This window comes from Lactiplantibacillus sp. YT640 (genome assembly GCF_049745435.1).
Taxonomy (GTDB): domain Bacteria; phylum Bacillota; class Bacilli; order Lactobacillales; family Lactobacillaceae; genus Lactiplantibacillus; species Lactiplantibacillus plantarum.
In genome coordinates, this window is record NZ_JBMNVY010000001.1 from 57,672 (window position 1) to 173,014 (window position 115,343).

Below are 115,343 nucleotides of genomic sequence, written 5' to 3' on the forward strand. Positions count from 1 at the left end.
CCATCTTCACAACTAGCTCACGCCAGTTGTCTCAAGAGTTACTTTGAACTCCGCATGATAATGGGTGCGACCCAAGCTTAGCTTGCGACTGCTCACTAAACTTCATTACTTCAAGACCATCTTCAGCTTCACGATTAATCCCCTTTCACCAATCAGGGACTCTCTAAGTAATCATAACCGCGTACTCATCTTTTCAAAATGATAACTTTTTTAATCAATTGTTAATGTAACGAGTATACCGAGCCTGTTTCTAATTGTCAAGGCCTGGCAATTAGTCCACGTCGATTAACCAAGCAACGCCGTCTTCAACGCTATTTAACGCATCGAAGTTCTCACTCAACGCCGGGTTGACCGCAACCACGGTCCCATTGATTGGACAGTTGAATTCAGAAACGGCTTTGGTCGCTTCAACGCTCAGAAAAGCGCTGTTCTGACTGACCTTGTCACCGATAGCTGGTAACTCAGCATATTTCACTTCACCAAGAGCCTCATGGGCGGCCTTAGTTAAACCTAACCGCGTATGTCCATCAACGTCTTTTGTCCAAAAATAAGCTGCATCTTCACTCATACTAAACACCATACCTTTACAATAATTTTACTATTCAAACCGGTCGTTACGACTGAACATGTAGGACTTGTAATGATATCGCATCGACATCATTAAACCTATCCCAGCCATATTGGCAATCAACGCCGAACCCCCTTGACTAATAAACGGCAAGGGAATCCCAGTCATTGGTAACAGTCCGATACTCATCCCAATATTTTCGAACACGTGGAAGAGAATCATCATAATGACCCCGGTTGAAATGTAAGCGTAGAATTCGTTCTTCGTATCAAACGTCACTCGGATCATCTGGTAAATCAATAAGAAATACAATAAAATGACCACGGCACAACCGATAAAGCCAAAGTTTTCACCAATTACCGAGAAAATCATATCAGATTCACGCACAGGAACAGTCACGTGGGAAACGTTAAATCCCCGCCCAGTAATCTGACCTGAACCAATCGCTTTCATACTCTGCCAAACTTGATAAGCATTGTTAGACGTGTCCGTCGACGGATTCAACCACGTATCGATCCGCGCAAATTGGTATTGCTTAAAACCGATAGCTTCCAAAATATGGCGACCACTCTGCGAGATCACGAGATATAACGCAGTCCCCGCAATCGCCGCCACAATGGCAAACGTCGGTGCCAATAATCGCCACGAAATCCCAGAAACTAAGATAACGCCCCCAAGAATCGCGAAGAACACCAGCATCGTCCCAAAGTCATTCTGTAACTTCAAAAGGATAGCAACTGGCACCATGTACGCAATTAACTTCCCAATGAGTTGCCAATCGCTCGCCATCGTATGTGTTGGGTGCTCCGTGTTATGCATTGTCACGACTCGTCCAAGCATCAAGATGAAGGCGGGCTTCATGACTTCAGACGGTTGCAACGTCAAGGAACCAACTGCGAACCAACTTTTAGCCCCAGTGCTCGCAAACAGTGATCTACTGTACAAGACCAAAACGGCCGCAAGCAGGAAGATCCCAAACCAATAGGCAATCGGTGCCACTCGCCATAACTGTTCCGAATCAAATTGCATCACAATTACGGCAATCGCGGTCCCAATCACGAACCACATGACTTGAGAAATCACCTGCTTCGTGACGTTTACTGAACTAGAGTCGTGCACTGCGGCGACATAAATCGACGCCAGCCCGATCAATCCTAGCATCATCACTGAAAATATGATACCCCAGTCAATTCTTGAATCCTCGTCTTGACTGCGGAGTCTAGATTCTTCTGCCACAAATAACGCTCCTAACCTGTTGGGATTAGCCCACCGCACGCGTCAGACTAACCCTATTCACAATATCATTTTGTACTTTAAGATAGTTTTTATTATACAACAACCTGGTGCCGAATTCTCGGAACCAGGTTGAAGGTTTACTAAAAATTAGCCTTTGTGTAGATGGTAAGCCGACAAGATCTCTTGCAGACTCTCATCAAAAGATTTGGTATGCGCAAATGGTTGGTTGTCACTAACCATTTCAGCTTCAAATCGTTCACCGACTTGAGTCACTTGTCCAATCACTTGTTTACCGATCAAAACTTCGGTAACTGGTTGACCGTTGACCTTAGTTTCGTTTAAAGTGACCGAAATCGCCTTATCTTTTCTTGCCACGGTGGTCTTCCTCCTTGTATTGCGGATTACGACGCAATGAAAAATGGGCTGGTACCGGATCAAAGCCGCCCTTAACTAAGGGCTGACAACGTAAGATACGTGCAACTCCCATTAGAACGCCTTTAACTGCGCCAAACCGATCGATCGCTTCTAACGTGTAATTAGAACAGGTTGGATAATAGCGACAATGAGCCGGACTAAACGCAGAAAAGGCCCGCTGATAAAAGCGGATGCCTTTCATTAATAACCGTCGCATCGTAATTTATTTCTTGTTCTTAGCAGTTTTCTGCATATGTTCAAGTAAAATTCCAGCCCCCTGAGCAACGTTGTTCAATGGGTGTTCGGCAACCATTACGGGCACCTTTAAGTTTTCACTGATCAATTGATCGAGGCCACTCAACAGTGCGCCACCACCAGTCAACGTAATTCCACGGTCAATAATATCGGCCGCAATTTCTGGTGGTAAAGTTTCCATCACGTGATGGGCCGTGCTAACGATCTGCATCAGCGTTTCGTGAATAGCTTCTTCAACTTGATTGGAGTCAATGTCAATTGAGCGCGGCATCCCCGTCACAGTATCTCGACCACGAACTTGGGTGACCTTATCATCATCGCCGTCCTGCTTGAAAACTTGTGCGATTTGAATCTTAACTTGTTCTGCACTGCGTTCACCGATCAACAAGTGATGTTGATCTTTGACGTAGTTCACGATGTCCTGATTCATCCGGTCGCCGGCCATTCGTAACGAACTACTTGCCACAATGTCACCTAATGATAGGACAGCGATATCACTAGTCCCACCACCAATGTCAATGACCATATTCCCACGTGGTTGGAAAATATCCATCCCTGCGCCAATAGCCGCCACTTTTGGTTCAACTTCCAAGTAAACCTTGTTACCGCCAGATTTTTCAGCAGCTTGCAAGATTGCCTTGCGTTCAATTTCAGTAGTGTTCGTTGGGGTACAGATCATGATACTTGGCCGCGACATAATGCCACGGACATTTAATTTTTTAATAAAATAGGACAGCATTTCTTCGGTGACATCAAAATCCGAAATTACTCCGTCTTTTAATGGTCGAATTGCCCGAATGTTACTAGGCGTCTTTCCAACCATTTGGTAGGCTTCGGACCCGACTGCCAACACTTGATTCGTGTTCGTATCGATAGCGACCACGGATGGTTCGTTAAGGACGATGCCCTTACCCGATACGTAAATTAAAACATTGGCAGTACCTAAGTCAATACCAATATCTAAAGCCATGTTTTTGCTCCTCTCAAACATACAATTATACGACTAATCATTATACCATACTCTACAGTTGATGAGAACTGACGGCTGTCCTAGCCACTCGTTCATTTGTCACTACCAATCAATTGGCTGTGCCTAATCATCCTGTCGTTTCGACCACTCATCGACCGTCAGCGAATAAATTGCTTCATCACGATATTGACCATTTAACAAGATATTTTCTGGCAGGGTCGCATCCAAATGATATTGGCGTCGCTCAGCAACAGCCCGACTTGCCTGGTTGGCAACGTCTGCACCTAAGATGACCTTGTGCAGATCAAGCTCCGTAAAAGCAATTTCTTCTAATCGTTCGAGCGCTTTAGTCATGACGCCACGACCAGTATATTTCTGGCCCAGCCAGTAGCCAATCTCACCGTTGTGATTAATGGCACTAATATTATGCAAGTCTAGCATCCCAGCGACTTCGCCATCCACAATGATGGTGGTGATAAACACCTGTCCATGAGCCTGCTTGGTCAACATTGATTCGATAAAATGACGCTCGTCTTGCACGGTCGCCGTCGCATCAACCCACGGCATCCATAACTTCAAATGGTCGCGATTATGATCAACTAAGTCGAAAAGCGGCTCCGCGTCAGCCACTTCAGTTGGTTTCAATGAAATGTGTTTGTCGATAATATTAATAAACATAAGCTGTCCTCCTGAATGTTGGCGCCGGGTTACCCCGCTTCGCCACAAAAAAGCCTTCAAAAACGAGTTTATCGCACTTTGAAGGTTTTGTAAGCATTTATTTCGATTTATTCCGCAGCTTCGTTCGCAAAATCAGGATTCAACGCATAAACGGTGCCATCGGGAACATCAACTCGTTTAATCTCAGCACCTAATTTAGCCAGCTTACCATGGAAGTTAAAGTAGCCCCGATCAAGATACTTCAAATTAGTCACTTCAGTGTAACCCCGACTGACCAGTCCAGCGATTACTAACGCTGCAGCTGCCCGAAGATCCGTCGCAGTGACCTGGGCCCCGTTAAAGTCAGTGGGACCATACATAATGACGGAGCGCCCTTCAACTTTGAAGTCGGCGTTCATTCGCCGTAACTCATCAAGATGCATGAAGCGATTCTCAAAAACCGTTTCAGTTAATAAACTAGTGCCCTGCGCACACAACTGCAAAATTGTCATTTGTGGTTGCATATCCGTTGGGAAACCCGGATGGGGCATCGTCTTAACGGAGGTTGGCTTCAAGATTTCTGGACCAATGACCCGAATACCAGCCGGTTCTTCCGTTACTGTGACGCCCATCTCACGCATCTTCGAGATCAATGGCTTATTATGTTCGGCAATAGCATCCTCAACCAAGACGTTTCCCTGAGTCACCGCAGCAGCGACCATGAATGTCCCAGCTTCAATCCGATCCTGAACGATACTATGGTCACAGCCATGCATCGCTTTAACCCCTTCAATGCGGATCGTTTCAGTACCGGCCCCGGTAACCTTAGCACCCATCTGATTCAAATAGTTCGCTAGGTCCACAATTTCAGGTTCACGAGCGACGTTTTCCATCGTCGTGATGCCATCTGCAAGTGTTGCCGCCATCATTATGTTCTGCGTTGCCCCAACACTTGGAAAATCTAAGTAAATGGCCGCTCCGTGTAACTGGTTCGCGGTTGCTTCAACATAGCCATCGTGGCGTTCGATTTCAGCACCAAGCGCGTTCAGCCCCTTTAAGTGTAAATCGATTGGTCGTGAACCAATCGCACAGCCACCTGGCATCGCGACTTTCGCATGGCCTAATCGTGCTAATAGTGGTCCCATGACCACGATTGAAGCACGCATTTTGGATACGTATTGAAATGGTGCTTCGGATGATAATTGACGACTAGCGTCAATATCAATTGTTTTATTAATTTCATCAAAATCAATTTTAGTATTCAAAAATTTCAAGACGTTGTTCATTGTAAAAACGTCTGATAACACTGGTACATTTGATAAATGTGTCTGACCAGAACTAGCCAACAAGCTTGCGGCTAAGATTGGTAACACGGCATTTTTAGCGCCCTCAATATGGACATTTCCTGTCAAACGTTGACCGCCATGAACTACAATTTCCTCCATGGATAAACCCTCCATCACTAAACGATAATCAACAAACAAGTTACGTGAGATTTCGGATTGCGTAAAAAGCACACTTACTAAAAGAACCCGATTGGATCAGATGCCTCGCACCTGCCCAAATTCCACTGTTCACCGCTGTACTAAGCAAATCGGCAACGCGCGGTGTGCAATCCAAACACCAGCTCAACCATCAAAACAACCTGGACACACCATGGCAACGTGCCAATAGCAGCATGCAGGTTCAAATCGGTTCCTAATCATCATACCATAGAACACTAGTGGATAAATATTACATTTTACATTTTCGTTACAATTTCAACACAAATATTAAATACTTATGATTAGTTAACTAATTAGAAGTCCGTCGTGCAATTATTTGACAAGCCATACCCATATTGATTAGCAGTATCGTTCGTTTGTAATCGTTTTCTTTATTGTAATCTCACTATAAGTTGCATTCTACCATTCCACTTATCGCAATGCCCCTAATACGCTCAATCGATTAGTAAAATTTAGTTCACGAACATCCGCGCCGACTGGACAAAACATTTCAACGTCGCGACAAAATTGGCCGCTGAAACGTTTAAGTTCGCTGTAAACTTAGTTGTTCATGTTTCCTATGCCGACCTTTGGAATTGCTGCCAATTGTCGGAACGTGATGATCACCCATTTAAGTCGCGATCCACGTCTTAATTACTGCTCTGCCAGATACTGATGCAATATTGGCGAAAAATATTCGAATCAGACCGATTCTTCTAGTTAACAACGCGATATCGCCATTAGTAAGCCAGTGCTTGGCCCTTGATCAACCCACGGTTCCAATCGGCTTTGAACCGTGCAAGCTTAAAACTGGACAGTAACGGGTACGACTCACCGCGGTAAGTTTGACTAACTTGTGCATCGCGGCTTAACTGAACCGCACAAAAAAAGCACCCGCAAATAATTGCAGATGCTTTTCAGAATTTTAAGTTGTTAATGCCGAGCAACATTCAAACGGTTCATGGCACGCCGCAAAGCGACTTGGGCCCGCGCCAACTCAGCATCATCGTGCTTTTGTTGGGCATTTTGAATCCGTGTTTCAGCGCGTTTCCGTGCATTTTCAGCTCGAGCAACGTCAATGTCATTCTGACGTTCAGCACTATCGGCAACAATCGTTGCCGTATTATTACTGAACTCAACAAAACCACCATTAACGGCAATTTCGTCATCTTCCTGATCACTTTCAAGTTGCTTGATCCGAACCTCATCGATTGCAAGCGATGCAATCACAGGAATATGGTTCGGCAAAATTCCGAGTTCGCCGTCAATCGTTCGCACGATCAACATTGGCGTCTTATTCTCATAGACCTGACCGTCTGGAGTTACGATGCTAACGGTTAATGATTTTGCATTGTCAGCCATGTAAACCCCTCCTAATCAGTTACCATCGATTTCGCTTTTTCGACCACGTCGTCGATCTTACCAACTTGACGGAATGCGTCTTCTGGTAGGTCATCATATTTACCTTCAAGAATTTCTTTGAAGCCCTTGATGGTATCGTTGATTGGCACATACGAACCAGGTTGGCCCGTAAAGTTTTCGGCAACGAAGAAGTTTTGTGACAAGAAGAATTGAATCCGCCGTGCACGCGCAACAGTTGTCTTTTCTTCGTCAGATAATTCATCCATCCCTAAAATCGAGATAATATCTTGCAATTCACGATAACGTTGCAAGACCCGTTGAACTTCCGTTGCAACTTGATAATGTTCTTCGCCCACGATTGATGGGTCCAGAGCGATTGAAGAAGAAGCTAATGGGTCAACGGCTGGGTAGATCCCTTGTTCCGTCAAAGAACGTTCCAAGTTGGTCGTCGCATCCAAATGGGCGAAAGTCGTTGCAGGTGCCGGGTCGGTATAATCATCGGCAGGTACATAAACGGCTTGAATCGAAGTAACTGACCCCTTCTTGGTAGAAGTGATCCGTTCTTGTAATTGACCCATTTCAGTGGCTAAGGTTGGTTGGTAACCAACGGCTGAAGGAATCCGACCAAGTAAGGCGGAAACTTCAGAACCAGCTTGCGTGAACCGGAAGATATTGTCGATGAATAACAACACGTCTTGACCTTGAACATCACGGAAGTATTCCGCAATCGTCAAACCGGTCAAGGCCACCCGCATCCGGGCACCAGGTGGTTCGTTCATTTGACCATAAACCATGGCGGTATTCTTCAAAACGCCGGAAGCCTTCATTTCGAAGTAAAGGTCATTCCCTTCACGCGTCCGTTCACCAACACCGGTAAACACGGAAATCCCGTTATGTTCTTGGGCAATGTTATGAATTAATTCCTGGATTAAAACAGTTTTACCAACACCGGCACCACCGAACAACCCAATCTTACCACCACGAACATAAGGTGCTAAGAGGTCAATAACTTTAATTCCAGTTTCCAATACTTCAGTACTGGTCGTTAATTCATCATATTTAGGCGCATCCCGATGAATCGGGTTACGTTCTGCGTCTGGACCGAATTCTGGACCACCATCAATGGTTTCCCCTAAAACGTTGAAGACCCGGCCTAACGTCTCTTTACCAACGGGAACAGTAATTGAAGAACCAGTGTCTTCAACTGTCATTCCCCGGCGCAAGCCATCCGTACCATCCATCGCGACGGTCCGAACAACCCCATCACCTAATTCCAACGATACTTCCACCGTTAAAGTGTCATCGTTGTCCTTCTGAATGATCAAGGCGTTATTAATATCGGGTAACTTATCGTTTAGAGAGAATTCAACGTCAACAACGGGTCCAATAACTTGTACAACTTTACCTGTACTCATTAGTCGTTAATTCCTCCCACTTCGTTATTCTTGCGCAACCAAACCACCAGTGATTTCAGTGATTTCAGTGGTAATAGCAGCTTGACGCGCACGGTTATATTTCAGATTTAATTTATCGATTAAATCGCCAGCGTTATCTGATGCAGCCTTCATCGCGGTTGACGACGAAGCATGTTCAGCAGTCTTGGCATCCAAGATTGCACCATAAACCAAGCTTTCAGCATATTGTGGCAACACGGCCGACAAAATGGCTTCTTCTGACGGTTCCATTTCATACTCGGGACCGACATCTACCCGGCTATCCTTGGCTTTACGATTATCTGACTCACTTTGTTCAAAGGTCTCTTCGGAGATCGGTAACATCTTAACGGCCCGAAAACCAGAAGAGAGCCGATTAATAAAGTGGTTGTAGAAGACGTAAAGTTCATCAAAGACTTCGTTGTGGTACATTGATGTGACTGTCTTAACGATTTCACGAACCTCTTTAAAAGTTGGGACATCAGAGACGCCGCGGTACTCATAAGCCACGTTTAACCCGTTCTTTTTATAGAAATCCGCACCAGTGCCACCAACCGCCAAAACGACTGCGTTATCGGCATCAACCTTGTGCGTCCGCATGAAATCGTTAGTCTGTTTCAACACGTTACTGTTGTAACTACCAACGAGGCCACGGTCCGAAGTGATCACCAATAAACCAGTCTTTTTAACGGGGCGTTGCGCGAGCAATTCACTAACTGAAATCGTGTTCGAATTACTGTTAGCAACACCGGCACTTGCTGACATCAGATGAGCTTTGGCAAGATGTGAAACGATGCTTTCAACTTTAGAAGCGTACACCTGATACGTGCTGGTATGCTTTTGAATCTGGTTCAATTTTGAAGTTGAGACCATTTGCATTGCCGACGTAATTTGATGAGTCTTCTTTGTTGAGTCAATTCGGCGCTTGACATCCATTAATGATTCTGCCATGCACTACTCACCATCCTTTTCAGCCATAACTACTTCGCAGCGGCAGCGGTTGGCTGGAATTGTTCTGCAAACGCATCTAAGGCCCCATTCATCTTATCAGCTTCTGGTAACTTCTTGGTTGCCAAAATCGTATCAAAGAGGTCCTGATGACTAGCATGAATAAATTCAAACAATTCACTTTGGTAACGGGCAATATCATCAACTGCCACTTTATCCAAATAACCGTTGGTCAAAGCATATAAAATCATTACTTGTTCTTCGACCTTCAATGGTGAATGAACAGGTTGTTTTAAGACTTCAACGATCCGTTGCCCACGATTTAATTTCGCTTGGGTTGCAGCATCCAAGTCAGAACCGAATTGTGAGAAGGATTCCAATTCACGATAAGAAGCCAAGTCAAGACGCAATGTCCCGGCAACGGACTTCATCGCTTTAATTTGCGCATCCCCACCAACCCGGGAAACAGAGGCCCCGGCATCAATCGCTGGCCGCACACCTGAATAGAATGAATCACTATCCAAGAAGATTTGCCCATCGGTGATTGAAATAACGTTAGTTGGAATATAAGCCGAAATATCCCCAGCTTGCGTTTCGATAATTGGTAAGGCCGTCATTGAACCGCCACCCAATTCATCGCTCAACTTGGCAGCCCGTTCGAGTAACCGTGAGTGCAAGTAGAAGACATCCCCAGGATAAGCTTCACGACCTGGAGGACGACGGAGGATCAAGGAAAGTTCACGGTAAGCCGTTGCTTGCTTTGAAAGGTCATCATAGACGATCAAAACGTGCTTGCCGTTCATCATAAATTCTTCACCCATCGCTGCCCCAGCATAAGGAGCTAAGTACAGTAATGGCGCTGGTTCAGCAGGTCCGGCAGTTACAACGATTGTGTAGTCCATCGCACCTAACTTCTTCAACGTTTCAACTTGGGCCCGTACAGTTGAGTCCTTTTGACCGATTGCAACGTAGACACAAATCATGTCTTGGTCCTTTTGGTTCAAAATGGCATCAATGGCAACGGACGTCTTCCCAGTCTTACGGTCACCGATAATCAATTCACGTTGGCCCCGACCAATTGGAACTAAGGCATCAATGGCCTTGATCCCAGTTTGAAGTGGTTCGCTAACTGATTGCCGTTGCATAATACCAGGAGCTTTATGTTCGATTGGCCGCGTATTCGTGGTCTTAATCTCACCTAAACCGTCAACTGGTTGACCTAATGGGTTAACGACCCGGCCAATCATGGCGTCACCGACTGGAACTTCCATGATGCGGCCAGTCCGCTTAACAGTATCGCCTTCACGAATACCATCAAAATCCCCTAAAACAACGATACCAACATCGTTGCTTTCGAGGTTTTGTACCATCCCGTAAACTCCGTTACTGAATTCGAGTAATTCACCTTGTAAGGCGTTGTCGAGTCCGTGAGCACGGGCGATCCCATCACCAACGTAGGTGACAGTACCGGTTTCAGCAACTGAGAGCTCAGTTTGATAACTTTCTAATTGTTGTTTGATTAGAGCACTGATTTCTTCAGATTTAATGCTCATAAAAGTTTCACCTCTTCGTAAACTAATTGTTGATGAGTGCTCGTCTTAAATTCGTTAGTTGTAACGCAACGCTACCATCAAACGTTTGATTATTTGACTTCACAATTACACCGCCAATGATTGCTTCATCGACTTTACGTGACAAAACAACCTGATTGGCACCAACACGTTTGGCGAATGCCTTTGCGATTGCATCAGCTTGCTCATCTGACAACTTGACCGCAGACGTTACTTCGGCATGCACTATTTTGCGACTCTCATCGAAACGTGTTTCAAACGCGTCAACAATGCCAACTAAGTTCGACATGCGGCCGTAATCATACAACATTTGAATAAAGTTTTTAATGTATTCTGAAGCGTGGTCAGTCAAAGTTGACAACGTTGTCTGTTTTTGATCAACCGGAAGCAATGATCCTGAGAGGACCTCTGCCAATTGCGGGTTGTCGACAAAGACTTGCCGTAATTGCTTTAACTCGGCCAGGAATGCTTCGGTCTGATCTTTTTCAACTGCAAGTTCAAAGAGTGCCTTTGAATAACGACTTGCAATTGTAAGATTATCAAGACTCATGCTTTCCCAACCCTTCAATATACGAATTAATTAATGCCTGTTGGCCTTCCGGATCCAATTGCTTCTTAATAATCTTCGTAGCAATCGCAATCGAAATGTCAGCGACGTCTGATTGGACGTTCTTCAAGGCATCTTGACGCTCCTGTTCAATATCCTTACGCGCATTTTGTTTATACTGCGTTGCTTCGTTTTGCGCATCGGCAATGATACTTGACCGTTGCTTTTCGCCACTCTTTTTCGCGTCAGCGACAATTTCACTCGCTTCAGCGCGAGAGTGTGATAGCGCATCACGCCGTTGATCAGCTAAGTCACTCGCTTCTTGCCGAGACTTTTGTGCTGAATCAATGTCGTTCGCAATCTTGTCGGCTCGATCAGCCATCATTTTTGTGATGGGCTTCCAAGCAACAACAGAGATCAATGCCATCAAAACAATAAAGCTAATCCCGATAAACAACATATCACCAAGGTAGAGACCGGATGCACCGATAATTAAATGCGAGAGCATCTAATGACACCTCCTTCTTTCATTTTCATTAAAATGAACTCGTTGACCAATGATTACTTGTTCATAACCATCAAAGCAACAACGAAGGAAATGATAGGCATTGATTCGACCAACCCAACACCGATGAACATGTTAGTCCGTAATTGACCAGATAATTCTGGTTGACGGGCCATCCCTTCAAGCATCTTAGAAATAACCAAACCGTTACCAATACCAGCACCTATAGCGGCACCACACATAGCAATACCTGCAGCAATTGCTCCCATAATCTGTGTATCCTCCTTAAAATTAAAAAACTAGAAATTATTCCTCGTCGTTAACCTTCTGAGAAATATAAACTGAAGTCAAGGTTACGAACACGAACGCTTGAATGCTCCCGATAAACACTGAGAAACCTTGCCATAAGAGTTCAATTGGAAATGAGTAAACATAGCTCAACCAACCGTTGCTCTTTGCCAAATCAGCAACCTTCGTTAGTAACATTTCACCAGCAAAGATGTTCCCGAACAGCCGAAGACCTAAAGTTAGGAAATCGGTAAATTGTTCAAAGACGTTAACAACCGAGAAAACAGCAAAAGGTTGTGTGTATTCTTTCAAATAACCACCCATACCTTTCTTACGAACACCCGCAGCATGTGCAAGTGCAACGGTCATAAACGATAACGTCAAAGTCACAATCGGATCGGCGGTTGGACTCTTCAGATACGTATACTGCCCGACCTGAACGTGAATGAACAATCCAAGTTGGTTAGCGATGAAGATAAAGAGAAACAATGTAAATGCGTACAAACCGAAGTTAGACGCTTCGTTACCCTTGATCGACCCTTTGACAATGCCATTCGTGAACTCGATGAGCCACTCCAGCACATTTTGTCCACCCTTGGGCTTCATTGTTAAATGTCGCGAAAGTAAAAAAACAAACAAGAAAACAATCAGACAAGTCACAATTACTGAGATGTCATTCGCGATATTAAACGTCAGTCCAAGGAATTTGACTGTAGGAACTGGATCACCCACTGAATATCACCTCTTTCCTTTAATTTCGGTGCTACGATAACCTTAACCTTTGAGCTAGTCAACGTCAATTTTATCGTAACCTGAAATGGTAGATTAGAGACACCCCTAATCAAAATACAAAGGTAATAATACCACCACCGTCGAAAAAATTCAAAATAATTTCAACATTTCGTCAATCAATAAAAATCCAACAATATCAAGCTCTCATTAAGCTTTCAAATCGTTGGATTTTCATTATTTTGACTTTATTTTCATTCTTGGCACGCGCAATGACGGCCTACTTCTCATTTACCGCCGTCTTTGGCAGCACCAAGTTCATCACAATTCCGAGCACCGTTGCAACTGCTAGACCACTGAACTGAAAGCTTCCCAGTTGTAAATAGGCATTGCCAATTCCAATGACCAAAATCGCTGATGCAATCATTAAATTTCGCTTCTGATTAAAATCAACTTTATTATCAATCAGAATTCGCATCCCACTTGAAGCAATTACCCCAAACAGTAGAAAGCTGACCCCACCGATGACGGGTGATGGAATACTCTCGATCAACGCGGATAACTTACCCACAAAACTAAAGACGATGGCAAAAAAGGCGGCCCCACCGAGCACATAAATACTGTGGACCCGCGTAATTGCCAGCACCCCAATATTTTCACCATAGGAGGTCACGGGTGGTCCACCGACAAAGCCGGCGATAATCGAGGCTGTCCCGTCGCCAGCCAATGTATGGTTCAAACCTGGATTCTTGAAGAAATTCCGCTTAGTCAACTTATTGAGTACCATAATATGGCCCATATGTTCTGACATCGTCACAAAGGCGATTGGTGCCATACTCAGAATCGCGCCCCAATAAATGCCAGGATGATAACTAATAAAAGGCAATTGAAAGGCGGGCATCGCAAACCACTGCGCTTTTTCCACACCAGAAAAGTCAACGATTCCAACTAACACGGCAATGATATACCCACAGACGATTCCCAACAATATCGGTACTAAACTCATAAATCCACGCAAGTACATGTTAAAAATGACGGTCAGTAACATCGTCGCCATCGCGACGCCGAAATATTTAATATCATAACTACTCCCGTTCATCGTTGCGTCCTTAGCTGCCGTCCCTGCGAGTGACAACCCAATTACCATCACAATCGGCCCCACGACGATCGGGGGAAGCGCCTTATCGATCCAGTCAGAACCGATTAAAGTAACTAATAAACTAACTAGCAGGTACACACAGCCCACCGCGACAGTCCCCTGAGCGATGGCCGGATATCCTGCGGTCTTCATCAGAGACTGCATCACAACGATAAATGAAAAGCTCGAGCCCATATACGCCGGAATCTTTCCGCGCGTGATGAGGATATACATTAGCGTCCCAACACCAGAGCTAAACAGCGCAATACCTGGATTTAATCCCACCAGGATTGGCACCAATACCGTGGAACCAAACATCGAGAACAGATGTTGCACCGACAAGCCTAACCAACTACCTAATTTTGGTCGGTCATGAATATCTAACACGACTTCATCATTATGAAACGCCGCTTTCTTTGTCATAACGCACCCCTTTTTATGAATGATTGCAAAAGAAAAGACAGCCCACCACTCAAAGCGGCTAGGCTGTCCGAAATTACGCACAGCTTCCTTGAAAGCGCACGTCCGTTCATCCTTTTCAGCCTCTCTGAGCTAATTTAAAGGAACTGTTTAATTGCAATTAGTCTACTCGTCTCCGAAATAATTGTCAACTCAATGTTTGAACCGAACCAGTAACAGCCCCTAAAAACGATATTAGTTCAAAACATCATAATATTTATGACAACATTCCTGAAATAATGTGACTTTCTCACCCAACGTTACCGAATATTCGACCAATACAGCGTAATCGCCATCTAAAACACCCTAATTATCCAGTGTCCCCCAACAGTTAATGTCAATAACTACCTATAATATACGCGTTGTACAAATTATTATTTGGCATTAACGGTGATTAAAACGTGCTAATTAGATTGTTGTACGTCAGCCGGTGTGGGTCCTATTCCGACCTCCGGGGCTGGGTGACAATTGCTGGAACGCAGCCGACATCGATTTGAGCTAACGCATAACCCGCGTCATCTCAAATACGAGTCTTATTCTAAGCCGGAAGCAGACCACTTCCAGCTAAGAATAATTTGGCTACTGGGCATTGTCACCCAGCCCCTCCGGTCGGTAAGCCGCTCAAATGGCTGATGAACGGCCACTTAACTTGGTACAATTTGTCGCTGACTATTTTGACACTGGAACTTTAAACAAAGCGTTAGGTGCATTAGCACTTTGTCAAGAGATTAAATTTTACTACACCAATTCAGGATTAGTGAGCTATCTCAATATCATTTTCAGTCTGCCGGTTGATTGACAAAATTACTGGTTGTAAAAAGCAACGACAAATTCATCAAAAGTTAGGTACATCTTCGTCAGCCATTCGAACACTGTCACGACTGGAAGTCGGCTTAGGACGAACCAGCAAAGCATGTTTACGCCCACTTACACCCGTTTCCAGTGGTCCATAGCTGGCTGCTTTTAATCTTAGAAATTAGCACGTTTTAGTCACGATTCATGACTAATGAACTCACAGAATGCGGATGATTATAGCTAGAGTTGTTAATAATTTTGGAAAACAAAAAGGTAGCCCCCCAGACATTGCCTGGCGGTGCTACCTTTTGTCAATGCAACTTACTTCGTACCAAATAACCGGTCGCCCGCATCGCCCAAACCAGGAACGATGTAGCCATCTTCATTTAAATGGTCATCAAGTGCTGCCGTGTAAACGTCGATGTCTGGATGTGCGTCCCGAAGTGCCTTAACACCCTCAGGCGCCGCAACTAAACACATAAACTTAATATTACTTGCGCCGCGCTTTTTCAACATATCCATCGCCATGATGGCTGAACCACCAGTGGCTAACATTGGATCAACGACAAATAATTGCCGTTGTGAAATATCACTTGGTAATTTAACGAAATATTCGACCGGCTTCAAGGTCTTTTCATCCCGATACATCCCAACGTGCCCAACTTTAGCTGCCGGAATCATGTTTAAGAAACCGTCAACCATCCCTAAGCCAGCCCGTAAGATTGGTACAATGGCGACTTTCTTACCTGCCAACGTTTTTTGCGTTGACTTGGCAATCGGTGTTTCAATCTCAATGTCCTTCAACGGCATATCGCGTGATACTTCGTACGCCATCAACGTTGAAATTTCGTTAACCATTTCCCGGAAGACCTTAGTACCACAGTTCTTTTCCCGAATGATCGTCAATTTATGTTGAATGAGCGGATGATCCAAAACCTCAAACTTACCCATGTTGCTACGCACACTCCTTAGTGATTTCTTTCTATTGTAGCTAATTTAGAGAGAAAAAACCAGACCTGATATAAATTACTTAATCAACATCGATCGGGTGCTTCGCTGTTAAAGCCATTGCTTGCTGTTTAACGTCATCTAGATTTGCTTGATCTGTCGGTGCTTGTAACGCTTGCAAAATCAATTCAGCGACCTTAGTTGCATCAGCTTCGTCAAAACCACGGGTCGTAATCGCAGGTGTTCCCAACCGAATACCAGAGGTCTTGAAAGCCCCTAACGTCTCATTCGGAATCGCTTCTTTGTTGACCGTAATATAAACCGTATCTAACAGATCTTGTACTTGGCGACCGTTCAAACCAGACTTAGTGACATCAATCGTCATTAAATGATTGTCCGTGCCACCAGAAATAACCCGAACCAAGTCAGAGTCATTGAAGACCTTCGCCATTGCCTTGGCATTATCAATGATATGTTGGGCATAAACCTTAAACTCAGGCTGTAAGTCTTCGCCCAAAGCAATCGCTTTACCCGCAATTACGTGATCCAACGGCCCACCCTGATTGCCAGGAAAAACGGCCGAGTTGATCTTCTTGCCATACTTTTCTTTCGCTAAAATCATACCGCCACGGGGCCCCCGTAACGTTTTGTGTGTCGTTGTCGTAACCACATCAGCATATGGCACCGGATTAGGATGTAGTCCGGCCGCAACTAAGCCGGCAATATGAGCCATATCAACCATCAATAAGGCCCCAACTTGATCCGCAATCTCGCGAAACTTCTTGAAATCAATCAATCGACTATAAGCAGAAGCCCCCGCAACGATTAACTTTGGTTGAAAATCTTGTGCTTGTGCAAGAATTGCATCGTAGTTTAATTCTTCAGTTTCAGGATCGAGCCCATAACCTTGAAAATCGTAAAGTTTACCAGAGAAGTTCACACTAGATCCATGTGTTAAGTGTCCCCCAGCATCTAGTGACATCCCCATCACCCGGTCACCAGGTTGAATCAGTGCCATATATGCAGCCGCATTGGCTTGGGAACCAGAGTGTGGTTGCACATTAGCATATTCCGCACCAAATAATTTCTTAGCCCGTTCAATGGCTAAGGTTTCCACTTGGTCAATGTATTCGTTACCACCGTAAAAGCGGTGACCCGGATAGCCTTCAGAGTATTTATTGGTCAGCACACTCCCCTGCGCTGCCCGGACGCCCTTTGAAACGATGTTCTCAGAAGCAATCAACTCAATATTATGTTGTTGCCGTGCCTGTTCCTTACTAATCGCAGCCCATACTTCTGGATCTTGTTCCTGGTAATTCATGAATAAATCTCCTCCATTTCGCAAGTGACAACTTTCGGGTTTTCCCGACTTGCAATCATTATACACTAAAATGAGTCTGACCGGCAGATTTATTTAATCGGTTCATGTAGGCAAGCCCAAGTCCTTTATTTTCAAAGGCTTGGCACAGAATATCTTTAATTTCCGTCTCAGTATCAAAGTGCCGCAAGCCCGCGAACAGCTCCCGACTTGCCGATTGAATATCTTCTCCAAGCGAAAATTGTTCGCAATTAGTCGGAATTTGATTGTTAGTTAAAATATCATCTGTTGCCATAACGCCCATTGGCACATCTTGCTGGGCTGCCCACGCCAGCGCTTCTGGCCAATCTTCCGAACGATCAACGATATAAACTTGTGCGTTTGGCGCATAGTGCTTATATTTCATCCCCGGCGCCTTAGGAACTTCCTTAGCTCCGACATGGTGCAATTCGGTTTGAACTGGCATGCCAATGACCCGTTCGATTGCTTCAGGCGTTACGGCACCGGGCCGTAGAATTGCTGGTTGGTCGGTTGAAAGATCCAGAACTGTAGATTCAACGCCAACCTTCGTCGGACCATCATCCAGAATACCAGCAATTTTACCACGTAGATCATGCAATACGTGTTGCGCCGTCGTCGGACTTGGCTTACCAGATGTATTAGCGGATGGTCCCACGATAGGCGTTCCGGCCGCACGAATCAAAGCCAGGGTTGCCTCATTATCAGGATTACGGAAAGCCGCCGTCTGCAGCCCACCAGTAACTTCTGGTGCCAACGCATCTGGTTTCAATTTAAAAATCATCGTCAGGGGGCCTGGCCAAAACGCCTTAATCAGCTTCTTGGCTGCTTCCGATAACGGTTGAGCAAACCGCTCAACGGTTTCCACATCAGCAACATGCACGATCAAAGGATTATCACTCGGGCGGCCTTTAGCTAAGTACACTTGCTTAACAGCATCCACATTTGTCGCATCGGCACCTAGCCCATAGACCGTCTCCGTTGGGAATGCCACTAACTGCCCCGCAGTTAACAACGCCGCAGCGGCCGGAATCTCCGCCGGCGTATATACTTTCGTTTCCATAATATATTCAAACCTCTACTTTATTATTAATTCATCGTTACTTTCATATAATATTATTTATTATTTACATCACGGACTTAATCAATTGCTCATAAATTCACGCCGTACCTCCCAGGTTAAAAACAGCCCGCTTAGGATAAGACTCACATTTGAGATAACGCGGGTTATGCGCGAGCTCAAATCGACGACTGCGTTCACCCACCCCCGAAGGCCGGAATGGGACGCGGATTACAAACAGCAATCTACCTAATCGGCCCGCTTTTATCAGCATTCTCCAGGATAACGCGCAACTATTGCCGAGTCAGAGTCATTGCAACTCGCAGCATCCGATCGTGACCCGCCATATCTTGTCGCAGCGTCACGGTCGCGTCGGGCATCGACTGCGCGAAAAGCGTCTGCAAGGCCGGTCCCTGATGGTAGCCGAATTCCAAGTATAAGCGACCGGTCGAAGTCAGATGATCGGCAACCGTCGTCGCTAACTGCTCGTAAAGTGCCAACCCATCGTGGTCAGCAAATAAGGCCGTTTGTGGCTCGTGGGCGAGGACGCTGGCGTCCATGACGTCTTTTTCGCTCGCAGCGATGTATGGCGGATTACTGACAATAATATCAAACGGCTGCGCAGATACGCTGGTCAATAGATCACTGTGAACCAGCTTAACATCTAAATGTAGGCGGTCCGCATTGGCTTTGGCAACTTGCAGCGCAGCGGTTGAAATGTCGCTGGCCGTAATCTCCCATGCCGGCCGTTCGTGTTTGATTGCCAATGCAATGGCGCCCGAGCCGGTACCAACGTCTAAGAGTCGAACTGGCGCTGTCGCTGGGACATCCGTCAAAATCCAGTCTACCAATTCTTCTGTTTCGACTCTAGGAATAAGCACTGCTGGATCAACTTGTAACGTGAGTCCATAAAACGGTGCGTCTCCGAGTACGTACTGCACTGGCTCACCAGCAACAACCCGGTCAATCCCCTGCTGATAAGCATGCCAAACAGCACTGGGTAGCGGCTCGCGGTAACGAATGAGTAATTGTGTCTGGTCTAGCCGACTCAAGCCCAATAACAGGAAGCGAGCACTATCAGTCGGCAACTGGGCCGTTTTTAGACAAAAAGAAGCCCACTGCTGGGCTTCAAAATAAGTGGGTTGAGTGGGCTTATTCATTAGTTAAGCGCTCCATTTTTTCAGCTTGATCAGCTAAAACGAGGGCATCAATAACTTCGTCTAACTCGCCGTTCATCACCCGGTCAAGTTTGTTGAGCGTTAACCCAATTCGATGATCCGTCACCCGATTTTGTGGAAAATTGTAAGTCCGAATACGTTCAGAACGGTCACCCGTCCCAACGGCTGATTTACGTTCAGCATCATATTCGTTTTGTTCCCGTGACTGATAGTAGTCGTAGACCCGTGCCCGCAAGATTTCCATCGCTTTGGCCCGGTTTTGCTGTTGCGAACGTTGGTCTTGCATCGAGACCACGATACCGGTTGGTAAGTGGGTCATCCGCACCGCTGAAGACGTCTTGTTGATATGCTGACCACCAGCACCAGATGAACGAAAGACATCGGTCCGAATATCTTTTTGATCAATATCAATGTCAACATCCTGCGCTTCCGGCATAACGCCGACTGTTGCAGTTGAGGTATGAACCCGCCCAGCTGATTCAGTCACTGGCACCCGCTGTACCCGGTGCGCGCCACTCTCATACTTCAGCTTAGAGTAGACCTTGTCACCAGAAATGATCAGAACGATTTCTTTAAAGCCACCAACTTCAGTTTCATTACGATCAGCCACTTCTACTTGCCAGCCTTGACGTTCTGCGTACTTCGAGTACATGTTGAACAGGTCCGCAGCAAACAAACTAGCTTCGTCACCACCAGCAGCACCGTGAATTTCCATGATGATATTCTTGTCATCGTTAGGGTCTTTAGGCAACATCAATAACGTGATTTCATGTTCCAATTGATCCTTTTCCGCGTTAAGGTTCTTTAAATCATCTTTGACCATCGCGTTCATCTCATCGTCGAGCTTTTCATGAAGCAATTCGTCATTTTCTTCGATCTGACTCGTGACTTCCTTGTAGTGATTATATTTTTCAACCGTTTCACGAATATTACCCATTTCCTTAGATAACTTCATGAAACGTTGAGAATCCGAAATAACTTCCGGATCACTTAATAGTTCACCGAGTTCCTCATACCGATCGGCAACGGCTTGTAACTTATCAAAAAACTTATCCATTCTCAGTTAATCCTCACTTTGTTAATTTCGGCGGGTAAAAATAATGATGACGACAAACTGGGTAGTACGCCTCATTACCCCCGATTTGAACTTGTTCGCCTTCATAAACGGGCTGACCATCGTGGAACCGTAAATTCATAATTGCTTTTTTACGACAGAACCAGCAGATCGTCTTCATTTCTTCGATCTTGTCCGCATATAGCAGTAGGTACTTGCTACCTTCGAACAATTCGTTACGAAAATCATTCTTTAAACCAAACGTCATCACTGGAATCTTTAGCTCATCAACAATGTCAGCCAATTCTAGGACGTGATGCTTTTTCAAAAATTGGGCTTCGTCGATTAAAACGCACGCAGCATCCGGATTCGTTTGTTTAACGATCTCAAAAATATTGGTATCATCAAATACTGGCGTTGCTTCACGTTTAAGGCCAATGCGACTCGCAACATAGCCCACACCATCACGATTATCTAAGCCACTCGTTAAGATAATGACCGACTTATCTTGTTCCTCATAGTTATGGGCAACTTTCAAAATTTCAATGGTTTTACCACTGTTCATCGCGCCATATCGAAAAAATAACTGTGCCAAGCGACTCATTCCCCTTTTTTACACATTTCTAGTCAATTATAGCGGATTTGGCCGTGAATTTCAGCATTCTGTCATTAAAACTAATTAACGAATTGATAATATGCGGTTAAATGGCGGGAGTATCACTTTTCTTTTAGGGACGTTCAGTATAAAATACTTGAGAGTAGGACATTTTGTCCGGTAATTATGATTTTAATACCCGGTAGTTGGTCACACTGATCATTTCCCAGGTAAATCAAGAATTAGGGGTACCGATAACTTATGTCAATTAATAGTACATTAGCCACCTGGACGGGTAAATCCGCATATTGGTTTTTACACACCTTCCGTGGCGGTGGGAGCTCACTCCCCGGCAAGTTAGCGCTGAAGCTCGATCCAACGATTTTAAAGCATCTCGCTAAAAACTACGACGTCATCGTCATCACTGGGACCAACGGTAAAACGTTAACGACCGCCTTGACGGTCAAGGTTTTACGTGAACAGTACCCTGACATTTTAACCAATCCAAGCGGATCCAACATGAAGCAAGGTATCGTCACGACCTTTTTACGGGCACCTAAAGCGCACCAAAAGCCACTCGCAGTTCTAGAAGTCGACGAAGCTAACGTAATCATGGTCACCAAGTACATCACACCAAAAGCCTTTGTCTTCACGAACATTTTCCGTGACCAGATGGATCGATATGGTGAAATCTACACGACATATCAAAAAATCTTAGACGGGGTTGCTTTAGCACCTGAAGCGACAATTATTGCCAACGGTGATTTGCCACTCTTCAATGCCAAACAATTGCCTAATCCGATACTGTATTACGGATTTGACTACCAGCCCGACCATGACCAACAAGCGCCAGCAAATACGGATGGCCTGCTTTGTCCGCGTTGTCAGCATATTTTACGTTACCATAGTCGAACTTATAGCAATATGGGCAAGTATTATTGTCCCCACTGCGGTTTTGAGCGTCCACAGTTGACATACAAATTAAACGCCCTAACCGCTATGACACCGACTAGCTCAGACTTTGAAATCAACGGTCAGGCCATGCATCTTAATATCGGTGGTCAATACAATATTTATAATGCGCTAGCTGCCTACGCGGTTGGGCGCTTCATGGACGTCACGCCGGCCAAAATCGCGCACGCCCTTAGCGACAACGATGAACAAGTCTTTGGTCGCCAAGAGACCTTTCACGTTGGCGAAAAGGACGTTACGCTGATTCTCGTCAAGAATCCAGTGGGCCTTAACCAAGTCTTGCAAACAATCAGCACCGATGACCGGCCATTCTCATTTGCCGCTCTGCTCAACGCAAACTATGCAGATGGTATTGATACTAGTTGGATCTGGGATGGTAATTTTGAAAAATTACCGGCATTGAATATTCCCGCCTATATTAGTGGGGGTGAACGTTATCGTGATATCACGTTCCGGCTAAAAGTTGCTGGGGTACCGGAAGATCAGTTAACCATTATTCCTGACCTGACCAACATGACGACCGCAATTCAAAAACTACCGACCAAGCAAGTCTACGTCGTCGCAACTTACACCGCGATGTTGCAATTACGAAAACAACTTGCTAGCCAAGGCATTATCGATGGGGGGATGGCTTAACCATGACTTATACACTACACGCCGCACACCTCTACGGCGATCTAATGAACACGTATGGTGATATCGGTAACATTTTAGCAATGCGCTACTATGCTAAAGCAGTGGATGCCGACATCACTGTTGACTTAGTTAGCTTGGATGATCGGTTTGACGAAGAAAAATATGACTTCGCCCTCTTCGGCGGTGGTCAGGATTACGAGCAAACGATTGTTTCCAAGGATTTACAAACGAAAAAAGACGCCTTGACCGCATATATCGAAGCCGGTGGCCCATTATTAGCAATCTGTGGTGGCTTTCAAATGCTGGGCCATTACTACATTGGGGCCCATGGTGAAAAGATCGCGGGTATCGGTGCCTTAGATCATTACACGCTCAGTCAGGATAACAATCGCTTTATTGGTAATATAACCATTGAGAACGCCGAAACCCACCAGACCTACTATGGTTTTGAAAACCACAACGGGATGACCTTCCTGGGCGAAGGTGAACGGCCCCTTGGTCAAGTGCTCCAAGGTAACGGCAATAATGGCAAAGATCAATCTGAGGGCGTTATCTACAAGAACACCTTTGGGTCTTACTTCCATGGTCCAATCCTTGCACGCAATGAAGCCCTCGCCAAACGAATCTTGAAACTGGCCTTACAACGTAAATACCCTGAAGGCAACTTCGATGCACTGGATCAACTCAACGAAGACCTCACTAAAAACGTCATCGTGAAACCTTAAAACGTATCACTCAAAATCGCCACTGACTTAGTTACCAGCCAGTGACGATTTTTTTAGTTTGATCCGTATTAATTGGTTACAATGATAATAGTTTTTTGGAAGCCTTCTCATTAGTAAACCCCTTCAAGCTATAATAAATATTTATATACTTTCAGATAGTGATTATTAATAAACTGATACTATCAGTAGATGCGCAAAAAAAGATTGATATTGGCTTCCAACCAGTATCAATCTTTTTTATCCCATCAAGGGGTTAACTAATTATGCCTTAGCCCCAGGTTCTGAAGCAATAATTTGTAAATCGCCTTTCAATGTCCATTGTTTTACGTCAAATGGCAAGATAAAGTGGACGCCCTTACTCAATGGATAGTCTTGACCGTCAACGACAATGCTACCTTCACCATCAAGTACAGAGACTAACGTATAAGGTGCTGTTCCCCGGTTAAAAGTTGCTTGCCCATTTGTTAGCCGCCATTGCCAAACACCAAAGAATGGTGATTGGACGTATTTGGTCACCGTTGCATCCCCAACCTGGGTAGTCGTGATGTCAAGATCAGGGTCATGATGCGGAACGTTAGTTGTATCAATGGATTGTTGCAAATGCAGCTCGCGCTTCTGACCAGTGGTCTTGTCGACCCGGTCCCAATCATATAGCCGGTAAGTCGTATCAGAACTCTGCTGCGTTTCTAACACCATAATTCCCTTACCAACGGCGTGAATCGTTCCAGATGGGACATAAAGGAAATCGCCGGGCTTAACGGGCACTCGCCGTAATAGCTTATTCCATTCACCGTTGTTGATCCATTCAGCGAGCTGTTCACGGGTCTTCGCATGATGACCATAAATCATCGTTGCACCCGGTTCAGCCGCAATCACGTACCAGCATTCAGTCTTGCCAAGTTCGTGCTCGTGTTCAGCCGCGTACGCATCATCAGGATGCACTTGCACCGACAAATCTTCACTAGCATCCAAGATTTTCGTTAATAGTGGGAAGACATCTCCCTTAGCATCACCGAACACATCACGATGTTCTGCCCATACTCGATCCAGTGTCATGCCAGCGTACGGCCCATTTTCAACGGTCGCTGGACCATGCGGATGAGCTGAAATAGCCCAACATTCACCAGTATGATCACTGGGAATATCATAATTAAAATCATCATGTAATTTGGTACCGCCCCAAATTTTTTCATGGAACACCGGCTTTAAAAAGTATGGCTCACTCATAAGATCTACTCACTCCATTGTTGAATTTAATATCTAAATTTTAGCATAAATGAAAGCGGTTGTGAAACCGAAGTAGCTAATTTGTAACCGTATCCGCCAACCAAGCCGCAATTAACCGGCGACGTGCTGGAAGGAATACCGAATTATTTGCAACTGGATGCACCCGGTTGGATAAGAAAACAAGGCCCCGTTGCCGTTGACGGTCAAGCATCAGGAGCGTGCCAGTATAACCAGTATGAAAAATCACCGGCAGCGTCTCATTAGAACGGTGCCAGAGGTTCCAACCAAAGCTCCGGCGTAAGTGTTGATTGGGCGTCCAATCTTGATACAAGCTTGCAATCGTGGCCTGTGATAGCACAGCTGGTACGTCGATTTGGCCGAGCATCAATTGTGAAAACCGAACAAGGTCTGTCACACTGGCAAATAAACCGGCGGAACCACAGTGTTCACCTAAGACTCTGGCCTTAGGATCATGAACGATCCCCCGTAACAACCCAGTTTTCATGGAATACGTCGTCGGAACGGTTTGCGCTAGTTGAGGTTGGAAACTCGTGTGTGCTAACCCTAATGGCTGCAAAACGCGCTCAGTGATAATTGGCTGAATGGCCGCTCCAAGAATTCGTTCAATGACTTGCCCCATGATGATCAAGCCTAAATCCGTATAAACCACCCGATGATTGCGGTTACGCTCACTGATTGGTAGCTGTTGAATCGCGGCTAATAACGCATCTGCAGACAACGCATTCCGATTTGGAATATAACCACTCAGCCCACTTGTATGGGTCATCAAATTACGAACCGTAATCGTTGTGGACTGTAAAGCCGGTAGGTAGTCATGCACGGGGCGGTCAATTTCAAGTTGCCCATTTTGCATCAACTGCATCGCCACGGTTGTTGTTCCCACGACCTTAGTAACCGAGGCTAAATCATACATCGCATCCGGCCATAATGGTTTGATCGTTGGTTTTATTTGAGCGACGCCCACTTGATTCGTGTGCCACTCAGCCCCATCAATCAAGGCATAACTCGCCCCTGGGATCACTTGATCTTGGACCATTTGGTTAATTAGTGCTGCGGTTCTACTAAAAGTTAACATTAATTTATTCATTCTCTCTTATTAGGATCATGATTCAAGTTGGGATTGACTGTGGCTAAACCGCCTTCAAGGTCAGTATCAACCAAGTAACCTGGCAAAGTGTCCACGTTTTACCCTGACAATTTCTGCGGATACGAACTGACCTGATTGCATCAACGACCTGCCCGAAGCTAGTGCTGACTTCCGAATAACCGCGGTAATGTGACCAACCAATAACTGATTAAAGCGGCCCCGCCAATGACGAGAAGCCATTGATTCGAGACAACCTGATGATTATACAGTAACGTACAGCCCACCAAAATTCCCGTGCTGACCCATTCAACTGCCTGCCAATGTCGATTACTCCACTTTATCATCTTGCCCAACTCCCTTTAATTTTAGCGTTTCTTCAGCAACTTTACATCACAATCAGCAATCTTAACCTAACCGTAACGTCCCCTTAGCCGAATAACTGTCGTTCCGATCATGCGTCTACTGATTAGACAGCATTTCTTACTATTCACAATACCACGTGCATCATGCGCACGCACATAAAAACGACTTTAGTTCCACCCGTATCACGGGTCTTACTAAAGCCGTCTTTTTATTCACACAAACAACACTGTACTTAGTCTAATTCAACTTTCTGGACCCAACCTTCAGGCGCTTCCCGATCGCCAAATTGAATTCCAGTTAATTCATCATATAATTTTTTCGTTACCGGACCAACTTCCGTTTCACTGTAGAACACGTGTAACTTGCCTTGATGTTCCAAGCCACCGATTGGTGAAATAACCGCAGCTGTCCCACAAGCCCCAGCTTCAGCAAACCGGTCTAAATCATCAATGTAGACGTCGCCTTGTTCAGTCTTCATCCCAAATTTATGTTCTGCCAAGTAGAGTAATGAATATTTCGTAACGGAAGGTAGAATTGATGGTGACTTGGGTGTCACAAAAGTGCCATCCTTAGTAATCCCGAAGAAGTTCGCTGAACCTACTTCTTCAATCTTACGATGTTCAACCGGGTCAAGATAAACACAGTCGGAGAAACCGTTGGCATGAGCTTCTTGACCTGGGAATAAGCTAGCCGCATAATTCCCACCAACTTTATAAGCCCCGGTTCCTTTATGGGCCGCACGATCATATTCGGACGTCGTAAAGTTGGTTGGCGTCATCCCGCCTTTGAAATAACTACCAACTGGCATTGCAAAGACCGTGAAGATGTATTCCTGAGCTGGATGAACACCAATGTTACCCCCAACCCCGATCATCAATGGCCGTAAGTATAAAGTCGCACCAGTTCCATACGGTGGCACGTAATCTTGATTAGCCTTAACAACCTGTTTAACAGCGTCCACAAACATGTCTGTCGGCACTTGTGGCATTAATAACCGTTCACAGCTGGTCTGCATTCGGGCTGCATTACGATCTGGCCGGAATAATTGAACACTACCATCTTTAGTGCGGTAAGCTTTTAAGCCTTCAAAGTCTTGTTGACCATAGTGTAATGCTGTTGAGCCTTCACTAATATGTAAAGTTGCATCTCCCGTTAATTCTTTTTTGTACCAAGCACCATCTTTCCAATACGCACGATAACGGTACGGAAGATTCCGATATTCAAACCCCAAGTTGTTCCAGTCTAATTGTACGTCTGCCATATGCTTCGACTTCCTTTATATGTAATTTTCCAAATTAATTAATTTGAATTTAATTAAAAGATTAATGGTTAATTAGAAGTTTGTCAAGGGCCCGTCAAACATTTCCAACGCTTTAAGATTTTTTTGGTATAATGAGTGTAAATTTAGCAAAGGACTGGTTTGTCGTGGCTAGTAATTCAGATTCAATTTATAACGTCATGTTCTATATCACCCATCACCCGACTGAAATTCAGTTTACCCAACCGGAATACACGAATGTCGTTCGGATGGGTGTCCCCGATCATATTAAGGTCGCTAACCCCGAAATTTATTTTCCTGACAACAAGCTATTAGTCAACCGATTTCAGGATGACTTTGTCGCTAAAAACGGCAACTTACTTGATTTCTTCTTCGATTACACAGAGAAAAAAGTCCCTAACTACCATGAAGTGTGGGTTTCTTCGGCCCATTTACCAGCCAAACACTTATACTTCTTAGAGTTATCATTTGAGTAATTTAACGCACGTAACCTTTACGGTCTATTTGGAATCAAATTTAAAATGGATCAATCAAAAAATCACCACCTGGATTATGTTCATCCAGGTGGTGATTTTTTGATTACTTTACAAGCGTAAAATGCAGCCGACTTAGAACTACGGGTTCGTCCCGTCATAACCTCGAATAGTGAGCTTTACTTGACTAATCAAAGTCCAGTCGCGCTCATAAAACATTACTTAGTCATAAAGATATACAAGTCAGACGTGGAGACACCAATCGTGAAGCGAACGCCCTTAGAGGTAATCGGATCGATTGTCGTCGTACTACCACTATTATCCTTGGTTTCCTTCTGGAACTGTTTCATAACCTTCTTGGCATTGGCGCCCGTTGTTGTCGTCATCAAAGCAAACGCCGTCCCAAAGTTCTTCTGGCGGGTCTTGTTCTTAAAGGCCTTGGTTGGAACAATCATCGCTGCCCCTAATACGTCACCCTTCTGAACATTTAGCCGGATCTTATAATCCTTAGTTGTTAACACGTTCGTGATGCCATCACTTGGCGTCTTCGTCGGTAACAATTGCGACTTGACCTGCTTTTTCGCCGTTGCCATTGCCGCTTCGACCTGCTTCTGAGTCGTTTGCAAACTAGCTGCTTTGGTCTTGAGCTGCGCCGCAGCAGTTTGTTGGGCTTGGAGTGTCTTAGCACCCGTGGCAGCCGCCGTACCGCCAGCCTTGATTTGGGCCTGGGCTTGCTTGACTTTGGCTTGGATCGTTGCTTGTTGCTTTTTAAGGGCTGCACCCTCAGTTTGCAACTTCTTAGCCGCCTGTTGATCAGACTTGCTGAGTTTAGAAGCAATCAAAGCCTGATTGTAAGTCGTCGCCATCTTTTGATAGCCAACTAGCTTCTTGGCGCCCTTTACGTGCACCGTCGTGGTATCCGAACCGGCCTTAATCTTCACCGTTTGGCGGGTCGTCTTGGTCGGAACTTGAATAACAAACGTATGATTACGCACCGTCGCCGTCTTCGTCTGACCACCGTCAAGCTGATAATGAACCTTTTTAACGTTGGATTTTCCTTTGACGGCCGCTACTAACCCGTTCGGCTTGTATGTGGTTTTAGTCGTTGATAAGGTTGTCTTACCACAGCCCGCTAATAAGAACGTTAGCGCACCCGCAGTAACGGCAACCATTGCTGTTTTCCGGAACAATTGACACCCCTCCTTTAGTCGAGACTAATATTGCCAGTAAATTGACTGTTATATAGATCCGCATAGAACCCATTTTGAGCCATCAACTGTTCATGCGTCCCAGTTTCAACCACTGACCCATGGTTCATCACAATAATGTTGTCCGCACCCTGAATCGTTGATAACCGGTGCGCAACCACAAAACTGGTCCGGTTCTTCAGGAGTCGTTCCATGGCATGCTGAATATGCACTTCAGTCCGCGTATCAACCGAACTCGTTGCTTCATCCAAAATCAGAATTTCTGGATTAGCCACAAACGCCCGGGCAATCGTCAATAATTGGCGTTGTCCCTGTGAAATATTTGAAGCTTCTTCGTTCAGAACCGTCTGATAACCATCTGGCAATTTGCGAACAAAGCTATCAACATGGGCCGCTTTAGCCGCAGCATAAATCTCTTCATCTGACGCATCTTCACGGCCGTACTTCAAGTTGTCAAAAATCGTCCCAGTAAAGAGCCAGGTATCTTGAAGCACCATCGCAAAGTGTGACCGCAAGTCTTCACGATCCAGGTCCCGTGTATCGGTCCCTTTCAATTTAATAGAACCACCTTTGATGTCATAAAAACGTTCCAACAAATTAATGATGGTCGTCTTACCAGCACCAGTTGGCCCAACGATGGCCACTTGTTGCCCACGTTTAACGTCCAGATTATAATCCTTCATTAACAGGTCGTTATCCGCATAACCAAATTGAACGTGTTGCAGACTAATCAAGTTATCACTATCTGGTTCGGCTGGTAAGTTGGATTTCGTCTGTTTCATTTCTTCTTCATCAAGCACTTCAAAGACCCGTTCAGCGGAAGCCACGGTCGATTGAATCGTGTTCAACAAGTTCGCCATTTGTGAAATCGGTTGTGAAAATTGTTGCGTGTATTGTAAGAACGCTTGAATGTTACCTAACGAAACGTTCCCGTTAGCCACATCAATCCCACCAATGATGGCAACAAAGACGTAGCCAATATTATTTAAGAACATCATCAGTGGCATGATAATACCTGAAATAAATTGCGCTTTCCAGGCTGATTGATAATAATTATTGTTTTGGATTTCAAAATCATCGATGGCATCTTGTTCCTTGTTAAAGCTCTTGATGACCACGTGTCCAGCATAGTTTTCTTCAACTTGGTTATTCAACAACCCCAAGCTCTTTTGCTGTGTTCCGAAGAATTTCTGTGATTTCGGCGCAATCACACCAACCACCACGACACTCAGTGGAATGGTAACGAGTGCAATCAAGGTCAGCTTCCAACTAATCGTCAGCATCATCCATAAGGTTCCAACAAAGGTGACGGTACTTGTCACCGCTTGGGTTAGGTTTTGCTGCAACGTGTTGGCAATATTATCCATATCATTGACGGCCCGACTCATAATGTCCCCATTCGAATGGGTATCATAATATGAAATCGGCACCTTTTGCATCTTACCCTTAAATGAACGCCGCAACTTATACACGGTCCGTTGGGAAATCCGCGTCATAATGTACTGTTGAATAAAGTTGAACAGTGCTGAGGCCAAGTACATGATCAAAACGATCATAATAATCTGACCGATTTTTTCAAAGTTGATTGGGTAACCGGATTGACTGATACCAGCCTTCTGTTGCGCGGCCCCCTTCATAATTCCCTTATAAAGTTCGGTCGTTGCTTTACCTAAAATCTTAGGTGTTCGAATCTGGAAAATCACGGAAGCAATGGCAAAAATCATGACCACTGCCAAACCGACCCACCGGTCTGACATGTAGCGCATCAATCGAATCGCCGTTTTCCAAAAACTCTTAGGCTTTTCAACTAGTCCAGCATGACCACCGGGGCCATGACCGCCAGCAGGACGTGCAGGCTTAGTAGAACTCGTATTCTTTTCGCTCATTACAGCTGATCCTCCTCTCGTAATTGTGACTTCATAATTTCTTGATAAACTTCATTATTAGCTTTCAATTCAGCGTGGGTCCCCTTGCCGACTAACTTACCGTTATCTAGGACCAAGATCAGATCAGCATCCGCCACCGTCGCAATCCGTTGCGCCACGATGACTACGACACTCTGTTGAATCTGTTTATCCTGGCGTAATTCAGCCCGTAATTGAGCATCAGTCTTGAAGTCCAATGCGGAGAAAGAATCATCAAATACATAAGCGGAAGCCTGTTTGACAAGTGCACGAGCAATTGCTAATCGTTGCCGTTGACCACCAGAGAAGTTACCCCCACCTTGTTCAACGTGTGCATCCAGGCCGCCTTCTTCTTTAACGAAGTCAGTTGAACGAGCAATTTCTAACGCATGCCAGATTTCATCATCGGTCGCGTGTTCGTTACCGAATTGCATATTTTCACGAACCGTCCCCGTGAATAAAGTAGCAGTTTGCGGAACAAACGAAACGGCTTGGTGTAAATCAGCTAACTTCAACTGCCGAACATCTTTCCCATCTAATTTGACCGCCCCACTCTCAATATCATAGAATCGGGGGATTAAATTAACGAGCGTGGTCTTCCCAGAACCGGTCCCACCAATAATGGCAACGGTCTGTCCAGAATGGGCTTTAAAGTCAATATCTGCCAGCGCTAATTGCTCCGCACTTTGATATCGATAGTTGACATGATCAAATTCTAAGCTGTGTTCAGTCGTCGCTGGTAACGTTGCTGCCTTGTCAGGGTCAGTAATTTTAGGTTCAATACTTAAGACTTCTTGAATCCGGGAAGCGGAAGCGGCCGCCCGTGGAATGAACGCAAATACCATGGCAAGCATCATGAAACTCATCAATACTTGCATGGCATAAGTCATAAACGCAATCATATTCCCAACTTGCATTGTTTGACTACTAATCAATTGGCCACCAAACCAGACAATTGCCACATTAGTCCCACTCATAATCAAAGTCATTACCGGGTAAGCCAAGGCCACAATCGTATTAACCTTAATCGCATTGTGCGTGTAATCTTGGTTAGCGTCTTCAAAACGGTCCTGTTCAAATTTATCTTGACGGAATGCCCGAATAACGCGTACTCCCGTTAAGCCTTCACGAAAAACAAGGTTGATGCGGTCAGTCTTAGTTTGCATCGCCCGAAACAACGGTATTGCAAATGCCATGATCAAACCAATAAAAATCAATAGTACCGGAATAGAAACCACGAAGATCCAAGTTAATTCATGACTCTTGGTATACGCTAAAAAGCTTGCACCAATCAGCATGATTGGTGCCATAATCATCATTCGTAACGCCATCATGGCCACGTTTTGAATCTGGACGACGTCATTGGTCGTTCGAGTGATTAGTGAAGACGTCTCAACTTTATCAAATTCATCATTTGAAAAATTGATGACCTTTTTATAAATATCCGACCGTAAATTCTTCCCTAATTGTTGTGATGACCGCGCCGCCAAAAAGACGTTGCCAAACGCTGCGACGACTGATAACAATGAAAAACCAATCATTTCAAATCCGATTTTCCAGATATAACTAATGTCACCAGTAGCCACCCCGTTATTCACAATATTAGATGTCAAACTAGGCAGATTTAAGGTCGCAATCACTTGCACGATCATAAATAAGACCGCACCGATTACCGCGGGATACGAAATCCGACCCTTTGCTATTTTAAGCATTTGCACGCTCCCCTTCATTCATTCATTATTACATAATAATGCAGTATCTTAATCTAACTAAAAATGGTCCTTTTGTCAACCATCTTTACAAGTCTCACGTAAAATATTGTAACGCGCTCATCGCAGTTTAGCACTCAAAAGGATTTAAGAATTTATTAAGCTCGCCTTCGTAATAACACAAAAAAAGTGCTGCGTCACTAATCGCTGACACGGCACTATGCCTAAATTTAAGCCAATACTTCTTGTATATTTTGAGGTACCTGATTTGTCACAACGGCCTCCCATGAATTCACGTTTTGTCCCTTCGTCTCAATCTTTAAATAGTGTCGTTGCTTTAGCCGGTGATCTGCGGTAAATGTCAACCAGCGTTGCTTACCTTGCGCATCGCTGGTCAGCATTCGGTAGGTATAGATATCTTCGCCCATCTGACCAGTCGAGTGGCCGATTGCCTGATTAGTCCGACCATAGACCGTTTGTACCTTAACAAATGGGTTTAAGTTATCCACCGCCATTGCCAGCTCACTCCCCTGATTCTTCGTCATCGTCGGTACAATTAACAATGTACCTACACTAATCATCATAATAATCGCCACCAACCAAACAGCCCATTTTTTATTCATAAACACTATCCCCCGAATTAATTATTTTATTAATCGTATCGGAGTAAAGTTCCTCTGGCTACCCTAACTAGGCTTTCTTAATCAGTTTAAACGATTACTAATCAAATTCGAGTTTCCTTAAACATTAAGGAAATTATTTTAACAATACTTCAATAATTATCGCGCTTTACATGCTATTCTATTAGAATAGGAAGTAGTTTTTAAATCATGGGGGGATTTATCATGCACATGCGGGGTATCAACTTTGTATTAGGTCTCGGCGTCGCGCTCGGCCTGTTAGCAGGCTGTCAGGCGGCTTCACCGGCAACTAAACAAGCCAGCAGTCAATCATCTAAGACTAGCGCTAAAAGCGTTCACAGCTCGGCTAAACACCAAGCACAAGCACGGCCTTATCAACATTGGCATACCGTCAAAGATGTTCACTTGCCTATTTTGATGTATCACAGTATTTCTAGCGGGAACCAGTTACGTGTCCCCGCCAAAGAATTTCAAACTGAAATGACTTATCTAAAGGCACACGGCTACCGAACGCTGACTGCCAATGAAGCCGTATACGCGCTCAAACATCGGCGAATTCCACAAAAGAAGATTGTCTGGATCACACTCGACGATAGCTATAAAGATAACATGACAGCAGCTTGGCCAATTTTGAAACAGACGCACCAACACGCCACCATTAATTTTATTACCGGCTTTACCCATAAGAAAAACCACTTAACTTTAGCTGATGCTAAGCGGATGCAAGCATCCGGTAATATTGATTTTCAAAGTCACACCGTTCGCCATCTGGATTTAAATAATTTAACTTACCAGGTTCAACTTACGGAATTATCAAGTTCCAAAAAATGGCTCGATCATAATTTACAACAGAACACACAAGTTATTTGTTACCCAGCCGGCCGTGCTAATCAGCAGACCATTAAAGCCGATAAACAGGCTGGCTATCAGTATGCCCTATCAACGGCACCTGGCATCGCCACCAGCACACAGAACCCATACAATCTCACTCGACAACGGGTCGTACCTGGAATGTCGCTAACGGCCTTTCAGACACTATTAACGAGTAATAATTAATCATAGGACCCTTACTTGTGACACGATCCCAAAACCCTTTTTTATGAGCGCTTAACAGTGCTGTTGTGATCACAACAGCCAAAACGCAAAATTGGGGTTTTAATTTGATACCAATTAGCAAAAGAGAAGCGTCATAATGGTGATATACCAGCATTATGACGCTTCTCTTTTGCTAATTGGTATCAAATTAAAACCCCAAATTTGCGTGTGTGCTGTTGTGATCACAACAGCACACACGCAAATTTGGGGTTTAAATTTGATACCAATTAGCAAAAGAGAAGCGTCATAATGCTTATATACCAGAATTATGACGCTTCTCTTTTTATCTACCGACGTCGACTTATCACCCGCACGGGGATCGAACCCGTAACTCCGCCTTGAGAGGGCGACGTCTTAACCAATTTGACCAGCGGGCACAAATTCATTTATTATCTTACCGAATGATAAGCGGCTTGTCAAATATAATTAAGATTTTTGCCACCTAAAAATCATCACAACAACTAAACCAACAAATAAGAGCAAACAGTAGACCACACTACACCAAAAAACGAAAGTCAATAATTGCGGTAACAAAAAGCTGCGCATAACTGCTAATCCGATGGCCGTGACCGCCCATACGATCAATTGTTGTCGCAGATGATCGAATAAATGATCTAATTCTGACTTCGACATACACTCACCTTCCATTTAACTAGTTTAGCCACCAACTGATACGATATTCAAGCAAAAATGCAAAAAATAGACACAAAGTTTCAGCAAAGCCTTGACAGTATTTGCTGGAAAAGTTACTATTAAATAGTTGTTATTGGGTATTCGCCAAATTGGTAAGGCAGCGGACTCTGAATCCGTAATTTACTGGTTCGAGCCCAGTATACCCAATATTCGTTATCAGCTGTTATCATTGGTTGTCAAAAACACCGTGATTACAGCTTTTTTATTACTCTAGTTTGTCATTGGTTGTCATATCTTTTCACTAAAAGTCAGCCAAAAGGACAGCCAAAAATATAACAAAAAAAGCCACTGTTTCCAGTGACTTAATACTTGCGCGGGGCAGTGACTGTTAGCCAACTTTGGTTAGCAGTTTTTTTCGTTAGGCCATTAGTCTAACGCTTATTATCAAGGCAATGACTGCAATAGTAATGTGTATCACAAAAATAACCTTTCTTATAGTTTTAGGTTCATGATACTCAAACGGCCACTGAATAAAGTCAAATACTGACAGAATCATAAAGTTAAATGCTAATAAATTTAGCCCATAAACAGTCACCGGCATAGACAAGCTGAAAGCCATGCGGCCATATTGTAATATGCTACACGTTATCAAATATGCCGGAACAATCAACAATGTAATATTTACAGTAACTTCGAAAAACCATTTTTTAATGAAATAACTCATTTACAAGGACACTCCAGTAAATATTTAACTGCACATTATTAATTATACAGTAAAATTGTTGAAGTTTGGCTATAGTAGCATTCAAACCGTTAGATCACTGTAAAATTTTGCAAAAGCGTGTAATGCTTCATTCTTCATATAATTAAACTTGCTGACACTAACCGATAATTGGCCACAAGCTTCACTGCGGCTGAAACGTTTCTCAATAATGTAATCATGTAAGATAAATTGATATCGCGGATCATCAATTGTATTGAGGGCGTCTTCGACTTCTTTTAATTGGTAAGATAAGTCAACATGGTTTATCAGGCGGCTTTCAGTGCCGTTTCGGCTACTATGACTGGATACTCCATCGAATGAGGGACTAGAAACTTGGTTATAAGCCGTCAAATCACGTTTTAGTTTGGCATATTGCTTTAATAAATTGCGAATTTTCTTAACATCTTGGCGCATTGGAATCACACTTTCTAATTCCAGATATATGTATAAAAAAGAGGCTCGGGGGAGAGCCTCTCACTATAGGATATGATAATCGCCGTTTTTATAGGAAAGTAATATTAGGGCAATTACAACATTAACTCTAGTATCAATCATTTCATATGTCAAGCCTAAGCTTCAATTTTTCCACGCAGTTGTTGAATCATACTAACAACTTGATACGGTGTTTTTGTCATATCAGTTACTCTGTTTTGATACCAGAATTGCGTCAACAAGGACACGGCAAAATCGTACTGTTTGTAGACAGTCAGATCTTCATTCTTGCTAACAGCCGTCTGCACGTAGTCCTTGGCGGCGTCTAAATAGCTTTGGATCATTGGGTCATCTTCGGTTACGTCAATTCTTAGGCTTAGTTTAATATCATCAACGGTTACAGCCATGTAATCACTCCTTTTTAGGGGGTGGCGAATCGCCACCCCCGTTGGTTTTAATTTATGTATAGGGGGTACCAAATCGTTACCCCCTTGTATAACCGTGCCCAAAAGTGGGTACGTACCACGGTGGCTCCCCCTTGTATAGGGAGTGGCGACCGTTTTTTTACTTTGCGTTAATCGTCGCCGAATTGGCTGTTGTCTTTGTTGAGTTGACCACCGGTTTACTTACTCGCCGCAGTTGCAGTTCCTAACGCCACGTTGATTACAGCAGACTTATCAATCACTTCATAATCGTTCCGCACGATCACTGATAATCCTTGGCTGAACTGGTCGAACTTGTCCCATTGGGCGGTTACTTGGTTACGCCGGAAAACAGCCACGGCTTGTGATAAGTCCCCCACAATCATTGGGAACGTCCCGTCAGCGTTGTTGGCCATTAACTTGTCACTAATCATGACGACTGGCGCCCCTAACAAGGTGAAGCCACTTGGTGCCGTTGGGTTTGGTTGTAATAGGTAACGTCCCTCGGAATCTTTCAAGGTATCAAGGTAGTTGAAACCGGACTGGTTCACTAACCACATTTTGCTCAAAGCGGGATCTAACGTCACATTGAAAATCTTTTTAAGATCATCAATATTGGTAGCCGTTGCTTTTGCGAAACTGGTTCCCGTTAACAGGCCCATAATTTGCGTATTGTCCGTGTTATCAACCAATTGTTGTAATTGTGTTTTAACTTCGCTGACAATATCTACTTCGGCGTCTTCTACTACTTCGTTAGATAAGGCAATCTTACCCGCCCGGGTCTTCGCATCAAACGGCACTTCCGTAAACATGTTCGCGTCAACATCGGCAATGTCCGCTAGTTCGTCCTTGGTGGCCAGTACCGCAGATTGTTGACTAGTGGCAATTGGATAAGTCCCGGAACCACTAGAAACCTGTTTAACTGTTGCATATTGGGCGAGGTTGTAATTGGATTGCTTTAATTGGAAAATGGGGGTAATCAGTTTCTTAGGAATAACCGCACTGGCACCGTCAGTCTTTAAACCGTCCCGCGTTTCCCCGTGTGTCCGCACATATTGTTCAAAGGCGGGAATACCGGTTTTGTTTTCATTGCTGTTAGGATCAATAATTGTTTGTTTTGCCATATTGTCAGGCTCCTTTTCTTGGTTAATAAATTTTTCATAGCTACGGGTATCAACTTGCACATTGGTATCGTCATAAGCGGGAACAGCTACCACCGACACGTCGAACAAACTCTTAACTTGATTAATGGTGCGCGTGATATTACCGCCATCATCTTTAGTCCATTCGTCGGTGTCGTCGTCACTATCAAAGCCAAATGAGCAGGAATCAACGTTCCCACTTTGAACTTCTTCGTATACATCATTAGCAAACGACGTATTCGGCAACTGTGCGGTGAAATGTAGCCCCTTGTCGTCCGTTTCTAGCGTTAATGTGCCCGCCTTGGCACTGGCTAACACTTGGGTATAGTCGTGGTTATTAAGCATAAGAACGTTTGATAAATCGACACCATCAAGGGCCTTAGGGGTAACAACCTCAGTGAAGCCACCTAAGTCTTTACTTGGTGAGTTCCATACAATTGCATAACCACTAATTGTTTTACCCTTGCTTGTTTGGGAACCTTTAGGTTGCGGGTCTGCTGAATTTTCAGCTGGCCCGTCTTCGGGTGTTTCTGACTGCGGCGTTTGTGCTCGCAATTCGGCGTCAATCGTTAACCGTCGGTCTTGTTTCATGAATTAGTCACTCCATTCTTTTGTAAGTTTAAGAAAATATTGCCATCGTCAGTTGGTGGCAAGCCAATCTTGGCCCGAGCTTCGTTACGGCTCATAACGCCGCCAGTGAAACCAGCCACCGCTTGGGCTTGCTGAGTTTGTGGGTCAAGGCTCAATAACTTGTCCGTGTTAAACGTAAAGTCATGACCAAACTTGAACGATAGCTCGCTGGTAAAACTATCAAAGTAATGTTGCAACGTCCCTTGTAGATACTGCACACCACTTTGCTCTTGGTTAGAATGATCGTTCTCAACCCCTAAGCGCTCCGGTGGTAAGCCAAAGGCTTTAGCAATTTGTCGGGTCGTCCAGTCATTAGAATTGACCAGCTTTAATACATCGGTATTTAAGGATAAGTTGCTAATATCCATCGTATCGTCAGTCACAATTGTGTTGACCGCATTGTCACCCGTATTGGCTTCATCAAACTGTTTACGAATATTATCCTTAGCTTCCGGCCCTAAATCAGATTGATGAACTTTAATAATTGTAGTGCCATGTACGCCAGCAGTAAAAAAGCCGGTTAGCAATTTATTGCCGGCCGACTGAATCTGACGCTCATCTTTAAGGGCGTACAGTGGACTAATTCCCGATACACCGTCTTTGGTGAAATATTTAAAATGTAAAATGTTGTTAGGCGCGATCTGACGACTGTTACCGCCAGTCGGGGTATAGGTGTAGGTCAACGCCCCACTGACGTCATCTTGTTCAACTGTCAATTGGTTGTTGGAAATCAATTTCAATGTATGATTAGGTAAAATCTCGGCAAAACTATTGCCATTGAGTAACAGGTTAGCCGCCAACGCATATTTGAAATGGTACCCGTCCATCTGACTATTGGGGTTCTGATTAATCATCGTGTTAAAGATTGCCGTATCACACATAATTGGATTGCTGGCAATATCGCTCGCAATAATATTAATCGCCGCGTAAATGTCACTATTACGCAACACCGCCGCACTCACAAACGTATACGGGTCGTTGCTTGATAAACTAACCAAGGCGTCGGCCACCGGATCATGCGTGCCGCTGGTGGTATTGCTTTTAACGAAAAAACTCATTTAATCACCTCTTTGCTTTTCATAATTAATTAGCAAGGCCAGCAGAATCATGGCTATACCAGCCAATATCAATCCCGCTTGCCAGCTGATCCAGCAACCAAAGCCAATCACTAAGCATATTAAGCCAAGCACCAACAAGATCGTTTGTACATAATCAGAACAGATCTGCCGCAGTCGCTGTTTTGTAGTAATCTTCCGCATGCTGTTGATCCTCACTTTCTTGGTAATAGTCCATACCAGCTACAAACGCGTTAATCAACGCCGCAATCGGGTCAATCCGGTTACTATTGCGGGCTTTATCCAGTTGCCAACCATTGTTTAGCACTTTCAAGATGGCGTTATTGACCGCATAAGCGAGAATCTTATTGCCGTTATGTTTAATCTTGTCATCGTAAAGCTGATCACGGAAATTACGAGTTGGAATATTCAAAGTCTTGGTGCCTTGTCGCACTTCAAACAGTGGGTAGCTTAATTTCTCGAATTTTGTAATTAACGTTTGCGCGTTATACGGGTCATAAGCGATTGCTTTCACTTTCCAGTTGTATTTCCCGACCAGTTTTTGTACAAAATCAAATAGATTGTCATAATCAATAATGCCACTATCTAATCGGGTAATACTACACTCACCCGCCCGCTCCATTGACCGGTAATCAATCCCATCACGTTTAATCTTAGAATCAAGTCCGTATTTAGTACCCACAAACGAATGACTGTCACAATAAAACTGACCGTTACCAATTGGAACAAGCCAACTAACCGCGGTTAAGTCATTACTTTTTGATAAATCAATGCCAATATAGGCGTCACGATTATGTAAGTCGGGCACCTTTGCCAATTTACCAGCGGCCCAATCGTCTGCTGAAATATAACTGTCCTCGCTGGCTTGCAACCACATGTTGAAGTTCTTAACCAGTATTGGAATGAGATTATTTTGTTTAATGGCAAGGTCAACGTCGGCCTGAATCTTTTCCGTCATGCGTTGTTTAACGTGTGGTTCACTGAATAACGGGTTGGCCTTAATCCAATTGGTTTGATCGTAAACTTCTTCGCGGTCGTCAAGTTCCCATATTGCCACAAAATAACGGTCAGCTTCGGTTTTCCCCTTTAAAACGTCCGTCAGCATGTCATATTCGGCGTGCATTGGAACGTTAAGGTTAAGGCCCGAGGTGGAAATCACCGCCAGCAGGGAGTTATCTTCTTGTGCTTGACCAGACTTTAAAACGTTGTACACTTTGCGGTCTTTAGCTTCGTGCCATTCATCTAAAATAACGGTCGTCCCGGCATAACCATCAAGCGTACTGGTATCACTGGCAAGGGCCAAGGCTTGCGAATCAGTTTCTAAGTCAGTAATGGCTTGCTTTTGTACCTTAATCCGTTGCCGCATATACTTCGATTGCTTGCGGACTTGCCGTAGCCCACTTGAAAGCATGTCGTAGCCCAATTTAGCTTGTTTAAGGGCGTTGCTGACGAATAATACTTGTCGGTTGCGGGCGGGCTGACGTTCTCTTAAAAGACCATTGGCGGCCATGCCAGAAGCTAGATAGGTTTTACCATTTTTTCTAGCCATACTAATAAACGCACGATCATAACGGCGGTTACCAGTAGTTTTTTCACGCCAGCCATACAGTTCACTAATAATCCATTTTTGAAATGGTTGCATGGTGAGTTGGCTACCGTCAGTCTTAGGCATTAATTCGATAAATTTAACCGCCTGTGCCGCTTTGTCTTCGTCGTAGTAGAACGGGAAGCTGTCGTCCTTAGAACGGCTTAGATCGCGCTTAAATCGCTCACACGCCCATTTGATTTTTTGACCAGCCAATACTTGACCCGATAACACTTGGTCAACATATTCAATCATGACAACATCGCCTCAAAAGAATCTTCGGGTGTTTCATCTTTTTGTTTGTTTAATTCCATGCGTGCCCGGCTAGATAACGACATGCCTAAATCATTGGCTAAGGCTTTTAAATCTTTCATCGCTTGTGACTGCAAGGCCACGTAAGGGTTCGGCTTACGTACACCAGTCTCTTGATTAGTTTGTACCAGTCCGTTCTTACGAATATCATTCTCGCAAGTCTGTACCGTTGCATAAGCGCGGCAATAACTGGCTAACATAGCCCGATCAAGTTCACTAATTGGAGTATTGGCCTTTAAATAAGGCGCTACCCGTTGCCATTCAGTCAAGGCACGATCATGTAACCAATCTGGCGGGGTTAAATCAAGCACCGGATAATCAAATAACGCTTTTTCAGCGTCCTTGCGTTGATCACGCTCATCATTGGTTAAATGTTTCTTCATACTAGCTAAGGCTTTTACTTTTTGGCTCATTTGGAGCACTCCTTTCGCTTAAATTTACGTACCAAAAAGCCCCCACGAGTTATACTCATAGCGGCTGATTGATACATATATCCAGAATCCGTTTATTATACCTATATTATCGCACATATTTCTAAAAAGTGCAATTAATAACATGTATATATTTACACGTTACCCCCTGACTAGCTATTTGTTTAAATTTCGCATTATTAGTAGGGATATTTCACAATCCAGCAAAATCAGCAAAAAATCAAAGTTCAAAAGGGACTTTTATAAAAACAAAAGTATGCTGCACGCTCCTTTTTGATCGACCATAGCCCCCCATATCAACGTTTCTGGGCTGTCATGCCGTTTCGAATTAGTCTCGTGGCCGAAAATTCAGCCGCCAACTTGAATTGTTCACTCGGCCGAAAACTTGGCGCAGTCAATTGCCACTTTTGGCAACGTAGACGCAAAATGCGGGTTGGTTAACTCGGTCGAAAACTCCGCTTAGTAGCTCGGCTGAAAGTTCAGCGCAGTATTGCGCAGATCTACTACCTAAGTTAAACTTAGCCAGTCTGATTCACTTAGCGGAAAACTCCGCTCAACTAAAAAGCGCCGCACCTTTCAGCACGACACTCATTGATTATTTAGTTTGTTGTTCCCGTTGTTCTCTAGCCAGTCTAGTCTTCCGGTTATGATGTCGGTAACACAGTGGTTGTAGGTTACTTTCATCTAAGCGACGTGACCAGTCGTCTTTGATTTCGATAACGTGATCGACCACATCGGCTTTACGGATCACCCCATCTTGGTAACATTGCACGCATACCGGATTGCTTTCAAGGAACCGCCGTGACAACTTGCGCCATGCTGACGACTTGTAGAACTGTTGATACTTGCTTTCGTCAGAATCATACATGCGTTTATGATACCGCCACTTGTTAGTCGCCTTGTGGTGCTTCTCACAGTAGCGTGTGTCATAGGCAACCAACGTCCGACAACCCGGGTGCTCGCATTGCTTCATTGGCTTAGCCATGGCCGTTGACCTTGGTTAGTGTGACCACGTCATAAGCATTCAGTTCACTATCAGAACTAACGCCAGCAACGCGATACGTAACCCCATCTAGTATTGCTTCCAAGGTCGTTGTAATCCGATCGTCATGGCGCACCACAATTAGCTGGTTAGTTGTCGCAGTCGTACCAGTAAGGCTAATAGTGTTACTGATGGTCAACGTATACTCACCACACCAGACAGTGAACAGTGGCACGAATTGTTGCTTGGTTGTGCCGTTTATTAAATTTTCAACTGACTTAACGGTGCCAAACTGTACCCGCTTGTTTAGGCGATTTAGATTATAGTTCTTCATTAGTTAACCTCACTTGTAAATAATCATGGCGCAATATTCTGCAGAAGAAGAATCTAGGTCTGCCCCAAACGCGTTACTTGAAAACTTAATGTCAATGACATTGTCACTATCAATCCGGTTGGCTAATTCTCTGTTAATTGCTCGGTCTAAATCTTGTACAGACATTTGCATAATCGTTTTTGTTTTAATCATTATAGTTAGATCCTTTCTATCATGTTAATCATCTAATTGTTCCAACATCTTGTACGCATTTTTGCGTTGTTCTTCATCGCTTAAAGGATTATTCAAAACTTGGCTTGAAACGTTTCGGATAACGTAGGCGTCAGCTAACCAACCTTGACTTGATTTCATAAAGTGATCGTCACTAAATTGTGCATAAATTGGGTACATGAGTTTTAAGTCTCTTACAGTTTCTGGCTCATATTCTCCATCTTCATTTGGGGTAAAGCTCCCAACCAATCCTTTATCTTTTGCTTTTTGAGTTGGCTCACCATTTTGATCTAAAGCACCTTCTTTAATCAAGGCTCTGTAAATACACGATTTTAATTCATTAACTCTATTTGAGACAACTGGTCCATATTGTTTAACGTAAATGTCAAAAGCTTGCTCAACTAAACTTGGATAAATTACTTTCATTTTTCCTTTTCCTCCTGTACTGGAAATGTTTGTTTTAACGTGGAACACGTGGACAATCGTTGATATATCAACACTTTGAAGACCACCTAACGTGGAACATTACCCGGAACACGTGGCACACTTGGTGTTTTCGATCATTGTACGCGGACATATCCGTGCGGTTGCTTGCCATTAATTCTAATTCTTTTAGCTTCCCAGCCGTCCATATTGTCCATTAATAGCTTGATTCGCTTAGCTTCCGAGTTTGTTCGCCCGGTTAAAAAACGATCGACTGTTTTATGGAAGACAACTTCCATGATTTCCAGAGTTGTTGTTTGGTTGAGTAGTTTCCGTTCATTACTAACTTGATCTTTTAGCCATTTAGATTGATGGCCGTAGTCACTGACATAGCTTTGTTTTAAGCCGGTACTCATGTTTTCCCAATCTGCGGGAACTTCCATTGCTAAAAACTCTTCGATGGCATCTCGCATAGGGTCGACAGCTTCCGCAGCCATCTGATACGCCTTAGCCTCTTTCATAGTGGCCTGATCCAGATATAGCAGTTCACCATTCCTAAACCAGTACGCGGCCTCCGCCAATACTTGAAGCATGTAATTCTCGTCCGGGTGCCATACATCTAATTTGGCCTTGTTGACCCCACATTTAATTGGATAGAATCGCCGTTCACCGGTCGCGTCCTTTAAATAGTCGGTTTGGTTAGTTGTGCCAATAAATACGCATTTACGTGGGTGCGGTAACGCATAGCGGCCATAACTATTCCGGTATGTGTCGGATTGTGCACTAATGAAATTTTTGATTCCCTCAATATCCGTCTTCTTCATGGCGGAAAGCTCGGCAACTTCAATAATCCAACTACCTTGCAACTGTTGATAATCGTCTTTCTGCTTACCCATTCCTTTCAACGAATCATTGAATTTATCCGGGTATAGATTTTTACCAGCCGTACTCTTGCCAAGCCCTTGGCTTCCCTCTAAGATAGGAACAATTTCAAACTTAACGCCGGGTTCATAGGCCCGAGCAACAAGACCAGTTAGCCATTTCTTAGTGATGGTGCGGGTGTAGTGATTATCTTCGGCACCTAAGTAGTCAATGAAATAACGTTCAGCACGTGGTTGGCCGTCCCATTCTACTGTCTCAATACGATCCTTAACTGGATTGACTGTCTTGCGGCGTGCCTCTGTAACTACCGCGTCGGTAATGTTTTCCTTGCTGAATAACAAGTTGTAATGATCCTCGAGATAGCTTCTTAACAATGTGTCATCACTGTCATTCCAGAAGCCCTTTTTGAATAAAGAGTTATCAGTTTGTGGATTCTTAACGATTTGCTCCGAGAACTCATCAAAAACGACTAGTCCTTTTAACATTTCGTCATGTTCCATAATTAAGCGGATATTGTAAAGAGACTGTGTTTTAATTCCATCGTCCGAATTCTTTTTGAAATCGTTCTGCCAATCAGCGTCACGTTGCATTTTGATAACATTGTTGGCCGCTTCTCGGGTCTCTGCTGGTAAATCCATTGCTTTGCCCATTAATGAACCCCCTTACTCTCTCGTTTTAAAATGGATTGAAAAATCACATTAACTTCCTTGCTTGGTAGCGCCGGATCAACGAACGAATCATTAATCACCGACAGCATGTTATAAACTGTCCTGGGAGCGGCACCGACACCAAACATTCGACCAGCAATTTTAGTTAACCAAGCGTTGCGATTGCCCTGGGTTGTCCCGGTTACCATTTCATCTAACAAGCGACCGGTATACTTCTTTTGGTGTGTGGTACAGGCGTGTTCTGACGTCCAGTTCACTTTTTGGCCCGCCAACTTATCGACTAACCATTGAGGAGCTGGCTTAATATCAGCCAGTGTTCGACCGTCTAAAGGTTTATATTGTTTGCCGTTAATCTCACTTGGCGAAATCACCGTGAAGTCACTTAACAAGTCAATTCCAGGCCAAACGTCAATTTTGCGCACCTTAGCACCCGCATATTTCAAAAAGTAATGCACTCCGCCGTTAGCCGTCCGTTCAATGTAGGTATCATTCGGCAACGTCTGTCCTTGCTTAAATAGTTGTGCCAAGCTAGTCCGGCCGTTTTTAGTTGGATCGTGCATATCAATGTCAACAACTAATAAATCCGATGAATCCAGTCGTAAGCCTAAGTTATAAGTCGGGTGACTTTCAAACCATGTGAAGATGGTACCCTGATCAATAGTTGCGTCTTTATAGCCGGCCACCCCTTTAGGTGGTTTCTTCGTGTTTTCAATTAGTGGGTAAACCGCATAGCCTTGCTGGGCCAGCTCAATTGCTTTATCAAGCGTTGCGAACTCTTTCATTGTTCATCACCGCCAAACGTATTAAGATCATCAATATCTGTATAGTGATTTTCTGCATATTGCTTTATGACAGTGATTAGTCCACTCAATTTTTCGGAATGATCAATATTTTTATTAACGAAGTAGTCATAGACAAAATCATCTAAAGCATCTATTGAAGTTACGAGTGATCCAGCCTCAAACACTAGTTCATCTAAATCTTTAGTTTTCTTCATTACAAATTCCCTTCATATAACCGTGCTAACGTGTTAAAATAAGGGAAAGCATATTTTTGATTATTTCTTTCTGACCTACTACCGTCCAAAGTAAAGTAGGTCTTTTTTGTATGCTCTCCCATGCGACTGACCTCACATTCCAAAATACCGACGTGGGTTCTTGATTAACTTAACCACCACGTTGCCGACAAACGACACAATTATAAATTTGATTGCCCATAAGATTGCTGTTGCTATCATGAAATCACCTCCTTAAAATTATTCTGCCCCCGCATGGTGCAATTAAATTGTTTTTGAGGCTAAATATTTATCTAGCTCTTTGCGTTCAATACGTTTTAGTCTACCAATGCTAGTTACCTTTAAACCGTCATTAATCATCTTGTAGACTGTATTCACACTACCAATATGAAGTTCTTCCATCACTTGCTGGTATGTAAGCCAACTTTTTTCTGTGCTGTTCATATAAATTCACCCCCTCTCGATTACATTTAAACAGTAACATAAATTACTGCATGGTTCAATAAAAAAATGACTATCTGCGGTTATTTTTTTTATTCTTTGCAGTCAAGTACGAGTTGTTGTATATTTTAAATATAAGGAAGTGATTGTTTTGATTAAAATAGATTTGAAAAAGCTGGCAAAATCGAAAGGTTTTACTCTGACAGACATTTCAAAGGCTACTGGTATTTCAATGAACACACTATCAGTATTAGGCAGAAACGTGTCAACAGGTATCCAATTCGATACCCTTGATAAAATATGTCGCTTTTTAACCTGTACACCGAATGATATAATTAAGGTTTTACCTGATGATTATATAGTTCAAGTGCCCGCCCAAAAAAGCAAAAACGACGCAATATACGCTATAGGGGTAAAAGAAACAGTCATACACAAATCAATTGTCGAAAATTCTATGTATAATGCTGATGCCGAAGAAAACATTTTTCATGTAAAATTAATTTCATATACTGATAATGAAGCAATCTTTTTTGTTGGTTTGCCAGTTGGTAGTGGTTTTTTAAATACACCAACCGAGTCGGAAGAGAAAACCACAAAATGGCTAGTGTCACTCAACGAAAGAAATCGAGCTTCCATTAGTAAACAAGCTACTGGGATATATTTAGAAAATTATTGGAATAAAAAAATAGCTCTTCCCCAAAAAGTCTCTATTGTATTTAACGTCCCCAATCAAGGAAGCGTATATAGCTTTACATTGCACGAAAAAGATAATCATGTTTTATTGGAAGATCATTAATAACTATGTTTGAGTATTAATATGATTTTTCTCTACATAACACTGCCCCCGCACGGTACGTTATGGAGGAAATTATAAATGGCAACAATCAAGAAATATCAGGACAAGGACGGGAATACCCGTTATCAGTTTCAAGTTTATTTAGGCGTTGATCCACTAACGGGAAAAAAGAAAAATACCCGACGCCGTGGATTCAAGACAAAAAAAGAAGCCCAGATTGTATTATCAAGACTTGAACTTGATATTTACAATCATGGGCTACCAACTAAAAACGATAATACAATTTTTAAAGATATTTACCAGCTGTGGTTCACACAATATAAACAAACAGTTAAGGAAAGCACTTGGGTAACGACTCAACGGCTGTTCCGGCTTCATATTTTACCAATATTTAGTGATTACCGGATTGCTAAAATATCCATTAAGGATTGTCAAAAAGCCATAAATCAGTGGTTTAATGCTGGCTTAGTAAAGTATCATACTCTAATGAATTACGTTGCCAAGGTGCTTGACTATGCCATCAACATTGACTTGATCAGTGAGAATCCAGCCAAGCGCGTTATTGTGCCAGTAAATAAAAATGATCGTTCACGCAAAAATTTAGAAAATTACTTTGATAAGGCTGAATTACAACACTTCTTTGAGTGCCTGAATGATGATGACAATACACCGCAAGCCAGTGTATTCTTTCGTTTAGCGGCCTTTACTGGTATGAGAAAATCTGAAATGCTTTGCTTAGAATGGTCTGACATTGATTTTAGCAACCACACTATACGGGTTAATAAAACACAATCCCGTGGTGATGGTGCCCGTCTGCTAGTACAAGCGCCTAAGACAGTGCGTAGCAATCGGACAGTGTATTTAGATCCCACTACGATCAAAATATTGCAACACTGGCAAGTTGACCAAAAAGAATGGCTACTACGTTTCGGCTTTAACATCAATCAAGGTAACCACTATGTGTTTGCTAATGAAAATAACGAGATGTTTCAACCATCTAAGCCACGTAAATGGCTTGAGCATACTCTAACTAAATATGACTTGAAGCATGTTACGGTTCACGCATTCCGCCACACTTATGCGACGCTTGCATTTGAAGCCCATGCTTCCATCAAGTCAGTACAAGACCAGTTAGGACATTCAAGCTATCGCACGACTTTAGATATTTACACCGCAGTTACTGCCAAGCAAAAAAACGAAGCCACTGAAAAACTGGCTAATTACCTTAATTTTTAATATTTAGACTGCTGAATTTGACGCATTTTGCCAAGTGTGCCACGTGTTCCAGGTAATGTTCCACGTTAGGTGGTCTTCAAAGTGTTGATATATCAACGATTGTCCACGTGTTCCACGTGTTCCACGTTAAAACAAACATTTCCAGTACAGGAGGAAACAGGGTTAATTTAATGGTAGTCAGCCAAAAGGACAGCCAACTCAATTTCTTAATGGCCTGAACGCCTCATAATAGCTGGTATACAAGCATTTTTGGTGATATGGGGGTCGTTCCCAGTATACCCAATCAGAAGTACGGATAAAGCCACGCAGGTAAGATCAAATTTACCTGCGTGGCTTTTTATGAATTGTCACACCCTTGCCAGTGCAATTTTATCTTTTTTCACTCAAAACGGTTTACGGACTTGATTAGGGGTTTATAATAGATAGTGTAGACTGTCTGTGAAGCCTTGTAAAATTGTCACTATTTTAAATTCAATCCAAAGGAGATAATGTTGTTGGTATACAAAGATGTTTTTGGTATCGATCACAATGATTGTCACATTGTTCAGACGCGGCACGAGTTTAACCGGATCTTCATTATCGAAAATGAAGTTGGCTCTCGCTTTACTTGCATCAAAGATGATGCCCCACTCGAAAAGAAGATGTCTGGGCACTGGAAGTATGCAAAAGCTAGCGACGCCCCTAAGAACTATGCCGTTCCTTATAAGGCCCAGAAAAACTAAACAACCGTTGAAAAGAGGATTACGATGCGGCGCTATCAACCGTTAACCAAATCAAATGGCCGGGTTCCCCACTCGCTCAATCATAACACCAACCCCTACTATGGTCAGCATGGTGCTGATTGGGTCAAAGACACGAATGCTTCGCTATTTAATGCCCAACATGAGCATCTCCAATCAAAGAGCCATGTTGAGCGACGCGTGCGGCACAACGTCCGTCAAGTGCTGTGGGTGGTCGTGGTGATTCTTGCCATGTTACTTGGTGGTTTTATCTTGTTCTCATTAGCGATCAATATTTAACACTAAAAAGAGTCATTCAGCTTATACAAGTTGAATGACTCTTTTTTACTAGCCTTTAATTTCCTTGGTATCCACTAAAACTTTGCTGACCATCCGAAGCTCATCAGTTAATTCAGAGGTTCGAATCCGGCCAAATTCGTCGAGGAACTTGCCAAGGCGTTCTTCGTTAACTTTTTCAATGACCCGTGCTAACTTCTCACCTTTGGCGGTTAACGTTAGATAACGGTACCGACGATCATAAGGATCGATGTTCAACACAATCAAGTCATTGTTGATCAAGTAGGTCAGTTTCCTTGAAATCGCTGAAGAAGAGACGTGGCGGTCAGCGGCTAGCTCTTTCACCGTAATCCGGTGATCAGTGCTATGGTCAAGATAGTAGAGAATCAAGAACTGTTCGAACGACACGTCCGCATCAGTCACCATCGTTTGAATAATCTCGCGAAGATGGCTTTCAAGCCATGACATGCCCACTAAGACTTTTTCGAACAATTCCGCATCGTCGTACTTGGCCTTCTTAGTATTAGTCTTCATCATTATTTAAAACCCCATTCATGCGTCACGTTCAAGGCATCATCAACAACCCCGTGATTACGCACGGACTTCTGCAGCTGGCATAACGGTGATTTCAAGATCACGTGTCATTTGTTTCTCAATCGCAGTCTGAACATCACGATCCGTTACAACTAAGCTCGACAACTTACTCTTTCCGTTGATAATATCTTGGACGTGTTGATTATCCAAATCATCAGCAGAGACGATTGGTAAGAGATGGAAATTATCATTCGTTGCTTGTAAGCATTGGTCGAACAATGGGGCGTTAACTCCCATAACCAACACACTGTTTTGTTGTTGTAAGACTGATGCCAACCACCAGTTCAATAATTGTGCTTCAGAATGGAAGACATTCGTGATGGCTTCTTCCTTGTTCACTAATTGAATTGATAATTCGTGGTTACTACCATATTGCTTGACCATTGCTAAAGAGTGGTCTGGACGATAGAAGTTTTCTAGTGTCACTTGTGAGTTATTCGTCCGGTCAAGGTACTGAGTGACTGACAAGAACCCGGCAGCATCGTACACATCCCGACGAGTTGCTAATGACCCATTGAAGTAAGTCATGTACCAAATGGCACCATTCTTACGGTACTTCAATGTCATAATTGGGTTACCGCCGTCATCGGCAATTGACACAATCTGCTTATCAGCATTGCGCTTATATTGCCATGCAGGATTATCAGGTAATTCTGGTTTAGTCTTCGCAACGGCACCCGGTACCTTTGCCTGAATCGTGTAGTACATGTTGTACAAGCCAGTTCGTTTATCAACTAAGCCAGCTGATTGGTAACTGTTCCAAATTTCTGGCAAGCTGTCATTATAGTTAACCGTAATAACATTAGCTTTATCCTTAACTTCACTCTTCAATAAGCCCATGATCATTTCCATCGAAGCCTTTTCATCACCAGACAATGATTGAATCAGATCGGTGCTGAACAAGAAGTACTTTGCAGACTGGTCAAATTCGACGGGCGATACTAAGTGAGTCGTCCCGTAATCCGATTTTAACTTGGCATCAATGCTTTCAATCTTTTGTTGGAGCCCCTTAACAATCGTGGCATTTTGATCATAATCATGTTGTAATCGATTGATTTTCTGATTAATCAAGTTGAGTGAACGTTCTTGTTCGTCTTGAGCACTCTTCTTCTTACGATCATAAGCAACTAACGCATCTTGAGCGGTATGTAAGTCTTTTTCCGCACTCGTAATCGCGTGTTCCTTCCGCGAACGTTCACGGGTTTCAGTCTGTTCACGCTTCTGGAGTTTCACGAGTTCACTGTTGATTGCGTCACTCTTTTGATACAGATCCTGTGCTTGCTTCTCCTGTTGCTTCATCAACACGAATAACTTCTTAAGATCCTGTTCGCCCTGAATTGCTTTACGCATATCAGCTTCATTTTGCTTCAAATCAGCTAATGATTGTTCAGACTGCGTAATCTTCTTTTCCAACGATTTGATGGTTTGATCGCTCTTAGCAAGAGCTTTCTTAGCATCATCATAACGTTTTTGAACAGCATTGATGGTCTTGACCATTCCCTGCCGTTCGCTATCGTTCGTGTTAACGACTTTGTCCTGTTTAGACAGAGTAACCTTAGCGTCCTTTAACTGTTGTTCTAAGTTTAACTGTTCGGCAACTAAAGTTTCATACTGTTGCTTTTCGTGCTTACGATCCTGAACTAATTGGACCTTAAGCTCCCCACGTAAAGTTTGGTATTGCTTGTTTAAGTCAGCCATTTCGCGTTCAATGGCCACACTGTTTTTGGCTGCTGTTTGGGTAGCACGCCGTTGGTTGACCCGGTTTTGGCCCTTAACTGGGGCACTAGTTGAAGCAGTCACGCTGCTACTAGTTGGCCGGACACCAGCAGATGACCGCACATTGGGGGTCGTACTACTTTGAGTCGCCTTTGGTTTTGGCTTTTGAGCAGCAACGGTTGAAGTCGCCGTTGCACGCTCAGAATGATTACGGTAATCCTCATTCTTATCTCTGCGCTTTTTATTGAACATCTTCATAATGCAACTCCTCCATAAACTTGATTGTTTGCTCAAAGAGTAGAAAGGTCATCGCTGACCTTTCTATCCGTTCAGCAAATAATCAAGCTATTCTAATTATTATGCTTCATGCTTCCGACGAGAAACGCCAAAGTATAGCGCTGAACCCATCAATAAGGTTGAAAGACCCAAGACAGCCAAGGCAGTCCCGTTTTCGTCTTCATCCGTTTGTGGTAACGTCTTTGCGTCTGAAGTCGTCGTCTTAGTCGTAACTACTGGCTTCAATGAGGCTGATGCAGGAACAACCCCACTAGTCCCATTGTTAGTAGTAGCCGTCGTCGTTGGCGTTACTTCATCATCAGAAACCGTGGTTGCTGGTGCCGTTGAAGTCGTCGTTGATGAACCGTTGTTTGATGAACCATTACCATTATCAACAGTATCGTCACTTGGCGTCGTAACAGGAGCAGTTGTAGTTGTACCAGTACCGCCACCGTTGACGTTGTCACCAGTGCCAGGTGCAGTCGTAGGTGCGGTTGTCGTCGTGCCACCACCGTTATTACCATTGTCACCGGTACCAGGTGCGGTGGTAGGTGCAGTCGTTGAGCCGCCGTTATCATTCTTAGCATAAGTTAAGGTGATCGTCGCGTCATCAGCCACCGTACCACTCAAAGCACCATCAGCTGACTTGTAAGTGTAACCATCGATTGAAGGTGTTGCGACCGTGTAAGTGTCCCCAACTTTGTAAGTTGTGGTCGTCGCACTCTTGATCGTATTACCATCTGCGTCAACATAGTTAACTGTGATCGTCTTAGTTTGTTCAGTTGGAGTAGTGCCACCGTTCTTCGTGTAAACAAGGGTAACTGTGTTACCGTTGTAGGCAATCGTTCCGGCAATGGCATCACCAGTGGCATGGTCATAAGTGTAACCAGCAATTTCTGGTTGACCAACCGTGTAAGCTTGACCAACGATATATTCAGTTACGCTGGATGCTTTGATGGTGTTACCATCAGCGTCAACATAATTGATCGTCAAGTTAGCTTTATTTTCAACTGGTGTCGTTGAATCCTTGGTGTAAGTTAAGGTAATCGTCTTATTACCATCAACCGTACCAGTCAAAGCGGCATCAGCTGACTTGTAAGTGTAACCATCGATCGTTGGCGTTTCAACCGTATAAGTTGAGCCGTTATCCAAAGTTTGGGTCGTAGCGGCCTTGATCGTGTTACCATCAGCATCAACGTAGTTTACCGTAACCGTTGATTGTTCAACTGGGGTGGCATTCTTGGTGTAAGTTAAGGTAATCGTCTTATTGCCATCAACCGTACCAGTCAAAGCGGCATCAGCTGACTTGTAAGTGTAACCATCAATCGTTGGCGTTTCAACCGTATAAGTTGAACCGTTATCCAAAGTTTGGGTCGTAGCGGCCTTGATCGTGTTACCATCAGCATCAACGTAGTTTACCGTAACCGTTGATTGTTCAACTGGGGTGGCATTCTTGGTGTAAGTTAAGGTAATCGTCTTATTGCCATCAACCGTACCAGTCAAAGCGGCATCAGCTGACTTGTAAGTGTAACCATCAATCGTTGGCGTTTCAACCGTATAAGTTGAACCGTTATCCAAAGTTTGGGTCGTAGCGGCCTTGATCGTGTTACCATCAGCATCAACGTAGTTTACCGTAACCGTTGATTGTTCAACTGGGGCTGCATCCTTCGTATAAGTGAAGGTAACCGTGTTACCACCAGAAACAAAAGTCCCAGTTTGGGTTGCATCACCCGTTAAGGTATAACCGTCAATCGAAGCGGCATTTACACTGTAAGCACCGCCAACTTCAGCTGCAGTACCATCAGCACCTTCTGTATAAGTCTTAGAAGGTAAGATCGTATTGCCATCAGCATCAACGTAGTTAACAGTCAAGTTTGAAGCTTCGGTATTTTGTGAGTAGACTAACGTCAATTCAGTACCAGCAGCCGTCACATTACCATCAGAATCAGTGGTGTCAGCGGCAACTGTTCCAGTCAAAGCACTGGACTTAGTCGTATCTAACGTGTAATTACTGAAAGTAGCAGGTGTAACGGTGTAAGTATTGTCAACATCGCCTTGAACAGTCGTGTCATCCGCAATCTTATTGCCGTTTTCATCAACGTAATGGACAACGACCGTACCAGCGGCAACAGAAGTATCCATTACTTGGGTTGCATAGCTCCAAGCCTCAATCTGCTGATTGGCATCAGTGTTGTTAGTATTAGTTGATAACTTATTAACTGAGGTAGTCCCTGTAAATTCCAAATATGCAGCCCGGCTACCCGTCGTCGCGTCGTCGTTAGCTTTGAAAGTATAGAGAACAGTGACATAACTATCAGCATCAGTTAGCTTCGTGATGTCCACAGTGGCAGTTGAAGCACCAGCTGCGTAACTGTATTCCTTACCGGATTCAGTTGCGTATTCAACGGCAGTCCAAGTGCCATTACTGTTGGAACCATTTGGCGCAATTGAAACTTGACCAGAAGCATTAGCCCAATCAAGCGCTTGGCTCTTGGTTAACCGGATGGCAACTGCGTACGTATGCCCGGCAGTAACTTTGATGTTCGTGCCATCAACATTTTCCTGAATGTATTGTGCTTGGTCTTGTAAGTTGCCCGAACCACCCGACTGAGTAGCACTCGTCAATGTTCCAGCGTCAACTGAGCCAGCAGCAGTTTGATTAGCAGCTTCAGAAGCTGGTGCCGTTACTGTTGGGGCTGTAGTCGCAGCCGTGGTCGTAGCAGTTGTGGTTGCCGTTGCTGCAGCAGAAGCTGGTGTTGCAACTGATGCCTTAGCAGCCGTTGCTGCAACAGTTGCCGTTGAAGTCGATGTCGCATCACTGCTTGCTGGTGTAGTCGCACTGACAGTTGCAGCTGAAGAACTAGCCGCACTCGTTGTTGACGTAGCAGCTGAAGAAGCAGTCGAGCTGGCAGCACTACTTGAAGTAGTAGCAGTTGAGCTAGCCGTACTTGACGTTGAAGTTGCAGTTGAAGATGCAGAACTGGCATCCGTAGCAGCTGATGAAGTCGCCGTTGAACTAGTTGCAGCAGAGCTGGCAGCACTAGAAACTTGTTCCGTGGTTGCGTCTGAGCTAGCAGCAGTATCAGCAGAAGCATTAACGTTGGCAAATACTAAACCTGCAGCCAAAGCTAACGTGGTTGCGCCGGCATAAACCCAACGCTTGCCATCTTTATACATCTTTACCCGATAAACCGAATCACCGGTCATTTTTTGATTATCTTTTGACATATGGAATCCTCCCCGAGCACCCACGATTTTCTGCATTTATGTAAAATGATGGGCGACAAATCGCTTGCCAGCCCATCATCTTAGTCGTGCTTATCGTGTCGTGCTTAATAACACCATAACGATTTTGTTGGCATTTCAGTTATATTTAACGAATTAGCCCTTGAATGCGGCAATTACGTTTAAGATAAAACTGTGTAATCCACCAAAGATGTCGTTGGAAACACTTGATGTATATGATGATGTGTGTGTACCTGGTAAAATATGAAAATCATTGAAAAAACTCATGAGATTAATCCCCTTTAATTGTTAATTAATTAGCCTTTGAATGCAGCAATTACGTTCAATACGAATTGGTAGAAAGTACCAAGTGGTTGGTTGCTAACGTAGCTGGTGTGTGATGAAGTATGCGTACCTGGTAAAAAGTGTAAATCTGAAAAGAAACTCATAATGTATATCCTCCCTCATTATCTAAATAATATCAAGACATTAATTAATATATTAATTAATTAGTTTATCGAAATAGATTATCCCTTGATCGCTTTAATAACGTTCAAGATGAAGCTGTGCAAGCCACCAAAGATATCATTTGAAACACTTGATGTGTATGATGACGTATGCGTACCTGGTAATACGTGGAAATCGTTAAAGAAACTCATAATATAAATCCTCCTAAAAGATTAGTTTTGATTACTTGCTGAATAAGCTCTTGATTGCAGGAATCAAGTTTAAGATAAAGCTATGGAAACCACCGAAGATGTCGTTTGAAACACTTGATGTGTATGATGACGTATGCGTACCTGGTAATACGTGGAAATCGTTAAAGAAACTCATAATGTAAATCCTCCTATAATTGTTTGACTAAATTACTTTTTGAATGCAGCGATCAAGTTCAAGACGAAGCTGTGGAAGCCACCAAAGATATCGTTTGAAACACTTGATGTGTATGATGACGTATGTGTACCTGGTAGTACGTGGAAATCGTTAAAGAAACTCATAATGTAAATCCTCCTATGATTGTTTGACTAAATTACTTTTTGAATGCAGCAATCAAGTTCAAGACGAAGCTGTGGAAACCACCGAAGATATCGTTTGAAACACTTGATGTGTATGATGACGTATGCGTACCTGGTAATACGTGGAAATCGTTAAAGAAACTCATGTTGAAATCCTCCTATAAAATTAACTATGATTATTTGCTGAACAAACTCTTGATTGCAGGAATCAAGTTTAAGATGAAGCTGTGGAAGCCACCGAAGATGTCATTTGAAACACTTGATGTGTATGATGACGTGTGGGTTCCCGGTAAGAAGTGCAAATCAGTAAAGAAACTCATGAATAACTCCTCCTTTTAAGTTAGTTAATGGTTAAATCCCCAAGCCTAGCCACTTGTATGGCAAGACTTGAGAGTTTGGAAAACAAATTAAATTCCGACAAACTTGATTAAACGGTTAGAAAATTCAACTAATTAATCATTGAATTCCCTAACACCCGTCTCTAGCAACGCTTAACCTTTGATTGCGGCAATCACGTTCAACACAAACTGATAGAAAGTACCAAGTGGTTGGTTGCTGACATAACTAGTATGTGATGATGTGTGGGTCCCTGGTAAGAGATGTAAATCACTGAAGAAACTCATGTTAATATCCTCCTTAGAAAATTTACAAATTGTTCACAAATTAGCAGCTCAATAATCATTAATTTAATTTAGTCTGTTAAATAACTAATATTGATTACTAATGCGAACATGAAACAAGTAACCTCGTTTACGATTTAAATATTAACTAATTCGCCCCACAATCGTCAATAAAATTACTAATATTTGAATAAATACAGGGCAGTATCATATTCAATCAGTAAATGTGTATACTATGGACAACTTACGCGTTTCATTAACGGTCAAAATTTGTGTCCAATATCAATATTATTTATATTTATCACCAGTTAACTATGCCAGTAGAAAGCGTTTAAACCCCTGATAATATCAGCATTTCAGCGTAGTTACTTGGTGCGACATCCCCTCTTTTTTTCCGAATTATGAACCATACCATCGGGAAATTTATTCCCTAAAAAATAATTATAAATATCGCTTTTTTCGACTTATTATTAAAATTATTAATACTTTTTATATTTTTTACGGCGGTTTTATTTCACGCCGTAACCATCATTATCCAGTTAAATACATATTTTCGGATCAAAAAAGTGGCTATTGCCAACACTCAGCAATAACCACTTACTAATTTTAATAATCAAACAATATTTCACTAAGGCCTTTTTTAACCGTGTTGATACTGCAGCCGATAAAAGTCACGATAACGTTCATGGGTTGCTAATAAGGACTCATGATTGCCATCACCCGTAATCTGACCATCCTCCATGAAGAGAATTCGCGGATAAGCTTCGATCTGGTTTAACCGATGGACAATCGTAATAGTCGTCAGGTCAGCTGGTAACGTCGCCAAGAGCTGGGTCACCCGTTCTTGGTTCTGATTATCAAGACTAGCCGTCGCTTCGTCTAAAATCAATAACGACGGGTGGCGGACGAGTGCCCGGACGATGGCCAAACGTTGCCGCTGCCCACCAGAAACATTCAAGCCCCGTTCACCGACGTCCGTATCAAGACCAGCTGACAGTTCAGCTAGCCAGTCCGCTAAGCCGACTTGTGTCAACAACGCACTCAATTGTTCATCAGGGACCGGTTCCGTCGAACCTAACAGGAGATTATCGCGAATCGTCCCGGGCATCAAGTCTACTTCTTGGCTCACGTAGCCGATCTGATTACGAATCGAGGGAATCGTATAACTGGCCATTGTCTCGCCGTTCACGTCCAGCTCACCACGAGTTGGCGTATAGTAAGCCTCTAAGAGCGAAACTAAGGTCGTTTTCCCGCTACCACTCTCACCAATCAAGGCAATCCGCTCACCGCGATGAATTGTCAAATCAATGTCCTTAAGCACCGGTTTATCACTTTCGTAGCCAAAATCGACGTGATCAAAGTCGACCGTATCGATTTTTGACAGCGTTTCGCCTGACAACCGCTTATCTTCTTCCGGACTATCTAAAATGTTGTCGATTCGCTCAGTTGCCCCGACCGTTTGTTGCAAGGCAGTCACTAAGCCAGTTACGCTACTCAGTGGTGAAATCATTTGAACGGCATACATTAAGAAAGCTACTAAACTTCCAATTGTCAACGCGTTCGTTTGTACCAAGATCCCACCATAAACAATGATAATGAAAATTGCGGCCAGTAACATGATGTTTAGCACTGGATTAAGCACCGAGATCAGCTTGATTTGACGGACACTGAAGCCTTTGATCCGATCAACTTGATCTTTTCCCTGTTGTTTCAGTGCCTTTTCAGCAACCATTGCTTTCACTAACCGATTTTGACCAATCATTTGTACTGCTGCACTATTTAAGTTGGCCGTTTCTTTTTGAATCGCTTTGGAGATCCGCGCTAACACTTGACCCATTGGCACAATGATCACGGCCATCAATGGAACCACAATTAAAATAATAATCGTTAAGCGGAAGTTTAATAACAACATTAACGTCAAGGAACCCACAATTGAGATGATCCCATTAATGGCATTCGAAAACTGACTTGAAATCAATTCAAAAATCGTCGATGTATCGTTAACTACCCGACTAGACAGTTCCCCCGTCCGGTTATGGTCAAAATATGGAATCGGCAAGTCCACGATATGTTGCCATAACGCGCTCCGCAACGTCGAAACGGCGTCGACCCCCGTATAACTAAGTAGAAAACTCGACGCAACACTTGCAAATAGCTGCACGACAATCACAGCGCCTAACCGAAGCAACAGTTGACCCGAAGTACCATGGTTAAAGGCGTCGATAAACTCCTTCAACATCAACGTAATGCCAAGACTACAAATCGTTGCGACAAACGACAACAGGATTCCAATCACAAAGAGTCCCTTCTTCGGGTGAGCATGGGTCATGATCAATCTCAATAAATCACGGGTCCCATACTTGGCATGTGGTTGTTTAGCCGATGACGTGATATGCGTTTCCATTGGTTGTAACTCCCCTCATTGCTTGAATATCAGGCTGAATGACATGATCATTCCAACGTTGCCAAATCATAGCCTCAGAAAAACGGCTACTGTTGCCATATGCCCGTTCACTCATCTTCGCCAACTGTTTAGGGTGTTGTAAGAGCGTTAAAATCACCTTGCCCAATTCAACTAAATTATTGGGGGTGATCAATCGCCCATTTTCACCATCCGTAATCATCGTTGCCGGACCATACTTAATGTCATAGGCAACCACCGGAACGCCATGACTTAACCCTTCTAAAATACCTAAGTTAAAGCCCTCATATTGGCTAGTAAGGACCATCAGTTGTGCTTGGTTATAGACCGGTGTCAAATCGCGCTCAAAGCCCTTAAACGTGATAAATGACTGCCAACGTTGCGAACTGACCAAGGCTCGCAACCGATTTTCTTCTTTAAATCCAGTCCATGAATCACCATAACCATAAATATCTAAGGTCACATTCGACTGTTTTTCATGAACATAGGCGACCGCCTTAATCAATTGTTCCAAATTTTTCTCTGCCGATAAGCGAGCAACGGCAATCACCTTGCCCTCAATCCGATCCTTAAAGTCAACCGGACGAGCTGCTAATTGTTCGTCACTTACACTACCAACTGGAATCGCTAAAGTTGGAATCACATTATGAATGTGGTTCGTCATATCATCACACTCTTCTTGCGTGGACATGATCAAACCAGCCATTTGACTGGCGTGATCTAACCCGATTTGAGTGTACGGCACAATTGGTGAGTTCACAACGTCAAGTGGGTCCAGCGTGAAATTACTGTGTAAGAACTCATACTTGCGCGCTGCTGTGGACATTTTAACAATCGGATTCATCCCAGCATCACTACGATCCACGATCATGGTTCCGTGACCGCCATACTCAGTATTTAACGCGTCTAAGAAAAAGGCAGTCAGCTGATCCCAGTCCTCAAATTCGTAATTATGCCCGTGATAGTTTAACAGCCGTTGATGAGTGGCAACTGGTTGTTGCTTCTCATTTGGCCGGAAAAACGTCTCTAAGACAGGCTGTTGTTGTAAATTACAGTGTTGCTCTAACACAATATTCTGCTTGTCATCAAAGTACTGGGCCACCGTTAAGAAGCCCCGCGTATCATAATAGTCTCGACGGCTGACCGCGCCCTGTGGATTGAGAATATCGACGTAATCAATATTCCCCTGCGCATTTAACATCAGTGCTTTTTGCCGTTGTTCCCGTTGAATGACGTCAAATTCATTAGCGCTGACCCGTTCCAGCGTTTCACCCGTCACCCGTGGATAATTGGCCGCAGTTAACGGTTCGCCTTCGTAATTCGTAGTGCCTTGAAAATAATCATACATATTGACCTGGAACTCATCATCATACCCAATGAGTTGCATATTATGATGTAAATCGCGTACAAAGTTACGGGTCACGATCAACGCAGGTACCCGGTGCTTTGTGAATAATTTTTGACGCTGAATCATGGCTAACTCAATAGCTGATGGCGTCGAATCAATTTTGCTCGTAATAAAGAAATACATTTGCTACGCCCCCGCTTTTATTCATGTGATAAACTCTCGACTGGATCCAACCGTGCCGCCATATGTGCCGGTGCCAAAGCAGCCAATAAACTGATGACAACACTGACTGTAATGCCGCCCAGCATTGCTGCCCCGGAGATTCGAACGATTGGATACTTAATTAAGCTATAGATGGCCATATTGCCTAAGAATTGCCAACCTTCTCCAAACAGTAACCCCATAACGGCGGCTAATACCCCGATAGTTAAGGCCTCAGCAAAGAACAAATGACTAATATCGCGTTTGCGGGCGCCAAGTGCGCGCAAAACCCCAATTTCACGAGTCCGTTCAGAAACGCTGACGTACAGGACAACAATGATCATAATTGCTGAGACTAATAACGCAATACCAGCCACCCCGGTCAATACGTTAGTGGCTAAACGAATATAGGTATTCAATGAATCAATTAAATCACCGATTCCGGTATAGTTATACTGTTGCTTCTTATTCGTTCCCTTGATTGCCTTGATTTGGTGTTCGACTTGCTTAACATTCGCCAATTTATCTATTTGAACAATGGCAAAATTTGGTCGATAAGCCACATTCTTAGCAGTTAACATCTTTTTGACGGTTTGTGGTAAGACCACGACGCTAGTATCATCGCTACCCGTAATTCCGCTGACGGTCAGCGTCTGACTGACCGTTACGGACTGATTCTTGCGATTAACCGTTGCCAATTTAACGGTCAACTTCTTATTGAGCGCTTGTTGATAATTTTTCTTACCCACCATCTTCTTAGCTAACTTACGACCAATCAAAACTTGACCATTTTCAGGACGTGAACCGTCCTTAATTGTCTTACTCAAAATTGTGGGGTTATCCGTCTGGAGACTGGCCGTCACGGTTGTTTTTTTATAACTCGCTTGTGTGCTCGTGTAATAGCCCAGCTTAGCAGACTTAACATGTTTGATAGCCGCTAATTGTTTGACGTTTGCAGTCGTCACTTCGGCATTCTTCGCGGCTGTGACTTGTTCTTGGTTAACCGCTGCTTTGTAAGCTGCTGCACTGGTTGCTTTTTTACGCGCAGCCGTGCTGACTTTCCCCGTCTTCTTTGATACTTGGACAGCGGTTGGATTAACTTGAGACGTAATCTGGTGATTCATATAATTTTTAATCCCTGATCCCAAGCCCAGCATTACGACGATACTACTGATCCCGATCGACGATCCAAAGATAATCAGCAGGTAACGAAGCCACATTCGACGCATATGTTGCATGGACATCCGGAACATCTGCCGAAAGCCAAGTGTTCGGTAACGCGTCGGTTGCTTATCGACCACGTCGAAAGGCGCCCCGATCACTAATTCGTCATGAATCTGGCCGTCATCCAAATGAACGATCCGCGTCCCGTAGTCAGCCACTTCCTGCGAATGGGTCACGGTGATCACAAGTTTACCTTCTGCAGCGATTGAGTATAAAATATCCATTACTTCTTGGGTATTTTCACTATCCAACGCCCCGGTCGGCTCATCTGCGATAATAATATCGGGGTCACTGGCTAGTGCGCGAGCGATGGCGACCCGTTGCTTTTGACCACCGGATAGTTCATTTGGATACTGGTGCGTCTGTTGCTCAAGTCCCACCCGCTTGAGTAGGTCCTGTGCTTGCTGGACTTGTTGCGCATGGGACGTCTTAGTCATCTTTAATGAAAGCATGACGTTATCCAAGACAGTTAGGTAACTTACCAAGTTAAAGTTCTGAAAGATAAACCCGATTGTCTCCCGACGATACCGGTCCATTTGCCGCACATTCATTGAACGCAAGGATTGGCCGTCTAACAAGACATCTCCATCATAATGATGATCCAAGCCACCAATAATATTCATTAACGTTGACTTACCACCACCAGACTCCCCAAGAATGGAAATAAACTCCCCCCGTTCGAAGTTTAGATTAATGCCCTTCAAGATGACATTCTCTTGGTGATTTAAGGTATAGGCCTTACGAATATCGTGTAATTCTAAAAAGCTCATATATGTACCTCCACTATTTTATTAACTACATTCCCCACAATGTATTTCCTCATTAATAACATTGCGATTTTTGGTGAATGATGTAAAGTGTTATTGAATACCTGTGGTCATCATTCATAATTAAAATTATAATCATCCTAAATCCTAATAAACCGCCTACTTGGTAGTTACAATTTGTAAAATATCACCCATTTTGCTGATTTTTACAATAAAATTTTTTCTATTTCGAACTTATTTTATGACGGCAATCACGACTTAACCGTCAGCAGAGATAAATCCAAGCACCCCACACATTCAAGGCATGAACTAAAAAGCGTCCATTACTAGGCACACTGACTGCCAGTAACGGACGCTTCATCGTATTAAATTACACCTAATGACTCCAACTTCAATCAGCAGGATTCCTACTTAAAAAAGGACCGCTTCGTGACCACGCGGTAAATCGCATCCGCTAAACCAGTCACAAATACGACAATCAGCCCTGCAAATTGCAACCATGGCAATTGTTGCCTGATTACTGTCACTTCACTCCCCAGCCAAAAGACTAGTAACCCGAGAACAATAATGATACTTTCGATAATGTTTAATTTACGCATCTCAAACTCCTCACGTACATCACACATCGTTGCGAGCAACTACCATGCATGACTATATTTGTCCTTTAACACCTAATCTATTATAACCCGTCTGCTGTTAAATCACATGCCAACCACTCACGATTAAACTCGAGATAGGTCGGCAGATTTTTCATTGCGTGATGTCATTCAAAGTTAGTGCGACCAGTGCGGTCAAAAATTACGAGCGTCACCATGTTAAATTAGGGTCATCTTGCGGACGTAGCGATTCATTTCGCCAACAACGTTGTGATTCATAAATTTTAGATTAGCGACGACGCTCAATAACAGCTACGAACACAGCGTCAGAAAGACAAGCAAAAAGCCCCCAAAACAAGCAGCCTATCAGCCAGCTGATAGTTGTTTGTTTTAGGAGCTTCCATCTTAATTTCTAAAGTGCTAGCACCTTAGTCACTAAGACGTGCGGTTAACTTCTTAGTTAATTCTTCGTAACCAGGCTTGCCAAGTAAGGCGAACATGTTGTTCTTGTAAGCTTCAACACCAGGTTGGTTGAATGGGTTGATCCCGTTCAAGTAACCAGAAATGGCAACTGCAGCTTCAAAGAAGTACATCGTGTAACCTAACGTATAGGCATCCTGTGAAGGAATGTTAACGACCATGTTAGGAACACCGCCATCAACGTGGGCCATAATAACCCCTTCGAAAGCTTTGGTGTTAACTTGAGCCATCGTCTTGCCTTCAAGATACTTCAACCCATCAAGGTTTTCGGTTTCCTTAGGAATGTCAACATCACTAGTAGCGTTGTCAACTTTAACGACCGTTTCCATCAAGTTACGACGGCCTTCTTGGATATATTGACCCAATGAGTGTAAGTCAGTCGTAAAGTTAGCTGATGATGGGTAGATCCCCTTTTGGTCTTTCCCTTCAGATTCACCCATTAATTGCTTCCACCATTCTGAGAACATCGCCATGTTTGGTTCGTAGTTTTCAAGAATTTCAGTGGTGTAGCCCTTCCGGTACAAGATGTTCCGGTAAGCAGCGTATTGGTAAGCTTCGTTCTTAGATAAATCGGCATCTTTGTATTCATTTTGGGCATCCGCAGCACCCTTCATTAATGAATCGATGTCGCCGCCTGATACCGCAATTGGTAACAAACCAACTGGTGTCAAAACAGTGAAACGACCACCAACATCATCAGGAATAACAAAGGTTTCGTAGCCTTCAGCGTCAGCTTCTTGCTTCAACGCACCGCGCTTGCGGTCAGTTGTGGCATAGATCCGGCCCTTAGCAGCTTCTTCACCATACTTCGCGATTAAACGTTCCTTGAAGACCCGGAATGCAATTGAAGGTTCCGTCGTAGTCCCTGACTTCGAAATGATGTTAACAGAGAAGTCACGGTCGCCGATTAAGTGAATTAAGTCGTTGACGTATGAAGATGAGATTGAGTTCCCAGCAAAGACAACTTGTGGGAATTTACGGTCTTCACGTGAAAGTGATGACCAGAAAGTTTCGTGTAAGAATTCAATGGCTGCCCGTGCACCGAGGTATGAACCACCAATCCCGATTACAACGAGGACGTCTGAATCGTCTTGAATCTTCTTTGCAGCGGTTTTAATCCGTGCAAATTCTTCCTTATCGTAATCTGTTGGTAAATTTAACCAGCCACGGAAATCATTACCGGCGCCGGTTCCTTCACGCAGCTCCTTATCAGCAGCTGTGACCATAGCTTGCATTTCGCCAAGTTCGTTATTATGGACGAACTTAGTTAAATTAGAGCTGTCAAATGAAATGTGTGCCATTTACTATTACCTCTTTCTATACGTATTTACATGTCATATTATACAATAGCTCGCCTAATAATGAAAAGCGCTTCCTCCCTTTTTTCGTAAATTTTCGTCATTTGTGTAAAAAATAAATACAATTATTAACAAAAAAGGTGCTGATAACTTACCGTTACCGCACCTTCAACAGATTTTTTTAATCTGTAAATCAAATAATTAATTTTTTAGTAAAGCTTTACTAAGCCTTCATTAAGGATAACGCGACCCCACCAACAATGACCAGGATCGAGCCAATCACCACGTAAACCATTTCTCGCTTCGTCTTGTGCTCTCCTAAGAGGTAGATACTCCCAAACGTCGAAATAACAATTCCCATTTGCGAAAGGGAGTATGCGACAGCTTGTCCGATTTGGGCCATTGCCATAAACATGAAGAGATTCCCAATACCCCAGACCAGACCAGTGACGATATTACGATAAGTTGCTTTAACAACCCATGGCTTATCCTTAAAGGACCAGATCAAAGCACCCAGCAACATCCCAACAGCTTGAGGCATTACAACTGCCTGTGCATTGACGTTACCATAATGGACCACAATCGTATAGCCAGCGTATCCAATCGTTGATAAGATCAAGGCACGAATCCCAACACCCCAATTTTCAGAAGCACTACGGTTCGGATCAGTCTTATCAGTTAAGGAAGTTAAAACAGCCCCGGCAATCAACACAATTACAGAAGCGGAGCCAATCCAATACATGTTTCCGTGCCATTCATTGAATAACAGCACACCGGCCAACGCATTAGCAACCAGTTGCATCCCAGTTGAAATCGGCGTAGTCCGTGAAATACCAACCGCCTTCATTGACGTAAATTGTTGACCTTGACCAATACTCCAGAATAACCCAGAGACAATCCCAATCAACCAAATTTTGCTTGTTAAAGTTGGCTGTTCTACGGCCCAGAGTGCCAAGCCAAATACCAAGGCTCCCATGGTCATCCCAAGGGTCTGTTGCCGAGCGGTACCGCCCATTCGGCCACTAATTAAGCCGATACTGCCCCACGCAATCGCAGGAATCAGTGCAATTAGAATTCCCATTACTAATAATCCTCATTTCTATGTTTTCTCTCTTGCCTAACGACAAGGAATTATTTTACCAGTTAAGTAACCGTTTTACCAGTCACAATCAGGGATTCAGGGTTAAATATAATTATTTTTTATATTTTCATGAATTCGTTTTCTTAGCGATAGGGACCGTTTTCAATTAATGAAAACGGTCCCCGAAATACCCTTTAAAATTTTTTTCTATTCCACTTAAATTATGGCGCACACACTACTTATCGAGTGTCAAAACCAGAACCTTCAAATAGTTGCTTGCCAAGTAAGCCTTGCGCGTCACGAAGTCTGCTGGTAACCGGAACGTCTCACTAAGTGTGAAGTGCCGATCACTGCCCACAAAGGCCGCCGTGACCGCGGCTTTAAACTTCTTCATTGAAAAATTATTCGCAGTCGTTGCAATCACTAATTGCCCATCACGCCGAACAACTGGTAAGGTCGCTGTCAATAAGTCAGTTAAATCAGTTGCAACTTGGAACTTCTGCTTTTTCACCCGCGCAAAAGTCGGTGCCGTTACGACAACAACGTCATAACTTAGTCGGTGCTTCTGGGCGTAATCTAGATAGCTGTTCACTTCGATTGCTCGAATTTCCTGCTTATCAGGGTCAATATTATTGACCGCCAATTGATCAGCGGTCTCTTTGGCACCCTTCTTACTTGTTTCAATGGAAATCGTCTTGGCAGCACCCGCAACGGCAGCAGCAGCCGTAACCCCATTTTCCTGGCTAAACAAGTTCAAGACCGTCTTACCTTGCAATTCGGCTCCGGCCAACCATTCCCGGATGGGACGCATATCTAATAGTAACCCGGTCGTTAAATCATCAGCAAGGTGTAATGGATACGTCACCGCGCCTTCAGTCACTAATAACGGCTCTGGTGCTGCTTCACCCGTGACGAGTTGACTCTTTAAGTTAGCTTCTTCGACATTAAATCGTAATTTCGCATAGATGCCTTTAAATTGATGTTCAGTAGCCGCTTCAAAAGCCGCATAGATCATTTCGCGTTGCTGGTAAACACCTTGTGCGTACCATGTAAAGACATAGTAATCTTGATAACGATCGATTGCTAACCCGCCGAGACCGTCGCCATCCGCATTGAAGACCCGTTGTGGTAACTGTGGATCCATGCTCGTTGCTCGCCGGACCAACGCCTGTTTGAATAACTTACGAAAGTAATCGGTCGTTGGCGTCTCACTTTCATCCAAGCTCAAGACCCAGCCTAGTTGCCGACGATGCTTCGCAATCAGCGCGTAGCCCATAAATTGAGAACTTGCCATTAACGCCACAAAAGAGCCATCGGTTAGTTTCATACTCGGATCCTTGAGATCATCTTGTACGAGTAAAGGATAGCCGTCCTTGACTTTACGTTGCGAATTTCCCGTAATTTGTACTCTTTGCATAGTTGTTGTTTCTCCTATTCATTTCAAATCTTATCTAAACTATTGATAAATCGCTGTTTGCAGCCTTGTTAAGGGTAACATATTTAGCCTCAGAGTGCGAGGTAGAACAGTGTCAATCGCTGAAAAGTATTAGGCTTAAGGTCCGCAATCGATTACTATTAAACGTCCGTTCCTACTATTAATGATGGGTTATTGCTATGGCCCACCGTTACCCCGCATTAGCAAAACCGGGCCTCGAGATCATTACGATCCCCAAGCCCGGTCCGTACGGATTTACCCGCTTTAAACTATCACGTTAATCATCAATAATCGGTTTATCAAAACCTTCATCTGGGAAAGTAACGGTAAAGCACGTCCCTTCGTTCTCCACACTGTCAACCTTGATCGAACCACCATGTTGTTGGACTAATTGATGTGAAATCGCTAGCCCTAAACCTGATTCACCATACTTCGTATTCTTTCGTGATGGGTCAGCCTTATAATACCGTTCCCAAATATTTTTGACTTGGTCCGGTGTCATCCCAATCCCATGGTCTTGAATCGCGACAACCGTCGCATGATCCGTACGGCTACCCGTTACTTCGATCACGTTAGCTTGTGAAAACTGAATGGCATTCTGCATGATGTTAAACAAGACCTGAACAAAGCGATCATAATCGGCCCATACTGGCAGTTTCTCGGGAACCGTCAGCTTGAATTCATCATCCGCGGCGGCCGCTTTCTTTGTGAGCTGTTCAACTAAGTTATGCAAAACCTCGGCGCCATCAAAATTGGTCTTGTTCAAAGCAATCTGTCCGGTTCGAATTTTTTCGTAATCCAAGTTCTCATTGACTAGTCGAATCAACCGTTTCGTCTCATTTTGCATCAGTTCAATTGAATGACCCTTGTCTTCTTCTGGAATAGCATCGTACGCTAACCCTTCCAAAATACCATTGATCGTAGTCAACGGCGTTCGCATTTCGTGGGCCGCATCGGCCATAAACTCCCGACGCCGCTTTTCCTGTCGCTTAATTTCTTCATTGGAAGTTCGCAGGGAGTTGACCATGCCGTTGAAATCATCCGCCAAGTCATCAATCTCATCCTTATGATTACTGTCAACTTGAATGTCAAAATCACCATTTGCGACCGAGTGCGTCGCGTACCGCAATCGATTAATACGACGAACGGAATAACGTGCCAAAATGTAACTTAACAACAGAGCCGCAATCCCCGAGACTAACAGTGCAATGAACAGATTTTTTTCGATCTGCTGTTCATTGGCCTGCAAGGTCTGTTCAAACGACCCAATCGAGATGGCCCCAACAAACTTCTTCGTTGCTCCATTCTTATAGAAAAGGGGCACTAAAACGTCAATGGTTCGCAACGACGGTGTATTCACGGGTTGATCACGATTGCGTGTTCTGAACGTTACGTGGGGCGACTGCGTAATAATCTTATTCCGCTTCAGCTTCTTCCAATCTTTGGCTGAGATCTTGGGATCATAAATCGAGCCACCAGGGGTCCCACTCATTGTTGTCCCCATACCACTTGGATAGACCAACTTTTTGTTAGCATCATATACCGAAAAGTGAATATGTTGATCTCGTAAGATGACGGTCCCATCATTTAGAAATTGTTGATTAAACCCGACAACTTGATTAGTCTTCGTATTATACCGAATAGCTTCCTTTTCAATACTCGCGGCGTACTGCTGCAATTGTTGCCATGAGTTTTGATAAAGCATCGTTCTAGTCGTTCGAATAAATGAAAATCCGAGGACGACGATTACCGTAATAATGACGGCAAAGAACGCTAGCATTTGTTGATAAATCAGTTTCATTGAGCGTCAACTCCACTATCATCAAACTTGTAGCCGACCCCCCAAACCGTCTGAATAATTTGTGGCCCAGCTTTTTCAATCTTTTGGCGCAATTTTTTGATATGTGCATCCACAGTACGTTCGTCACCATAATATTCATAATCCCAGACCAGTTGCAAAAGTTGTTCGCGTGAGAAAACTTGCCGCGGCTTTTGAGCTAAGGTCTTCAATAAATCAAATTCTTTGGGGGTCAAGTCTTGAATTTGTTTGTCTGCTAAATAGGCTTCCCGCGTCTTGGTATTCAGTTTAAAATGGTCCGTCTGAACATCAAAGGAACTCACCGTGCTGGCAGGTTGGTCAGCCGGCGTGGTCTTAGCCAAATCTGCTCGGCGATGAAGGGCCTTGATCCGAGCAATCAGTGTAATCGGTGAAAACGGCTTGGTGACATAATCATCAGCGCCCATCTCTAAGCCAAGTACCTGATCACTTTCCGAATCACGGGCCGTCAACATAATAATTGGTACAGTTGGGGAAGCCTTGCGAATATCCGCACTAACTTGCATGCCATCCTTGCCTGGCAAGTTCAAGTCGAGCGTCACCATATCCCAGCCATCGACATCTTCATTGAACATTTCGACAGCTTCATTGCCATCATAAGCAAAATGGGCATCCCACTTTTCCTTCTTAAAAAACATGGCCATCATTTCAGAGACCGATTTATTATCTTCAATCATTAATAATTTCATAGTGCAACGTCCTCCAAGTTAATTACGATTGCTAACTTTGTTGATTAATCATCATTTATTAACCTATCTATTATCATACCCTACTTCGCGCTAGGATTCAGGATTAGTATAACAACAAATTAATAACAAAGCGTGCACGATTTGTGAAATAACTGTGTCATCCCATCATTGAGGGACACTTAATAATCTTGGCACATCAGTCACACATCATACCAGAGTCATGCTCACTGACATAAAAAGCACGATTTTCTGCCGTTCATACCGACCAGGAAATCGTGCATCATTCAGTTACATTTCACGAGTTGCGAGCGTGAAGTCACCATTTAAGTTCAGGATGACTGCCGGTTCGCCCCTTCACAACGTCCACTGTGCCTAATTCTTAAAGGAGTGGATTGGTGCCGGAATATGACCCCCACGCTTAATGAACGTCGTTGGTTGATTGGTGTTGACCGGCATAACTGGTGCTTGACCGAACAAGCCCCCAAATTCAACCGCATCACCAACACCTTTGCCGGTAGCTGGTATGACGCGCACCGCCGTTGTTTTGTTGTTGATCATCCCAATCGCAGCTTCATCGGCAATCATCCCACTGATAGTCGCGGCACTAGTATCACCAGGTACTGCAATCATATCCAGACCAACTGAACACACTGCTGTCATCGCTTCAAGTTTTTCAATATTCAAACGACCAGCACTGACCGCCCGAATCATCTCAGCATCTTCAGAAACCGGAATAAAGGCACCCGACAGTCCACCGACATGTTCGCAGGCCATCACGCCACCCTTCTTCACGGCATCATTCAGTAAGGCCAACGCCGCCGTTGTTCCCGGCGCACCGACACTTTCCAACCCGATTTCTTCCAGGATCTCAGCAACCGAATCGCCTTCGTTAGGCGTTGGTGCCAGTGATAGATCAACAATCCCAAATGGGACGTGCAACCGTTCTGACGCGATGGACCCAACAAATTGCCCCATCCGTGTCACTTTAAACGCCGTCTTCTTAATTTGTTCCGACACAATGTCGATCGACTGACCGCGAACTTCTTCTAAGGCTCGTTTTACGACACCAGGGCCACTGATCCCAACGTTAATAACTCGATCAGCTTCACCAACACCGTGAAAAGCGCCCGCCATGAACGGATTATCGTCGACCGCATTGGCAAATACCACTAAACTCATGCAATTGACCGGATCGTCAGCCGCAATCTGCTTTATAATACGACCCATTTCACCGACCGCGTCCAAGTTGATTCCAGCCCGTGTCGACCCGACATTTACCGAACTGCAAACACGGCTAGTTGCAGCTAACGCGGCGGGAATCGATGCAATCAGTTTGCGGTCCCCACTCTGATACCCCTTCTGAACCAGGGCGGAGAAACCACCAATGAGATCGACACCTAGCGCTTGAGCTGCCCGTTCCATGGTTACTGCGTACGCGACATAGTCTTGATCCTGACTCGCAGCCGCAATCAATGCAATCGGCGTTACCGCAATTCGCTTATTGATGATAGGAATACCGTACTCTTCTTGAATTTGAGCGGCCACTTTGACCAAGTCCTTCGCGCTAGTCGTGATCTTATCATAGATTTTTTGCCGGGCCCGCTCACCATCACTATCAACACAATCAAAGAGCGAAATGCCCATTGTGATTGTACGAATATCAAGATTTTCCTCGGCCACCATCTGAATTGTTTCTAAAATTGAACGACTTTCCATGGCCGCCTCCTATAACTTCTGAATTGCGTCAAAAACCGCTTGCCGTTGAATTCGAATCGTTAACTCTGATGCCTCACCGAGCGATTCTAACGCCTCTTTGGCCGCCGCAAAACTTAATTGCTGGTCATCCCATTCCGCCGATAGCATCATGGTAAAATTATGATCCATCAAGGTTTGCGAAATATCGACAATATTGATTTTTAAACGTGCTAACTCGTTCGCTACTTTTGCGACAATTCCCACTTGGTCCTGTCCCACAACGGTAATAATTGCTTTCATCTTTATAGCCTCCGTTAGACGCATCATTATTCGCGTTTGATTGTTCATATCATAGCATGAGCTCTTCTGAAACGCACCCGTTACTTTTGATGAAGTAACCCATGAGAATAATAAGAGATTCCTCATAAACATAGGTTCCCAGACGCACCTTTGCTATAATGAAAATTGCTTATTATTTTCAGAAAGGAGTCGTAATTTGACACAACAAAATCATTTACGGGGCGTCTTACTCGCTAGTAGTGCCTGTATTCTGTGGGGTATCTCAGGGGTGGCTGCGAGTACCCTCTTCATCAATAATCCGCATCTAACCGCAATGTGGCTAACGCAGGTCCGCATGATCAGTGCAGGCTTGATTTTACTCGTCTGGGGGATGGTGGCTGGTAAACATCCCTTTAAAATCTGGCATCACCGCCATGCCGCTTGGACAGCGGTGAGTTACGGTTTGCTGGGGCTGATTCCGGTTCAACTTTGCTATTTCGAAGCGGTTCGCGTTGGTAATGCCCCGATTGCCACGATTATCCAATTTCTTGGCCCATTCATTATCAGCATCTATTACTTCTTATTTAAGCACGTGACACCCAGTCGTATCGAACTGATTGGTATGATCATGGCCTTTATCGGGACACTATTGATCGTGACACACGGTCACTTAAACAGTCTAGCAATTTCACCCGTCATCTTGTTCTGGGGCGGCTTATCCGCCATCGGGGTCGCCACGAACACCTTGATTCCGCGAACCATTTTACCAAAGTATGGCGCATTAACCGTCACTGGCTGGGGGTTACTGATTGCGGGTCTGTTTCTAACCTTGTTACAACCCATGTGGCGTGTCCACCTGACGATTACCTGGCCCCAATTAGGCTTGTTAATCGTCATTATTCTCTTAGGAACGGTGGCCCCCTTCCTGATGTTTGCGCGTAGTTTAAGCGATATTCTACCGACAACGGCCAGTTTGATGGACGCCTTCGAGCCCTTAGCCGCGACGGTTTTCTCGATTACTTTTCTAAACGTTCAACTCACTAGCTTCGATTTTATCGGCGGCTTACTGATTATCTTGGCAGTCATGGCACTTTCACTGAACACACATAAAATGTTGCACTTTTTGCGGCGCCGCCGAGCACACTCTTCATCTTAAACTGCTGTAATGATTGTCATGACCAGTAGACAGATTAGTTGGCAGAACAGTTGAGCTGTGCTAAACTAGGATTGTTGAATTTGGGGATGTTCTGGATTCGACAGGTATAGTTTGAGTTCGGATTGCGCTTCGTAGGTTGCGTCTACGTAAAAACGCTCAGTTTAAATTATAACTGCAAAAAATAATAACAATTCTTACGCTTTAGCTGCCTAATAAGCGCTTAACGTAGATCCTCCCAGGATCGTCCATGTTCTGGATCTGGGTCCTAAATTTAGTGGACTTACGCTCAAAGCTTCCACCTGGAGTTGCGAGAAGAGACTAATCAGGTTAGTCATTGCTGGGTGCCCTGTCATACGGCGTTTGCAATGATGAAATTTAAATAGTATGAATATGAGCGTAGATATCCGAGGGGCAATATGCTTGGACGCGAGTTCGACTCTCGCCATCTCCATTATTGAGTTTCAAAGTGATGTAATAAGCTCCAGAACACTTGTTATATCAATATTCATTAAAGCTATCCTAACGGGATAGCTTTTTTTGTCCTATTTTGATTAGCGTGCTACTTCAGTAAAAAGCCCTTTTCCAAATTGGAAAGGGCTTTTTTTACCGATAATACAACCATGGTTAACCTGATCAACCAAAATCTGTCCAATAATTATAAACGCCACAGCCAACGGTGTTAAAGTGGATTGCAACCAGTCTGTTAAAATAATAAGTGCTCACGGCACTAATCCAGCTGCGTTAGCATGCGGCCATTTAGACCGTACCGACCCGCTGGCGGTTAAACCCAACCTGTACTAAGATCCGATACAATAACGGCACAATGATGACACATGCCACCGCATTAATGGTCGCTGCTAATAAACTCGTGAAGGACCCAATCATGGCGACCTTGAGCGTTGTCCCCACCATTAAGGCTTCAATCACGCCTGTACACCACGAAGTGACGATTTTTGTGAGCCCTGCGACTAACGATACCCAGTAAAGCCGGCCAATACGATCTTCGCGATAGCCGATTGACTTGAAACTCAGGTTGACCATCGCGGCCAGAATAATTGCTTCAATAATTGTTAACCACGAAGTTGCGGCATACCCATTCAGAATATCAAACAAGCCAAGCCCCACTGCACCAGCCGTAGCACCATAGCCAAAACCAAGCAACATCACTGCGAGCACTGTCAAAATATTACCAAAATGAATAAATGGCCGCCCAACAATCGCGGGCAACGGAATTCGTAATACACTGATACCAATAAAAATAATGGCGGCAAATAACCCTGCCAAGACGAGCTTTTTTAATTGTTCAGACCTTCCCATTCAATTCCCTCCAATTTTGCACATCTATTTATCATTATATTCTAATATAAGTGTGAATCAATTGATAGTCCTAGTCTATTTTTTTCGTGACGGTAACTGAATAATAGTCGCTCGTGTGGGCGTCTCAACACTTACTTCATACGCAACTGCTAACAAATCATAAGCAGCTCGGGGCATTTTGTATTGATGACACACTAAATAATAACCTAGATCAACAGCGATTTGGTGCGCGATAGCAATACTGTCACCACTACGATTAAGCCGGCGACGAGCCCGCGCAACTAACCTGGTCAACACAACATCGCTTCGAATCTCAATTGCCATGCTGGCAAGTGCTAGTTGGGCACTTAATCGTTCATTCGGTTGGGTCGTACGTGCTTTTGCCTTTGCCATTTTTTTCAACTCCTCAGTGTAATCATAGGAGTTTCGCTTTGGCTTCGCAACGAATGACACCCTCAAAGCCGCGTCATCACTGAGCTCGTTTAACTTTCACAAAAAATATTATTGAATCATTTCAATTCAAATTCAGCAACAGCGCCCACATCACTAGTCCATTCCATATAAGTAATTTTAACTTACGATTTAATTTATATCTGCCACCGATACTTAATCATCCGTCTCTTGATTCGGTAACCCGAATAGCAATACCCCAACACCGAGTAAGAGTACGGCCACGAACACCATAAAAATTGCCGGAATGCCAAATCCAATTGCCATCAGCGCACCAACTAAAAATGGGCCGATGGTTGCGCCAATGCGACCAATTGACTGGGCAACGCCCATACCAATTCCCCGTACCGCGGGCGCAAATTGCCCCGGTGTGAAAGCAATCATAATTCCCCACGCCCCTAGCGTAAAGAACGACAACCATGCACCACTAATCAGAATCATCGTTGGATTATTGGCCGTCCCAAAAGCTGCGGCACTGACGACCGTCCCAATCAGATAAGTTGCCAATACCGCCTTACGCTTGACGACGCCGATCAACCACGCAGCTAGATAATAGCCGGGAAGTTGCGCCAAGCTCATCAACATCGTATAGCCAAACCCATGTACTAATGAAAATCCGCGCAACACCAAAACGCTTGGAAGCCATAAAAACATACCGTAATAGGCAAACATAATCACAAACCATAGAATGCTGAGGCAAATCGTAGCTCGTCGATATTTAGCGGACCACACTTGCCGCAATGCCTGTCTAAAATCAACTTTTTGTGGCCGATTAGCCTCCTGTTCTGCAGGTAAGTGTCGGCGTAACAGCAACGCATACAACCCCATTAAGGCGGTGATTAAGACCGTCATCCGCCAACCAATGTGTGGCATCACTAAAAAGGCCAATAACGATGCTGCAATCCAGCCAAACGCCCAAAAACTATCTACCAGGACTAGCATGCGTGAGCGCTGTGTTCCCGTATAATGATCAGCAATCATTGTCGCAGCAACCGGTAGTTCACCCCCCAGACCAATGCCAGTCAACAACCGAACGACTAAGAACCACTCGACGTTCGGGGTAATCGTCAATAACAAATTACCAAGCGAAAAAAGCAGTAGCGTCCCAATAAGGACCGGCTTACGCCCCAATTTATCTGCTAAATAGCCGCATACCAAGGCCCCAATCATCATGCCAAGCGTGGTGATCGCACTGACTGCTCCCAACTGTCCTGCAGTTAGCTGCCAACTTTCTTTAATAACCGGCATCACAAATGATAGCAGGGCCACGTCTAACGCATCAAAAAGCCAGGCCGTCCCGATGACCCATAATAGCTTAGCACTATTTCTTTTACTTTCGACCATTCCAATACTCTCCCAAATTTCCTAATTAGCCTTCCACTAATTTAGGTATTTTTTACCTTTATGGTGCTATAAAAGTAGCATACCGACTTGGACGTGTCAAATGAACTACTTTAGCCGGTATACCTTAGCGGGGCGTCCAGAAGAGCCAGGTCGGGCTGTCCCCACCTCTGTAAATAAATGAACGTGGGTTTTACGAAAGTTTGAATTGTCGATGGTTGCCACTGGCTGCCGCCACAAAATCGCATACAGCTGGCGCGCCTGTTTGAGTGTGAACTGCTCACCTAACACTAATAAGATCGTAGGAGCATAGTCCAGGCGATTGCGCACACGTTGTAGGGCGTTTCTTAAGATCAGGCCATGATCGGCGGTTAACAACTGCTTGGCGATTCGTTGATAAAACTCCCGCTCCGTCTGCGAATCGGGAACACCAGCAAATGCCAAACCATCAGCGACCAGATCATCACGATCCACCCGCGGCGTAATGGCAAACCACTTGACATCGCGCGCACCATACCCCGGAACTAGTTCCGGCTTGACTGGCAAATAAACCATATACGTCAACGCCAGTGAGCGTTCACCCGGCACGCGATCGACCGCGGTAAACGTCCCTAACTGTTCTGTATGGAATTGGGCAAGCTGGACGCCCAACTTCTCACGAACTAATCGCAATGCGGCTTCATCCGCACTCTCATCCGTTCTCAAATACGTCGTCGGTAATCCCCAGGTATTCTCAAAAGGAGCGTGATCACGCTGAATAAGCAGGACCAGCAGTTGCTTGGTCACTGCATCGAAACTCCAGATTACGTTCGTAATACTGATTAATGGCCGATAACTGACTTCATGCGCCATTCAAATCGTCCTCCTACAAAAACGGCCACTGGCAAATGCCGTGGCCGTTGTTTATTTTTTAATTCATTGCTTGTAGCGCTTGAACCGTCCACCCGTTAATGGCTGACTTTTCAATAATTGCTTTTTTTATTTCCCAGACATCCGCTTTGATATAGCGATGTCGGGCGGTCATTAAGGGAATATCAGTGTAGACCTCTTGACCGCGATTAATGGTAACGCGCATTGAATTACATCCTTTCCTAATGCTCAGGAAATCTGTAAATAATTCTAATACTCAATACTGGGGCAAGTACATGATACTAAAAATTAATTTATCCAAAATCTGAGGTAAATTTAATCCGGCAGCGTGAAGTCCACCGAACTAACAATTAACTTTATCATATTTTTGAAGTTATCGCTAACAGAATGCTCTTTCTTTGACTTAATTTAAATTTAGCCCTAATAATGAAGGCGTTTGCATTGTGTAAAAACAGATTCCGATTTACACTAAAGGTAATATTATAAGGGAGGTTTTTACATGCGCAATTATAAATATGCCGTATATGGCGGTATCTCAGTTGTTTATTTAATTACCCTATATGCGTTGTACCACCTTATTCGAACGGCTTATATTCTATTCTTTCTCTAGCCCAGACCAACCCGCTGACTTCAGGATGACGATCATCAAACAAGCTCATCTGACCTGACTAAGGCCGGATGAGCTTGTTTGATTTTGATTCTAATTGCGTAACGTGACTGACTCACAATCCCAAACCAACTACTGATTAGCAGAGCCCCAGTCATATCATCGATGCCATAAAAAGCGGTCAACTGCCAGTGCTACCTTAGTATTTTCATGTAACTGGCTGTGCTGCGCATGGGCCCCATAAAAGTCTTTTTCGGTGTAATCGACATCCCGCCCACGCAATAAATACTTGATGGAACGGGCCGACACGTTGGTGACCAAGCTGTCCGAATGACTACCATCGTTCAAGGTTCCCACGATATTCAATAGTTGTACATTTTTAGGAAAATTGTTCCGCTTGGCTGCCAATAATTCATAGGCTGCATGCAAATATTTCGGTTGCCCAGAAGTCAGAAACGAGTTCTGATTAGCAACATCATCTTCCCCGACCACCCCATCAAACGGGCCAGCGATCGTTACTAACTTACTGATCTTCGGAAAAGTCGTCGTTTGTTGCGTCATCAGCATATTAACGCTAGCGACACAGCCCGCAGAATGGGCGACGATATTATAATGTTTAAACGCGTGCTGTTGTTGAACCGTGGTAATCACCTTAGCCAGCCAAGCACTCTGTTGGTCATACTGGGCCAGATTGTTCTTGAACACGACTTGAATTATCGGGTTACGCACCCGACCACGCCATTTACCCGTCAACGTCACTTGACCACTGGTACTGACCGTTGCCACCAAAACTTTGTGAGCATGAGCAGTCTTTTCAGCATGCGCAATCAGGGTATTCGTTGACTTCGCACTCCCCTGAAACCCGTGGACGTAAAATGTGGGGGTCTGTTGATTCACATACGGCGATATTTTTTTAGTACTTGCCGCCTGTTGCGTTGCTTGTTTCTTAGTGGTTTGAGAACCACAACCGGTTAAGCCAACGACTAATAAGACTGCCAACAGCCACCATTTAATTTGTTTCACTTTATCCGCCCCATTAATATTTTGAAATATTCTACTTTAATTAAATCTAAGTCAATTGAACTCACATTACCAATTTCGTTTGACAGCGACCAACTCATCTTGTAAATAAGTGCTTGCTAACTGCAAGTATGTCACGTATTTGCCAGGCGTGGGTGCATGTAATAGCCAGCCATCACCGGCATATAGGGCAACGTGGTGTACCGCACCGTTCCCATGATTATGAGCAAAGAAACACAGATCCCCAAGCTGGGCATTTGCTATGTCGACCGCCACTCCTTGCTTGATCTGATCCTGAGCATCGCGCGGTAAGCGAATACCTAGACTGCGATGCAAGGTATAGACGAATCCAGAACAATCGAAACCATAAGCACTGATGCCACCCCATAGGTAGCGTAAATCCAAGAATTCTTCACCGAGGCGAACGAGTGTCGCTCCCGGTGTCAAGCGCGCGGTTCTAAATGCAAACTGCGTCGCACGTTTTGCAATTTTGCCCGTTCCGAGTGGGGTCTGGACCGTATAATAACGATGATCTTTGCTACTAATAACGGGTAGTTCCGTTCCAAGGCTAAGATTTAAGAACGTACGGCCATCTAAGCATAGTAACGGCGTAAAACCACGCCGTATCGTAATCATCGGCCCAGTTTGAACCGGCAATGGGACGGTCGACAATTGCGCCGCCCATACCCATCCTGGATACCCCTGTGGATGCCGGGAGTCGGCCTGATTAACAACGTAACCATAGGCCCAGCCATTGACAAACTGTTCGACTAAAAAGACGTCGTTAAATAACGCCTGCGTCACGATGCGATTGTCGCGTTCCAAAGCCACAGTATCTTCATCTGATAACTGCGCCAACCATGGTTGTAAGCCGACATTTGCTAGTGCCGGAGTATCGATGGACGTATTGTTTGGCTGCCGCCACACGTTCGCAACGGCCGCAATGATCCGTGTTGATTGCATTCTAGTCACCTCATTTTTTCAGTTTACCATATCTCCGGAACCACTTCTGGCTTCCTGGTCAAACCTTGAAGTGATTTTAACTTTAATCGATCGCCCCACACCGCCGTGGCACCTCGGCACGTTAAGAAGCTATCCTTTCAGTAGAAACTTTACACTAAATATTAAAAATCACTGTGAAAGTATGCTATGATACTAATAATTACTTAGGAGGCGTTTTAACGATGGATAAAACCGATTTGAAGATTTTGAACGCCTTGCAGGCCGACGCGCGAATCTCCTTAAAAGCGCTCGCCGATCAATGCTTCATTTCTTCGCCCGCAATTTCCGCTCGCATCACTCGTCTGAAAAAGAGTGGCATCATTCGTGACTATCAAGCAAATCTTAACTTTGAAAAGCTCAATTACCACATAAAAGCCTATATTCAACTCCAACTTGAACCAACGCAAAAGGAGCGCTTTTACCCATTTGTTGCCGGCATTCCTAATATTCTGGAATGTGACTGTGTCACGGGTGAATACTCTCAAATTTTGAAAGTGATTTTCGAATCAACGCAGGCATTAGACGAGTTTGTCAACCAATTACAAACATTTGGAAAAACGAGTACTCAGATCGTCTTTTCAACAAGTGTCCCTAACCGTGGCCTCACGTTGCCCGATGATCACGACATGTCTAAAATTAATCATTAATCCGCATGCACAGGGAAACTGTAGCTTAATAGGCGCACCGAGAAACCATGTTAGTTTCTCGGTGCGCCTATTTAATGAATTCCAATTGCAATGTCAGAGATCGGTAGCCCGCTTCAAATCAAACCCAACTATCAGTTATGGGCACCTCAGGACCAATTCAATAACCTAAAAATCGCTTGTGGTGTCGTCACTTGATAATGACGCTTGAGAACTTCTAAGCCAATATTACAGCCTACCAATAGACTCCCACCTAAAGCCACGCCCACCCATAATTGTGGTCCCAACCAATGAATGGCAACTAAACTACACAAAAATAACACCGCACCAACAATCATTCCTAGCGTGTAACTCACAAACCATCGTCTCATTGGGCACCTCCACGACACAAACTAATTACGCGAATCGGTTCATCACATAAATTGCACCAAGTCCAATTCCCCATAAAACTAACAGCGGTAGTAAAACGAGCATGCCGAACTGGTACCAACCTAATACCATCATAAATAAAATCTCAACACTATGGCCGAACACTAATAATTGAAAGTATTCACGAAAATACCACTGCACGCCGATACCAATCAAGAAACTAATCAAGATCACACCATAGAACGTTCCATGCAGCATTTTACAAACTCCTTTTTATTGCGTTTGCTATCTAACCTTACATGGTAAGTATGCCGTATTGAGGCCTAAATCATCATCATATTTATGTAAAGACTAGGTTATTTTTCAGTAAAGACTGTTTGATGATTTTTAAATTATTGCAAACTGCTGTTAACAGTTACCTGCGTAACGTGTTATGATTAAAGGACAAATTAATTAAACGCAACAATTATGGGGGCGCACTGTGTTACATCTACTTACGCTATCGAGCTTAGGCCGAGATCTTTTTAATATCAAAATGCTAATTGTCGTTCTCATTACAATTGGCCTGATCACCCTAATGACCATTCTGACCTACCTCCTAGAGCAACAGGTCCATCGTCGTCAAAATCGATATTGGACTATTGTGGCCCATGGTGCCGAGGCTTTAAGTGTCCTCATTAGTATGATCCTATTACGACAAATATTCATTACGCTGAATTCAGGTAGCATTATCAGTTGGACCTACGCAACGGTTCAATTAACGATTCTTCTGTTCAGCCTTAACACCATGCGCAACCTGGCCGTTGAAATTATTAACCTGTTAATGCCATTGTTCATTTATGGTCAGGCCATCTGGTTGGGCCACAGCACGCAGTACCTGCCAGTTTTTCTGGCCATGGCCATTATCTTGATTAGTACAGTCGTCTATATTACTCATAACTATCAAGAATTACACGCTATTCAATGGAAGTATCTCCTGTTCCAAATACTATATAGTGGCACTTGGTGGGGCGTTATTTGGTCAGTTCATCCGTTCAAATTGAGCCATACACTCGTCATCATTCTAGCCTTTGTCCTTTACATGTAGTTGATTCGTTTAGCAGTCAATCGCGTCCAAAAGTTTTTCAATGAAGTGCTCACCTTTGATCAACAAGTCAATTACGATGAATTAACCGGTATTCGTAACCGCGCCAGCTTTGACACGCATGCGCGTGAAGTGTTTGCCGCGTATCAGCACCATCAAATGGGGCCCGTCACCATGGTCATGTTCGATATTGACCACTTTAAAGCCTTTAACGATCAGTACGGCCATCTGGCTGGCGACGCCGTACTCCGACACGTGGCGCATTTTGTTGAACTTGAACTTAATCAGCGCAGCACTCACGGTCAGATCTTCCGCTATGGCGGTGAAGAATTCGTCATCATTTTTCGTGGCATCTCAGCGCTTGAAACTGGTCAAATAATGCGTACGATTCAGCGTAAACTGAAAACAGTGCCAATCAAATTTAACGCTCAAACGTTGAACGTGACCGTTTCAATTGGTATTTCAGAATTGCAACCAACCGACCAGACTTTCACTGATTGGTTCGTCCGCGTTGACGACTACCTCTATCAGTCCAAGCAGGCCGGTCGCGACCAGACCACGGTTGAAAGTCAATTACTAACGGATTAATAATTGTTCCCAAAAGGCCGTTAATTTGTAAATTCGTTCCCGATTTACAAATTAACGGCCTTTTTGGGTTTAGCGATTACCGATGGGGACAATGGCGCGCTGACGGTCCAATAATTACTGAATCGCCAGCAGTCCATTTTCAAATTAACTAGTCAGCTAAAAATAATTTTCTCCTAATCAGGACATCCAAAAACAGTCCATGCTTGAATGTCTGTCCACAGACAAGCCCAAGCATGGACTGCTATTAAAAAGGATAAGAATTAGCCTTGTCGTTCTTTCAAACTGAGTTTCTCGACGTTCAATTCCTTGTCGACCCAGCCATTCACAAAACTGCTCTCATGACTAACCAAGATTAGATTACCTTGGAAAGCCTGCAATGCACGCTTGAGGCCTTCTTTAGTTTCATCGTCCAAATGGTTCGTTGGTTCGTCCATAATTAAGAAGTTACTTGGAACCAATTCAAGCAAGGCTAATTTGACCTTAGTCTGTTCGCCCCCACTGAGTAAGTGCATGGGCTTCATCGCATTCGCCGCATTAATCCCACACTTAGCCAACTTAGTCCGAATTGTCTTCAGTAACATCGTAGGGTATTCATTTTGAATCGTCTGTAACGGTGTCAACTGTGGGTTATCCCATTCCAAATCTTGATTGAAATAATTGATTTTAGCAGATGGCGAAAAATCTGACTTACCACTTAACGCTGGAATTACACCTAAAATTGACTTGATCAAAGTTGATTTACCAACCCCATTAAAGCCCTTAAACGCTAATTTTTCACCGTTGGTCATCGTAAAAGTCACGGGTTCCAACAACGGCTTTCCGTACCCAACAGACAGCTTCGTCACACTCAATGCATTTTGAGAACCCGTATCAAGGTATGGAAAGGCAAACTTGGCGTGTTCATTTTCACTCGGTGGATCAACCCGATCCAAATGCGATAGCATCTTTTCCCGTGACTTCGCCATCGTTGACTTTGAACCGGCCTTGTTCTTGCGAATGAACTTTTCGGCTTTTTCAATCACAACTTGTTGCTTTTCAAACGCCTTCAGTTGGGCTTCCTTACGTGCTTCTTTTTGCCGCATAGCCGCTTTAAAATCGCCCCGGTACTTAATAATTTTACCGAATGCCACGTCACAAATACAGTTTGTGACCTGTTGCAAGAAATCATAGTCATGAGAGATCACCATAACGGCCCCTTCAAAGCCGTTCAAATAATCTTCCAACCAACTGATATGCGCCGTATCGAGGTAGTTCGTCGGTTCATCAAGAATAATCACATCCGGGTTTTCCAGCAATAGTTTAGCCAAGATGATCTTCGACCGTTGACCACCAGACATCTCACTGATGACGTGATCCCGACCAATTTCATCTAATCCTAGTCCGGTAATTACCCGTTCCATTTCTGTCTCAATATCATAAAAATTATTGGCTTCCAAGGTCTCCTGAATCCGACCTGCACGTTCCAATAACTGGTCATCCACCTTTTCAGCATAATCCGCATAAAGTTGTTGCATCTGCGCATCTAAATCATACAAGCGTTGAAAAGCTGTTTTCAAAAAGGCGTATAGCGTCATGCCGGCTGGAATATCGGCATATTGATCCAGATAGCCAGTTCGAACGTTGCGCTGCCACTTGATCTGACCAGATAATGGTAAGATCTGGCCAGTTAAAATCTTAATTAGGGTACTCTTACCCGCCCCATTTTGACCAACGATACCCATATGATCCGCTCGTTCCAACGTAAAATTCGCATCGTCATATAATTTACGGTCCGCAAAGCTTTGCGATAAATCCGTTACTTCTAGTAAAGCCATGTTGTTTTCAACCTACACTTTCATTTTGACCCGTATTAAAACGGGCCCCGTCATATCACGAGGCCCGTTGCGATAGCCCTGATACTAAGCTAGCACCAAGTCTTTATCTAGTTCATATTGCATATGGAAGTACATCCGATCACCGATAGGCTTAATTCCTACCGATTCGTAATGATAACGGTCATAGAGCTTCTTAGCTCCTAAATTAGCCATGTCAACGTTCAAACCAATCCGCTTTTGACCAGCTTGTCGCGCGTATCTTGGCAGGGCGGCGAGTAACTTCCCGCCAATCCCATGACCCTGATAATTCGGGTCGACCGCAATCGAATCCAGGTACCATTCGTGCTCATAACTTTCAGCTTCAGCTTCAAATGCTGAACCAAACGCATCATTATTCGCAGTAACTCGTGCTAACACGTCGTCCACCGCGTCCTCATTTTTGTCAGGATAACCAAACGCTACCCCGACCACTTGACCATCGGCCTCGGCCACTACTGTCGTTGCCTTACCAGACAAATAATCAGGTGTCCGGTAAGCGGCAGTAATGGCCTGCTCTAAGTCAGGTTCAGGAATGTCGTCTAGTTCCTCAAGTTGCATTTCATCAAAAATCATATTAATTAGCGGTGCTATCTGGCCCGCGTCGTCTTGATCGGCTGGTCGAATTGTTATCACGAATAGCCCTCCTTCTTATAGTAACACCTACATTACTATGAAAAGCAAGCATTGTCAAAAGTCGCGTCCGGTGTGAACGGTTACAGTTGTTATTTTTTGAGTTGCTTCCCAAATACGGTCACATCCGTCCCATTATCAATCGTGGTATACTGAATAACACCGTCTTATACTCATTATTATTGGCATGAATCATGATTAAAACATACCAGTTGGGTAAGTTCAAAAGCAGCCAGCTTAGGCCCGCTGGAAAAAGATCTATTTAGCGTAAACTTGCTTAGTTAGCGACGTCCTACACCGACTTCCAGGCATTTCTGCCAATTGCTGGAACGCGGTGGACACAGATTTAAGCCGCAGACCACGTCTTAAATACTGGTCTTCCACTAACCAAGCCAAGGACGCTTGCTAAGTGGAATTTCACCGCTGAGCATTGGCCGAAACGCCTTCCAGTCGGGACAGTATTCGAATGGCGGACGAAGATGTACCCAACCTTTGATGGACTTATCATTGTTCCTCATAAACGGTAATTTTGTTAATTACCTGTCAGTCTGAAAGTGATATTGTGGGAGCTCACTATTCCTCAAGTGGCATAGTAATAATCGAACGTCTCGACAAAGTGGTTAATGGAACCCTGACGTTTCGTTTAAGGTTCCGGTGTCAAAATAGTCAGCGACAAATTTTACCAAGTTAAGTGGCCGTTAATCTGCCATTCGAGCGGGTTCCAAAAACGTGTTCGGTGCCACTAAAGCCTGTGCTTGCTACGCCAACGGACTAATACCCAAACCGCATTAATCCGTTGGCTAGACAATGCTCGGCTTCAACCCGTGGCCCCGCACAGGCTTGAGACTGGAGGGGCTGGGTGACAATGCTCAGTAGCCAAATTATTCTTAGTCGGAAGTGTCTTTCTTCCGGCTTAGAATAAGACTCGTATTTGAGATGACGCGGGTTATGCGTTAGCTCAAATCGACGTCGGCTGCGTTCCAGCAATTGTCACCCAGCCCCGGAGGTCGGCATAGGACGCGCAACGGCTGACGAACAGCAATCTAACTGGTACATTTTAATCATGGTTCAAGCCAAATCTGATGAGTACGACACGTTTAATAATGAATTATTTTTGAAGGGATTTGAGCTTGTGAATATTCGCGATATCGATCATTTGACCCTAACCGTTACTGACATTGCACGGTCATTACGGTTTTACCATGAAGTATTTGACCTTCCCATTGTGACCTTCGATGGTGACCGCCAAGCTGTCTTAGTGGGTAAACAAAAAATTAACTTTCAGACCACTGACCAGCCACACCAACCCATTGCGGCTAAGCCGACACCCGGCAGTGCAGATCTTTGCTTGATTGCGAAAGATAATATTGATGATATCCAGCATCACTTAAAGAGTTATTTCGTGGATGTGATTGCCGGGCCGGTTGAAAGAACTGGTGCCCACGGAAAGTTGACGTCACTGTATGTTCGTGATCCTGATAACAACTTGATTGAAATTAGTAACTATCATTAAAAAACACCACAAAGACTAATCATTAAAAACGCCCAGGGCAACTGTTCAGTAACTTGCGAACAACTGCCCTGGGCGTTTTTTGATCGTTATCTGGATATTTTAGTCAATCGTTGATCAATCTGCACTGCTAGCTGTGTCATTCCAGCGGCTGTCAGTCCCGTTGCTTCTGGATAAATCAGAACTCGCGCACTAGCTTGTAAGTCCAACACGGCTGCCACTGGTCGACTGACGACCAGCAATTGGTGGTCGGTCACCGGTAAGTCGTCCGCGGTTGCAACCCTGACCTTAAGCATCGATTGAGTTAGCGCCTGCATTAGTCGCTTGACTAGTCGTGCATCAAGTGCCGCGTCAATCACCATGCTTCCTGAAACTGAATTCTGTAAAATCCCCGTTGGCGTTGAGTTCAATACTAATACTTCGTCAATCATGTTACCGCCCCCCTATAATGCCAATAGTATATCGTGGGAGTCAGCGGGAAGCAATCAAACGCACTGTCCCCGCATCAAGCTGTTCATTTGCTGTCATCCGTTGCCTCGATAACCAATGCGACAAAAAAAGTTCCGCCTAAATCGAAAAGATTTAGACGAAACTTTTTCAATAAACCCAACGTCGACAGCGCGTAACTTATTCAGCTGCGCCAATCAAATCACCGCTAGTCACATGACCAGTTGGATTAAGGGTTAGTTTGTTAACGTAATCCATATTGGTGATAACGACCATCATGGTTGTCGCTTTACCGGCTGACTTGATAGCAGCCAAGTCAACCGTCGCTACCGCAGTACCGGCCGCAATTTCGTCACCCGTTGCCACGTGTAACTTGAACGGCGTACCATTCATTTCCACGGTATTGATCCCCATGTGTAATAAGACTTCTAAACCACTCGTCGTCTTCAAACCGATAGCGTGTTTGGTCGGAAAGACACTTGTCACTGTCCCACTAACCGGAGCAACGACTTCACCATCTTCGGGTTCAACAGCGTAACCATCACCTAAGAGTTTACCAGCAAACGTCTCATCCGCAACCGCACTAATCGGCATTAATTGTCCCGTTGCCGGTGCCCGCAAAATCGTTGTCACCGGCGCTTCCGTTACAGTAGCAGTTTGCGGTTCAACCGGGGCCTTTGATTCAGCATCAGATGCCGGGGTCGTCGCCACCTGACCAGAAAATAATTTTTGTAAAGCCTCCGCGACGAACTGGACTTCCGTGCCAATCACAATGTGAATGTTATGAATATCCAGTACGTTCAAACCAGGCACGCCAGCAGCCATTACGGCCGGCTGATCGACTTTTTCCGTATTCTTAAGTTGTAACCGCAGCCGCGTCGTACAATTGTTGATCACACTAATATTGTCATGACCACCAATAGCCGCATAAATTTGCTTTGCTTGGCGCATATACTTATCATCCGTTGCTGCAACGGCCACCGCTGGACTAGCAGGTGCACCCACCCCATCGACATCTGCAGACACAACTTCACGACCAGGCGTCTTCAAATTAAACCGTTTGATTGCAAAGTCAAAACCAAAGTAATAAATGACGGCCATCACCAGCCCTTGAACCAGTAACATATAGGGTTGGTTGGCTAACGGCATCCGAAAACTCAATAAATAATCGACTAACCCGCCACTAAACGAAAAGCTGGCGGTCCAGTGCATTAACGCGGCGAATCCTAATGATAGTCCCATAAAAACGGCATGTAATAAGTAGAGCGGCCATGCCACGAACATGAATGAAAATTCAAGCGGTTCGGTCACCCCCGTAAAGAACGACGCAAACGCACCAGCTAACATCAATGAACCCACTTCTTTTTTTCGTTCCGGTCGTGCATTACGATAAATTGCATACGCACCAGCTGGCAAGCCAAACATCATAATTGGGAAGAATCCAGCTTCATACATCCCTGTGATTCCTTTAACACCATGGCTGGCCCAGAAATTGCCAATATCATTGATACCCGCAACGTTATACCAGAATACGGAATTTAAGGCGTGGTGCAAACCAGTCGGAATCAATAAACGATTGAAAAAGCCATATAGACCAGCCCCCACGAAACCTAATTTTGAAATCCCCGTTGCAAAGAGGACGATGGCATCGTAGACAAACGGCCAAACAAGGTACAATACCGCCGTCACAATCAGCATCACAAAAGCAGCCATAATTGGCACTAGGCGTTTACCACTAAAGAATGAGAGCGCCATTGGTAATTTTACTTCGTGGAACCGATTATAGAGCGCAGCCGCAATCAGTCCAGCACCGATTCCAATCAGCACATTGTTATCTAACGCGCTAAATGCTGGATTGATCTGACTCACTTTAACATTCAGCATCGTCGCTAATGTCGCTGGTTTTAAAACCATCACCGGAACTTCAAACGCGATCAAACCAGCAATAGCTGCCGCGCCGTCCTTATTGACTGACATCCCGATAGCTAAGCCGACTGCAAACAGCAAGGCTAAGTTATTCAGGACAACGTTACCACCCTGAATCAAGTAATTTGCAAACAGCCACTGTTTTGGCAGGTAATTCCCAATCCCAACCAAAATCGCTGCTGCGGGCAACGTTGCAATCGGTAGCATCAATGACTGACCGATTTTCTGAAAATATGTCTTCATACCAATTTCTCCTCATTCTCTTTTTAAGCACGTTATAAATCCTATCACAACATGTTTTCATTGCAAGTTTACAAGGTCATCTAAGTGTATAGACCAATGTTAAAGAAACCGATTTCAACCTTACTAAATTAAGTTTTTCCGCCCACAAAAAAAGTTCTGAAAATACTCAGAACTTTTTCATTAATAATCTTATTTTTCAGCAACGGGGATTTCCGGGTGCCGGTATTGCCGCATCATTTCTGCTAAATGGACTTCGTGAGTCACAAACTCATGCACGCGACAAACGTAGTCATGTTCCCGCCCAATCTTAGCAATATAGCCATTAATATAATCAACTTCGGTTGGCCGTCCCTTTGAGAAGTCTTGATACATTGATGGATAATGGTACTTATAGGCTCGACTGACCGTTTCAACCGAGTCGATTTCTTCTTGCCGCGTCTCAATGAGTTTGATGCCTGCCCTTTCGCAAGCATCATAGGCTTCGTTGAACATTTGAGTCGCCATATCCTTGACGCCCGGATATTCGATGAATTGGCCCATCTGAATCTCGAACATCGTGCACAAACTATTGGTGACCGCGTTAAACACAACTTTGGACATGCACATGCCCATAAAATTATCAGACCAAATCGGATTTAAATCAGCCGCCTTAAAATCGGCCATCACTTGCTTGGTAGTCGTATCAATAGGACCTGCATACTTACTCATATGCATCGCCTCACTACCCTTAGGCCCCATAAAATCAACCGTACCCGGACCATTCAAGACCGTTGCAATCATCGCCGTACCACCAATAATGTGATTTTCTGGGAAATATTGTGCAATCTTTTCAAAGTGCCCCATCCCGTTCATTGCGGCGAAAACGTACTGGTCCTCATGAAATAACGACGCATCGCGCTTGAGCTCATCGGCTAACTGCATTTGCTTCTTAAAAACAATCCAAACATCTGGATGACCCTGATATTCTTCAGGATAATAAATATTGATTGGAACGACATGGTGATTTTGATGATCACGCGCCACATCAACGCCGCCCTGCTCACGGACCTTTGCGACGTTTGGTTCCCACGTGTCGATAAAATCAACGTCAACACCGGCGTTTTCTTGTAACATTACACCATACCGATATCCCATTGCGCCTGCGCCAATAATGCCATATTTCATAAGTAAAACCATCCTTTCGTCTTGCCCACTATGTGTATATGTTCCCCGCTCGCTTCAGTGCTTTTCCAATAAACGGGCCCGTGCTTACGATCTACTATGTGCTGTCACGTGATGTCGAACAACTATGTGTTTACGATGATTAACCGCGATGCGCGACCTAAATAATGACTACTATGTGTTAACTAAAAAATAATGCTATGTGTCACTTGACGAAAAAGCGCCCTTTGAATAATCGATCAAATTATCCAAAGGGCGCTTACGCGCGGTACCACCTTATTGCTAACCGAACTCACATCCGGCTACTCATCGCGTTCACAACAACTAAACGCGTGCACAATAATGGGTGCTACCAGTGAATCTCGTAAAATTCACGCCAATCCTTTAACTTTTACTCACTTGTCATCACACCTTCACAGCAACGGCGCTTTCTGAGCATCACAAGTCAGTTACTCCTTAAAGCATTATAGCTTTTCATCAAGTTTTAATGTTATAACCATAATATCATTTTAGTAAAATGTCAACCTTCGATGCAAAACTTTTTTAAAACCCAGCTGTCTGTATACGACAGTATCATCAGCAAACCGCACACGGGCAACCCCAACGGCCTATTGTTTTTGCTCCTGATTGAGGGTCGTCAACAATGGCTTCCAATCTAATGACCAGATCATTCCGAGCGCATGGTCTCCAGTCAAGACGCCTAAAACTGGACCGATAACCCCAGTCTTGACCCGGACTGCTGGAAACTGATAACGTAGTTCGCTCGCCCAATCTTCGGCAATCTGCGCGTCATTAGCGCTGATGACGTCCAGCCGAACTGGTAATTGACTGTTCATCACAAACTGACTAAATTCATCTTGAACAGCCTGTTGTGCATTTTTAAGCGTCCGTTCCTTACCTAAAAGTTGAATCTTCCCATGCCCATTGAACGTAATAATCGGCTTATTGCGCAACACCATCGTTCCGGCCAGACTACTATTGTTATAAATCCGGCCATTTTTAACTAGATGGCGCATCGAGTTAACGATTAAGACCGTCGTCGTAGCCGCCCGCAAGCGCGTCAGTTGCGCAATAATTTCATCTAAGGTATAGTCCGCCAATGCCATGGCCGCAGCCAGCTTCACCATGTTCGCCGTCCCCGCGCAAGCAGTTCGTGAATCAAACACCCGCACGTCAATACCGTCAACTGACGGCGCATAGGTCTTCAAATTATTGATCCAGCCACTGATACCACTACTCAACCCAATAACTAGAATTTGGTCATAGCCCGCCGCTTGCAGCTGATCAAAAACGACTTGCATCTCTGGCATTGAAATTTGAGAAATCGTTGGAATTTCTTTTTCAACTTTTAGTAATCGGTAAAATTGATCCGTCGTGATATCTACGTTCTCGTGGTAAACATGATTACCGAACATAATCGGGTCGTTCACCACCGTAATTTGGTAGTCTTTCACCGCCTGCGCTTTTAAATTAGCAGAACTTTCGGTCACCACCGCAATTTTCATAATTTCACTCCTCATCGTGTCAGTCAACCAACTGCCACGTCTCGCTAACTCATTTCAATTAGCTCATCCACTTAGCCATGGATATCCCATGGGAACTTAGCATCAAAAAAAGACGCTCAGATACAGTATACTGTACCTGAGCATTCTTTTTCAAATTGCAACATTTATGGGAGATGTTATTGAATTTTCGGTCACTTGCTTCCAGTCCGTTGTACCGGCAATTGGTATCAAAGTCAGTGGCAAGTTCGCACGCAGCTTTTTGCGTTTCACCGCACTTAATCCAGTAATCTGATAACAATCATCGGCAATCGTTTTTACTGAGAAATCAGCTTCATTAGCGTAATATTTCACGGCTTCTGGTGCGACCGGACCAATGCCTAAGTATGTTTGTGGTAACTGGTCAAATCGAGTGACCGTTAACGAGACACTTCTTTTCTGGTTACGAATCATTCGATAACCATTGATAAGGTGCTTGGCCGCTACTAAGACGTCATTTAGAACACTATTAGCCGTCGCCGTACTTCCCGCACCCGGTCCGGTATACAAGCTGGTACCAATGGCTTCACTTTGAACAGCTACAGCGTTTTGGACCCCATTGATCTGACTCAGGGGTTGATCAACCGGCACGGCCACTGGCGCCACACGACAATACAAACCAGATCCGTGTCGCTGAATCTGCGCGAGCAATTTAATCTGCCAGCCATTTTCAGCTGCTAATCGACAAACCGAAGCGCTTAAATGCGTGATTCCCGTGGGTGCAATCTGCGGCAGGCTCAACTCTTGCCCAAAAGCAAAGCGACTGAGGATCATCAATTTGTATGCCGCATCAATGCCCGCAACATCATTAGTCGGATCAGCTTCGGCGTACCCGGCTGCTTGTGCAGTAGCTAAAGCTTGTTCGTACGATTGCCCGGTTGCCATTGCACTTAGCATATAATTAGCCGTCCCGTTGATGATTCCGCTGACCGCCTGCACATTGTCCGTCACGTAACTATCTGTTAATGTCCGCAAGATCGGAATCCCCCCCGCAACACTAGCCTCGTAAAATAAATCACAGCCCTGTTTTTTGGCTAACGCAGCCAATTCAGGTCCCGCCGTTGCAATTAAGTCTTTATTAGCGGTCACGACAGCCTTACCCTGATTAAGTGCTGCCACAATGGCCTTTTTAGCAATTGCGACCGTCCCCATGACTTCAATGACTAGTTGGATTTTTCGGTCACAAACAACGTTCGTTAATGAATCGGTCAAGCGCGTCCCAATCGGTAACTGAACAGTCCGAGGCGCGTTCAAATGATTAACGGCAACTGCTGCTAGGTGCAACCGAATACCCTGCGTTTGTTCAATTTTGGCAGCCGAGCGGGTCAACCGTTCAACCACCCCACTACCCACAGTTCCTAACCCTAACATGCCCACTTCAATTGTCGTTGTCATTGTCGCACCCTCCGTTTCATATACTTTCAATCATCGACCATTCCGACCTATTAAACCTGTGCCAATGCTTGATCCAAATCAGCAATTAAATCATCGGCGTTCTCGACCCCCACTGAAATTCGAATCAAGTCAGGCGTTACACCAGCTGCTAACAATTCCTGTTCATTTAATTGCGCATGCGTGGTGGAAGCGGGATGGATAATTAATGATTTAGCATCAGCGACGTTTGCTAACAATGAAAAGAGTTGTAGATGTTCAATTAATGCCTTACCAGCAGCCTCACCACCAGTCAAGCCCAGGGTGAAGATCGAACCAACCCCATTCGGGAAGTACTTAGTTGCTAAATCATGGTACGGGCTATCTTCCAGTTCTGGATAATTGATCCAGGCAACTTTTGGATGTGCTTTTAAGAAGGCAACAATCTTGCGTGTATTGGTCACGTGTCGTTCTACTCGCAATGACAAGGATTCTAGACCTTGCAACAACAAGAAGGAATTAAAGGGACTGATAGTTGCACCGGTATCTCGCAGCGTTTCCGCCCGGACCTTAGTCGTAAAGGCTGCCCCGCCCAAATCGGCAAAAACGAGGCCGTTATATTGCGGATCTGGCGTTGTGAAATCTGGATACTTGCCACTCGCACGCCAGTCAAATTGGCCGCCTTCAACAATAACGCCACCCATGGTCGTCCCGTGACCACCGATAAACTTAGTTGCTGAATGTACGACCACGTCGGCCCCATGTTCAAGTGGCCGAACTAGGTATGGTGTCCCAAAGGTATTATCAACAATAAAAATAATGCCATGATCATGAGCGATTTTTCCAATGGCTTCAAAATCAACTAAGTTAATGCCAGGATTACCGATACTTTCAACGTACAAGGCCTTAGTATGATCGTTAATTGCCGTCTCAAAATTTGCCGGTTCGTCAGGATCAACAAAGTGCGTTGTGATGCCCAACTTCTTTAACGTCACGCTAAACAGGTCATAGGTCCCACCATACAAGGTGTTGGCCGCCACAATTTCATCCCCCTGTTGCGCAATGTTTAAAATTGCCGCGGTTATCGCAGCAGAACCCGTTGCGAGCGTTACCCCAGCCGTCCCGTGCTCCAAGGCGGCCACTCGTTTGTCGACCACGTCCGTCGTTGGGTTCGTCAGTCGTGTATAAATATTGCCGGCATCAGTCAGGGCAAAGCGACCCGCGGCTTGCTTGGCATCCTTAAAGACGTATGAAGTCGTTTGATAGATTGGCACGGCCCGTGCGCCCGTTTCATCAACCGTCTGGCCCGCATGGACTTGTAACGTCTCAAAGTGATAATTTTCAGGATTCGTTGTTGTCATAATTAATAACCTACTTTCGTTAAATTCAAAGTTGCTAACCAGTTTTGATACAGTTGATTGCTTGAAGTTTGCCAACTGTAATCAACTGTTGTTAATTGTTCAGTAGCAAAGTAATGTTCAGGTAACTGAATCGGCAAGTGCTTACGTCGGTCGCGCAAATATTCATCGGCAAGCGTGCGGCGCTCGTATTCAGGATGACCGGTCACATAGACCGCGTGCAGCTTGGGGGCAGATAAGACGAGCGGTCCCACCTTCGGATTGTCAGCGACAACCTGCAATCCAGCGGGTAAGCGTTCCGGCATCACTAGTGCTGTATGCCGTGACTGTGGCATTTTTAGCAAACCTCCTGCATTCAGTCCACTAATCAGCGGTGACTTAACATCAGTACTAGTCGCACTATAAATACCGAATATCTTGTGAGCAACGGCGCGCTTTGCGATTCCAAACTGTGCGTATAGCCCTGCTTGTGCTGCCCAGCATTCAAATAAAGTCTGGCTAACGTGCTGTCGTGACCAATCAATGATTGTTAACAATTCGTTCCAGTAATCGACTGCTTCAAACGGTAACGTCTCAACTGGTGCGCCGGTGACGATCAAGCCATCAAAATACTGATCTTGAATATCAGCCAACGTCACGTAATGTGCCGCGACCACTGCTTGTGGCAGGCTCTTGAAATGGTGACTCGCGGGATACATAAACGTCACAGCCACATCTGTGTTACCGGCTGCAAAACGCTTTAGGAACTGCCGCTCCGTCGTTACCTTAGTCGGCATCAAGTTTAAAATTAAAATCTGTTGTGCCTGATGACTTTCTTGACACGTTGCGTTCGCCCATTCTCCACGGGCCGCTAATAATCCATTATTTGCTGTGACTGTCATCTAACCGCTCCCTCTCACCTGTATTGAAACAAAAAAAAGCTCCCATCCATTAGTCTCTAATATGTTAGAAACTAACGGACGAAAGCTTTCGCGTTACCACCGTTGTTCGCTGCCATCTCACGATCACAACCTCGACGAGTACCCTGAAAAATCTAGGAAACCCCGCAATATATCGGTTGCCACCGCATGCGTAGCCACTACGACCCGCATCATGACTCCAAGCTCATCTTCACCGCACTCCTGAATACTTCTCTCACCATTACGAAGCTCTCTGCAAATCAGTGATGCGATTACTCTTCTCTTCAACGTCTTAATCTGTTTTTAATTTAAAACTAATTTAACACCGCCTTTATTCATTGTCAACTCATTTTATTGTTTTTTCGTTATGTTTTACTTGAATGCTTATTCAAAACTTGCTGAATAACTAAAATCAAAAGCAGCCAGCTTAGGCCCGCTGGAAAACGTGCGAGTTAGCGTAAACATGCTTTGCTGGTTCGTCCTAAGCCAACTTACAGGCATTTCTGCCAATTGCCGGAACGTCTTCCAGTCGGGATAGTATTCGAATGGCGGACAAAGATGTACTCAACTTTTGATGAATTCGTCGTTGCTTTTTATAAACAGTTATTTTGTCAATCAACTGTCAGACTGAAAGTGATATTGAGATAGCTCACTAATCCTGAATCGGTGTAGTAAGATTTAATCTCTCAACAGAATGCTTTAATGAACCTAACGCTTTGTTTAAAGTGCCAGTATCAAAATAGGCACCGATAAGTTGCGCTAAGCTCGGTGGTCGTTCATCAGCCATTCGAGCGGTTTCCCGAAACGTGTTCGGTACCACTAAATTCTGTGCTTGCTACGCCAACAGACTAATGTCAAAACCGTATTAATCCGTTACTAGACAATGTTCGGCTTCAACCGTGGCCCCTCACAGGCTTGAGACCAGGCGGGTTTTGCTCGGGCTTAAATCGACGTCGGCTGCGTTCCAGCCATTGGCACCCCGCCCCGGAGGTCGGACTAGAACGAACAAATGCCGACGACCAAGCATCCGCATCTCACAAGATTTTCACCACAAATTTTAATATTTGGTGAAATTTATCCTTGACACTTTTTTCGACTTTGCCTATACTGAACTCATTCAATAACGAAAGCGAGGAACCAAGCATGTCAAAGTCAGTTACTAACTTGAACAGTTCATGGCAAAGCCGGCCGTTCAGATTGTAGTGCCGTCCACACGGATACAATCTGGCAAACAGTTTGTATCTGTGCCGGCTCACTTTGATATTCAAAGAAGTCTGCATGGGTTTTAACACAGCAGGCTTCGGTTCCGTAAAGGGCAAACCAGAGCTTACTGGTTTGCCCTTTTTTATTGGCTTTGAACTTGCCCGAGCTTAAGAAATTTTTTGAGGTGATTAGATTGAAACGTATGATTGCATTCATTAGTGCCTTGATCGTCTTTCTGGGAGTGGCCTTTGTCATGACAGGCAAAACCACCGCCACGAAGACGACCAGTACAAAGAAAGTGCCGACGGTCGGCATTCTTCAACTCCAGACCCACCCCGCACTCGACGCGATTCATCGTGGCGTGGTCGCTGGTCTAAAGGAATATGGTTATGTCGATGGCAAGACGGTCAAAATCGACTATCAAAATGCCCAGGGCGATCAAAGTAACTTGAAAACCATGAGCCAAAAATTCATGAACGAAAACGCCGCGTTAACAGTCGGAATTGCCACCCCCGCCGCGCAGGCCCTCGCTTCTGCGGCTAACAAGCAAACCCCTGTTATGTTAGCAGGTATTACTGATCCATCGGGTAGCGGCCTAATTAAAAGCGACCAACATCCCGGTGCCAATATTACGGGGACTTCTGGTGAATCTCCATTGAAATCCCACTTAGACTTGTTGCGGAAGCTCGTTCCCAGCGCTAAAACAATCGGAATTATTTACACCACTTCAGATCATGGTGGTGAATATAACGCCAAAAAGTTTGCACGGATTTGTAAACAAGAAGGTGTGAAATACAAGTTATATACTATCTCTAACACCAACGATATGCAGCAAGTGGCTGAAACCATGGCCGCCAATGTCGACGCCGTTTATGCGCCGCAAGATAATGGCGTCGCAAGTGCCATGAAAACGCTAGTCTCCGTTACAAATAAGGCTAAGGTACCAGTCATTCCAGCCGTTGATACGATGGTTAAAGCGGGCGGGCTCGCAACCTTATCCGTTGACCAGTATCAACTTGGTAAACTAACTGGTGAAATGGCAGCCCAAGTTTTAAAGGGCAAAGCAACTAGCGACTACCCAATCAAAGTCATCACTAAGGGTAAGATGACCATCAATTTAAGTGAAGCTAAAAAGCTCGGCATCAAGTTCCCAGCAAGTGTCCTTAAAGAAGCCAAAGCGAAAGGGGTTATTTACAAATGAGTATGATCGTATCGAGTATCGGCCAAGGCCTCTTGTGGGCAACCTTAGGCGTCGCATTATTTTTGACATTTCGAATTCTTGATTTTCCTGATATGACCGTCGAAGGGACGTTTCCACTCGGTGCGGCCACTGTTGTCATGGCGATTAGCCATGGAATGGGCCCCGTTACCGCTTCCCTGTTAGCCTTCGTTGCGGGCGCGATTACCGGCCTGGTCACCGGCCTACTTTATACCAAGGGTAAAGTGCCCATTCTCTTAGCCGGGATTCTAGTGATGACCGCGTGCTTATCAATCAATTTGCGCATTATGGGCGGCAGTTCCAACGTTTCATTGCTAGGCAAACAAACTATTTTTTCTAATCACTTTTTGGAATCACTGCCTAAATATTTTGACAGCGTCTTTGTTGGCCTAGTAGTGATCAGTATCATTACCGTGCTTCTAATTGTCTTCTTGCAAACTAACCTCGGCCAAGCCTTCATTGTCACTGGTGACAATCGTGAAATGGCACGTTCAATTGGTATTAACACCGATAACATGACCATCATGGGATTGATGGTCTCTAACGGTATCATTGGCCTGGGCGGCGCATTAATTGCGCAAAATAACGGTTATGCCGATGTCAGCATGGGAATCGGAATCATCGTAATTGCGCTAGCCTCGATCATCATCGGTGAAGTTGTCTTTGGTGAATTAACGTTGAATCAACGACTCGTTGCGGTTACCCTCGGCAGTATTTTGTATCAGTTCGTGCGCCTGTTAGTCCTCCAACTGGGCTTCAACACCAACGACATGAACCTGTTATCCGCATTAATTCTGGCAATCTGCTTAATGTTACCGCAATTCAGTAAAGTTCTACATCTTAATCACGTTTTAAAGAAGGGAGTGGCCCGTTATGACGAACAGTAGTGCCCCATTATTATCATTAAAAAATATCGTGACCAAAGTTAATTCGGGAACCCCGAATGAGGTCAAAATTTTGCGGGGCCTGAACTTAGACGTCTATGATGGTGATTTTATTACCGTACTTGGTTCAAATGGTGCTGGTAAGTCGACCCTCTTCAACACGATCAGTGGCGAGTTACCGGTTGATAGTGGCACCATCCAGTTACGTGACCAGGACATCACCCGACTATCCGTTGAAAAGCGGACCGCTTTCCTGGCGCGCGTTTTCCAAGACCCCAAGATGGGCACCGCACCCCGGATGACCGTTGCCGAAAACTTACTGCTTGCCAGCCAACGTGGTAAGCGACGTACGTTAAAATTACGCCAATTGAAAAAGCACCTGCCCCACTTTCAAGCCTTAACGGAAACGATGGATGGCAACGGTCTTTCAGCTCGGCTCAACACGGCAACAGAAAATTTATCTGGGGGGCAGCGCCAGGCTCTGAGCTTTTTAATGGCTACCGAGCAGCGCCCTGATCTCTTGTTACTAGATGAACACACAGCCGCACTCGATCCTAAGACCAGCGCTCAACTAATGACACAAACGAATCAACGGGTCACGGAGGAAAAGTTAACGTGTCTGATGATCACCCACCATTTAGACGATGCGCTTCGCTATGGTAATCGCCTGATTGTCCTTGATCAGGGCCAGATTAAGTATGATGTTCGTGATGAGGAAAAAGCCCAATTGACCAAAGAAAAGTTGCTAAGTTTCTTCGATATTATTGAATAATCATTAAGTCCATCCCTATTAATACTGACACCCAGTCATCAATTTTTTGATGATTGGGTGTTTTTTTGCAGCTAATTGTAACCGTTTTAGTTGTGAACAATTTATTTTAGTGCTATATTCTAACTAGAATATTTCTAAACTAAATGGTGTCGACGGGCACAGCTATTTTTCACTGATAATTTAGAATAATTACAAACTGCCCTTGCCGACAAACTTAGTTCGTGTTATATTCTATTTAGAACAGTTCTAAACTAAAATTTGGAGGCTTTACAATTATGAAAGTTATTGTCGTTGGTTCTTCTCATGGTGGTTATGAAACGGTTCGCGGTATTTTAGCCGCTCAACCAGATACTGAAATTCAATGGTATGAAAAAGGTGATTTTCTGTCATTCCTCTCATGTGGGATGCAATTATACCTCGAAGGTGCCGTTAAAGACGTTAACTCCGTCAGCTATGCCACTCCTGCTGGCATGCAAGCCCAAGGCGTCCACGTTTTTGTAAATAGTGAAATTAGTAAGGTCGACCCTGCTAGTCACAGTGTGCACGTCATTGACCACGCCACTGGTGACGAACGTGATGAAACTTATGACAAACTAGTCCTAAGTGTCGGCGCGGTACCATTTGACCTACCAGTACCCGGCCATGACTTAGCCAACATCTACGCAATGCGTGGACGCGACTGGGCCATCAAATTAAAGGCCAAGACCGTTGACCCTAGCGTTAAGAATGTGGTTGTCATTGGCTCCGGTTATATTGGGATTGAGGCGGCTGAAGTCTTTGCCAAAGCTGGCATGCACGTCACGGTTATCGACCTATTACCACGTTTACTTAGTCTTTACCTTGATCAAGAATTCACGGATATCTTGACTAAGACGATGGCCGATCACGGCATCTATGCTGCAGTTGGCCAAGGTATTAAAGCGTATGAAGGTGTTGACGGCCACGTCACCAAAGTAGTGACCGATCAAGGCGAATATCCAGCTGACCTGGTCGTAACTGCCGCCGGGATTCGGCCAGCAACTGGTTTCTTGAAAGGCGTTGTCGACTTAGATGATCACGGTTTGATCAAGATCAACGACCACCTCCAAACGAGTGACACTGACATTTACGCCGTCGGGGACGCGACCTTAGTCCCATTTGCCCCAACTGGCAAGGATAACCGCATTGCGTTAGCCACTAACGCTCGTCGGCAAGGTCGGATTGCCGCTAAGAACTTACTTGGCGAAAACGTACCAATGCCTGCTGTTTCTGGTTCATCCGCACTTTCCGTCTTTGACTACCACTTTGCTTCCACTGGTGTTAAAGAAGGCACGGCTGACAAGCTGGGCGTTAAGACGGCATCCGTGTTAGTCACCGATACCATTCGGCCTAAATTTGTCTCTGAAGATGCTGGCAACACCAAAGTTTGGTTCAAACTAACCTTTGACCCAACTGATGGTCGCGTGCTTGGTGCGCAAATCATGTCGAAGTACGATGTTACTGCTAACATCAACGCCATCTCAGTGGCTATTCAAGCTAAACTGACTGTTGCTGACTTAGCTTACACGGACTTCTTCTTCCAACCAGGCTTTGACCGTCCTTGGAACATCATCAACCTCGCTGCCCAAAAAGCAGCCGCAACCTTAAACTAAATCAATTAAGCCTTAATACATCAAACGGATCCCTCAGCCACACATCGCTGAAGAATCCGTTTTTTAATGCATCAAAATGCTAGTCATCAAGATTGACAGTATACCAAGTTTATTTTCAGATATCGTTTCATAAAATACCATGCTAGACGTTGTACTAGTTATTACTTAGCATGAATCGTGATTAAAACGTGCCAGTTAAATTACTGTTCGTCAGCCGGTGCGCGTCCTATGCCGACCTCCGGGGCTGGGTGCCAATTGCTGGAACGCAGCCGACGTCGATTTGAGCTAACGCATAACCCGCGTCATCTCAAATACGAGTCTTATTCTAAGCCGGAAGAAAAACACTTCCAGCTAAGAATAATTTGGCTACTGAGCATTGTCACCCAGCCCCTCCAGTCGGGAAGCCGCTCAAATGGCAAATGAACAGCCACTTAACTTGGTACAATTAGTCGCTGACTATATTTTTTACTGGAAATTTAAACATAACGTTAGGGTGGCGTTAACCACTTTGTCGAGACGTTTAATTATTACTATGGTGATTTGGGAATAGTAAATTATCACAATATCATTTTCTGTCTGACAGTTGATTGACAAAGTTATCGTTTATAAAAAGCAATGACAAGTCCATCAATGATTGGGTACATCCATGTCCGCCATTCGAACACTGTCCCGACTGGAAAGCGTTTCGGCCAATGCTCAGCACTGCCAAGAGTGTGAGGTTCAGACGGGTGAGACTGAGGATTAGCCTAGCTAGAGCGTTAAGCGGTGAATTTCCGCTTGACGTCATAGCGTAGCTAACCGGAAGTCTCAGTCTGACCCGAGCACGTTTCACTAATATGCCATTAAAGCGTGGAAGACCAGTATTTAAGACTGGTCTGCGGCTTAAATCTGTGTCCACCGCGTTCCAGCAATTGGAAGAAATACCTGGAAGTCGGCGTAGGACGCGCCAACTAAGTAATTTTACGCTAACTCGAACTTTTTCCAGCAGGCCTAAGCTGGCTGCTTTTGAACTGACATAACTGGCACGTTTTAATCACGATTCATGACAAATTAACTCGCATAATGCGTATCATGTTAATAAAAGGCGGGGATTCAGAAAGATTAAACTCGCTGAATCCCCGCCTTGATAACTATTATTTCAATAAATATATGATGTTTGAGCGACTTTCATCAAGTCAGCCACGCGCTAATAAATATTAATCAATCCCTGAGTTCCTTGATCACCCAAGCCTTTGACATCGACCATTACTTCATAAAGTCGTTTAGCCTGCGCCGTCGCAACCAGATTAAGTCCCATCGCATCCGCCTCACTCAAAGCAATCCGCAAATCTTTAAGAAAATGGCGGGCAAAAAAGCCGGGCGTGTAATCGTCCTTCAGAATCCGGGGCACGTAATTATCCATGCTCCAGTTGTCAGCACCACCGCTAGATAACGTTGCCAAGACTTTTTCCGGATCAAGACCGGCTGCCTTGGTATACAATAACATTTCAGTTAACCCAGTCATCGTCCCTGCAATCATGATCTGATTGGCCATCTTGGCATGTTGACCAGTACCAGCATCCCCAAAATGATTGACCTTGTGACCAAGCACATTAAATAATGGTAACATCGCCTCGTACGTATCGGCATCGCCACCGACCATCACCGTCAAAGTGGCGTTTTGGGCGCCAATATCACCGCCGGACACGGGCGCATCCAAAGCGTGCATGTCATGTTCACGCGCGTACGTCGCAATTTTAACGGCTAACTTGGGTTGGCTCGTCGTCATGTCAATTACCGTTTTTCCAGCGGCCAATCCACTGAAAATCCCGTGATCACCAAAATAAACTTGTTCGACGTCCCGTGGGAACCCAACCATGGTGAAAATCACGTCACTCGTTTCTGCCACGGCAGCCGGTGTATCAGCCCAAGTGGCCCCCGCCGCAACTAGCGCATCCGCCTTACTTTTTGTTCGATTATAAACCGTTACGTCATAGCCGGCCGTCATCAGGTTACGGACAATCGCTGCCCCCATGACGCCGGTACCAATCCAACCTAATTTCATCATTTACGCACCTTTCCTTCCACGCACTGTTCATTGCGGCGCCGACGCCAAAAATGAATCAGCAACGTAATAATAAATGCTACTAATACGATACCACCAAAAGCCGTTGCGGGAATATCCCAACCAATGGCAGGAATTGAGATAAATAATTTGATGGCAATCAAGACAATCAAGCAATACGCCATGGTTTCCAACTCGGGAATCTTGCGCATTAAGCGCATAATGACCTCGGCAATGCCCCGCATGCAGGCAATCCCAATCATCCCACCAATCAAAACAATCACCGGATTATCCGAAATTGCCAATGACGCCAATACAGAATCAATTGAGAAAATGATATCCATCATTTCAATCTGAATGACGACCGACCAGAAGTTGCTTAGTCCGAAGAAGCGTCGTTGTTGCTTGGGTTTCTGTGCCACCTTGGCCCCATTTTTCGGCTGACTAAAGTATCGATACACCAAGTACCCAAGGTAAGCCGCACCTAACACTTTGATCTCCCAAAAACTGATCAAATACGTGCCAATCCCAATGATTAAAAACCGAAAGATATAGGCCCCCCACAAGCCATAGAATAACGATTTTTCCCGCTCTTGTAAATTATCTAAACTCTGGGTCTGAGCAGCTAAGACAACGGCATTATCAACTGATAGTAAACACTCAATAATTGCTAACGATAAAATGATTAACCAGTCATTAGCAGATGTGATGACGTTACCCCAGTTAGTCGCACTGAAGAAGGGTCCATACAACTGTTCGATTAAATGTAACAAACGGCATCCTCTTTCTCTTAATATTAGTTTGTTAATCTAAGTATACCTGTAAAAATAATTGGTGCCGCTTACGTGGACTAATTTTCAAAAATAAACCTTATTTTCGTCGTATTTACGACTCATCATGCCAATGAGTAAAATAAGTGCCCAAAAAGCTAGCCAATTGCGACCTTTCTTATTCTAATTGTCGAATAACTTTGGCTGGTACCCCGGCCACCAACGTATTATCAGGCATGTCATGAGTAACGACTGCTCCAGCCGCAATCACAACATTATTACCAATCGTCACGCCGGGCGTAATCACCGCTCTCCCCCCAATCCAAACATCATGACCAATCGTGACTGGATGACCCTGGGCCAAGTTAGCACGTCGACCACTAGCCGTCAACGGGTGATTGACCGTATAAATATCAACATTGGGGCCAATCATCACGTTATCCCCTATATGAACTGGCGCGATATCCAAAATAGTTAAGTTATAATTACTAAGAAAATTATCACCAACATGAATATTACGACCATTATCACAATTAAAGTCTGCTTGAACGGAAAGATTGCGACCGTAACTACCAAGAATCTCTTGAATCTTGGCAGTTTGCGCATCTGGATTTGTTGCATCGATCTGATTGAACTCTTGACATAACTTGGCAGCCCGCGCTTTTTGAGCGGCCACCTCAGCATCTTTAAATTGATACCATTCCCCGGCTGCTAATTTATCTAATTCTGACATTGTTGTCCCTCCTGTATTTTATCACCCTAATTTTACTGCTTAGAGTGGCGTCGAAGTCAACACTTGAGTTAATGGTTTAGCAGGTGTTATTGACAACTATCCTTGCGGACCAGCTGCCTCGAATTTATTCAGCAGTTAGGGCAACAAAAAAAGAAACCGATTACTCAGGTTTCTTTGCGCCAATTCTAGGCCTTAAACTCACGAATTAATTGTTGGAGTTGCTGATTATCGCTAGCCGTTCCGACCGTTAGTCGTAACCACCCTGGCCGTAAGCCAGTGCGAATCAGATACCCATGGTGCACTAGATAGTCAGCCAGTTGCGTGGCACTCGGATACTTAAAGAAAATGAAGTTCGCGCCAGATTGATCGTAAGTGACACCCTGATCATCAAAGAATGCCATCCACTTAGCACGTTCCGTCGCATTTTTTTGGACCGTTTGTTTCACAAAATTAGGATCATCGATTGCCGCCAGGACTGCCACTTGAGCCAAGGAATTCACATTGTATGGAAGCCGAATAGTTTGCATCGTTGCGGCATATTTGGTATTAAAAACGGCGTACCCGATTCGAAAGTTAGCTAACCCATATGCTTTGGAGAATGTCCGCATGACCACTACATTCGGGTACTTGGCTGGTAACTGCATGGCCGTTACTTGAGCCGCGCCCGGTGTAAAATCAATGTAGGCTTCATCAATCAGGACCATCGTCTCCGGGGGTACTTGCTGGACGAACGCTTCAATTGCCGCTAATGATTCCACGGTGCCCGTCGGATTGTTCGGATTGCACAGCCAAACCATCTTCACGTGGGGCGTAATGGCCTTCATTAAGCCTTCGAAGTTCACATGGTCATTAGGCAACGTTGGCACACTGATTAATTGCCCCCCCTCGATCTCAGCATGTAGTCCATATTCTGAAAACGTCGGTGCGGACACTAGCACCTGGTCGTTGGTGGCTAAGAACGTCCGTGATAACATCACGATCATCTCATCAAGACCTACACTAAAAACGATGCTATTCGGGTCGATTCCCTGTTGCTGGGCCACTGCTTGTCGTAACTCCTGTGCGTCGGCATCGGGATAACGATTACTCTGGGTGAAGTCCCAATTCTTCACAGCGATCGCCACTTTTGGCGAGGTGCCATACGGGTTCTCGTTAGCTGATAACCGGACTAATTCTGTCAATCCTAACTCAGCTTGGAGGGTCGCCAACGGCTTTTCGGGCACATAGGGTTCTAACTGTTCAATACTAGCTTTCATTCGGCTACCTCCTATAGGTTCTTAATTTCGGGCCGATCCTTATAGTCACTCATCTTACCTTCACGTTTAGCCAATTCTTGCTTAATCTGGTCAAAACTAACACCACGTTCGACCAATAACACTAAAACGTGATACAACAAGTCGGCTGTCTCATAGGTTAATTCGTCGTCACCGGGATTTTTGGCCGCCACAATAACTTCGGTTGATTCCTCACCAACCTTTTTTAAAATCTTATCCAGTCCCTTAGTAAATAAATAATCTGTGTAGGAGCCCTTCTTAGGCGTTGCCTTCCGTTGTTTGATCAGTTCGTATAATTCTTCCATATTTTGCATATTCGACACCACTTTCTTCTATAATATATTCATCAATTTAATACGGGTTAAAAACAATCCTGCTTATCGACCGTTGGGACCGCATTTTCCAACCAATCAGCCATCTAACTCCCAACTCATTCGGCTATCGTCATCAATCCTTAGGCGCCCTGTTCTAGTTCAACCGGGTTAAAGAAACAACTCGTATGTCCCGTATGACAAGCGGGACCATGCGGATGAACTGCGACCAATAGTGTATCTTGATCGCAATCCAACGTCATACTAACGACATCTTGTAAATTGCCGCTCGTAGCGCCTTTGTGCCAAAGTTCTTGCCGAGACCGTGACCAAAACCACGTCTGGCCCGACGCCAATGTCCGTTGATAACTTTCCGCGTTCATCCACGCGACCATTAAGACATCCTTCGTATCCGCGTCGGTGACGACCGTTGTCAGTAAGCCGTCACCCTTTTCAAAGTCTGGTTTCATCTTACGACCACTCCTTGTTTTCTTAATGTCGCTTTGACATCTGCAATCGTTAACTCGCCAAAGTGAAAGACGGAAGCCGCCAATGCACCATCAACCGGGGTTGTGCTAAAAACATCCACAAAGTCTTGTAAGTTACCCGCACCGCCGCTGGCAATGATTGGCACATTGACCGTTGCTCCCAGGGCCTGATATAACTTGGTATCAAACCCCGCCTTAGTGCCATCGCGATCCATGCTAGTGACCAATAACTCGCCAGCCCCTAAGGCGACCGCTTGCTTGGCCCACGCCACTGCATCGAGGTCGGTCGCTTGCTGACCCCCATGTGTATAGACACGATATTGACCAGCTGCCGCATCCCACGCCGCGTCAATCGCAACAACAATGCACTGGTTACCAAATTTTTCAGCACCGGCACGAATCAGTTCAGGGTTGGCAACTGCAGCCGAATTAATAGCCGTCTTATCAGCACCCGCACGTAAGATTCGTTGCATATCAGCAACGCTTGTAATTCCGCCACCAATCGTCAGTGGCATGAAGACCTGAGCTGAGACTTGTTCGACCATGGCGGCCATCGTCTCGCGGTGCTCATTGGTGGCTGCAATATCTAAAAAGACAAGTTCATCCGCGCCCTGTTGCTGATAGGCAGCTGCAATCGCCACCGGATCTCCGACATCCGTCAAGTTGACGAAATTAACGCCCTTCTTGACCCGACCATCCGCCACATCCAAGCACGGAATAATCCGCTTTGCTAACATTCAGTCACCCCCGCTAATTCGGCCAGTGTCACACCGCCTTCAGCTAACGCCTTGCCAATAATAACATCCTTGAACCCACTGGCTTGTAACACTTGAACATCGGTCAAATTCCGAACGCCACCGCTGGCAATCAGGTTGGCCGTGGGCACCTGTGCTTGTAGTTCTTGGTATAACGCAAGGTTAGGGCCTTGCATCGTGCCATCACGGGCGACATCGGTCACGATAAAGTGCTTGGCACCACTCGTAGTCATTGTCTTCATTAATGTACTCATCTTGGTCTGTGACTGCTCCAACCAGCCTTTAATTGCCACATAACCATTGGTTCCGTCTAACCCAATCACAATTCGCTCACCACCAAACTCACTTAACAGTCGTTTGACCAGTCGTGGATCAGTCAACGCAACTGACCCCAAGATTAAGCGATCGATTCCTAATTCGAGATAACGAGTCGCCAGCTCGTAGGTTCGAATACCTCCACCGAGCTCGATCGTCCCGGTAAATGCTTGCCGGATCGCCGTGATTGTCGCGAAGTTTTCTGGGCGCCCTGACTTGGCACCATCCAAATCGACCATGTGTAATTGCTGCAAGCCCGCTGCGTTAATTTGTTGGGCTTGAACGACAGGATCAGGATTAATCAATGTCGCCTGTTTAAAATCACCTTGGTAGAGCCGGACACTCTGACCGGCTCGTAAATCAATTGCTGGAAAAATCATTTGCACTCACCATTTCCTTAAAAGCTGCTAGTTGTTGTAATCCGACTCGACCACTCTTCTCCGGGTGAAACTGCATCCCAATCACATTTTGATGCTGAACAATACTTGGAACCTGGACGCCGTGTTGAACTGTCGCCACGATTTCAGTTGCCGGACATACCGCATAGTACGAATGAACGAAGTAAGTATAGGCCGCGTCAATACTGGCAAAGGGACTATCAGGACGCCGAAGCTCGTTCTGATTCCACCCCATCTGTGGGACTTTGACATTCAAGTCCGTTGGCAAAGCGCTAACCCGGCCGCTTAACAAGCCTAGCCCAGCATGCTCGCCGTACTCGGAACTACTTTCAAACAAGAGCTGCATGCCTAAGCAAATACCGAGAACGGGTTTGCCACTCCGCGCCAATGCTTGTAACACGCCGACTAACTGGCGTTCTTTTAAAGCGGCCATTGCAGCTGCGAAAGCTCCCACACCGGGTAAAATAACTGCGTCAGCGGCCGCTAATTGTTGCGGGTCAGCCGTTAAGATGGTTGACACTTGCAGGTAGTCAAAAGCTTTCTTCAAATTACGGGTATTACCCGTATCATAATCGACGATTGCAAACATTTAAATCACGCCTTTCGTAGAGTTGACCCCCTGAATATCTGGATTAATCGTGACAGCCGCGCGCATTGCCCGCCCAAACGCTTTGAACAAACTTTCAACTTTGTGGTGAGTGTTACGGCCGTACAGGATGCGTGCGTGCAAATTCATTTCAGCAGCAAAGGCCACGGCTTGGAAGAAATCTTCGACTGTCTCCGTATCTAAGCCACCGAGCCGCGGATTCGTGAGCTCGGCATCAAAAACTAAGTATGACCGTCCACTTAGGTCGACACTGACCTGACCTAAAGTCTCATCCATTGGCACAAATTCCGTCCCGTACCGTTCAATTCCCTGCTTATCACCCAACGCCTGCTTAAAGCATTCGCCAAGCACGATTCCCGTATCTTCAGTAGTGTGGTGCGGGTCAACGTCGAGGTCGCCGTGACACTTCACGACCAACCCGAAGCGCCCGTGCTTCGCAAATAAGTTCAACATGTGGTTCAAAAAGCCTATCCCGGTATCGATTTCGATACCGCTCTGTTCGTCTAAATTCAAACTGATTTCAATCTGGGTTTCTTTCGTTTCACGTTTAATCGTTGCTTGTCGCATGTTCATTTCCTCCTCATCTGCTAAAACGACTACCGGCTGTAATCACAATCAGTATCAACTACTAATTACGCCCTAATCGTAATAGGTGTCAAAACGACTCTCAATCGCACGAGCATGGCCTTCCAGACCTTCGACCCGTGCCAACGTGGTAATCGCCGGAGCTTCCTTAGCCAAAGCGTCCTTAGTGTATTGGATAAAGGACGTTCGCTTAACGAAATCATAGACGCCAAGTGGTGATGAGAAACGGGCCGTGCCACTCGTTGGTAAGATGTGGTTCGGACCAGCAACGTAGTCACCGAGTGGTTCAGAGGCGTAGCGTCCTAAGAAGACCGACCCGGCATTTTTGATTAAATTCAAGTACTGAGTTGGATTCTTCAATTGCACTTCCAAGTGTTCTGGTGCCACCGTATTCATCAAGTCAAACATTTCTTCAACCTTTGCGACAACGGCAATGAAGCCTTTTTCGTTAACAGCGTCGGTAGCGATCGCTTCTCGTGGCAAAACTTTCAACTGTGACGTCACGTTGTCACTGACGGCCTGCGCTAAGTCGGCACTATCCGTAATTAGGATTGGCCGGGCTCGACGGTCATGTTCTGCTTGACTCAATAAGTCAGCCGCTAATTGCCGAGGATCAGCTGAATCATCCGCTAAAATACCAATTTCTGACGGGCCGGCCACCATGTCGATCGCCACCTGACCAAAGACCTGCTTCTTAGCAGTCGCCACAAAAATGTTCCCAGGACCAATAATCTTGTCGACCGCTGGAATCGACTCAGTCCCATAAGCTAACGCAGCAATTGCTTGAGCGCCTCCCACTTGATAGATGGCGTCGACGCCAGCGATTTTGGCTGCAGCAAGAACGGCTGGATTGATGCCATCGACTTGTGGTGGCGTCACCATAATGACTTCATTAACGCCGGCAATCTTAGCGGGCAAGGCACTCATCAGTAAAGTCGATGGATAGGCTGCCGTGCCACCTGGAACGTATAAGCCAACCCGATTAAGCGGCATTAACTTCTGCCCTCGTAGAACGCCAGGCTGTTCAGCATCAATAAAGCCAGTCGCCTTTTCCTTTTCGTGAAAACTCGTGATATTGCGTTTAGCTAACAACAAGGCGTCCTTCACTTGCGGGTCCAGATTGTTATAAGCATCATCAATAACAGTTTGTGACAACTTAAAGTCGGTCAAGGTGACCTTATCGAATTGGGTTTCGTAATCCTTGACGGCGGCATCCCCGTTTTTAATCACATTGGCAATAATTTCGCGAACCGCTGATTCAACCTTTAAGTCAGTCAATTGTTGGGTCTTCGTTTGAACTAAGCGTTTTAAACTAGCTAAATCTTCATTAATAATTTTCATTAGACAAACTCCTTTGGATTATTCGTATCAACAACTGTGGCCAACCGATCAACTAAATCAAAGATGGCGGCTTGTTGCTGTTTTAAGGCTAACCGGTTGACCACTAGGCGGGTCGAGACTGGTTGTAAATAGTCATAAATTTGTAAATGGTTCTCACGAATCGTGGTCCCCGTCTCGGTGATATCTACGATGGCGTCGGCTAAGCCAGTCAGTGGTGCTAATTCAACCGAGCCTTCAATCTTAATAATTTCAACATCTTGGCCCAAGCGATCAAAATACCGTTGGGTAATCAATGGGTACTTGGTGCCGATGATTTTGCGTCGTGGTGCAACGGGATCAAAGTCGGCCGTGGATGCTAGCACAAATTGGCACTTACCAACCCCCAAGTCTAACAGTTCATATTGGGTACTCTCGTGTTCAGTCAAAATATCGCTACCAACGATGCCGATATCAGCAGCACCCCGTTCGAGGAAGGTCGTCACGTCCGGCCCTTTCGCTAAAATAAACTCATATGGTTGCGTCTCAGAATCAAAAATCAACCGCCGTTGCTTGTTGCGGACTTGCGAACAATCCAGTCCAGCTTCTTCCAGCAACGGCAGGACTTGTTGTTCGACGCGGCCCTTAGTCAAGGCAATCTTTAAACGTGGTTCAGTCATTGGTCATACCTCCAGTTAAATCAATCAGTTGGGCATTCAAACGTTGTGCTTCGATGCGCGCACCTGCTAAGTCATCCGCCAAACTCAAAATGGCGTGCGGTTGTTTCGCTAAGTATGCCTCCGCTTGTGACCACTGTTCAGGCTCAAAGTAAATCAATTGTTCAGCATAAGCGGTCTGTTGGTCGGTGGCTAAAGTCGTTAACAAGTCAACGTCTAACCCCATTCCCACAGCCGGTTCTGCTTCAGCTTGAAAGTTCGTTAACAGTTTGTCGTAACGGCCGCCGCTGAACAGGTAGCCAGCTCCCGCTTGTGAGTAACCCCGAAAAGTCAGGCCGGTATAGTATTTTTGTGGTGCTTGGCTACTCAAATCCACCGAGATGACCTGCTCCGGCATCGTTTGTTGCATCCAGGCCACCACCGTTTGAAGCCGTTTCAGACTTGGTTGGACTGTTTCAGGTAGTGGTGCTGCCGCTAATTCTTTGAAGATACGTTCTGGACGCCCGAACAAACGCGGCCATGCTTTGAGAAAATTATATAAAGGCTGTGCGCGGTACTTGGCAATCAACTTCGTGTAGCGTGGTACTTGCTTATCGAACAGTGCGGTTAAAATGGCTTGTTGTTCGCCTTCGTCACCAGTCAAACTGGCCACGACCCGTTGTGCAAATTGGGCATCTCCTAATTCGATTTCAACAGCATCGGCAATCAGCTCACTTGAAAGCTGGTTGGCAATCGTTAAACATTCAAATTCGGCTTTCAGCGATGCGTAACCGACTAATTCGACTCCCGCTTGTGTGATTTGGTTATATGAACCTGATAATTGACGGCTTACTCGAAAGATATCGCCGACATAACCAAACTTTTGCGGTAAGGGGACATTCGTCGCGCTAATGAAGCGAGCAACTGGTAAGGTCATGTCCGGCCGTAAGACCAAGGTGCGACCATCGTTGCCAAATAAGCGGTATAGTTGGTAGTTACCCATCTGATATGGATCAAACACCGCTTCGTTTTCTAATAACGGCGTTGCAATTGGCGCGAGCCCGCGTTGTTTAAAATGGGCTTGGATCACCGCGATCAAGTGTTGTTTGGTACGTGCCCGCCGACCAAATTCATCCCGGGTTCCTAGTGGTAATAAGTGTTTCAACATAATTTACGCCTCCTAAAACGTCGTTATTTTTAAAACTAATCAGTTTAATTCATATCGTTACTTATCAACGTGCTTAATCAATTGCTTACATGCTAACCGGAGCGACTTGCGATTCCGTCACGCAAACTTACCGCATGGATCGGTGAAACTAAAAAACGCCCCCTTAGCAATTTGCTAAAAGGACGTTTACGCGTGGTTCCACCTTATTTCATCTACCGTTCGCACGGCAGACCTCATGTTGATCAAGTCAACTTGGATAACGAAACCAATTCGGCTAAGGCTAATGAGACTGGTTCACCTTAGCAGTTCATAGATGTGTGTTCGTTAAGCCTGTCTGTCCGGTTCTCAGCTACCCGGGCTCTCTGGATGAGGAAGACTTAATTACTTGTTCTAATCACAACCGTTTATTAAAATTTGATTAGTCGTTTAATTTATAATTCATTGTAATCACTAAACTGACGGCTGTCAACCCTCAATTAATTTTTTTATAAGATGATAGCCACGCCCCACACTGGCTATGTCATGGGCATCAGAGCCATAAACCAGCGGAATGTCAAGCTTTTGAGCGCGTTGTAGAATCTGTTGACCGGGATAAAAATCATTACAATACGGTTTGTAGAGACCAGCCAAATTCAAATCTAACTGCCGCCGTTGCTGCTTCACTAACGCCAACGTCTGATCTACTAATTGAAGATTATGGACATCCAAGGGTTCAGTCAAGCCAAAGTAATCCTGATATTTGCGGACGAGACTCATGTGGCCGATCCGTTGTGGTGCGTAAGGGCCCAGATCTGCTTGTACTGATGCCAAGACCGTCTGATAATACTGTTCAAAAACACGTTGGGGCGTCTTAAGCCACTGCCCAAAACCGGCTGCAAAATCATCCGTTGACATGTCAACACACCAGAAATGCTGCCGTAACCCCCGCATGAAATGGACTGACAAAATACTTTCCTGCGTCCGAGGACCATAGGTATTCAGAAAATCACGCGTCCAAGCAACATGCTCTGGTAAGAAATCAACTTCAAAACCCACTGAGATCTCGATTTGCCCGGCATATTTGGTCTTCAGTCCGTTAGCCAGTGCCAAATAATCGGCTACTTGGTTCTCACGCAACGACGCCTCAGTATAACCGGCCGGCGTCCCTTCATACTGGTCACGAAATGCCGGTGGTAACGGTGCGTGCTCCGTAATACAATACCGCTGAAAACCTAGCTGTATCGCCCGTTGAATCATTTTTTCCGTTGCTTCACCACTCCCATGCGGACATAGTTCCGTGTGGGTATGCCCATCCATTAGCATATCCTCATCACCCTCTCATAATTTATGCTTATTCAATCATATTTTTTTTAGATAAGCAAGTATGGTCGAAACGGTCATTCGCGACAATACGCTAGCAGTCACGGCGAAAGTCTAACAATTTACTTATTTATTTATATTAATCGTCACAATTTCTTTATACCATGATATAGTCAACATTAGTTAAAGAACAGCGCTATTCCCAAAAAAGGGGGGACCAGCCATGCACGAACTCATTACAAAACTTTATCAACTCGCACTTTCCAGTCACATTGTCAGTACGTTGCTGGAACCCGTGCACATCGTTATCTTAGCTTTACCCATCATGACCTTACTACTCGCCATGATTATCCTGACTATCCAGCTCCGAACACGTCAAACACTGAGTGAGCGTAACTTGATCAGTACCTATTCGTTTATTTGGTACTT

General features: G+C 44.6%; 115 protein-coding genes, 2 tRNA genes, 1 other RNA gene, 1 pseudogene and 1 other annotated feature (1 of these 120 only partly in view). Of the genes and pseudogenes, 19 read left to right on the forward strand and 100 right to left on the reverse strand.

The features are described from left to right. Positions 1-271: 271 nt before the first annotated feature. From ACOV1R_RS00250 to ACOV1R_RS00355, 22 genes are all read right to left on the reverse strand, one after another. Entirely contained in the window at positions 272-568 is a 297-nt protein-coding gene (locus ACOV1R_RS00250) for a glycine cleavage system protein H (protein ID WP_003644655.1), read from the reverse strand. A 30-nt stretch (positions 569-598) separates the two neighbouring features. Then, the gene (locus tag ACOV1R_RS00255; RefSeq protein ID WP_003644656.1) at positions 599-1,804 is read right to left on the reverse strand and encodes an FtsW/RodA/SpoVE family cell cycle protein; all 1,206 of its coding nucleotides are present in this window, start codon (positions 1,802-1,804) and stop codon (positions 599-601) included. A 147-nt stretch (positions 1,805-1,951) separates the two neighbouring features. Further along, positions 1,952-2,179, reverse strand: a complete 228-nt coding sequence (locus ACOV1R_RS00260; protein WP_003641449.1) for a DUF2969 domain-containing protein — start codon at positions 2,177-2,179, stop codon at positions 1,952-1,954. Continuing rightward, positions 2,163-2,435, reverse strand: a complete 273-nt coding sequence (gene yidD / locus ACOV1R_RS00265; RefSeq protein WP_003644657.1) for a membrane protein insertion efficiency factor YidD — start codon at positions 2,433-2,435, stop codon at positions 2,163-2,165. The genes ACOV1R_RS00260 and yidD overlap by 17 nt, the downstream gene beginning before the upstream one ends. Before the next feature lie 6 nt (positions 2,436-2,441). Next, on the reverse strand, positions 2,442-3,443 hold the full coding sequence (locus ACOV1R_RS00270; protein WP_003644658.1) for a rod shape-determining protein: 1,002 nt from the start codon (positions 3,441-3,443) through the stop codon (positions 2,442-2,444). Positions 3,444-3,566: 123 nt separating this feature from the next. Next, complete coding sequence (locus tag ACOV1R_RS00275) at positions 3,567-4,121, reverse strand: GNAT family N-acetyltransferase (protein ID WP_003641446.1); 555 nt, start codon at positions 4,119-4,121, stop codon at positions 3,567-3,569. Between the two features lie 107 nt (positions 4,122-4,228). Beyond that, complete coding sequence (gene murA / locus ACOV1R_RS00280) at positions 4,229-5,545, reverse strand: UDP-N-acetylglucosamine 1-carboxyvinyltransferase (RefSeq protein ID WP_003644659.1); 1,317 nt, start codon at positions 5,543-5,545, stop codon at positions 4,229-4,231. Positions 5,546-6,517: 972 nt separating this feature from the next. Then, a complete protein-coding gene (locus ACOV1R_RS00285) occupies positions 6,518-6,946 on the reverse strand; it encodes a F0F1 ATP synthase subunit epsilon (protein ID WP_003641444.1) in 429 nt (142 codons plus the stop codon). A gap of 11 nt (positions 6,947-6,957) precedes the next feature. Next, the gene (atpD, locus tag ACOV1R_RS00290; protein WP_003641443.1) at positions 6,958-8,361 is read right to left on the reverse strand and encodes a F0F1 ATP synthase subunit beta; all 1,404 of its coding nucleotides are present in this window, start codon (positions 8,359-8,361) and stop codon (positions 6,958-6,960) included. 24 nt (positions 8,362-8,385) lie between these two features. Further along, positions 8,386-9,330 carry a F0F1 ATP synthase subunit gamma gene (locus tag ACOV1R_RS00295; RefSeq protein WP_003641442.1) on the reverse strand — a complete coding sequence of 315 codons (945 nt, stop codon included), beginning with the start codon at positions 9,328-9,330 and terminating at the stop codon, positions 8,386-8,388. A 29-nt stretch (positions 9,331-9,359) separates the two neighbouring features. Continuing rightward, a complete protein-coding gene (gene atpA / locus ACOV1R_RS00300; protein ID WP_003641441.1) occupies positions 9,360-10,880 on the reverse strand; it encodes a F0F1 ATP synthase subunit alpha in 1,521 nt (506 codons plus the stop codon). Between the two features lie 22 nt (positions 10,881-10,902). Further along, positions 10,903-11,448: an ATP synthase F1 subunit delta gene (gene atpH, locus ACOV1R_RS00305; RefSeq protein WP_054519026.1), complete on the reverse strand. Its 546-nt coding sequence runs from the start codon at positions 11,446-11,448 to the stop codon at positions 10,903-10,905. Continuing rightward, positions 11,438-11,953 (reverse strand): F0F1 ATP synthase subunit B, encoded by a 516-nt coding sequence (gene atpF / locus ACOV1R_RS00310; RefSeq protein ID WP_027822656.1) that lies wholly within the window; start codon positions 11,951-11,953, stop codon positions 11,438-11,440. The genes atpH and atpF overlap by 11 nt, the downstream gene beginning before the upstream one ends. A 53-nt stretch (positions 11,954-12,006) precedes the next feature. Beyond that, entirely contained in the window at positions 12,007-12,219 is a 213-nt protein-coding gene (gene atpE, locus ACOV1R_RS00315; RefSeq protein ID WP_016527158.1) for a F0F1 ATP synthase subunit C, read from the reverse strand. A 37-nt stretch (positions 12,220-12,256) separates the two neighbouring features. Continuing rightward, complete coding sequence (gene atpB, locus ACOV1R_RS00320; protein WP_021357405.1) at positions 12,257-12,970, reverse strand: F0F1 ATP synthase subunit A; 714 nt, start codon at positions 12,968-12,970, stop codon at positions 12,257-12,259. Positions 12,971-13,247: 277 nt separating this feature from the next. Beyond that, positions 13,248-14,528: a uracil-xanthine permease family protein gene (locus ACOV1R_RS00325; RefSeq protein ID WP_015825748.1), complete on the reverse strand. Its 1,281-nt coding sequence runs from the start codon at positions 14,526-14,528 to the stop codon at positions 13,248-13,250. Between the two features lie 1,152 nt (positions 14,529-15,680). Then, positions 15,681-16,310 carry a uracil phosphoribosyltransferase gene (gene upp / locus ACOV1R_RS00330; RefSeq protein ID WP_003639227.1) on the reverse strand — a complete coding sequence of 210 codons (630 nt, stop codon included), beginning with the start codon at positions 16,308-16,310 and terminating at the stop codon, positions 15,681-15,683. Positions 16,311-16,389: 79 nt separating this feature from the next. Continuing rightward, positions 16,390-17,628, reverse strand: a complete 1,239-nt coding sequence (gene glyA / locus ACOV1R_RS00335; RefSeq protein WP_003641436.1) for a serine hydroxymethyltransferase — start codon at positions 17,626-17,628, stop codon at positions 16,390-16,392. A 58-nt stretch (positions 17,629-17,686) separates the two neighbouring features. Beyond that, positions 17,687-18,706 (reverse strand): L-threonylcarbamoyladenylate synthase, encoded by a 1,020-nt coding sequence (locus ACOV1R_RS00340; RefSeq protein ID WP_015380590.1) that lies wholly within the window; start codon positions 18,704-18,706, stop codon positions 17,687-17,689. Between the two features lie 290 nt (positions 18,707-18,996). Next, positions 18,997-19,863, reverse strand: a complete 867-nt coding sequence (prmC, locus tag ACOV1R_RS00345) for a peptide chain release factor N(5)-glutamine methyltransferase (protein WP_003645420.1) — start codon at positions 19,861-19,863, stop codon at positions 18,997-18,999. Further along, positions 19,856-20,938: a peptide chain release factor 1 gene (gene prfA / locus ACOV1R_RS00350; protein WP_003641433.1), complete on the reverse strand. Its 1,083-nt coding sequence runs from the start codon at positions 20,936-20,938 to the stop codon at positions 19,856-19,858. Before prfA ends, prmC begins: the two co-directional genes overlap by 8 nt. Before the next feature lie 13 nt (positions 20,939-20,951). Then, positions 20,952-21,530 (reverse strand): thymidine kinase, encoded by a 579-nt coding sequence (locus ACOV1R_RS00355; RefSeq protein ID WP_003644660.1) that lies wholly within the window; start codon positions 21,528-21,530, stop codon positions 20,952-20,954. 261 nt (positions 21,531-21,791) lie between these two features. Here ACOV1R_RS00355 and ACOV1R_RS00360 point away from each other — a divergent pair, with 261 nt between their 5' ends. Both ACOV1R_RS00360 and ACOV1R_RS00365 read left to right on the forward strand, forming a co-directional pair. Continuing rightward, entirely contained in the window at positions 21,792-23,138 is a 1,347-nt protein-coding gene (locus ACOV1R_RS00360) for a Mur ligase family protein (RefSeq protein WP_003641431.1), read from the forward strand. A 2-nt stretch (positions 23,139-23,140) separates the two neighbouring features. Beyond that, complete coding sequence (locus tag ACOV1R_RS00365; protein ID WP_003641430.1) at positions 23,141-23,863, forward strand: type 1 glutamine amidotransferase; 723 nt, start codon at positions 23,141-23,143, stop codon at positions 23,861-23,863. Between the two features lie 261 nt (positions 23,864-24,124). Here the strand turns inward: ACOV1R_RS00365 and manA are convergent, their stop codons facing one another. From manA to ACOV1R_RS00385, 4 genes are all read right to left on the reverse strand, one after another. Continuing rightward, positions 24,125-25,090, reverse strand: coding sequence for a mannose-6-phosphate isomerase, class I (gene manA, locus ACOV1R_RS00370; protein ID WP_003641428.1), 966 nt, complete (start codon positions 25,088-25,090; stop codon positions 24,125-24,127). A 76-nt stretch (positions 25,091-25,166) separates the two neighbouring features. Then, a complete protein-coding gene (locus ACOV1R_RS00375; protein ID WP_021356211.1) occupies positions 25,167-26,186 on the reverse strand; it encodes a serine hydrolase domain-containing protein in 1,020 nt (339 codons plus the stop codon). A gap of 170 nt (positions 26,187-26,356) precedes the next feature. Continuing rightward, the gene (locus ACOV1R_RS00380; protein ID WP_011101727.1) at positions 26,357-26,542 is read right to left on the reverse strand and encodes a hypothetical protein; all 186 of its coding nucleotides are present in this window, start codon (positions 26,540-26,542) and stop codon (positions 26,357-26,359) included. A gap of 251 nt (positions 26,543-26,793) precedes the next feature. Then, positions 26,794-27,822, reverse strand: a complete 1,029-nt coding sequence (locus ACOV1R_RS00385; protein WP_003641425.1) for a branched-chain amino acid aminotransferase — start codon at positions 27,820-27,822, stop codon at positions 26,794-26,796. 131 nt (positions 27,823-27,953) lie between these two features. Between ACOV1R_RS00385 and ACOV1R_RS00390 the strand changes: the two genes are divergently transcribed. Then, the gene (locus ACOV1R_RS00390) at positions 27,954-28,316 is read left to right on the forward strand and encodes a hypothetical protein (RefSeq protein ID WP_003641424.1); all 363 of its coding nucleotides are present in this window, start codon (positions 27,954-27,956) and stop codon (positions 28,314-28,316) included. Between the two features lie 215 nt (positions 28,317-28,531). On the opposite strand, the gene ACOV1R_RS00395 is transcribed toward ACOV1R_RS00390, so the two are convergent. The 4 genes from ACOV1R_RS00395 to ACOV1R_RS00410 form a co-directional block, all read right to left on the reverse strand. After that, positions 28,532-29,503: a hypothetical protein gene (locus ACOV1R_RS00395; protein ID WP_021356948.1), complete on the reverse strand. Its 972-nt coding sequence runs from the start codon at positions 29,501-29,503 to the stop codon at positions 28,532-28,534. Between the two features lie 14 nt (positions 29,504-29,517). Next, positions 29,518-31,407 (reverse strand): ABC transporter ATP-binding protein, encoded by a 1,890-nt coding sequence (locus tag ACOV1R_RS00400; RefSeq protein WP_003641422.1) that lies wholly within the window; start codon positions 31,405-31,407, stop codon positions 29,518-29,520. Then, positions 31,407-33,137 carry an ABC transporter ATP-binding protein gene (locus tag ACOV1R_RS00405; RefSeq protein WP_054519027.1) on the reverse strand — a complete coding sequence of 577 codons (1,731 nt, stop codon included), beginning with the start codon at positions 33,135-33,137 and terminating at the stop codon, positions 31,407-31,409. Before ACOV1R_RS00405 ends, ACOV1R_RS00400 begins: the two co-directional genes overlap by 1 nt. A gap of 227 nt (positions 33,138-33,364) precedes the next feature. Continuing rightward, positions 33,365-33,757 carry a YxeA family protein gene (locus ACOV1R_RS00410; protein WP_011101730.1) on the reverse strand — a complete coding sequence of 131 codons (393 nt, stop codon included), beginning with the start codon at positions 33,755-33,757 and terminating at the stop codon, positions 33,365-33,367. A 222-nt stretch (positions 33,758-33,979) separates the two neighbouring features. Between ACOV1R_RS00410 and ACOV1R_RS00415 the strand changes: the two genes are divergently transcribed. Continuing rightward, positions 33,980-34,831 (forward strand): polysaccharide deacetylase family protein, encoded by an 852-nt coding sequence (locus tag ACOV1R_RS00415; RefSeq protein ID WP_003644667.1) that lies wholly within the window; start codon positions 33,980-33,982, stop codon positions 34,829-34,831. Positions 34,832-35,174: 343 nt separating this feature from the next. Here the strand turns inward: ACOV1R_RS00415 and ACOV1R_RS00420 are convergent. Further along, positions 35,175-35,247, reverse strand: a tRNA-Glu gene (locus ACOV1R_RS00420). Positions 35,248-35,296: 49 nt separating this feature from the next. Continuing rightward, positions 35,297-35,503, reverse strand: a complete 207-nt coding sequence (locus tag ACOV1R_RS00425) for a hypothetical protein (protein WP_217203157.1) — start codon at positions 35,501-35,503, stop codon at positions 35,297-35,299. Positions 35,504-35,637: 134 nt separating this feature from the next. Between ACOV1R_RS00425 and ACOV1R_RS00430 the strand changes: the two genes are divergently transcribed. Continuing rightward, positions 35,638-35,710 (forward strand) — tRNA-Gln (locus tag ACOV1R_RS00430). Positions 35,711-36,308: 598 nt separating this feature from the next. Here ACOV1R_RS00430 and ACOV1R_RS00435 read toward each other — a convergent pair. From ACOV1R_RS00435 to ACOV1R_RS00500, 14 genes are all read right to left on the reverse strand, one after another. Then, positions 36,309-36,680 (reverse strand): hypothetical protein, encoded by a 372-nt coding sequence (locus ACOV1R_RS00435; protein WP_071542607.1) that lies wholly within the window; start codon positions 36,678-36,680, stop codon positions 36,309-36,311. A 155-nt stretch (positions 36,681-36,835) separates the two neighbouring features. Then, entirely contained in the window at positions 36,836-37,105 is a 270-nt protein-coding gene (locus tag ACOV1R_RS00440) for a head-tail connector protein (RefSeq protein ID WP_021356366.1), read from the reverse strand. Positions 37,106-37,320: 215 nt separating this feature from the next. After that, positions 37,321-38,853, reverse strand: coding sequence for a phage major capsid protein (locus ACOV1R_RS00445; RefSeq protein ID WP_128484979.1), 1,533 nt, complete (start codon positions 38,851-38,853; stop codon positions 37,321-37,323). Then, positions 38,850-39,950, reverse strand: coding sequence for a phage portal protein (locus tag ACOV1R_RS00450; RefSeq protein WP_097558099.1), 1,101 nt, complete (start codon positions 39,948-39,950; stop codon positions 38,850-38,852). The genes ACOV1R_RS00445 and ACOV1R_RS00450 overlap by 4 nt, the downstream gene beginning before the upstream one ends. Positions 39,951-40,104: 154 nt before the next feature. Then, positions 40,105-41,808: a terminase large subunit gene (locus ACOV1R_RS00455; RefSeq protein WP_097558097.1), complete on the reverse strand. Its 1,704-nt coding sequence runs from the start codon at positions 41,806-41,808 to the stop codon at positions 40,105-40,107. Next, positions 41,805-42,278: a phage terminase small subunit P27 family gene (locus ACOV1R_RS00460; protein WP_097558096.1), complete on the reverse strand. Its 474-nt coding sequence runs from the start codon at positions 42,276-42,278 to the stop codon at positions 41,805-41,807. The genes ACOV1R_RS00455 and ACOV1R_RS00460 overlap by 4 nt, the downstream gene beginning before the upstream one ends. A 613-nt stretch (positions 42,279-42,891) precedes the next feature. Continuing rightward, complete coding sequence (locus ACOV1R_RS00465; protein ID WP_061468355.1) at positions 42,892-43,281, reverse strand: HNH endonuclease signature motif containing protein; 390 nt, start codon at positions 43,279-43,281, stop codon at positions 42,892-42,894. Beyond that, positions 43,274-43,612, reverse strand: a complete 339-nt coding sequence (locus ACOV1R_RS00470) for a phage head closure protein (protein ID WP_061468356.1) — start codon at positions 43,610-43,612, stop codon at positions 43,274-43,276. The genes ACOV1R_RS00465 and ACOV1R_RS00470 overlap by 8 nt, the downstream gene beginning before the upstream one ends. Before the next feature lie 9 nt (positions 43,613-43,621). Then, positions 43,622-43,804 (reverse strand): sporulation protein Cse60, encoded by a 183-nt coding sequence (locus ACOV1R_RS00475; RefSeq protein WP_024971524.1) that lies wholly within the window; start codon positions 43,802-43,804, stop codon positions 43,622-43,624. Positions 43,805-43,828: 24 nt separating this feature from the next. Next, entirely contained in the window at positions 43,829-44,248 is a 420-nt protein-coding gene (locus ACOV1R_RS00480) for a hypothetical protein (protein WP_003645297.1), read from the reverse strand. A 134-nt stretch (positions 44,249-44,382) separates the two neighbouring features. Beyond that, a complete protein-coding gene (locus tag ACOV1R_RS00485) occupies positions 44,383-45,777 on the reverse strand; it encodes a virulence-associated E family protein (RefSeq protein ID WP_061468357.1) in 1,395 nt (464 codons plus the stop codon). Then, the gene (locus ACOV1R_RS00490) at positions 45,777-46,577 is read right to left on the reverse strand and encodes a bifunctional DNA primase/polymerase (protein WP_061468358.1); all 801 of its coding nucleotides are present in this window, start codon (positions 46,575-46,577) and stop codon (positions 45,777-45,779) included. The genes ACOV1R_RS00485 and ACOV1R_RS00490 overlap by 1 nt, the downstream gene beginning before the upstream one ends. Next, complete coding sequence (locus ACOV1R_RS00495; protein WP_061468359.1) at positions 46,574-46,792, reverse strand: hypothetical protein; 219 nt, start codon at positions 46,790-46,792, stop codon at positions 46,574-46,576. The genes ACOV1R_RS00490 and ACOV1R_RS00495 overlap by 4 nt, the downstream gene beginning before the upstream one ends. 282 nt (positions 46,793-47,074) lie before the next feature. After that, on the reverse strand, positions 47,075-47,254 hold the full coding sequence (locus ACOV1R_RS00500) for a helix-turn-helix domain-containing protein (RefSeq protein ID WP_003643619.1): 180 nt from the start codon (positions 47,252-47,254) through the stop codon (positions 47,075-47,077). A gap of 139 nt (positions 47,255-47,393) precedes the next feature. On the opposite strand from ACOV1R_RS00500, the gene ACOV1R_RS00505 reads away from it, so the two are divergent. The 4 genes from ACOV1R_RS00505 (at position 47,394) to ACOV1R_RS00520 (ending at position 50,302) form a co-directional block, all read left to right on the forward strand. Then, positions 47,394-48,047, forward strand: a complete 654-nt coding sequence (locus ACOV1R_RS00505; RefSeq protein ID WP_015640735.1) for a helix-turn-helix domain-containing protein — start codon at positions 47,394-47,396, stop codon at positions 48,045-48,047. Between the two features lie 78 nt (positions 48,048-48,125). Next, positions 48,126-49,283 carry a site-specific integrase gene (locus tag ACOV1R_RS00510; RefSeq protein ID WP_061468360.1) on the forward strand — a complete coding sequence of 386 codons (1,158 nt, stop codon included), beginning with the start codon at positions 48,126-48,128 and terminating at the stop codon, positions 49,281-49,283. Positions 49,284-49,771: 488 nt separating this feature from the next. Continuing rightward, positions 49,772-50,005, forward strand: a complete 234-nt coding sequence (locus ACOV1R_RS00515) for a hypothetical protein (RefSeq protein WP_003642773.1) — start codon at positions 49,772-49,774, stop codon at positions 50,003-50,005. 24 nt (positions 50,006-50,029) lie between these two features. Further along, positions 50,030-50,302 (forward strand): hypothetical protein, encoded by a 273-nt coding sequence (locus ACOV1R_RS00520; RefSeq protein WP_015380646.1) that lies wholly within the window; start codon positions 50,030-50,032, stop codon positions 50,300-50,302. A 48-nt stretch (positions 50,303-50,350) separates the two neighbouring features. On the opposite strand, the gene ACOV1R_RS00525 is transcribed toward ACOV1R_RS00520, so the two are convergent. The 21 genes from ACOV1R_RS00525 to ACOV1R_RS00625 form a co-directional block, all read right to left on the reverse strand. Next, complete coding sequence (locus ACOV1R_RS00525) at positions 50,351-50,836, reverse strand: MarR family winged helix-turn-helix transcriptional regulator (RefSeq protein WP_003642771.1); 486 nt, start codon at positions 50,834-50,836, stop codon at positions 50,351-50,353. Between the two features lie 54 nt (positions 50,837-50,890). Further along, positions 50,891-52,867, reverse strand: coding sequence for a hypothetical protein (locus ACOV1R_RS00530; RefSeq protein WP_054519138.1), 1,977 nt, complete (start codon positions 52,865-52,867; stop codon positions 50,891-50,893). Positions 52,868-52,966: 99 nt separating this feature from the next. Then, positions 52,967-56,113 (reverse strand): MucBP domain-containing protein, encoded by a 3,147-nt coding sequence (locus tag ACOV1R_RS00535; RefSeq protein WP_424742985.1) that lies wholly within the window; start codon positions 56,111-56,113, stop codon positions 52,967-52,969. 314 nt (positions 56,114-56,427) lie between these two features. Then, positions 56,428-56,559 carry a hypothetical protein gene (locus ACOV1R_RS00540; RefSeq protein ID WP_003642767.1) on the reverse strand — a complete coding sequence of 44 codons (132 nt, stop codon included), beginning with the start codon at positions 56,557-56,559 and terminating at the stop codon, positions 56,428-56,430. A 78-nt stretch (positions 56,560-56,637) separates the two neighbouring features. Then, positions 56,638-56,769 carry a hypothetical protein gene (locus ACOV1R_RS00545; RefSeq protein ID WP_003642766.1) on the reverse strand — a complete coding sequence of 44 codons (132 nt, stop codon included), beginning with the start codon at positions 56,767-56,769 and terminating at the stop codon, positions 56,638-56,640. A 31-nt stretch (positions 56,770-56,800) separates the two neighbouring features. Further along, a complete protein-coding gene (locus ACOV1R_RS00550) occupies positions 56,801-56,944 on the reverse strand; it encodes a hypothetical protein (protein WP_011101805.1) in 144 nt (47 codons plus the stop codon). A gap of 32 nt (positions 56,945-56,976) precedes the next feature. Then, positions 56,977-57,108 carry a hypothetical protein gene (locus ACOV1R_RS00555; protein ID WP_011101806.1) on the reverse strand — a complete coding sequence of 44 codons (132 nt, stop codon included), beginning with the start codon at positions 57,106-57,108 and terminating at the stop codon, positions 56,977-56,979. A 32-nt stretch (positions 57,109-57,140) separates the two neighbouring features. Further along, on the reverse strand, positions 57,141-57,272 hold the full coding sequence (locus tag ACOV1R_RS00560) for a hypothetical protein (RefSeq protein ID WP_011101806.1): 132 nt from the start codon (positions 57,270-57,272) through the stop codon (positions 57,141-57,143). Positions 57,273-57,302: 30 nt separating this feature from the next. After that, complete coding sequence (locus ACOV1R_RS00565; RefSeq protein ID WP_003639252.1) at positions 57,303-57,446, reverse strand: hypothetical protein; 144 nt, start codon at positions 57,444-57,446, stop codon at positions 57,303-57,305. 171 nt (positions 57,447-57,617) lie between these two features. Beyond that, complete coding sequence (locus ACOV1R_RS00570; RefSeq protein WP_003642764.1) at positions 57,618-57,749, reverse strand: hypothetical protein; 132 nt, start codon at positions 57,747-57,749, stop codon at positions 57,618-57,620. Positions 57,750-58,386: 637 nt separating this feature from the next. Then, positions 58,387-60,150, reverse strand: a complete 1,764-nt coding sequence (locus ACOV1R_RS00575) for an ABC transporter ATP-binding protein (protein WP_054519139.1) — start codon at positions 60,148-60,150, stop codon at positions 58,387-58,389. Then, positions 60,122-61,699 (reverse strand): glycosyltransferase, encoded by a 1,578-nt coding sequence (locus tag ACOV1R_RS00580; protein ID WP_003642762.1) that lies wholly within the window; start codon positions 61,697-61,699, stop codon positions 60,122-60,124. The genes ACOV1R_RS00575 and ACOV1R_RS00580 overlap by 29 nt, the downstream gene beginning before the upstream one ends. 17 nt (positions 61,700-61,716) lie before the next feature. After that, positions 61,717-63,711: an ATP-binding cassette domain-containing protein gene (locus tag ACOV1R_RS00585; protein WP_128484976.1), complete on the reverse strand. Its 1,995-nt coding sequence runs from the start codon at positions 63,709-63,711 to the stop codon at positions 61,717-61,719. A gap of 404 nt (positions 63,712-64,115) precedes the next feature. Further along, positions 64,116-64,307 (reverse strand): hypothetical protein, encoded by a 192-nt coding sequence (locus tag ACOV1R_RS00590; RefSeq protein ID WP_003646619.1) that lies wholly within the window; start codon positions 64,305-64,307, stop codon positions 64,116-64,118. Positions 64,308-64,732: 425 nt separating this feature from the next. Then, positions 64,733-66,085: a glucose-6-phosphate isomerase gene (locus tag ACOV1R_RS00595; RefSeq protein WP_003642759.1), complete on the reverse strand. Its 1,353-nt coding sequence runs from the start codon at positions 66,083-66,085 to the stop codon at positions 64,733-64,735. A gap of 220 nt (positions 66,086-66,305) precedes the next feature. Further along, positions 66,306-67,163 (reverse strand): GRP family sugar transporter, encoded by an 858-nt coding sequence (locus ACOV1R_RS00600; RefSeq protein ID WP_003642758.1) that lies wholly within the window; start codon positions 67,161-67,163, stop codon positions 66,306-66,308. A gap of 235 nt (positions 67,164-67,398) precedes the next feature. After that, positions 67,399-68,580: a class I SAM-dependent methyltransferase gene (locus ACOV1R_RS00605; protein WP_011101808.1), complete on the reverse strand. Its 1,182-nt coding sequence runs from the start codon at positions 68,578-68,580 to the stop codon at positions 67,399-67,401. Positions 68,581-68,875: 295 nt separating this feature from the next. Next, on the reverse strand, positions 68,876-70,399 hold the full coding sequence (locus ACOV1R_RS00610) for a sensor histidine kinase (protein WP_003642756.1): 1,524 nt from the start codon (positions 70,397-70,399) through the stop codon (positions 68,876-68,878). Continuing rightward, positions 70,396-71,124 carry a response regulator transcription factor gene (locus ACOV1R_RS00615; protein WP_003646617.1) on the reverse strand — a complete coding sequence of 243 codons (729 nt, stop codon included), beginning with the start codon at positions 71,122-71,124 and terminating at the stop codon, positions 70,396-70,398. Before ACOV1R_RS00615 ends, ACOV1R_RS00610 begins: the two co-directional genes overlap by 4 nt. 372 nt (positions 71,125-71,496) lie before the next feature. Next, complete coding sequence (locus ACOV1R_RS00620) at positions 71,497-72,840, reverse strand: PFL family protein (RefSeq protein WP_003642754.1); 1,344 nt, start codon at positions 72,838-72,840, stop codon at positions 71,497-71,499. Positions 72,841-72,849: 9 nt separating this feature from the next. Continuing rightward, positions 72,850-73,119 (reverse strand): ACT domain-containing protein, encoded by a 270-nt coding sequence (locus tag ACOV1R_RS00625; RefSeq protein WP_015380652.1) that lies wholly within the window; start codon positions 73,117-73,119, stop codon positions 72,850-72,852. A 196-nt stretch (positions 73,120-73,315) separates the two neighbouring features. Here ACOV1R_RS00625 and ACOV1R_RS00630 point away from each other — a divergent pair, with 196 nt between their 5' ends. Together ACOV1R_RS00630 and ssrA are read left to right on the forward strand one after the other, a co-directional pair. Further along, entirely contained in the window at positions 73,316-74,254 is a 939-nt protein-coding gene (locus tag ACOV1R_RS00630; protein WP_011101810.1) for a DMT family transporter, read from the forward strand. An 82-nt stretch (positions 74,255-74,336) separates the two neighbouring features. Further along, positions 74,337-74,708, forward strand: a transfer-messenger RNA (tmRNA) gene (ssrA, locus tag ACOV1R_RS00635). A 302-nt stretch (positions 74,709-75,010) separates the two neighbouring features. Here ssrA and ACOV1R_RS00640 read toward each other — a convergent pair. The 7 genes from ACOV1R_RS00640 to ACOV1R_RS00670 form a co-directional block, all read right to left on the reverse strand. Beyond that, entirely contained in the window at positions 75,011-75,571 is a 561-nt protein-coding gene (locus ACOV1R_RS00640; protein WP_003642750.1) for an ECF transporter S component, read from the reverse strand. 75 nt (positions 75,572-75,646) lie between these two features. Continuing rightward, positions 75,647-75,964: a hypothetical protein gene (locus ACOV1R_RS00645; protein WP_003644671.1), complete on the reverse strand. Its 318-nt coding sequence runs from the start codon at positions 75,962-75,964 to the stop codon at positions 75,647-75,649. Between the two features lie 213 nt (positions 75,965-76,177). Continuing rightward, positions 76,178-77,365, reverse strand: coding sequence for an MFS transporter (locus ACOV1R_RS00650; RefSeq protein ID WP_003642748.1), 1,188 nt, complete (start codon positions 77,363-77,365; stop codon positions 76,178-76,180). A 105-nt stretch (positions 77,366-77,470) separates the two neighbouring features. Further along, positions 77,471-78,214 (reverse strand): NUDIX hydrolase, encoded by a 744-nt coding sequence (locus tag ACOV1R_RS00655; protein ID WP_003642747.1) that lies wholly within the window; start codon positions 78,212-78,214, stop codon positions 77,471-77,473. 58 nt (positions 78,215-78,272) lie between these two features. Next, the gene (locus tag ACOV1R_RS00660) at positions 78,273-78,437 is read right to left on the reverse strand and encodes a hypothetical protein (protein ID WP_003642746.1); all 165 of its coding nucleotides are present in this window, start codon (positions 78,435-78,437) and stop codon (positions 78,273-78,275) included. A 561-nt stretch (positions 78,438-78,998) separates the two neighbouring features. Continuing rightward, positions 78,999-79,862, reverse strand: a complete 864-nt coding sequence (locus tag ACOV1R_RS00665) for an alpha/beta hydrolase (protein WP_015380656.1) — start codon at positions 79,860-79,862, stop codon at positions 78,999-79,001. Between the two features lie 66 nt (positions 79,863-79,928). Then, the gene (locus ACOV1R_RS00670; RefSeq protein ID WP_015380657.1) at positions 79,929-80,822 is read right to left on the reverse strand and encodes a C40 family peptidase; all 894 of its coding nucleotides are present in this window, start codon (positions 80,820-80,822) and stop codon (positions 79,929-79,931) included. Positions 80,823-81,043: 221 nt separating this feature from the next. On the opposite strand from ACOV1R_RS00670, the gene ACOV1R_RS00675 reads away from it, so the two are divergent. Next, complete coding sequence (locus ACOV1R_RS00675; protein WP_015380658.1) at positions 81,044-81,508, forward strand: Lrp/AsnC family transcriptional regulator; 465 nt, start codon at positions 81,044-81,046, stop codon at positions 81,506-81,508. A gap of 146 nt (positions 81,509-81,654) precedes the next feature. On the opposite strand, the gene ACOV1R_RS00680 is transcribed toward ACOV1R_RS00675, so the two are convergent. Together ACOV1R_RS00680 and ACOV1R_RS00685 are read right to left on the reverse strand one after the other, a co-directional pair. Next, positions 81,655-81,876 (reverse strand): hypothetical protein, encoded by a 222-nt coding sequence (locus ACOV1R_RS00680; protein WP_003642742.1) that lies wholly within the window; start codon positions 81,874-81,876, stop codon positions 81,655-81,657. 25 nt (positions 81,877-81,901) lie between these two features. Beyond that, positions 81,902-82,132 (reverse strand): hypothetical protein, encoded by a 231-nt coding sequence (locus ACOV1R_RS00685; RefSeq protein WP_003642741.1) that lies wholly within the window; start codon positions 82,130-82,132, stop codon positions 81,902-81,904. A 223-nt stretch (positions 82,133-82,355) separates the two neighbouring features. On the opposite strand from ACOV1R_RS00685, the pseudogene ACOV1R_RS00690 reads away from it, so the two are divergent. Next, positions 82,356-83,546, forward strand: a pseudogene (locus tag ACOV1R_RS00690) (GGDEF domain-containing protein). Between the two features lie 260 nt (positions 83,547-83,806). Here the strand turns inward: ACOV1R_RS00690 and ACOV1R_RS00695 are convergent. Together ACOV1R_RS00695 and ACOV1R_RS00700 are read right to left on the reverse strand one after the other, a co-directional pair. Continuing rightward, positions 83,807-85,360, reverse strand: coding sequence for an ABC-F family ATP-binding cassette domain-containing protein (locus ACOV1R_RS00695; protein ID WP_217203182.1), 1,554 nt, complete (start codon positions 85,358-85,360; stop codon positions 83,807-83,809). Between the two features lie 84 nt (positions 85,361-85,444). Continuing rightward, a complete protein-coding gene (locus tag ACOV1R_RS00700; protein ID WP_003642738.1) occupies positions 85,445-86,032 on the reverse strand; it encodes a GNAT family N-acetyltransferase in 588 nt (195 codons plus the stop codon). Positions 86,033-87,092: 1,060 nt separating this feature from the next. Here ACOV1R_RS00700 and ACOV1R_RS00705 point away from each other — a divergent pair. Next, the gene (locus ACOV1R_RS00705; RefSeq protein ID WP_015380663.1) at positions 87,093-87,542 is read left to right on the forward strand and encodes a VOC family protein; all 450 of its coding nucleotides are present in this window, start codon (positions 87,093-87,095) and stop codon (positions 87,540-87,542) included. Positions 87,543-87,628: 86 nt separating this feature from the next. Here ACOV1R_RS00705 and ACOV1R_RS00710 read toward each other — a convergent pair whose 3' ends face one another. The 8 genes from ACOV1R_RS00710 to ACOV1R_RS00745 all read right to left on the reverse strand — a co-directional run bounded on the left by ACOV1R_RS00710 (position 87,629) and on the right by ACOV1R_RS00745 (position 97,272). Further along, entirely contained in the window at positions 87,629-87,970 is a 342-nt protein-coding gene (locus tag ACOV1R_RS00710; protein WP_003642737.1) for a hypothetical protein, read from the reverse strand. A gap of 196 nt (positions 87,971-88,166) precedes the next feature. Further along, positions 88,167-90,155 carry an N-acetylglucosamine-specific PTS transporter subunit IIBC gene (nagE, locus tag ACOV1R_RS00715; protein ID WP_015380664.1) on the reverse strand — a complete coding sequence of 663 codons (1,989 nt, stop codon included), beginning with the start codon at positions 90,153-90,155 and terminating at the stop codon, positions 88,167-88,169. A 189-nt stretch (positions 90,156-90,344) separates the two neighbouring features. After that, positions 90,345-91,319, reverse strand: coding sequence for a ketopantoate reductase family protein (locus tag ACOV1R_RS00720; protein ID WP_015380665.1), 975 nt, complete (start codon positions 91,317-91,319; stop codon positions 90,345-90,347). A gap of 605 nt (positions 91,320-91,924) precedes the next feature. Further along, complete coding sequence (locus tag ACOV1R_RS00725) at positions 91,925-92,821, reverse strand: DegV family protein (protein ID WP_003644677.1); 897 nt, start codon at positions 92,819-92,821, stop codon at positions 91,925-91,927. 150 nt (positions 92,822-92,971) lie between these two features. Next, positions 92,972-94,252, reverse strand: coding sequence for a homoserine dehydrogenase (locus ACOV1R_RS00730; protein WP_003642733.1), 1,281 nt, complete (start codon positions 94,250-94,252; stop codon positions 92,972-92,974). A gap of 50 nt (positions 94,253-94,302) precedes the next feature. Continuing rightward, the gene (locus ACOV1R_RS00735; RefSeq protein WP_003642732.1) at positions 94,303-95,589 is read right to left on the reverse strand and encodes an O-acetylhomoserine aminocarboxypropyltransferase/cysteine synthase family protein; all 1,287 of its coding nucleotides are present in this window, start codon (positions 95,587-95,589) and stop codon (positions 94,303-94,305) included. A gap of 2 nt (positions 95,590-95,591) precedes the next feature. Continuing rightward, on the reverse strand, positions 95,592-96,467 hold the full coding sequence (locus ACOV1R_RS00740) for a homoserine O-acetyltransferase/O-succinyltransferase family protein (protein ID WP_015380668.1): 876 nt from the start codon (positions 96,465-96,467) through the stop codon (positions 95,592-95,594). 670 nt (positions 96,468-97,137) lie between these two features. Beyond that, complete coding sequence (locus ACOV1R_RS00745; protein ID WP_003642730.1) at positions 97,138-97,272, reverse strand: hypothetical protein; 135 nt, start codon at positions 97,270-97,272, stop codon at positions 97,138-97,140. Positions 97,273-97,890: 618 nt separating this feature from the next. On the opposite strand from ACOV1R_RS00745, the gene trpX reads away from it, so the two are divergent. The 4 genes from trpX to ACOV1R_RS00765 all read left to right on the forward strand — a co-directional run bounded on the left by trpX (position 97,891) and on the right by ACOV1R_RS00765 (position 102,194). Then, entirely contained in the window at positions 97,891-98,889 is a 999-nt protein-coding gene (trpX, locus tag ACOV1R_RS00750; RefSeq protein ID WP_003644679.1) for a tryptophan ABC transporter substrate-binding protein, read from the forward strand. Next, the gene (locus ACOV1R_RS00755; protein ID WP_027822954.1) at positions 98,886-99,794 is read left to right on the forward strand and encodes an ABC transporter permease; all 909 of its coding nucleotides are present in this window, start codon (positions 98,886-98,888) and stop codon (positions 99,792-99,794) included. The genes trpX and ACOV1R_RS00755 overlap by 4 nt, the downstream gene beginning before the upstream one ends. Further along, entirely contained in the window at positions 99,781-100,563 is a 783-nt protein-coding gene (locus ACOV1R_RS00760) for an ABC transporter ATP-binding protein (protein ID WP_003642726.1), read from the forward strand. The genes ACOV1R_RS00755 and ACOV1R_RS00760 overlap by 14 nt, the downstream gene beginning before the upstream one ends. Positions 100,564-100,838: 275 nt before the next feature. Next, positions 100,839-102,194, forward strand: a complete 1,356-nt coding sequence (locus ACOV1R_RS00765) for an FAD-dependent oxidoreductase (RefSeq protein WP_003646597.1) — start codon at positions 100,839-100,841, stop codon at positions 102,192-102,194. A gap of 1,186 nt (positions 102,195-103,380) precedes the next feature. Here ACOV1R_RS00765 and ACOV1R_RS00770 read toward each other — a convergent pair. The 14 genes from ACOV1R_RS00770 to hisJ all read right to left on the reverse strand — a co-directional run bounded on the left by ACOV1R_RS00770 (position 103,381) and on the right by hisJ (position 114,917). Further along, positions 103,381-104,241, reverse strand: a complete 861-nt coding sequence (locus ACOV1R_RS00770; protein ID WP_003646595.1) for an NAD(P)-dependent oxidoreductase — start codon at positions 104,239-104,241, stop codon at positions 103,381-103,383. Further along, positions 104,238-105,011, reverse strand: coding sequence for a TerC family protein (locus ACOV1R_RS00775; RefSeq protein WP_003642722.1), 774 nt, complete (start codon positions 105,009-105,011; stop codon positions 104,238-104,240). Before ACOV1R_RS00775 ends, ACOV1R_RS00770 begins: the two co-directional genes overlap by 4 nt. Before the next feature lie 175 nt (positions 105,012-105,186). Beyond that, positions 105,187-105,741, reverse strand: coding sequence for a sugar O-acetyltransferase (locus tag ACOV1R_RS00780; protein WP_015380673.1), 555 nt, complete (start codon positions 105,739-105,741; stop codon positions 105,187-105,189). 185 nt (positions 105,742-105,926) lie between these two features. Further along, complete coding sequence (gene hisC, locus ACOV1R_RS00785; protein WP_015380674.1) at positions 105,927-106,997, reverse strand: histidinol-phosphate transaminase; 1,071 nt, start codon at positions 106,995-106,997, stop codon at positions 105,927-105,929. A gap of 11 nt (positions 106,998-107,008) precedes the next feature. Continuing rightward, positions 107,009-107,329 carry a phosphoribosyl-ATP diphosphatase gene (gene hisE / locus ACOV1R_RS00790; protein WP_003642719.1) on the reverse strand — a complete coding sequence of 107 codons (321 nt, stop codon included), beginning with the start codon at positions 107,327-107,329 and terminating at the stop codon, positions 107,009-107,011. A gap of 140 nt (positions 107,330-107,469) precedes the next feature. Next, positions 107,470-107,796: a phosphoribosyl-AMP cyclohydrolase gene (hisI, locus tag ACOV1R_RS00795; protein WP_003646591.1), complete on the reverse strand. Its 327-nt coding sequence runs from the start codon at positions 107,794-107,796 to the stop codon at positions 107,470-107,472. Beyond that, positions 107,793-108,551 carry an imidazole glycerol phosphate synthase subunit HisF gene (gene hisF / locus ACOV1R_RS00800; protein ID WP_003646590.1) on the reverse strand — a complete coding sequence of 253 codons (759 nt, stop codon included), beginning with the start codon at positions 108,549-108,551 and terminating at the stop codon, positions 107,793-107,795. Before hisF ends, hisI begins: the two co-directional genes overlap by 4 nt. After that, the gene (gene hisA / locus ACOV1R_RS00805) at positions 108,545-109,264 is read right to left on the reverse strand and encodes a 1-(5-phosphoribosyl)-5-[(5-phosphoribosylamino)methylideneamino]imidazole-4-carboxamide isomerase (RefSeq protein WP_003642716.1); all 720 of its coding nucleotides are present in this window, start codon (positions 109,262-109,264) and stop codon (positions 108,545-108,547) included. Before hisA ends, hisF begins: the two co-directional genes overlap by 7 nt. Continuing rightward, positions 109,245-109,871: an imidazole glycerol phosphate synthase subunit HisH gene (gene hisH, locus ACOV1R_RS00810; protein WP_003642715.1), complete on the reverse strand. Its 627-nt coding sequence runs from the start codon at positions 109,869-109,871 to the stop codon at positions 109,245-109,247. Before hisH ends, hisA begins: the two co-directional genes overlap by 20 nt. Further along, positions 109,872-110,456 carry an imidazoleglycerol-phosphate dehydratase HisB gene (hisB, locus tag ACOV1R_RS00815; protein ID WP_003644682.1) on the reverse strand — a complete coding sequence of 195 codons (585 nt, stop codon included), beginning with the start codon at positions 110,454-110,456 and terminating at the stop codon, positions 109,872-109,874. 72 nt (positions 110,457-110,528) lie between these two features. Continuing rightward, positions 110,529-111,815, reverse strand: coding sequence for a histidinol dehydrogenase (gene hisD, locus ACOV1R_RS00820; protein WP_003642713.1), 1,287 nt, complete (start codon positions 111,813-111,815; stop codon positions 110,529-110,531). Next, entirely contained in the window at positions 111,815-112,471 is a 657-nt protein-coding gene (gene hisG / locus ACOV1R_RS00825) for an ATP phosphoribosyltransferase (RefSeq protein ID WP_003642712.1), read from the reverse strand. The genes hisD and hisG overlap by 1 nt, the downstream gene beginning before the upstream one ends. Beyond that, on the reverse strand, positions 112,464-113,615 hold the full coding sequence (gene hisZ, locus ACOV1R_RS00830; protein WP_015380677.1) for an ATP phosphoribosyltransferase regulatory subunit: 1,152 nt from the start codon (positions 113,613-113,615) through the stop codon (positions 112,464-112,466). Before hisZ ends, hisG begins: the two co-directional genes overlap by 8 nt. A gap of 175 nt (positions 113,616-113,790) precedes the next feature. After that, positions 113,791-114,022 (reverse strand) — a binding site (T-box leader). A 58-nt stretch (positions 114,023-114,080) separates the two neighbouring features. After that, the gene (gene hisJ / locus ACOV1R_RS00835; RefSeq protein ID WP_027822746.1) at positions 114,081-114,917 is read right to left on the reverse strand and encodes a histidinol-phosphatase HisJ; all 837 of its coding nucleotides are present in this window, start codon (positions 114,915-114,917) and stop codon (positions 114,081-114,083) included. A 220-nt stretch (positions 114,918-115,137) separates the two neighbouring features. Here hisJ and ACOV1R_RS00840 point away from each other — a divergent pair, with 220 nt between their 5' ends. Beyond that, positions 115,138-115,343 carry the start of a VanZ family protein gene (locus tag ACOV1R_RS00840; protein WP_003646586.1) on the forward strand. The gene runs 958 nt beyond the window's last position, so 206 of the gene's 1,164 nt are visible here — the first part of the coding sequence; it begins with the start codon at positions 115,138-115,140; its stop codon lies beyond the right edge, outside the window.

What these genes read in the sequence shown, in the direction of transcription:
- ACOV1R_RS00250 (WP_003644655.1), bottom strand. Translation starts at nt 568, where the DNA reads ATGAGTGAAGATGCAGCTTATTTTTGGACAAAAGACGTTGATGGACAT.
- yidD (WP_003644657.1), bottom strand. Translation starts at nt 2,435, where the DNA reads ATGCGACGGTTATTAATGAAAGGCATCCGCTTTTATCAGCGGGCCTTT.
- ACOV1R_RS00270 (WP_003644658.1), bottom strand. Translation starts at nt 3,443, where the DNA reads ATGGCTTTAGATATTGGTATTGACTTAGGTACTGCCAATGTTTTAATT.
- ACOV1R_RS00275 (WP_003641446.1), bottom strand. Translation starts at nt 4,121, where the DNA reads ATGTTTATTAATATTATCGACAAACACATTTCATTGAAACCAACTGAA.
- murA (WP_003644659.1), bottom strand. Translation starts at nt 5,545, where the DNA reads ATGGAGGAAATTGTAGTTCATGGCGGTCAACGTTTGACAGGAAATGTC.
- ACOV1R_RS00285 (WP_003641444.1), bottom strand. Translation starts at nt 6,946, where the DNA reads ATGGCTGACAATGCAAAATCATTAACCGTTAGCATCGTAACTCCAGAC.
- atpD (WP_003641443.1), bottom strand. Translation starts at nt 8,361, where the DNA reads ATGAGTACAGGTAAAGTTGTACAAGTTATTGGACCCGTTGTTGACGTT.
- ACOV1R_RS00295 (WP_003641442.1), bottom strand. Translation starts at nt 9,330, where the DNA reads ATGGCAGAATCATTAATGGATGTCAAGCGCCGAATTGACTCAACAAAG.
- atpA (WP_003641441.1), bottom strand. Translation starts at nt 10,880, where the DNA reads ATGAGCATTAAATCTGAAGAAATCAGTGCTCTAATCAAACAACAATTA.
- atpH (WP_054519026.1), bottom strand. Translation starts at nt 11,448, where the DNA reads ATGAGTCTTGATAATCTTACAATTGCAAGTCGTTATTCAAAGGCACTC.
- atpF (WP_027822656.1), bottom strand. Translation starts at nt 11,953, where the DNA reads ATGCTCTCGCATTTAATTATCGGTGCATCCGGTCTCTACCTTGGTGAT.
- atpE (WP_016527158.1), bottom strand. Translation starts at nt 12,219, where the DNA reads ATGGGAGCAATTGCTGCAGGTATTGCTATGTGTGGTGCCGCTATAGGT.
- ACOV1R_RS00325 (WP_015825748.1), bottom strand. Translation starts at nt 14,528, where the DNA reads ATGACAAAGAAAGCGGCGTTTCATAATGATGAAGTCGTGTTAGATATT.
- upp (WP_003639227.1), bottom strand. Translation starts at nt 16,310, where the DNA reads ATGGGTAAGTTTGAGGTTTTGGATCATCCGCTCATTCAACATAAATTG.
- glyA (WP_003641436.1), bottom strand. Translation starts at nt 17,628, where the DNA reads ATGAATTACCAGGAACAAGATCCAGAAGTATGGGCTGCGATTAGTAAG.
- ACOV1R_RS00340 (WP_015380590.1), bottom strand. Translation starts at nt 18,706, where the DNA reads ATGGAAACGAAAGTATATACGCCGGCGGAGATTCCGGCCGCTGCGGCG.
- prmC (WP_003645420.1), bottom strand. Translation starts at nt 19,863, where the DNA reads ATGAATAAGCCCACTCAACCCACTTATTTTGAAGCCCAGCAGTGGGCT.
- prfA (WP_003641433.1), bottom strand. Translation starts at nt 20,938, where the DNA reads ATGGATAAGTTTTTTGATAAGTTACAAGCCGTTGCCGATCGGTATGAG.
- ACOV1R_RS00360 (WP_003641431.1), top strand. Translation starts at nt 21,792, where the DNA reads ATGTCAATTAATAGTACATTAGCCACCTGGACGGGTAAATCCGCATAT.
- ACOV1R_RS00365 (WP_003641430.1), top strand. Translation starts at nt 23,141, where the DNA reads ATGACTTATACACTACACGCCGCACACCTCTACGGCGATCTAATGAAC.
- manA (WP_003641428.1), bottom strand. Translation starts at nt 25,090, where the DNA reads ATGAGTGAGCCATACTTTTTAAAGCCGGTGTTCCATGAAAAAATTTGG.
- ACOV1R_RS00375 (WP_021356211.1), bottom strand. Translation starts at nt 26,186, where the DNA reads ATGTTAACTTTTAGTAGAACCGCAGCACTAATTAACCAAATGGTCCAA.
- ACOV1R_RS00380 (WP_011101727.1), bottom strand. Translation starts at nt 26,542, where the DNA reads ATGATAAAGTGGAGTAATCGACATTGGCAGGCAGTTGAATGGGTCAGC.
- ACOV1R_RS00385 (WP_003641425.1), bottom strand. Translation starts at nt 27,822, where the DNA reads ATGGCAGACGTACAATTAGACTGGAACAACTTGGGGTTTGAATATCGG.
- ACOV1R_RS00390 (WP_003641424.1), top strand. Translation starts at nt 27,954, where the DNA reads ATGAGTGTAAATTTAGCAAAGGACTGGTTTGTCGTGGCTAGTAATTCA.
- ACOV1R_RS00400 (WP_003641422.1), bottom strand. Translation starts at nt 31,407, where the DNA reads ATGAGCGAAAAGAATACGAGTTCTACTAAGCCTGCACGTCCTGCTGGC.
- ACOV1R_RS00405 (WP_054519027.1), bottom strand. Translation starts at nt 33,137, where the DNA reads ATGCTTAAAATAGCAAAGGGTCGGATTTCGTATCCCGCGGTAATCGGT.
- ACOV1R_RS00410 (WP_011101730.1), bottom strand. Translation starts at nt 33,757, where the DNA reads ATGAATAAAAAATGGGCTGTTTGGTTGGTGGCGATTATTATGATGATT.
- ACOV1R_RS00415 (WP_003644667.1), top strand. Translation starts at nt 33,980, where the DNA reads ATGCACATGCGGGGTATCAACTTTGTATTAGGTCTCGGCGTCGCGCTC.
- ACOV1R_RS00425 (WP_217203157.1), bottom strand. Translation starts at nt 35,503, where the DNA reads ATGTCGAAGTCAGAATTAGATCATTTATTCGATCATCTGCGACAACAA.
- ACOV1R_RS00435 (WP_071542607.1), bottom strand. Translation starts at nt 36,680, where the DNA reads ATGCGCCAAGATGTTAAGAAAATTCGCAATTTATTAAAGCAATATGCC.
- ACOV1R_RS00440 (WP_021356366.1), bottom strand. Translation starts at nt 37,105, where the DNA reads ATGGCTGTAACCGTTGATGATATTAAACTAAGCCTAAGAATTGACGTA.
- ACOV1R_RS00445 (WP_128484979.1), bottom strand. Translation starts at nt 38,853, where the DNA reads ATGAAACAAGACCGACGGTTAACGATTGACGCCGAATTGCGAGCACAA.
- ACOV1R_RS00450 (WP_097558099.1), bottom strand. Translation starts at nt 39,950, where the DNA reads ATGAGTTTTTTCGTTAAAAGCAATACCACCAGCGGCACGCATGATCCG.
- ACOV1R_RS00455 (WP_097558097.1), bottom strand. Translation starts at nt 41,808, where the DNA reads ATGATTGAATATGTTGACCAAGTGTTATCGGGTCAAGTATTGGCTGGT.
- ACOV1R_RS00460 (WP_097558096.1), bottom strand. Translation starts at nt 42,278, where the DNA reads ATGAGCCAAAAAGTAAAAGCCTTAGCTAGTATGAAGAAACATTTAACC.
- ACOV1R_RS00465 (WP_061468355.1), bottom strand. Translation starts at nt 43,281, where the DNA reads ATGGCTAAGCCAATGAAGCAATGCGAGCACCCGGGTTGTCGGACGTTG.
- ACOV1R_RS00470 (WP_061468356.1), bottom strand. Translation starts at nt 43,612, where the DNA reads ATGAAGAACTATAATCTAAATCGCCTAAACAAGCGGGTACAGTTTGGC.
- ACOV1R_RS00475 (WP_024971524.1), bottom strand. Translation starts at nt 43,804, where the DNA reads ATGATTAAAACAAAAACGATTATGCAAATGTCTGTACAAGATTTAGAC.
- ACOV1R_RS00480 (WP_003645297.1), bottom strand. Translation starts at nt 44,248, where the DNA reads ATGAAAGTAATTTATCCAAGTTTAGTTGAGCAAGCTTTTGACATTTAC.
- ACOV1R_RS00485 (WP_061468357.1), bottom strand. Translation starts at nt 45,777, where the DNA reads ATGGGCAAAGCAATGGATTTACCAGCAGAGACCCGAGAAGCGGCCAAC.
- ACOV1R_RS00490 (WP_061468358.1), bottom strand. Translation starts at nt 46,577, where the DNA reads ATGAAAGAGTTCGCAACGCTTGATAAAGCAATTGAGCTGGCCCAGCAA.
- ACOV1R_RS00495 (WP_061468359.1), bottom strand. Translation starts at nt 46,792, where the DNA reads ATGAAGAAAACTAAAGATTTAGATGAACTAGTGTTTGAGGCTGGATCA.
- ACOV1R_RS00500 (WP_003643619.1), bottom strand. Translation starts at nt 47,254, where the DNA reads ATGAACAGCACAGAAAAAAGTTGGCTTACATACCAGCAAGTGATGGAA.
- ACOV1R_RS00510 (WP_061468360.1), top strand. Translation starts at nt 48,126, where the DNA reads ATGGCAACAATCAAGAAATATCAGGACAAGGACGGGAATACCCGTTAT.
- ACOV1R_RS00515 (WP_003642773.1), top strand. Translation starts at nt 49,772, where the DNA reads ATGTTGTTGGTATACAAAGATGTTTTTGGTATCGATCACAATGATTGT.
- ACOV1R_RS00520 (WP_015380646.1), top strand. Translation starts at nt 50,030, where the DNA reads ATGCGGCGCTATCAACCGTTAACCAAATCAAATGGCCGGGTTCCCCAC.
- ACOV1R_RS00525 (WP_003642771.1), bottom strand. Translation starts at nt 50,836, where the DNA reads ATGATGAAGACTAATACTAAGAAGGCCAAGTACGACGATGCGGAATTG.
- ACOV1R_RS00530 (WP_054519138.1), bottom strand. Translation starts at nt 52,867, where the DNA reads ATGAAGATGTTCAATAAAAAGCGCAGAGATAAGAATGAGGATTACCGT.
- ACOV1R_RS00535 (WP_424742985.1), bottom strand. Translation starts at nt 56,113, where the DNA reads ATGTCAAAAGATAATCAAAAAATGACCGGTGATTCGGTTTATCGGGTA.
- ACOV1R_RS00540 (WP_003642767.1), bottom strand. Translation starts at nt 56,559, where the DNA reads ATGAGTTTCTTTTCAGATTTACACTTTTTACCAGGTACGCATACTTCA.
- ACOV1R_RS00545 (WP_003642766.1), bottom strand. Translation starts at nt 56,769, where the DNA reads ATGAGTTTCTTTAACGATTTCCACGTATTACCAGGTACGCATACGTCA.
- ACOV1R_RS00550 (WP_011101805.1), bottom strand. Translation starts at nt 56,944, where the DNA reads ATGAGTTTCTTTAACGATTTCCACGTATTACCAGGTACGCATACGTCA.
- ACOV1R_RS00555 (WP_011101806.1), bottom strand. Translation starts at nt 57,108, where the DNA reads ATGAGTTTCTTTAACGATTTCCACGTACTACCAGGTACACATACGTCA.
- ACOV1R_RS00560 (WP_011101806.1), bottom strand. Translation starts at nt 57,272, where the DNA reads ATGAGTTTCTTTAACGATTTCCACGTATTACCAGGTACGCATACGTCA.
- ACOV1R_RS00565 (WP_003639252.1), bottom strand. Translation starts at nt 57,446, where the DNA reads ATGAGTTTCTTTACTGATTTGCACTTCTTACCGGGAACCCACACGTCA.
- ACOV1R_RS00570 (WP_003642764.1), bottom strand. Translation starts at nt 57,749, where the DNA reads ATGAGTTTCTTCAGTGATTTACATCTCTTACCAGGGACCCACACATCA.
- ACOV1R_RS00575 (WP_054519139.1), bottom strand. Translation starts at nt 60,150, where the DNA reads ATGGAAACGCATATCACGTCATCGGCTAAACAACCACATGCCAAGTAT.
- ACOV1R_RS00580 (WP_003642762.1), bottom strand. Translation starts at nt 61,699, where the DNA reads ATGTATTTCTTTATTACGAGCAAAATTGATTCGACGCCATCAGCTATT.
- ACOV1R_RS00585 (WP_128484976.1), bottom strand. Translation starts at nt 63,711, where the DNA reads ATGAGCTTTTTAGAATTACACGATATTCGTAAGGCCTATACCTTAAAT.
- ACOV1R_RS00590 (WP_003646619.1), bottom strand. Translation starts at nt 64,307, where the DNA reads ATGCGTAAATTAAACATTATCGAAAGTATCATTATTGTTCTCGGGTTA.
- ACOV1R_RS00595 (WP_003642759.1), bottom strand. Translation starts at nt 66,085, where the DNA reads ATGGCACACATTTCATTTGACAGCTCTAATTTAACTAAGTTCGTCCAT.
- ACOV1R_RS00600 (WP_003642758.1), bottom strand. Translation starts at nt 67,163, where the DNA reads ATGGGAATTCTAATTGCACTGATTCCTGCGATTGCGTGGGGCAGTATC.
- ACOV1R_RS00605 (WP_011101808.1), bottom strand. Translation starts at nt 68,580, where the DNA reads ATGCAAAGAGTACAAATTACGGGAAATTCGCAACGTAAAGTCAAGGAC.
- ACOV1R_RS00610 (WP_003642756.1), bottom strand. Translation starts at nt 70,399, where the DNA reads ATGAAACTGATTTATCAACAAATGCTAGCGTTCTTTGCCGTCATTATT.
- ACOV1R_RS00615 (WP_003646617.1), bottom strand. Translation starts at nt 71,124, where the DNA reads ATGAAATTATTAATGATTGAAGATAATAAATCGGTCTCTGAAATGATG.
- ACOV1R_RS00620 (WP_003642754.1), bottom strand. Translation starts at nt 72,840, where the DNA reads ATGGAAAGTCGTTCAATTTTAGAAACAATTCAGATGGTGGCCGAGGAA.
- ACOV1R_RS00625 (WP_015380652.1), bottom strand. Translation starts at nt 73,119, where the DNA reads ATGAAAGCAATTATTACCGTTGTGGGACAGGACCAAGTGGGAATTGTC.
- ACOV1R_RS00640 (WP_003642750.1), bottom strand. Translation starts at nt 75,571, where the DNA reads ATGGGAAGGTCTGAACAATTAAAAAAGCTCGTCTTGGCAGGGTTATTT.
- ACOV1R_RS00645 (WP_003644671.1), bottom strand. Translation starts at nt 75,964, where the DNA reads ATGGCAAAGGCAAAAGCACGTACGACCCAACCGAATGAACGATTAAGT.
- ACOV1R_RS00650 (WP_003642748.1), bottom strand. Translation starts at nt 77,365, where the DNA reads ATGGTCGAAAGTAAAAGAAATAGTGCTAAGCTATTATGGGTCATCGGG.
- ACOV1R_RS00655 (WP_003642747.1), bottom strand. Translation starts at nt 78,214, where the DNA reads ATGGCGCATGAAGTCAGTTATCGGCCATTAATCAGTATTACGAACGTA.
- ACOV1R_RS00660 (WP_003642746.1), bottom strand. Translation starts at nt 78,437, where the DNA reads ATGCGCGTTACCATTAATCGCGGTCAAGAGGTCTACACTGATATTCCC.
- ACOV1R_RS00670 (WP_015380657.1), bottom strand. Translation starts at nt 80,822, where the DNA reads ATGCAATCAACACGGATCATTGCGGCCGTTGCGAACGTGTGGCGGCAG.
- ACOV1R_RS00675 (WP_015380658.1), top strand. Translation starts at nt 81,044, where the DNA reads ATGGATAAAACCGATTTGAAGATTTTGAACGCCTTGCAGGCCGACGCG.
- ACOV1R_RS00680 (WP_003642742.1), bottom strand. Translation starts at nt 81,876, where the DNA reads ATGAGACGATGGTTTGTGAGTTACACGCTAGGAATGATTGTTGGTGCG.
- ACOV1R_RS00685 (WP_003642741.1), bottom strand. Translation starts at nt 82,132, where the DNA reads ATGCTGCATGGAACGTTCTATGGTGTGATCTTGATTAGTTTCTTGATT.
- ACOV1R_RS00695 (WP_217203182.1), bottom strand. Translation starts at nt 85,360, where the DNA reads ATGGCTTTACTAGAAGTAACGGATTTATCGCAAAGCTTTGCGGACCGT.
- ACOV1R_RS00705 (WP_015380663.1), top strand. Translation starts at nt 87,093, where the DNA reads ATGGTTCAAGCCAAATCTGATGAGTACGACACGTTTAATAATGAATTA.
- ACOV1R_RS00710 (WP_003642737.1), bottom strand. Translation starts at nt 87,970, where the DNA reads ATGATTGACGAAGTATTAGTATTGAACTCAACGCCAACGGGGATTTTA.
- nagE (WP_015380664.1), bottom strand. Translation starts at nt 90,155, where the DNA reads ATGAAGACATATTTTCAGAAAATCGGTCAGTCATTGATGCTACCGATT.
- ACOV1R_RS00720 (WP_015380665.1), bottom strand. Translation starts at nt 91,319, where the DNA reads ATGAAATATGGCATTATTGGCGCAGGCGCAATGGGATATCGGTATGGT.
- ACOV1R_RS00725 (WP_003644677.1), bottom strand. Translation starts at nt 92,821, where the DNA reads ATGAAAATTGCGGTGGTGACCGAAAGTTCTGCTAATTTAAAAGCGCAG.
- ACOV1R_RS00730 (WP_003642733.1), bottom strand. Translation starts at nt 94,252, where the DNA reads ATGACAACGACAATTGAAGTGGGCATGTTAGGGTTAGGAACTGTGGGT.
- ACOV1R_RS00735 (WP_003642732.1), bottom strand. Translation starts at nt 95,589, where the DNA reads ATGACAACAACGAATCCTGAAAATTATCACTTTGAGACGTTACAAGTC.
- ACOV1R_RS00740 (WP_015380668.1), bottom strand. Translation starts at nt 96,467, where the DNA reads ATGACAGTCACAGCAAATAATGGATTATTAGCGGCCCGTGGAGAATGG.
- ACOV1R_RS00745 (WP_003642730.1), bottom strand. Translation starts at nt 97,272, where the DNA reads ATGGCTGATGAACGACCACCGAGCTTAGCGCAACTTATCGGTGCCTAT.
- trpX (WP_003644679.1), top strand. Translation starts at nt 97,891, where the DNA reads ATGATTGCATTCATTAGTGCCTTGATCGTCTTTCTGGGAGTGGCCTTT.
- ACOV1R_RS00755 (WP_027822954.1), top strand. Translation starts at nt 98,886, where the DNA reads ATGAGTATGATCGTATCGAGTATCGGCCAAGGCCTCTTGTGGGCAACC.
- ACOV1R_RS00760 (WP_003642726.1), top strand. Translation starts at nt 99,781, where the DNA reads ATGACGAACAGTAGTGCCCCATTATTATCATTAAAAAATATCGTGACC.
- ACOV1R_RS00765 (WP_003646597.1), top strand. Translation starts at nt 100,839, where the DNA reads ATGAAAGTTATTGTCGTTGGTTCTTCTCATGGTGGTTATGAAACGGTT.
- ACOV1R_RS00770 (WP_003646595.1), bottom strand. Translation starts at nt 104,241, where the DNA reads ATGATGAAATTAGGTTGGATTGGTACCGGCGTCATGGGGGCAGCGATT.
- ACOV1R_RS00780 (WP_015380673.1), bottom strand. Translation starts at nt 105,741, where the DNA reads ATGTCAGAATTAGATAAATTAGCAGCCGGGGAATGGTATCAATTTAAA.
- hisC (WP_015380674.1), bottom strand. Translation starts at nt 106,997, where the DNA reads ATGAAAGCTAGTATTGAACAGTTAGAACCCTATGTGCCCGAAAAGCCG.
- hisE (WP_003642719.1), bottom strand. Translation starts at nt 107,329, where the DNA reads ATGCAAAATATGGAAGAATTATACGAACTGATCAAACAACGGAAGGCA.
- hisI (WP_003646591.1), bottom strand. Translation starts at nt 107,796, where the DNA reads ATGAAACCAGACTTTGAAAAGGGTGACGGCTTACTGACAACGGTCGTC.
- hisF (WP_003646590.1), bottom strand. Translation starts at nt 108,551, where the DNA reads ATGTTAGCAAAGCGGATTATTCCGTGCTTGGATGTGGCGGATGGTCGG.
- hisA (WP_003642716.1), bottom strand. Translation starts at nt 109,264, where the DNA reads ATGATTTTTCCAGCAATTGATTTACGAGCCGGTCAGAGTGTCCGGCTC.
- hisH (WP_003642715.1), bottom strand. Translation starts at nt 109,871, where the DNA reads ATGTTTGCAATCGTCGATTATGATACGGGTAATACCCGTAATTTGAAG.
- hisB (WP_003644682.1), bottom strand. Translation starts at nt 110,456, where the DNA reads ATGCGACAAGCAACGATTAAACGTGAAACGAAAGAAACCCAGATTGAA.
- hisD (WP_003642713.1), bottom strand. Translation starts at nt 111,815, where the DNA reads ATGAAAATTATTAATGAAGATTTAGCTAGTTTAAAACGCTTAGTTCAA.
- hisG (WP_003642712.1), bottom strand. Translation starts at nt 112,471, where the DNA reads ATGACTGAACCACGTTTAAAGATTGCCTTGACTAAGGGCCGCGTCGAA.
- hisZ (WP_015380677.1), bottom strand. Translation starts at nt 113,615, where the DNA reads ATGTTGAAACACTTATTACCACTAGGAACCCGGGATGAATTTGGTCGG.
- hisJ (WP_027822746.1), bottom strand. Translation starts at nt 114,917, where the DNA reads ATGCTAATGGATGGGCATACCCACACGGAACTATGTCCGCATGGGAGT.